65 protein-coding genes, 1 tRNA gene, 1 pseudogene and 1 riboswitch (1 of these 68 cut by a window edge) are annotated in these 89121 nt (G+C 59.3%); of the genes and pseudogenes, 32 read left to right on the top strand and 35 right to left on the bottom strand.

Going from position 1 to position 89121, the window contains the following annotated elements; all coding sequences use genetic code 11:
• The 5 genes and pseudogenes from AC0AII_RS07335 to AC0AII_RS07315 form a co-directional block, all read right to left on the bottom strand.
• Window positions 1–500: pseudogene (locus AC0AII_RS07335) on the bottom strand (glycoside hydrolase family 31 protein); the annotation flags it as partial.
• Window positions 501–595: 95 nt separating this feature from the next.
• Window positions 596–1411, bottom strand: a complete 816-nt coding sequence (locus tag AC0AII_RS07330; protein ID WP_313838589.1) for a carbohydrate ABC transporter permease — start codon at window positions 1409–1411, stop codon at window positions 596–598.
• Window positions 1408–2196, bottom strand: a complete 789-nt coding sequence (locus tag AC0AII_RS07325; RefSeq protein ID WP_490446658.1) for a carbohydrate ABC transporter permease — start codon at window positions 2194–2196, stop codon at window positions 1408–1410. The genes AC0AII_RS07330 and AC0AII_RS07325 overlap by 4 nt, the downstream gene beginning before the upstream one ends.
• Window positions 2197–2606: 410 nt before the next feature.
• Window positions 2607–3548 carry an extracellular solute-binding protein gene (locus tag AC0AII_RS07320; protein ID WP_490446657.1) on the bottom strand — a complete coding sequence of 314 codons (942 nt, stop codon included), beginning with the start codon at window positions 3546–3548 and terminating at the stop codon, window positions 2607–2609.
• A gap of 583 nt (window positions 3549–4131) precedes the next feature.
• Window positions 4132–5013, bottom strand: a complete 882-nt coding sequence (locus tag AC0AII_RS07315; RefSeq protein ID WP_490446656.1) for a cupin domain-containing protein — start codon at window positions 5011–5013, stop codon at window positions 4132–4134.
• Between the two features lie 226 nt (window positions 5014–5239).
• Here AC0AII_RS07315 and AC0AII_RS07310 point away from each other — a divergent pair, with 226 nt between their 5' ends.
• The 5 genes from AC0AII_RS07310 (at window position 5240) to AC0AII_RS07290 (ending at window position 9961) form a co-directional block, all read left to right on the top strand.
• On the top strand, window positions 5240–6337 hold the full coding sequence (locus tag AC0AII_RS07310; RefSeq protein ID WP_490446655.1) for an NAD(P)-dependent alcohol dehydrogenase: 1098 nt from the start codon (window positions 5240–5242) through the stop codon (window positions 6335–6337).
• The gene (locus AC0AII_RS07305; protein ID WP_313838596.1) at window positions 6334–7338 is read left to right on the top strand and encodes a zinc-dependent alcohol dehydrogenase family protein; all 1005 of its coding nucleotides are present in this window, start codon (window positions 6334–6336) and stop codon (window positions 7336–7338) included. The genes AC0AII_RS07310 and AC0AII_RS07305 overlap by 4 nt, the downstream gene beginning before the upstream one ends.
• Window positions 7339–7413: 75 nt before the next feature.
• Complete coding sequence (locus AC0AII_RS07300; protein ID WP_490446663.1) at window positions 7414–7800, top strand: VOC family protein; 387 nt, start codon at window positions 7414–7416, stop codon at window positions 7798–7800.
• A 272-nt stretch (window positions 7801–8072) separates the two neighbouring features.
• On the top strand, window positions 8073–8966 hold the full coding sequence (locus AC0AII_RS07295) for a 3-hydroxyacyl-CoA dehydrogenase (protein ID WP_490446654.1): 894 nt from the start codon (window positions 8073–8075) through the stop codon (window positions 8964–8966).
• A gap of 101 nt (window positions 8967–9067) precedes the next feature.
• Window positions 9068–9961, top strand: coding sequence for a 3-hydroxyacyl-CoA dehydrogenase (locus AC0AII_RS07290; RefSeq protein ID WP_313838597.1), 894 nt, complete (start codon window positions 9068–9070; stop codon window positions 9959–9961).
• Between the two features lie 222 nt (window positions 9962–10183).
• On the opposite strand, the gene AC0AII_RS07285 is transcribed toward AC0AII_RS07290, so the two are convergent.
• The 5 genes from AC0AII_RS07285 to AC0AII_RS07265 all read right to left on the bottom strand — a co-directional run bounded on the left by AC0AII_RS07285 (window position 10184) and on the right by AC0AII_RS07265 (window position 13837).
• Window positions 10184–10894, bottom strand: a complete 711-nt coding sequence (locus AC0AII_RS07285) for a hypothetical protein (RefSeq protein WP_313838599.1) — start codon at window positions 10892–10894, stop codon at window positions 10184–10186.
• A gap of 9 nt (window positions 10895–10903) precedes the next feature.
• The gene (locus tag AC0AII_RS07280; RefSeq protein WP_490446653.1) at window positions 10904–12049 is read right to left on the bottom strand and encodes an SPFH domain-containing protein; all 1146 of its coding nucleotides are present in this window, start codon (window positions 12047–12049) and stop codon (window positions 10904–10906) included.
• A gap of 61 nt (window positions 12050–12110) precedes the next feature.
• Window positions 12111–12524 carry a hypothetical protein gene (locus tag AC0AII_RS07275; RefSeq protein ID WP_024627044.1) on the bottom strand — a complete coding sequence of 138 codons (414 nt, stop codon included), beginning with the start codon at window positions 12522–12524 and terminating at the stop codon, window positions 12111–12113.
• 44 nt (window positions 12525–12568) lie between these two features.
• The gene (locus AC0AII_RS07270; RefSeq protein WP_490446652.1) at window positions 12569–13150 is read right to left on the bottom strand and encodes a zinc-ribbon domain-containing protein; all 582 of its coding nucleotides are present in this window, start codon (window positions 13148–13150) and stop codon (window positions 12569–12571) included.
• Between the two features lie 6 nt (window positions 13151–13156).
• Window positions 13157–13837 carry a hypothetical protein gene (locus AC0AII_RS07265; protein ID WP_490446651.1) on the bottom strand — a complete coding sequence of 227 codons (681 nt, stop codon included), beginning with the start codon at window positions 13835–13837 and terminating at the stop codon, window positions 13157–13159.
• Between the two features lie 450 nt (window positions 13838–14287).
• Between AC0AII_RS07265 and AC0AII_RS07260 the strand changes: the two genes are divergently transcribed.
• Window positions 14288–15997, top strand: coding sequence for an MFS transporter (locus AC0AII_RS07260; RefSeq protein ID WP_490446650.1), 1710 nt, complete (start codon window positions 14288–14290; stop codon window positions 15995–15997).
• A 215-nt stretch (window positions 15998–16212) separates the two neighbouring features.
• Here the strand turns inward: AC0AII_RS07260 and AC0AII_RS07255 are convergent, their stop codons facing one another.
• Window positions 16213–18171: a right-handed parallel beta-helix repeat-containing protein gene (locus tag AC0AII_RS07255; RefSeq protein WP_490446649.1), complete on the bottom strand. Its 1959-nt coding sequence runs from the start codon at window positions 18169–18171 to the stop codon at window positions 16213–16215.
• A 151-nt stretch (window positions 18172–18322) separates the two neighbouring features.
• On the opposite strand from AC0AII_RS07255, the gene AC0AII_RS07250 reads away from it, so the two are divergent.
• From AC0AII_RS07250 to AC0AII_RS07235, 4 genes are all read left to right on the top strand, one after another.
• Entirely contained in the window at window positions 18323–19636 is a 1314-nt protein-coding gene (locus AC0AII_RS07250; protein ID WP_198199436.1) for an extracellular solute-binding protein, read from the top strand.
• Between the two features lie 35 nt (window positions 19637–19671).
• Window positions 19672–20577, top strand: coding sequence for a carbohydrate ABC transporter permease (locus AC0AII_RS07245; RefSeq protein ID WP_198199435.1), 906 nt, complete (start codon window positions 19672–19674; stop codon window positions 20575–20577).
• Window positions 20577–21407: a carbohydrate ABC transporter permease gene (locus tag AC0AII_RS07240; RefSeq protein ID WP_490446648.1), complete on the top strand. Its 831-nt coding sequence runs from the start codon at window positions 20577–20579 to the stop codon at window positions 21405–21407. Before AC0AII_RS07245 ends, AC0AII_RS07240 begins: the two co-directional genes overlap by 1 nt.
• Window positions 21408–21591: 184 nt before the next feature.
• Window positions 21592–22215, top strand: a complete 624-nt coding sequence (locus AC0AII_RS07235) for a TetR/AcrR family transcriptional regulator (protein WP_490429827.1) — start codon at window positions 21592–21594, stop codon at window positions 22213–22215.
• Between the two features lie 42 nt (window positions 22216–22257).
• Here the strand turns inward: AC0AII_RS07235 and AC0AII_RS07230 are convergent, their stop codons facing one another.
• Window positions 22258–22659 carry a DUF4186 domain-containing protein gene (locus AC0AII_RS07230; RefSeq protein WP_490446647.1) on the bottom strand — a complete coding sequence of 134 codons (402 nt, stop codon included), beginning with the start codon at window positions 22657–22659 and terminating at the stop codon, window positions 22258–22260.
• A 189-nt stretch (window positions 22660–22848) separates the two neighbouring features.
• Between AC0AII_RS07230 and AC0AII_RS07225 the strand changes: the two genes are divergently transcribed.
• Window positions 22849–24138 (top strand): class I SAM-dependent methyltransferase, encoded by a 1290-nt coding sequence (locus AC0AII_RS07225; RefSeq protein WP_306221500.1) that lies wholly within the window; start codon window positions 22849–22851, stop codon window positions 24136–24138.
• Window positions 24139–24211: 73 nt separating this feature from the next.
• Here the strand turns inward: AC0AII_RS07225 and AC0AII_RS07220 are convergent, their stop codons facing one another.
• The 8 genes from AC0AII_RS07220 to AC0AII_RS07185 all read right to left on the bottom strand — a co-directional run bounded on the left by AC0AII_RS07220 (window position 24212) and on the right by AC0AII_RS07185 (window position 33524).
• On the bottom strand, window positions 24212–24763 hold the full coding sequence (locus AC0AII_RS07220; protein WP_445340736.1) for an FMN-binding protein: 552 nt from the start codon (window positions 24761–24763) through the stop codon (window positions 24212–24214).
• A gap of 1 nt (window position 24764) precedes the next feature.
• Window positions 24765–25592: an ABC transporter ATP-binding protein gene (locus tag AC0AII_RS07215; protein ID WP_101433096.1), complete on the bottom strand. Its 828-nt coding sequence runs from the start codon at window positions 25590–25592 to the stop codon at window positions 24765–24767.
• A 44-nt stretch (window positions 25593–25636) separates the two neighbouring features.
• The gene (locus AC0AII_RS07210) at window positions 25637–26803 is read right to left on the bottom strand and encodes an ABC transporter permease (protein ID WP_490446662.1); all 1167 of its coding nucleotides are present in this window, start codon (window positions 26801–26803) and stop codon (window positions 25637–25639) included.
• A gap of 16 nt (window positions 26804–26819) precedes the next feature.
• Window positions 26820–28130: an ABC transporter permease gene (locus tag AC0AII_RS07205; RefSeq protein WP_490446646.1), complete on the bottom strand. Its 1311-nt coding sequence runs from the start codon at window positions 28128–28130 to the stop codon at window positions 26820–26822.
• Window positions 28131–28151: 21 nt separating this feature from the next.
• Entirely contained in the window at window positions 28152–29426 is a 1275-nt protein-coding gene (locus AC0AII_RS07200; RefSeq protein ID WP_490446645.1) for a Fe-S-containing protein, read from the bottom strand.
• Window positions 29427–29439: 13 nt separating this feature from the next.
• A complete protein-coding gene (locus AC0AII_RS07195) occupies window positions 29440–30063 on the bottom strand; it encodes an iron transporter (protein WP_110417790.1) in 624 nt (207 codons plus the stop codon).
• The gene (locus AC0AII_RS07190) at window positions 30060–31874 is read right to left on the bottom strand and encodes an FTR1 family iron permease (RefSeq protein WP_490446644.1); all 1815 of its coding nucleotides are present in this window, start codon (window positions 31872–31874) and stop codon (window positions 30060–30062) included. The genes AC0AII_RS07195 and AC0AII_RS07190 overlap by 4 nt, the downstream gene beginning before the upstream one ends.
• 159 nt (window positions 31875–32033) lie before the next feature.
• On the bottom strand, window positions 32034–33524 hold the full coding sequence (locus AC0AII_RS07185) for an amino acid permease (RefSeq protein ID WP_490446643.1): 1491 nt from the start codon (window positions 33522–33524) through the stop codon (window positions 32034–32036).
• A gap of 302 nt (window positions 33525–33826) precedes the next feature.
• On the opposite strand from AC0AII_RS07185, the gene AC0AII_RS07180 reads away from it, so the two are divergent.
• Window positions 33827–35290 (top strand): amino acid permease, encoded by a 1464-nt coding sequence (locus AC0AII_RS07180; RefSeq protein ID WP_490446642.1) that lies wholly within the window; start codon window positions 33827–33829, stop codon window positions 35288–35290.
• A 15-nt stretch (window positions 35291–35305) separates the two neighbouring features.
• Here the strand turns inward: AC0AII_RS07180 and AC0AII_RS07175 are convergent, their stop codons facing one another.
• A complete protein-coding gene (locus AC0AII_RS07175; protein ID WP_463317861.1) occupies window positions 35306–36319 on the bottom strand; it encodes a LacI family DNA-binding transcriptional regulator in 1014 nt (337 codons plus the stop codon).
• Window positions 36320–36442: 123 nt separating this feature from the next.
• Here AC0AII_RS07175 and AC0AII_RS07170 point away from each other — a divergent pair, with 123 nt between their 5' ends.
• From AC0AII_RS07170 to AC0AII_RS07155, 4 genes are all read left to right on the top strand, one after another.
• Entirely contained in the window at window positions 36443–37708 is a 1266-nt protein-coding gene (locus AC0AII_RS07170; RefSeq protein WP_490446641.1) for an MFS transporter, read from the top strand.
• A 49-nt stretch (window positions 37709–37757) separates the two neighbouring features.
• Window positions 37758–38624: an alpha/beta fold hydrolase gene (locus AC0AII_RS07165; protein WP_273398768.1), complete on the top strand. Its 867-nt coding sequence runs from the start codon at window positions 37758–37760 to the stop codon at window positions 38622–38624.
• A gap of 214 nt (window positions 38625–38838) precedes the next feature.
• Window positions 38839–39017: riboswitch (Lysine riboswitch) on the top strand.
• A 96-nt stretch (window positions 39018–39113) separates the two neighbouring features.
• Window positions 39114–40589, top strand: coding sequence for an amino acid permease (locus AC0AII_RS07160; RefSeq protein ID WP_144084840.1), 1476 nt, complete (start codon window positions 39114–39116; stop codon window positions 40587–40589).
• A 204-nt stretch (window positions 40590–40793) separates the two neighbouring features.
• Window positions 40794–42299: an amino acid permease gene (locus tag AC0AII_RS07155; protein WP_490446640.1), complete on the top strand. Its 1506-nt coding sequence runs from the start codon at window positions 40794–40796 to the stop codon at window positions 42297–42299.
• Between the two features lie 202 nt (window positions 42300–42501).
• On the opposite strand, the gene AC0AII_RS07150 is transcribed toward AC0AII_RS07155, so the two are convergent.
• The 10 genes from AC0AII_RS07150 to fbaA form a co-directional block, all read right to left on the bottom strand.
• Entirely contained in the window at window positions 42502–48303 is a 5802-nt protein-coding gene (locus AC0AII_RS07150; RefSeq protein ID WP_490446639.1) for an Ig-like domain-containing protein, read from the bottom strand.
• Window positions 48304–48847: 544 nt separating this feature from the next.
• Window positions 48848–49540 (bottom strand): helix-turn-helix transcriptional regulator, encoded by a 693-nt coding sequence (locus AC0AII_RS07145; RefSeq protein WP_490446638.1) that lies wholly within the window; start codon window positions 49538–49540, stop codon window positions 48848–48850.
• Between the two features lie 111 nt (window positions 49541–49651).
• The gene (gene dsdA / locus AC0AII_RS07140; protein WP_490446637.1) at window positions 49652–51001 is read right to left on the bottom strand and encodes a D-serine ammonia-lyase; all 1350 of its coding nucleotides are present in this window, start codon (window positions 50999–51001) and stop codon (window positions 49652–49654) included.
• Window positions 51002–51056: 55 nt separating this feature from the next.
• Window positions 51057–52403: a GntT/GntP/DsdX family permease gene (locus AC0AII_RS07135; protein WP_490446636.1), complete on the bottom strand. Its 1347-nt coding sequence runs from the start codon at window positions 52401–52403 to the stop codon at window positions 51057–51059.
• Between the two features lie 167 nt (window positions 52404–52570).
• On the bottom strand, window positions 52571–53620 hold the full coding sequence (gene ilvC, locus AC0AII_RS07130) for a ketol-acid reductoisomerase (protein ID WP_015022635.1): 1050 nt from the start codon (window positions 53618–53620) through the stop codon (window positions 52571–52573).
• Window positions 53621–53884: 264 nt separating this feature from the next.
• Window positions 53885–55141 (bottom strand): MFS transporter, encoded by a 1257-nt coding sequence (locus AC0AII_RS07125; RefSeq protein WP_490446661.1) that lies wholly within the window; start codon window positions 55139–55141, stop codon window positions 53885–53887.
• Between the two features lie 399 nt (window positions 55142–55540).
• Window positions 55541–56509 (bottom strand): FAD:protein FMN transferase, encoded by a 969-nt coding sequence (locus AC0AII_RS07120; RefSeq protein WP_490446635.1) that lies wholly within the window; start codon window positions 56507–56509, stop codon window positions 55541–55543.
• A gap of 9 nt (window positions 56510–56518) precedes the next feature.
• Window positions 56519–57820, bottom strand: coding sequence for an adenylosuccinate synthase (locus AC0AII_RS07115; protein WP_101433069.1), 1302 nt, complete (start codon window positions 57818–57820; stop codon window positions 56519–56521).
• Between the two features lie 142 nt (window positions 57821–57962).
• Window positions 57963–58724, bottom strand: a complete 762-nt coding sequence (locus AC0AII_RS07110) for a CPBP family intramembrane glutamic endopeptidase (RefSeq protein WP_490446634.1) — start codon at window positions 58722–58724, stop codon at window positions 57963–57965.
• Window positions 58725–58813: 89 nt separating this feature from the next.
• Window positions 58814–59878, bottom strand: coding sequence for a class II fructose-bisphosphate aldolase (gene fbaA, locus AC0AII_RS07105; RefSeq protein ID WP_490446633.1), 1065 nt, complete (start codon window positions 59876–59878; stop codon window positions 58814–58816).
• A gap of 275 nt (window positions 59879–60153) precedes the next feature.
• Between fbaA and AC0AII_RS07100 the strand changes: the two genes are divergently transcribed.
• The 5 genes from AC0AII_RS07100 to rlmB all read left to right on the top strand — a co-directional run bounded on the left by AC0AII_RS07100 (window position 60154) and on the right by rlmB (window position 65993).
• On the top strand, window positions 60154–61146 hold the full coding sequence (locus AC0AII_RS07100; protein ID WP_490446632.1) for a nucleoside hydrolase: 993 nt from the start codon (window positions 60154–60156) through the stop codon (window positions 61144–61146).
• A 13-nt stretch (window positions 61147–61159) separates the two neighbouring features.
• Window positions 61160–62563, top strand: coding sequence for an MFS transporter (locus AC0AII_RS07095; RefSeq protein WP_490446631.1), 1404 nt, complete (start codon window positions 61160–61162; stop codon window positions 62561–62563).
• A gap of 855 nt (window positions 62564–63418) precedes the next feature.
• Entirely contained in the window at window positions 63419–64000 is a 582-nt protein-coding gene (dcd, locus tag AC0AII_RS07090) for a dCTP deaminase (RefSeq protein WP_198189393.1), read from the top strand.
• 114 nt (window positions 64001–64114) lie between these two features.
• Window positions 64115–64885: a carboxymuconolactone decarboxylase family protein gene (locus tag AC0AII_RS07085; RefSeq protein ID WP_490446630.1), complete on the top strand. Its 771-nt coding sequence runs from the start codon at window positions 64115–64117 to the stop codon at window positions 64883–64885.
• A 115-nt stretch (window positions 64886–65000) separates the two neighbouring features.
• Complete coding sequence (rlmB, locus tag AC0AII_RS07080; protein WP_490446629.1) at window positions 65001–65993, top strand: 23S rRNA (guanosine(2251)-2'-O)-methyltransferase RlmB; 993 nt, start codon at window positions 65001–65003, stop codon at window positions 65991–65993.
• 68 nt (window positions 65994–66061) lie between these two features.
• Here the strand turns inward: rlmB and AC0AII_RS07075 are convergent, their stop codons facing one another.
• The 3 genes from AC0AII_RS07075 to AC0AII_RS07065 all read right to left on the bottom strand — a co-directional run bounded on the left by AC0AII_RS07075 (window position 66062) and on the right by AC0AII_RS07065 (window position 69639).
• Window positions 66062–67738: a DUF4032 domain-containing protein gene (locus AC0AII_RS07075; RefSeq protein ID WP_490446628.1), complete on the bottom strand. Its 1677-nt coding sequence runs from the start codon at window positions 67736–67738 to the stop codon at window positions 66062–66064.
• A gap of 171 nt (window positions 67739–67909) precedes the next feature.
• A complete protein-coding gene (locus AC0AII_RS07070) occupies window positions 67910–69037 on the bottom strand; it encodes an ABC transporter ATP-binding protein (protein WP_144084829.1) in 1128 nt (375 codons plus the stop codon).
• Between the two features lie 203 nt (window positions 69038–69240).
• Window positions 69241–69639 (bottom strand): carboxymuconolactone decarboxylase family protein, encoded by a 399-nt coding sequence (locus tag AC0AII_RS07065; protein WP_198189397.1) that lies wholly within the window; start codon window positions 69637–69639, stop codon window positions 69241–69243.
• A gap of 177 nt (window positions 69640–69816) precedes the next feature.
• On the opposite strand from AC0AII_RS07065, the gene AC0AII_RS07060 reads away from it, so the two are divergent.
• The 8 genes from AC0AII_RS07060 to AC0AII_RS07025 all read left to right on the top strand — a co-directional run bounded on the left by AC0AII_RS07060 (window position 69817) and on the right by AC0AII_RS07025 (window position 81238).
• A complete protein-coding gene (locus tag AC0AII_RS07060) occupies window positions 69817–71820 on the top strand; it encodes a serine/threonine-protein kinase (protein WP_490446627.1) in 2004 nt (667 codons plus the stop codon).
• Between the two features lie 61 nt (window positions 71821–71881).
• Window positions 71882–72805: a DsbA family protein gene (locus AC0AII_RS07055; RefSeq protein WP_198199393.1), complete on the top strand. Its 924-nt coding sequence runs from the start codon at window positions 71882–71884 to the stop codon at window positions 72803–72805.
• Between the two features lie 108 nt (window positions 72806–72913).
• Window positions 72914–72987 (top strand) — tRNA-Thr (locus AC0AII_RS07050).
• Window positions 72988–73392: 405 nt separating this feature from the next.
• On the top strand, window positions 73393–74796 hold the full coding sequence (locus AC0AII_RS07045; RefSeq protein WP_490446626.1) for a resuscitation-promoting factor: 1404 nt from the start codon (window positions 73393–73395) through the stop codon (window positions 74794–74796).
• A gap of 32 nt (window positions 74797–74828) precedes the next feature.
• Complete coding sequence (gene rsmA, locus AC0AII_RS07040) at window positions 74829–75710, top strand: 16S rRNA (adenine(1518)-N(6)/adenine(1519)-N(6))-dimethyltransferase RsmA (RefSeq protein WP_490446625.1); 882 nt, start codon at window positions 74829–74831, stop codon at window positions 75708–75710.
• Entirely contained in the window at window positions 75707–76627 is a 921-nt protein-coding gene (locus tag AC0AII_RS07035) for a 4-(cytidine 5'-diphospho)-2-C-methyl-D-erythritol kinase (protein ID WP_490446624.1), read from the top strand. Before rsmA ends, AC0AII_RS07035 begins: the two co-directional genes overlap by 4 nt.
• 10 nt (window positions 76628–76637) lie before the next feature.
• On the top strand, window positions 76638–77249 hold the full coding sequence (locus tag AC0AII_RS07030; protein WP_029676096.1) for a LytR C-terminal domain-containing protein: 612 nt from the start codon (window positions 76638–76640) through the stop codon (window positions 77247–77249).
• 233 nt (window positions 77250–77482) lie between these two features.
• Window positions 77483–81238 carry an RCC1 domain-containing protein gene (locus AC0AII_RS07025; RefSeq protein ID WP_490446623.1) on the top strand — a complete coding sequence of 1252 codons (3756 nt, stop codon included), beginning with the start codon at window positions 77483–77485 and terminating at the stop codon, window positions 81236–81238.
• Between the two features lie 123 nt (window positions 81239–81361).
• Here AC0AII_RS07025 and AC0AII_RS07020 read toward each other — a convergent pair whose 3' ends face one another.
• Window positions 81362–82774, bottom strand: a complete 1413-nt coding sequence (locus tag AC0AII_RS07020; RefSeq protein WP_490446622.1) for a CCA tRNA nucleotidyltransferase — start codon at window positions 82772–82774, stop codon at window positions 81362–81364.
• Window positions 82775–82882: 108 nt separating this feature from the next.
• On the opposite strand from AC0AII_RS07020, the gene AC0AII_RS07015 reads away from it, so the two are divergent.
• The 3 genes in view from AC0AII_RS07015 to AC0AII_RS07005 are tightly spaced (each overlapping or abutting the next) and all read left to right on the top strand, a layout consistent with a single transcriptional unit that may run on beyond the window.
• Entirely contained in the window at window positions 82883–83524 is a 642-nt protein-coding gene (locus AC0AII_RS07015) for an NUDIX hydrolase (protein WP_490446621.1), read from the top strand.
• Window positions 83521–85734 (top strand): DUF6049 family protein, encoded by a 2214-nt coding sequence (locus tag AC0AII_RS07010; protein WP_490446620.1) that lies wholly within the window; start codon window positions 83521–83523, stop codon window positions 85732–85734. Before AC0AII_RS07015 ends, AC0AII_RS07010 begins: the two co-directional genes overlap by 4 nt.
• Window positions 85731–89121 carry the 5' portion of a lipid II flippase MurJ gene (locus tag AC0AII_RS07005; RefSeq protein WP_490446619.1) on the top strand. The gene runs 827 nt beyond the window's last position, so 3391 of the gene's 4218 nt are visible here — the first part of the coding sequence; the start codon lies at window positions 85731–85733; the stop codon falls past the right edge of the window. The genes AC0AII_RS07010 and AC0AII_RS07005 overlap by 4 nt, the downstream gene beginning before the upstream one ends.

Below are 89121 nucleotides of genomic sequence, written 5' to 3'. Positions count from 1 at the left end.
TCAAACGAACACCCCTTCAAATCCAACCTATCCTGCTGATACTCACCCATCCCATACAAACACTCATCATCAGGAGCATGAAAAGTAACAGTAGCCCGATAATCACCACCCGATATGGACTGGTAGTCTCTGGCTTTCAGGTTCAACGAACCCCCGTTATCACTCTCTTCAAAAAGGAATTTTCCCTCCTTGTTGAAGAACCGGAGTCTACAAGTGGAAACTCCATATCCACGAGAGCCGTTCCACTCATACCCTCCTTCCGCAATTAGTCGGATATCACCGACGGTCACCGTAGCCCGGTCCTCATCTGGAAAGATCTCGATACTGGAATTAACTGGGCCCTTGCAGGGTAGGAGGGCCCAATCCTGGCCCAACGAGATCGGGCTCATCATAGAAGCACGGACGCGCAGCCCCTGACCCCATGGTTCGATCCTCAGATATTCCCCATCCCCTGTCCAGAGAAGGGCCTTACCGTCTTCTGTTGTCTTGAATTGCGTCATGATCTCTCCAAACTTTGTGTATTAAATGAAATTTGCTTATTGAATCCAAGTTCTACGGAACGCCAAGTCGGTTGGATTGTACGGCTCAAATTTCATCAGTCCTTAATGGCTCCGGCAGTAACGCCGGCTGCCACATATTTCTGTGCTACCAAGAGAAGAACAGCCGTAGGAACGGAAGCCATAACGGCAGTTGCCATCAACGGGCCCCACTCCTCGTTATTGGCGGAAATAAAATCATAGATGCCCATGGTTATGGGCCTCATTTTGCCGCCTCCTGCATTGAGCGTCGAAGCGAACATGAAGTCCGACCAAGACCAAAGGAAGGCGAAGAGGGATGTCGTCACTATAGTGTTCCGGGACAACGGTATGACGATCTCCATGAATATCCGCCAATTTGAAGCCCCATCGATTTTAGCCGCCTCGATCAAAGACTTAGGCATAGTTTGCATAAAAGCAGTCTGCAGGATGACCGCGAAGGGAACTGATAAGGTACTGTCAGCCAGAATTAGCCCTGGAATGGAGTCAAGCAACCCCAAGTCATTGAAGATCTGATAGAAGCCCAATGACATAACCACAGCCGGTATCATCTGGGCCAGGATCAGGATGAAGTTCATACTGCGACTGCCGGCGAAGTTCAGGAAGCTCAGAGCATAGGAAGCCGGGAGAGCTATGATAAGCGTCACAATGACCACACTGAAAGCTATCAAGAGCGAAGTGCCTAGGTAGGGCAACTGGGTATGAATCATGGCCGAATAGTTGGAGAGTGTGAAATCCTTGGGGTACAGGTCCGCCGCTCGAATTGATCTGCGCTGGGTGAAGGATATGTTGATCATCCAGTAGAGCGGGAAGAGCATAACCATTGTTATCAGGATCGCAATCAACGTTTTCCACCATGTAGGACGTGGTTTCATGACAGTTCATCCTCCTTTTTCTGTGCCCAGAGGTAGATGAATGCAAAGATGAGGGCCACCAGGATCAACACCGTCCCTATAACGGATGCCTCCGAGTACTTGATTGTCATGTTGCTACCCTTGGCGAAAGCCAATGCATAGGCCCAGGTAGCAAGGGTCTGGGAGGTACCAGTACCCTGGGTCATGATCCAGATAATGTCAACGGTCTTTAGGGTATAGACGAAGCCCAGCATAAGGGTAATGAGGGTCACTGGCCGCAATAGGGGGAAGGTAATTTTCCAGAAGCGCTGCCAAGCATTTGCTCCGTCAATCGAGGCAGCCTCATAGAGGTCTCCGTTGATGTTCTGCAGACCTGCATAGAGGATTACCAGGTTAAAAGGGATCCCGAGCCAGATGTTGGCGATAATCACGGACCACAGTGAATGATCTGCCTGCAGCCACCAAATCGGATCGACTCCAAATAGACCCAAGAACTTGTTAACAATTCCGTTGTCAGCATCCATCATCCACTGCCAGACCGTTCCTGAAACCATTGGGGGCAGGAGCCAAGGGACCAGGAAAATGCCTCTTAAGAAGGAGGATAGATGGAATGATTGGTTGAAAAAAACAGCCAGGGCCAGTCCGAGAGTGTACTGAACGGCAATGGAGGCGACCACAAAGATAAGAGTGTGCAGAAGAGTGGCCCAAAATTCGTTTGAAGAGAGCACCTCTTTATATATATCCAGCCCAGCAAAGGGGGCACCTCCGGTCACGAAGGTTCGGCGGGTATACCTGTGCAGACTCATGGAGATGTTTTGCAAGAGGGGGGCAACGTAGAAGAGGAGCAAGTAAATGCAGAGCGGGAGTGCGAACCCCCAAGCCGCAAGGCGGGTGAACCGCCGTGGTCTCCTCGTAATTGAGGATGGGAAGGAAATCATATTTTTCTTTCAAAATGAAAATCAGGAAGATACTAGTTGAAGCAAAGCCTCTCCTGCTGGGCAGAGGGAGGCAATCAACAGACCCAGAATCTGAATCTGAATGAAGTGAAGAAACACGGTAGGCGACTGTTCCGATCCGACACGGTAATCAGCTCTAGGCCCCTTACCGACATCAAGTGGATAGCCGTAAGTACTTGAGGGCTATCCATCCTGATCGGAATTCACCAGTCACAAGTTGCTTTGCCGGCTGGGAGTCGCTCTACCGAATGGTCATGGACTTACTTGTTGAGGGCGGCTTGAAGTTTCTTGGAGAGGTCGGAAGAAACGTTCTCGTATTTAAGCCCCAGTCGGGTGGTGCGTCCTTGGGCGTTAGCCGCAGGTTGATCCCAGCTCTGCAGGTAGACCTGATCCTTTAACTGTTGTTCTCTTACCGCTTTTTTAGAAGCAAGATACCCAGTAGATTCACTGGCCTTGAGAAGGTCACGACCCGTCAAGCAATTCAGGAATTGAGCAGCAGCCTTTTGCTTGGTCTCATCACCCTTCTTATGGAAGGGAAGGACCAGGAACTCGCCACCCGCCGGCACCTTAGCCGGCCCACCATTCTTAGCCGGAATGGAAAGAACTCCGTAACCTTTCTTGGAGGCACTCTCCGCCTGCCAAGAGCCATTCTCGGCGAAACCATACTCACCGCTCATGAAGACATCCCAAGCAGCTGACTGGTTATTCGTGGTGGATGATTTTGGAGCCCACCCGTTCTTAACCCACCCTGAAAGGAGGTCGCGAGCATCCTGGGCAGCTTGAGAGTCAGGATTTTCCAGATCCCCGCCTGCGCCCCAGAACCAAGGAAGGTACTGAAAAACTCCTTCCTCAGTGGCTATCCCTGAGAATGAAATACCTTTAAAACCTGCTTGGACTACCTTCTGGATGGCCGCATTAAGCGAATCCCAATCCTTGATGCCAGCCGGATCGACCCCGGCCTTCTGTAAAATATCTGGTTTGTAGTACAAGCCCAAGGTATTGACACCGTAACTGACTCCGTAAGTCTTGCCGTCGATGATTCCTGGTGCCGCTATGTTCTTATCGAATCCGCTGGTATCAACGCCTGCTTCTTTCATGTCGACCACCATTCCTGAATCAACGGCGGTTGGCATGGATGGATTGTCGATCATAGCGATATCAGGCGCATTGTTCTCTTTGACTGCGATGGTCAGAGGATTCATTGTCTCGTCCTGAAGCTGGCGCTTTATCGTGTATCCCTTGGGTGCGCATCCCTGAACGGCCTTGCCCCATGGGGAGTCATCCTTCCGTTCTGGATATCCATCTAGAAACACAAGTTCCTTGTCATGAGCATCGGAGCCCCCCCCCCCCCCCCCCCGCCACAAGCGGACAGGCCACCGCAAGCTAGAACCAGTGACACCAGTGTTGCCAATGCCTTCGTTTGTTTTGTTACCATTTGTTTCTCTTTTCTGCGACACCAAAACACGCTTCATCGCGAGTGTTTAAGGATGAGTACAGGACGGATCTTATTTAATCAATCCGTTGTACAAAATAAGATAGCGCTAATCCAAGCTACCTGCAATTCTTTGTTCCTCGAGACGCCTAAAAAGGCAAGACAGCATTAATATTTGACAAATAAGTATCATTGGTTGGTCAGATCCTCAGCATGCGGGCCGATGAAAATCGGCTGAAAAGAGCTTGCCCAAGCGGCCCCTTCCCCGCTATAAGGAAAATTACGATTCTGCAGGCTCCTGGTGAATATCCGACAATGCAGAACTATGCACGCATAATCGGAAGCTGGTCATCTCAGTACCGATGGGATTGCCGGTAGGCTCTTGGCGTCGTTCCCATTTCCTGTTTGAATCGACGGTTGAAATTGGCAACGTTGCCAAATCCGCTTCGAGCTCGAATACTGGCAATGGGCAAGTCGGTCGTGACCAGGAGGCGGGATGCTCGGGAGATGCGCAGCCTACGGACCATGTCGGAAAAGTTGATTCCTGCAGCCTTCTTAAAGAACCTGGAGAAGGCCGATGGACTCATCGAAACAACCTCTGCGGCCCCGTTCAGGCTTATCTGGCCCGCAATATGTGAATTGATATAGGCCAGAACCTGATTGATCCGGTTAGCCATATCTACCGAAGCATCAGGCTCATAGCCCGGAGTGACCATGGTGGACCATTCGTTGCTCGGAGCTTGCACGAAGACTCTGAATATCTCCAAGAGGTCAATCAGACGGTCAAGTTCACGGTGATTCCCCATATCGGTCAGTATCGTGGCCACACGGACGGCGGACTGGCCGGAAAGCACAATCGCCTGATGTCCCCGCTGCAGGAGAGCCGAAATCTGGCCAGCCTCAGGAAAGATCCGCGCAAGGGCCTGGATACGGTTGGGATGAACCTGGCAAGCCACATCCCTATGCGAGATGACGGTGCCTGCGGTCAGATCAGAAATCCAATTGTGTGGCACATTGCTTCCCAAAAGCGAGACCTGCCCTGGAGAAAACGAGATCATGCCGTCACCGGCCATCATGTAGCCTCTACTCTCTCTGATCAAATGAATTTCAATTTCCGGGTGATAATGCCACCGGGCCAGAGCGGACGGGTAGCCATGCTCCAGCCAACGGATTGATTCATCTCCCCGTGGCACCACAACCTCAAGGGCCCCACGATCAACTGCGCTGTCTCTCATGTATACGTAAACCTCCGTTGCAATCTGACACTATCAAGTGCAACAAAGCTATCGAAAGCCTGTTCGCGCTCCGCTCCCCCCGCAGATCAGATGAGAAGTCAAAATAATACCACTATTGGTTATAGGGCAATATATTCATCCCATCAGTGACGCATAGTATGGAAGCAAGTTGTCAATGACGATGTAAATCCAACCCCCCTTTTTAGCCCGGTTAAAGGAGCAGCAAATGAAAGCGGTCGTTTTAGAGAAACAAGGCATCATCAAGGTGCGGGATGTCCCCGATCCACCCGCACCCGGATATGGCGAATTGCTCATAGCTCCTCATACCGTTGGCATATGTGGCTCAGACTTGCACTACTACTTACACGGTAGAGTGGGCAAGTACGTCGTGCAAAAACCGATGATCATCGGACATGAGGCCTCAGGGACTGTTCTTGAAGTCGGACCCGGGGTTAAAGGGTTCAGGGTCGGCGATAAGGTGGCGATGGAACCCGGAATCCCTGATATGAATTCCAAAGCCTCCAAGCTGGGACTATACAATATTGACCCTTCCGTCCGTTTCTTTGCAACTCCGCCCGTTGATGGCTGCCTCTGCGAAAAAATTGTTCACCCCGCAGCCTTCACCTACAAGTTGCCAGAGAATATGTCCTACGCGGAAGGAGCCCTCTTAGAGCCCCTTTCAGTAGGAATGTGGTCTGCTACCAAGGCCAGGATAAAACCAGGCGACACCGGAGCCGTGAGTGGAGCAGGAACCATTGGACTGATGACGGCGGCTTCGGCTATGGCCGGGGGATGCGCACGCGTCCTAGTGTCCGACTCATCCCGCGTTAAATTGAACCTAGCTGCCCAAATCCCTGGAGTCATTCCTGTGGACATCAACCAAGACAGCCTTCTGGACCGGGTCATGGATGAGACAGACGGATGGGGAGCGGACCGTGTCTTCGAGGCATCTGGAAACCTCAATGCCTACCAGGAGCTCTGGAAACTGGGAGCACCGGGCAACACTACCGTTATTGTCGGCATCCCAGCCGAAGGAATCGTCCCTATGGATATTACCGAGGTCCAGGCCAGGGAGACCCGTATAGAGAACGTCTTTAGGTATGCCAATGTTTACCAGAAGTCCATTGATCTAGTTTCAGCAGGAAAAATTAACCTGACGCCCTTCATCTCCCGAACCTACAGAATGGATCAGGCCCAGGAGGCTTTCGACAGGGCAGCCCAGGGGCACCAGGAGGATGTCAAAATCCAGATAGAGCTACCCGATTTCAAGGAAGCTGCCGACAACGCACAACCCGGAGCACAGGAACCTGGGGATGAGTCATGAAGGCACTTGTTCTAAAAAACCCACAAGAACTGGACCTGGAGGATGTGCCCACGCCCCACACTGGCAGCGGAGAAGTCCTCATCCGCACTGCTTATGCGGGTATTTGCGGCACCGACCGTGATCTGTATCTGGGTCTTCCTGGTTCAGCTAAAGCTGATCCGCCCATCATACTAGGCCACGAGAATTCAGGCCGGATCGCATACGTCGGAAGCCAGGTGACCGGTCTAGCGGTTGGGGATAATGTGGCCGTGGATCCCAACATCTACTGCCACCAGTGCAACTACTGCCGAAGCGGGAAACCCGGGCTTTGCAGTCACTTGTCAGCTATCGGTGTAACCCGGAACGGTGGGATGGCGGAATACTTCTCGGCCCCTGCTGAAGTAGTCTACAAAGTACCCAATGGAGTCGCGCTGCGAGAAGCATCCATGATGGAACCAATCTCCTGTGCGGTCCACGGCGTAAATCTCATGGAATTGCGACCCAGCCAGAAGGCACTGGTCATCGGGGACGGCTTCATGGGACAGCTCTTCGCCCAGATTCTTCAATGCTATGGTCTGGTCCAGGTGGATCTAGCCGGTATCAGTGCCGAGAAACTGGCCTTGGGCAGACGTTTGAGCAACATCCACGCCACGTACAAGACTGACTGCGAGACTCTGCCTGTCGAGGCCTATGATCTGGTCGTGGAGGCCGTTGGCCTTCCAGCCACACAGGCGCAGGCCATCCAAGCGTGCAGACGTGGTGCCCAGGTCCTCATGTTCGGGGTGGGCGCCCCCGATGCCCACTTCACCATGAACACCTATGATATTTACCAGAAAGAACTGACCATCAAAGGATCCTTCATCAATCCCCTCTCCTGCATGGATGCCATCAGTCTCCTAGAATCCGGGCGGTTGAATATCAGCGACCTGATTAGTCACGAACTGAAACTGGAACAAGTTCCTGAACTCATGGAAGGCAAGATTGGTGAAACGACCAAGGCATTGGTCACATTCCCGAATTGACAAGAACTGCTGAAACAGCCCTAACATGCTATCAAGTACCTTAACCCTCAAGGAGGAGTCATCACTATGCAAAACATGTCGGCTTTCACCACTGACTTCCAGCACTCGGGCATGATCGCCCACGATCTGGACGAGACCATCGACTTCTACACCAACAAACTCGGGTTCGAGTTGGTCGGCATCTACCCCAACGGAGAGAACCGCTGCGCCTTTCTGCGTCTGGGCCATCTAACCATCGAAACCTGGGAGGGCGAACCTGCGCCCATGCGCACCGGGGCCATCAACCACTGGGCACTGGATACGCCAGACATCGATGCTGCTTACGAGCATGCCCTGGAGATGGGACTGAATATCAGAGAGGACTCCATCCAGTCCATTCCCACCTTCTGGGAGCGCGGAATCCGCTACTTCAACGTCATTGGCCCCAACCAGGAGACCATCGAGTTCTGCCAGATTCTCTGACTGCCACCCGCCCAGGCGAATCGTGTATGCAGCAAGCGCGCGGTTTGCTGCCCAGATGCTGCTCTAAGCTCGGGCAGGACCGCTCCATACGGGCAAACCTATGTGAGCAATGCAACATATTTATCTGCAACCGGCAAGGAACTGAACTCACCCCAATTTCCCTAGAAAATAGCCATTTTTGGCACAAAACTCCTTTCAATTCGGCCTGTTTTTCTCCACTAGAATGAGCATTGCGTCCAATGCGGGGCGCCCGATAATGAAAGAAGTTTCTCATGACGAACATTGAGAATGTCACGGTTGCCGGCGGCGGGGTGCTGGGCAGCCAGATCGCCTTCCAATCAGCATTCAAGGGCAAGAAAGTCACGGTCTACGACATCAACGATGAGGCCATTGCAGCGGCTGAGCAGCGGATCAAGAACCGTCGCGACCTCTACAAGCGGGACATCAACGCCACCGACGAGCAGTTCGATGCTGGGCTGAATAACCTGAGCTACAGCGCAGACCTGGCTGAAGCCGTCAAGGACGCCGACTTGGTCATCGAGGCCGTCCCCGAGAAACCCTCCATCAAGCACAACTTCTATCAGAGCCTGGCCAAGGTAGCCCCTGAGAAGACCATCTTCGCCAGCAACTCCTCCACCTACGTGCCCAGCACCTATGCCGCAGACACCGGTCGTCCAGCTAAGTTCCTCTGCCTTCACTTCGCCAATCACGTGTGGCGCATGAACACCGCCGAGATTATGGGCTCCGACCAGACCGACCCCGACATCTTCAACGAGATCGTGGACTACGCCAAGGAAATCGGCATGGTCCCCATCCCGCTCCACAAGGAGCAGCCCGGGTACATCCTCAACAGCCTGCTGGTCCCCTTCCTGGAGGATGCCGGCTATCTCTGGGGCAACGACATAGCAGACCCTGAAACCATCGATAAGACCTGGATGATCGGCACTGGCTCGCCCGTTGGCCCCTTCGGCGCCTATGACGCGGTCGGTCTGCGAACCATTTACAACATCATCGAAGAACAGAAAGGCGACGACCCTGGCTTCAAGCCCTTCCTGGAGAAGGTCAGGAAGATGCTCGACGAGGGGAAGACCGGCAGTGACGCAGGCCACGGATTCTATGACTATCCGAACCCGCGTTACAAGGATGAGGACTTCCTCAAGGCCTGATCGCCTGTCTGCCACATCTGTGAGCCTGGCCCCGTCCAAGACCTGGCTCTACTATGGAAGAGCGTATCCAAGGATGGATACCACGAATGAAAGAGGTTTCTATGACGAACATTCATAATGTCACGGTTGCCGGCGGCGGGGTGCTTGGCAGCCAGATCGCCTATCAATCAGCCTTCAAAGGCAAGAAAGTGACGATCTACGACATCAACGACCAAGCTGTGGCGGCCGCAGAGGAGCGTGTCAAGAACCTGCGCGATTCTTACAAGCACGACATCAACGCCACTGATGAACAGTTCGATGCCGGACTGAATAACATGTCCTTTACCGCCGACATGGCCGAGGCTGTCAAGAACGCTGACCTGGTCATCGAGGCTGTCCCCGAGAAGCCCTCCATCAAGCACGACTTCTACCAGAGCCTGGCCAAACTGGCGCCCAAGGACACCATCTTCACCAGCAACTCATCCACCTACGTGCCCAGCACCTTCGCCCCCGACACGGGCAGGCCGGACAAGTTCCTGAACATGCACTTCGCCAACCAGGTCTGGCTGAACAACACTGCAGAGATCATGGGCTCCGAGCAGACCGACCCCAAGGTCTTCAACGAGATCGTGGACTATGCCAAGGAAATCGGCATGGTTCCCATCGTCCTGAAGAAGGAGCAGCCAGGATACGTCCTGAACACCCTTCTCATCCCCCTGCTCAACGCCGCCGCCCACCTCTGGGGCCACGACATCGCAGACCCGGAGACCGTGGACAAGACCTGGATGATCGGTACGGGCGCCCCCATGGGACCCTTTGCCATCTTTGACGTTGTGGGACTGCGGACTGCCTTCAACATCACCAAGGAGCAGCAGGGTGACAACCCTGACTTCAAGCCCTTCATGGATAAGATCCAGAAGATGATGGACGAAGGCAAGACCGGCAAGGACTCCGGACAAGGCTTCTACACCTATCCCAACCCCGCCTTTGCTGATCCAAACTTCCTGAAGGCCTGACAGGAGCTAGGTTCTTCCTAAGAACAAAGAACCCGACCGTCTTCAGGGACACGCCATAATGGGTGGATCTGTAAGACGGCCGGGTTCTCTTCGCTTTTTAAGCCATGACAACAGTTCCCGCTATGCACAATTATGCAGACTGCATAATACGGACCCGATTCCGCTAACAGGCATCTCGGGGCCTCACAAAATTGTATGAGACGCTTCGTGTGACGAGAGTTATCAGCGCACTCTGTTGAGCGTATCCCGAATATGTTGAAGAGTAGGAAGATCTACACTGCCCTTAGCTGTAGCTTCTTGAATTTCATTGATGGCACGGGAATAGAAGAGACCGGTCGTAGCATCGGGAACAAGCGGCAGGGATTCGACCTTACGCTGAATTTGACTGCTGATATCAGTCGCCTCCTTGTCATTCGGATCCAAACACGAATCAAGGAAGAGCACCTGAGATTTCAGCTGTGCACGATTGGCGACCTTTTCGTCCCTCACGACCTGCTGGCGAACCGTATGCACGTTGGCTGTAATGTTGCCGACCCACAAGGAAATGACCACGATGGTGAGCAGAACTTCGACCAGGAGGGGGATGAAAAATCCACTAGGCAATATGTGCCTCAAGGTGAGATTCCCGGACCACCAGGGGGCATTCCAAGCTGAAAAGTAGAAAATCGCAATAATACCCTGAATCAGATAACCAACAGCCGGAAATACCACATTCTCAGCTATCAGACGGTAATAAAGATTTTCGTTCCTTGATGCAGCATCTTCATCGCTACGCGACTGAGCCACCCAGCACAAAACAGTGAACAACAATAGGAAGAGCATCACTATCCACTGAGCGGGAGGGGCAAAGCCATAGGTACCAATTTCAGCCATGAAAGCCGCACAACCTATGAGCGTCAGGACCGTTGCAAAAATCGAAACTAGATACTTCATTCAAGTCACCTACATTTCCTTGAGTATGTCGGCCTTTTTAGCCTCATACTCCTCTTGGGAAATAAGCTCTTTCGACAGCATTTCCTTCAGTCTGCTCAACCGCTCTACAGGGTCGACGGAGGCCGGTTGAGGAGCTGCTTGTGCCTGTCCCATCGTCTGATTGACCATGTTGGGAATGACCTGCCCCATGCCGGCTCCCATGGTCAATCCCATACCCGCCCCTAGGAGAGCTCCACCGTCAGAGCCAGGATTGGACGCGGCACCATTCATGGCATTCAAAACCTGAGCCTGCTGATAGTTGGTGCCATAAGTCTCATACGCAGACTGCTGGCCCTGCGCATATGCCGCTTCGCCTTGCCCCTGGGCCATACGCCCATAGAACTGCTCGCGGTTCTTGGATATCAGCTCCTGGGCTTCCTGTCTGGCTTCATTGTCGACAATGTCAATTGCGGAAATGCTGAAGTTCAGTACTTTCATGCCGTATTCAGCAGCAATGGGCGCGATTTCATCCTCTATTGTCTTGGCATAGGTTACAGCATTGGCAGGCACCGAGATTAGGGGCCCCTCCCACTTGGTCAGCTCAGTGGTCAAGATAGAAACGATGTGGCCAAGGAACTGGTTGCGGAAGTAGTCGGTAATCGACTCCTGATCGGTCAGATCATAGTTATTGCCGATCAATTGAGTAAGAAAAATGCCACAGTCGTCAACTTTGATGCGATAAGCGCCTCTTGCCCTCACCTCAGTTTCAACGCCGATCCCTTGGAACTGGTCGCCAAGAGCCTTGTCGTAGACCTTGATAGGTGTCTGTGTGCCCCACTTGATTTCCCTGCTGGTCGCTGTACGAACAAAATAGACCAGCGAATGGAACGAAGAGACTCCGCCGGACAGGCTGTTCCTCAAACGGGATATAAAAGGATAATTGGCACTGGTCAGGGTATAGCTACCCGGATCGAAAATTTGCTCGATCGTACCCTGATAGACGAAGATGGCCTTTTCTCCAGGACCTACCACCAGAGTGGTTCCGTTGTTGAAGTCTTCTTCGGGGTTTTTAAATATGAGTGTGTCGTTATCTGAACGATTCTTGATGACATCGACAAAGTGCTTCTCACCGCCTGCAAAAGCGGCTTCATTGGAGTTGCGCTTGAATACAGCCATCTGTACACCCCTTTTTCTTATGCACTGTTCAATCCGTATCCATTACCTGGTCAAGCAGCAATCAGTCGTCATACTCGTCCCACAAACTCACAAGACCATGGGCGGAATTCAAGAAGGACTCCGAGCCTTCATAACTGTTTGACTTCAGTTCCAGTTTTTTCCCTGTCCGCATGCTGATGACGCATCCAAAGTCATCCACTCTAATATCGACTATGTTCTTGAACCGATACACGTCAAAGAAAGTGCGGCCCGGAGGCGTTGCGTCTCCAGCCCTATCGGGCTGAAGTTCAAACATGGCGGAGTATATTTTTTTGTTCCCGAACATCCAGACCGTGATCATCATATGACCGTTCATTTGTTGGATGTAGGAAACCGGTTCCACCCTGCCCACTTCATCCTCATCGAAAATGCCGCAGATCTCCATAGCCGTATCCTTACGCCTATCTATGGCAACGCTGTAGTCTTCGAAACTCACTCCTATTCACACCTTTCCCGAATCACAAAATTCAGCATCGATCGTCACTTCATCAACAGTTCATTCATCTCTTGGCTGTCGGAATCAGTCAGTCCTCCTTGCTTGGCCGCTTCCATCACCTCCTTGGATGATTGTGAATACCTGATGTAGCGCTGCTCAAAAAGTCGTTTGATCAATATTGCTTTTGCACACAGATACTGGGGATGTGGATTCATCTCAATCGCAGAATCCAGAGTCGCCATTATTGACTCCGCCTCTTTGAGCTTTATCTTGAACGGTTTTTGTGACTTGAACCTGCTTAATGCAATATGGAAAAGAACATCGGAATCGTTAGAACCATTTTCTACAGCCTTTTCCAAGTTCTCAGCAGCTTCTTGGTACTGGCCCCTATCAAAAAGGACGTACCCCAATGAAGCCAGCACCTTCGGATCGTTGGGCGAATCCTTCAGCACCTCCTGGTACTTATCGAGGAATCGTGCCGAGTCCTTGTAAGTGGCTCGACGAACCTGTTTAAAGTTCAATGAGGTTAGAACAACAGGTCTTCCGCAATAAGGACATTGCTTACTCGAAGCCGAAAGTGGTGCCCCGCAGCCGGGGCACACGATATCCGAATCAACAGAAGGCATGATGCATCAACGACGCCGCATCGATCTGCTCATATCAGCCATGCCTTTCTGAATAGCCTGCGTCTGCTCGGCCTGTGCGGCCAAAGCACGCCGAGACTGTTCAGCCTGAGCCTCCATGTTCTTCTGCATCTGTCGCTGCTGCTGTTCAAAGCCACGGGCATTATCATCAAGGCTCTTGAGAAACAGATCATCAATCTTCTTGAAAAGACCAGTAGCAGGCGAATGCAGTGTTTCACCGTGCCCGATGGAGTCGACAAAACCGTCGAAGAATCCATTCCACTCAGCAAGGAGATCGGCAGATTTGTTTGCATCAATTGATTTGAAAACGAAGTGGCAAATTATGCCGGCGATGACCATTATGAGACCAAGAACTCGAAGATTCTCATTCACAAGGAACAAAAGGCCCAGCAGAATCAATGCAATCTTGACTAGCAGGAAGATAAGATGTTGTGTTTTCAGTTTCTTCTCTTCTGCTTCAATTGCAGAACGCTTATCGGGAAGTTGCTGGTTGAAGGAGGTATTGAGCTTAGTCAGTTGCTGCGAAAAGTCATCAGGTAAAATTCTGTCCGGCCCTTCCAAATTAGCCGTACGAATCATATTGAGCTGATTTTTGGCATTGCCGTAAGCAACATTGACATCATCACTGTGATCAAAAGCGAGAGCGGCAATATTTTCTTTGTAACCCATTCTTCAGTCTCCTTGATTTGGGTAAGCATCAGGGAGGAGAATGCATGAATTATGGATTAGCTTATAGCCTACCCCCCCCCCGCGATACGGGGCAGGGCATTAAACAAACTTTTAGCGAAAGCAGACATCATTACCCCTTCCGTTCCCCTGCGATGTTCTTGACAAGCTGAATATACCACTACGTACACGACAACAGCCAAAAAAGTTCTGAATTGCGACCCCAGAAACAAGATACGCCGGCCTCATCTTCAAATCTGTATCCATTTAGTTAATCAGTAATACAAAACTACCGGGTTCGGTAGCGCGGCTACATCATTCCACCTTGAAGAAAACAGCGTGGTAAGCTGTATATTTATGGCATTTTTGTGAAAACCGCTAAAGGAAGAGGCAAACAGGGAAATCACAACGGCGGAAAAGACGAACAACGGCCTAGTGGCCGGAGAAGGAACAATGGCAGAGGACGATAAAATTGCGGCTGCAGATGGCAGCCAACATGAGCAGGAACGTCGCGACAGGCAGACAGCCAAGCAGGTCAAGAAACAGCAGGCCGCAGCCAAGCGCAAGGCCAAGAAGCGCAACCAGCGGCCGCACCGGGGCTGGAGCGAACGCCTGCATCTGACCGACATCAACGTGGTGGACAGATCCACTCTCAAGCGGGCCATCGCCGGCACCGTGGTCGGCAACTTCATGGAATGGTACGACGTGGGGGTCTACGGCTACCTGGCAGTGACGATCGGCCGTGTCTTCCTGTCCGACGCATCCGATGCCGTACAGCGACTCTTCTCCCTGGGCGTTTTCGCCGTCACCTTCATCGCACGGCCCTTGGGCGGCGTGGTCTTGGGCCAGCTGGGCGACAAGATCGGCCGCCAGCGCATCCTGGCCTTCACCCTGCTGAGCATGTCCGCGGCCACTCTGCTGATCGGCCTTCTGCCCAGCTATGCGGTCGTCGGTCCCCTAGCACCAATTCTGCTCATCCTGCTCAAGCTGATCCAGGGCTTCTCCACGGGCGGCGAGTACGCAGGCGCCTCGACCATGGTCACCGAATACTCGCCGGACCGGCACCGCGGCTTCTTCGCCTCCCTGCTGGATGTGGGATCCTACCTGGGCTACGCCTTCGGAGCAGCCTTGGTCTCCCTGCTGGAATTCTCCATCTCCCCGCAGGCCATGCTGGCCTGGGGCTGGCGCATCCCCTTCATCATTGCCCTGCCGCTGGCCGCCATCGCAGTCTACTTCCGGGCCAAGGTCCAGGACACCCCCGCCTTCCGTCAGGCCCAGGATGCCAGCGACGAGAAGACCAAGAGCCAGCACAAGAGCCTCTTGGATCTGATCCGGGGCTACTGGCGGGAGCTGCTCATGGCTTTCATCCTGGTGGCCGCAGCCAACACCCTGAGCTACACGCTGACCGCCTACATGCCCACCTACCTGTCGGGCACCCTGCACTACAACACGGCCCAGGCCAATCTGCTCTCCCTGCCGGTCCTGCTCATGGTGGCCTTCTGCATCCCCATCACCGGAGCCCTCTCCGACCGCTTTGGCCGCAAGAAGGTGCTGTTCATGGGAGCATTCACTGGACTCTGCCTGTCCCTGCCGGCCTTCCGACTGTTGGAGCATGAGACCACGGGTGCCGTCTTCGGCGGACTGGTTCTGCTGGCCATCCCGGTCATCTTCTTCGTGGCTAACCTGGCCTCCACCCTGCCGGCCCTCTTCCCCACTGCCTCCCGTTATGGCGGCATGGGACTGTCATACAACCTGGCCGTAGCCGTCTTCGGCGGCACCGCGCCTGTCATCATGGAAGGGCTGGTAACAGCGACCGGCAAGTCCCTGGCACCCGCCTACTGGATCATGTTCACCTCGACCTGCGGTCTGATCACCGTGCTCTTCCTGGCGGAGACCGCCCGGCGCCCCATGCCCGGCACCCTGCCCACCGTGCTCAACCGGCAGGAAGCACGTGACCTGGTGGCCACCCAGGACCGCAATCCCGATCTGGACGTGAAGACCATCATCAAGGATGCCGAGGAGAGCGGAGTGCGCAAGACGCCGAAAAAGCTGGCTGCCGAGACGCGCAAACTTCTGGGCATTCCCCGCTCCGGAGACAAGAAAGCCCGTGAGGTAAAACAACCGAAGGATGCTGAACCCTCAACGAAACCCACAAAGTCATAGCACTCCGTGAGCCTGACATGCTTCCTCAGCCGATGCGCCAAGGAGGGTAATCTCCTCCCAGCCACCAGACAGGTCATCGTCAACGTCCAGATCCGAGGCCCTTGCCCCTTTCAGCCCATGACGACATCCCTCGGCATTCAAACGGAAAGAGTGGACGGAGTTCGTAGAAACTTCCGTCCACTCTTTCTGGCTTCAGGCCATCCGTGATTCAACTCCTACATAAGCCGCACATGATTCTTGCCTGGTGTTAGCTCCTCAAGAGGGCCGGGCACCGGGGCATCCCCACGAGCGATGCCAGTCAGGTCCCTATCTATGGCAATCGGGCTGCCATCCGGGGCCTCATACCGTTCTTCGGACATGCGCGGCGCTCCCAACATGGCGGTGTCAACAATGCAGCAACCCATGTGGAACATGGCCTCAGGCAATTCCCCATCCAGCCAAACAGATCCGTCGCGGTCTGTTGCGACTTTGAGTCTCGGATTATCCGAAACCTTGCAGGCATTAATGTCCTGAGAGCATGACTGCGCACCATTGAGATAGACGTTGCGGTCAATATAGGCAGGCTGTTTCACTCGTTCGAAAAGCTCAAGGTCCCCCGGACCATGAGCATGAACCAGTTCCCGGTACTCGTCCATGCTGCCTGGGCACCCCTCATAAGTCTCTGTCCCCCTAGTAGTTACCCCAGGCAGATAGGCCTCTCCTCCCACAAATATGTTCTGATAGATTCGGTCGTCGCCTCCATAGACGCAGGCCGTGCCAGCGACAGTGGTCGAATGCGGCAAATGGTAGGGGGTGAACCGGTCGAGGACGTCGCGGCGCTGAGCGGACCCGCAGAACAGGTTGTGCACAAAAGCGGTGCCCTGTGCCACATTGTCCAGGTTGTATGCCGAGGCGAACACATTGTTGTCGACCAGGCAGGGGCCATGAGTGACTTCAATCATAAAATCACGGATATTGTCATTGAAGATATTCGAACTCACCCGCGTCCCTTGGGCTTCCCAATCCAGCCAGATTCCCAATGTGGAGTCATGGATGTGATTATGCCTGATAATCACATCGATTGCGGTATGCAGCTTGATGCCGGCTATCTCATGGCCGAAGAACTCATGCTTATTGCCAATATCATGGATGTCATTGTCCTCAATCACCGAACGGATGCAACCCAGATGCCCGACGACTCCGTTCTGGCCACAGTCGTGGATATGGTTATTGCGCACGAGATGCGAACCGACGGTCTCCATATCCCACCCGGCATGGCGAGCGCGGAAAACCGTCTCCAATTGCGTCTGATACCCAGGCTTGTATCCCCACCGGGTGGATTCGCTGTCACCAGTGGACCAGTCCTTGCCCAGCGAAACTGCGCTGCACCTGGCATCATGCAGATCATTTCCCTCAATGACCCATCCCTTTGACCAGTGGGTGCCGATCAGACCCTGCTGGTCACCCGTGGGGGGAGCCCATTGGCAGGCAGCCTGGGCCATCTCGAACCCGGTTACTGTTATGTAGTTGATGCCGGTACGCAATGGGTAGAAGCAGGTCGGGCGCACATTGATCTCCACCAGACTGACGTTCGGATCATACCCTTGGAAATTCGCCCAAATGCAGGTTGTCCGATCCCCGACCTGTGCATACCACTGATAGACCGTATCCTCTGGATGAGCCACCGGCTCCTCCTCCTTGACCCAGTCGGGTCCGAAACCGGTCTTGCGCATCTGGGGATTGCGCACCGACTCCACGTCCGGAGCCTGGTACATCGACTTCCCATTGATATAGACCTCGCCGAGAGTCATATTCCATGTACTCGGCCGTTCCAGCCAATCACCTTTCAGAGGGGTTGCAAAGGGGTTGAAGCTTCCGAACAAGCTGTTGTCGATTTCGGCCGTCCAGACTGAATTCCCGCGGTCCTGCCAGCAGCTGACACGCTCTGAACCCTTGATCACCGGATGCTCGCCGGGAGCGGCAGTATAGGTGATCCGGTCATACCGGTCCTTGCCGCCGTTGATTGGATTCACGCTCTCCCTGTATGTGCCAGCATGCACCATGACCACATCGCCGGCCAGGGCCACATCGGCTGCCTGCTGAATGCTGCGAAAAGGCCTTTCCTCGCTGCCATCGCCGCAATCATCAAAACCTTCCCTCACGTGCAGAACCCTGCTCCCAGTGTCTGGTCTCATTATTTCCTCCTTGAAGATATGGGAATTAAATCAATGAACTAATTTGCACTTAGTAATTACTAAGTATATAGTAATCATCGACTCCCGACGACGGAAGCCGTCGGGACTCAGCCAAAACGAAGAGAAGATAGGACTCAAAGAGGAGACTGACATGAAACAATCGGGCAAACTCATTGCAGCCATAGCATCCACGGCCATGCTACTGGGAGCCTCCGCCTGCGGTTCCCAGCCCGGAAACTCGTCGGGCAGCAAGGCGGAAGGCGCCAATGTGACGACCTGGGCTATGACGGATGCACCCTGGAATCCCGTAAAGGATGCCTTCAAGGAATGGAACAAGAACCACAAGGATGCCCAGATCAGTGAAGAAAGCTTTGCCAATGACGCATACAAGGAGAAAATTCGCACTGCAGTCGGCTCAGGCAACGCCCCTACTTTCTTCCCCAGTTGGGGAGGGTCACCGCTGACCGACTACACCAAGAGCAAGGCAATCACCGATCTGACCCCCGAACTCAAGTCCGATATTCAGGGCAAGGTGCTTGATTCGGTTGCAGCGGAAGGTTTCCGAGACGGCAAGCTTTATGCTGTACCCACCGGACAGGCCCAGCCTGTTCTGCTGTTCTACAACAAGAAAGTGCTCAAGGAGGCGGGCATCAACTCGGCCCCAAAGACATGGGACGAACTGGTTGCTGATGTCTCAGCACTGAAAGCCGCCGGCAAGACCCCTATCTCCCTGGCGGGCGGCAGCAAGTGGCCATACCTGATGTGGGCCGCGTACCTTGTTGACCGCATCGGAAGCCCTGAAGTCTTTGACAATGTGCTCAAGGGCAAGAAAGACGCCTGGAGCGATCCTGCGGTGACCAAGGCCATGGCGATGATTCAGGAGCTGGTCAATGCAGGTGCCTTCGGCGATTCCTACCAGTCCCTGACCGCCGATGACAGGAAAGACACTGCACTCATCACCACTGGGCAGGCAGGCTTTGAACTCATGGGATCCTGGGTGTATTCGGACCTGATCAGCATCAGCAAGGACTTCACCTCCAAGGATCTGGGCTATGCCCCCTTCCCGACCGTCAAGGACGGCAGGGGCGACCCCAATGACCTGACAGGAAATCTGTCCAGCTACTGGCAGCTTTCGTCAAAGGCCAGCAAGGAGCAGAAGAAGACCTTCGTAGATTTCATCAAAACCAAGAACTATTCCGACACCATGGTCGATGCCATGCTTAAGCAGGGGCAGGTCCCTCCGGTGAAGAACATCGAATCCAAGATCAAAGCCGCTGACGATGGTTCAGGCTACTACCCCTGGCTGTACCAGGCCGTAAAAAAGGCGCCGAACTATCAGCTCTCCTGGGATGTTGCGCTTCCCTCTGAACAAGGTCAGGCCATACTGAACAATCTGGAGCAGGTGTTCCTGAACACCATGTCTCCTGATCAGTTCGTTTCGGCGATGAACAAAACGATCAAATAGCTCCCAAGGTACAAACAAGCTATGAGAGGAGCGCTATGAGGAAAACACATCAAAGGAGCACGGAGAAGACCCTGCACAAGGGGCCGTCATTATGGTACGCCTTGCCGGCCTTGCTGCTGTTCGGTCTATTCGCGGCAATTCCCCTAGTAGGTGTTGTCATCCTGTCCCTGACCAACTGGGACGGACTGGGGGCGGTTACATGGAATGGCATCGGCAACTGGATCAGAATGCTCCATGACCCGCTGGTACTCAACGGTCTGAAGCTCACTGTGATACTCACTGTTGTCAGCTGGCTAGTGCAAACCCCCATCTGCATCCTTTTGGGTGTCTTCATGGCAGGAAAGCAGCGGTACAGGGCCTTCCTGTCAGTGTTCTACTTCATTCCGCTCCTTTTCTCGTCCACTGCGGTCGCCATAGCCTTCAAGAACCTTCTGGATCCGCAATTCGGCCTTGGGAAGGCTTTGGGGTGGAAGTGGCTCGCACACAACTGGCTGGGCGATCCCAACACCGCCCTCTGGACCCTGATCGTTGTGGTTTCCTGGTGCTTCATACCATTGCATTCACTGCTCTATCAGGGTGCGGTACGGCAGATACCCCAAAGCCTGTATGAGGCAGCCATGCTGGACGGAGCAGGGACTGTACGCCAGTTCTTCTCCATCACCCTGCCGCAGATCAAATATACCTTTGCCACCGATTCGACCCTGATGATTGTGGGATCGCTGACCTATTTCGATCTGGTCTATGTCATGACCGCAGGCGGGCCGGGAAATGCCACCCGCATTCTTCCCCTGGACATGTATCTCAAAGGTTTCAAGAGCTATGACATGGGCGGGGCGAGCGTCGTGGGGGTCATCATCCTCGTCATGGGCATTGCCATATCGCTCCTGCTCAACAAGCTATCGGGTTCCGACAAGATGGAAAGCCAGATGGAGGGAGTCTGATGATCAGGATCAAAGGAAAGCAAATCAACATCGCCGGAGGACTCCTAGGCTGGATCTGGCTGGCCGTCGTGGTAGTGCCCGTTTACTACATTCTGGTAACGTCGGTCCGGAATCAGAACGACCTGTTCTCCCAAAACCCGCTTTCGTTGCCAAGCCATGTCACTTTTGACGCATATCGAAGAGTCTTCCAGAATCACTTCCTCAGGTACATCTGGAATTCGGTCTTCGTCACAGTCGTCACCGTAGCCATAATTCTGCTGGTCACCTTCATGGTGGCTTACATGATCGTGCGCAGAAACGACAAGTGGTCCCGACGGGTCTACAAGTTCATCATCACCGGCCTGGCCATTCCCATGCAGGCCGTGATCATCCCTGTGTATTACCTCATCATCCGCATCGGCCTCTATGACACTTTGTGGGCCTTGATCCTGCCGTCAGCAGCCTTTGCGATCCCCATCTCGGTAATGATATTGACCAACTTTCTGAGAGACATACCCCAGTCTCTTTTCGAAGCCATGTCAGTGGACGAGGCCAGCGAGTTCATGACCATGACGAAACTCGCTGTTCCGATGGTCAGGCCCGCAATCATTACAGTGGCTATCTATGACGGCCTGAATGTCTGGAATGGTTTCCTCTTCCCGTTGATTCTGACCCAGTCTGCAGATAACCGCGTGATACCCCTGTCGCTCTGGCTTTTCCAGGGGCAGTTCACTGTAGATACACCAGGAATACTGGCAGCAGTGGTTATTTCGGTGCTGCCGATCCTGACGGCATACATCTTCGGCCGCAAACAGATGGTCGCAGGCTTGACAGCCGGGTTCAGCAAATAATCGTAGGCAGCCCAGCTGAAAGAACAGATCGGGGCCAAGCGGAACGGCTTTCTGCTTGGCCCCGATCTGTCCAGACGATGCATTGCCGGTTGACGGATTATCCTGATATAAGTGGTTGCATCAAGTACATTGAATACGGATACAATGCTGTTGGTACACGTCGACTTTCTCAGAGGGATGACCAATGAATAGGCGAAAGCGTTCTACCTCGTCACCGCGAATGTCGGCCGACCAACGCAGAACAAGCATTCTGAAATCAACCATCGCTTGTATTTCCAAGTTCGGCTTCTGGGGGTTCACCATACGTGATGTAGCGGAAGCTGAGGGAGTGACTGAGGCAGGGCTTCTGTACTACTTCAAATCCAAAGAGGAACTTCTTGTCAAAACTCTGGAATATGCGGACAGCATCAACGCCGAAGCCATCGCCAAGCGCCTTGGAGTCAGTGAGGAAACCGATATTTCAGATGGACTGGGATACCACGGTGATTTCAGTCTGAAGACCCTGACCACTGCAACTGTGGAGGCGAACGTCTCCCGACCGCAATTGGTCAGTCTCTATATCGTCCTTCAAGGCGAATCCCTGGAAGACAACCATCCTGCCCACCAGTTCTTCCTCGATCGCGAGCAGAAGGTTCTTCACGAGTATGCCTACGTTGCCAAGAGGGATAGGCTTAAGAACCCCGATCGAATAGCCCTGCAGACGCTCAGTGCCATGGATGGGCTCCAGCTGCGGTGGCTGACAGGCGGTAAAACCATGGATTTTGTTGATGAATGGAAACGCTTCATCAACATCATCATTCCCGACTGATCCATAGCCACGGTTAGTGACAGAAGCGCCGCAACATCAGCATCAAGCCGGATGATTCACCAAATCGCGCTCGATCCAGGCCATGACCAGCTTGGCCAGAGCATCCACCTCGGCATCGGTCAGAGCCCGGCCGCGCGGGATGTGGTGCCAGCGCTCGATGCACCCCCGGCAGCAGGTGGCCGTGGCATGCTGGGCCGTGAAGACCGGATGCCCGCGGTAGGGGGTCTGCTTGCCGTCCTTCAAAGGGCGGGCAGGCCCCACACGCTTGGCCAGCATCTCATGGGCGTGGCGGTCGATGGTATCCCTGCCCTTGGCGCGGGCGTAGGAGCGATCCTTGGCCGAAAGGGAGAAACCGGACCGGAAGCGCGAATGCCCCAATCTGGCAAGCGTGTGCTGAATCCAAGCCTTATCTGCCCCGGCCGACGCTGATCCGCTGCTGGTCATTTCCTGCTCGCCTCCCTGTTCAGCCTTACCAAAGAGTCTGTACCCAGGCAAGGTTTCCCATGCGGAATAATTCACTGAACATGACACTGATAGGGACCAGTGTCAGGGGTAGGGTGAAGACAGTACTTGTATCCACTAACTACCAGACCCGCCATGTTCGGTCATGTCCGGGTCACACAAGGGGGCTTCATGGCCAAAAGCAAGATGACTGTAGCCGAGATGATCGGGCTCTTCCTCACCCCTGACGCGCCTGTGCAGGTGACCGCCTTCGATGGGTCGGTCTTCGGGCAGGACCAAGCGCCGCTACATCTGGAAGTCAAGAATTCCCGTGCCATGTACTACATCACGGAAAATCCCAACGACCTGGGTCTGGCCCGGGCCTACCTGCAGGGCGATCTGGATTCTCCCGAGCTGCTGCCAGGCAACCCCTACCAGGTTCTCAAGGAACTGATGGGCCTCAAGCACTTCGTCAAGCATCCCAGCAAGATGGAGCTGGCCCGGGCAGCTGCGGCCGTCTTCTCACACGGGGTGCGCGTACCCGAGCCGCCGGCCATCGAAGGGCCCTCCCTGGCCAAGCGACTGACTGAGGGCATCCGTCCCCACACCCGCCGGGGCGACGCAGCCACCGTCAGCTACCACTACGACCAGTCCAACGACTTCTACCGGCTCTTCCTGGGCTCCTCCATGACCTACACCTGCGCCGTCTTCGAGAAGGAGGACGACAGCCTGGAGGACGCTCAGTGGCACAAGCTCAACATGGTCCTGGACAAGATGCACCTGAACAAGGGCGACCGTCTGCTGGACGTGGGCTGCGGCTGGGGCTCCATGGAGATCGCGGCCGCCCGCCGCGGCATTCACGTCATCGGCGTGACTCTGGCTGAGGAGCAGGTCGAGTGGGCCCAGAACTGGATTCGTCAGGAGGGCCTGCAGGATCTGGCTGAGGTCAGGCTGATGGACTACCGCGACGTTCCCGAGTCCGGATTCGACGGAATCTGCTCCATCGGCATGATGGAGCACGTGGGCTACAAGCAGTACCCCTCCTACTTCAAGGAGATGATGGACAAGCTGCGTCCGGGCGGCATCCTGCTCAACCACCAGATCACCCGCACCAACTCCCATGACCACAAGCGGGCCGGCGGCTTCATCGACCGCTACATCTTCCCCGACGGCGAGCTGGCCAGCCCAGCCGAGATCGAACTGGCCATCCAGGACACCGGCTTCGAGGTCATCACCCAGGAGAACCTGCGCCAGCACTATGCGCTGACCCTCAAGCACTGGACCGAGAACCTCCAGGAGCACTGGGGCCAGGCCAAGCCCATGGTGGGCGAGCCCAAGGCGCGTCTCTGGGGCCTGTACATGGCCGGCGCGCGGCTCAACTTCGAGCTCGACAACATTCAAATACACCAGTTCCAGTGCATCAAGCCCGATCCCGAGACCGGCACGGACACCTACCCGCTGCGGCCCTGGTGGGATCGCTAGTTGATCTGAAGAAAAGGGGCGAGGAATCGAATCCTCGCCCCTTTTTGTCTCTGCCACCCGTGCAGCCCGGTTCTCAGGAAGACCTGTCCGCCGAAGCCTCCAGCCGGGCCAGGTCCAGGGCCTTGTTGAAGGCGTCCGAGGTCCAGCTGGCCCCGGCCACCTTCTCCACCTTGAGGTCCTTGAGCGGACGCCCTTGGACCACACCGGGCACAGCCCGGGCGAAGCGTTCCATGTGACCGCGTGAAATGGGCGAGTCCGAATGCCCCTGGACCTGGACCCGGCTCACCTGCCCTCCCGACAGATCCAGATCCACATCGATGGTGTCGGCCCCGTCACGCCCGTACTTGCCCGTCAGAGCGTAGGTGCCGTCATGATAGTTGCCCGTGTCGGCCGGAGCGGCCGGCAACCCATCACGCGAGACGGCCGTAGGCTTGCCCTCGCCCGCCGCGCCGGATCCTTCCGCTGACCCTGGAGCAGAGCTGGACTCTGCGCCTGACCCGGCGAACTCGTCGTCCATGGGCTTGGCCTGCTGGCTTCCGCAGCCGCCCAAAAGAGAGCCCACCGCCACCAGGGTCGCCAATGTTGCCGAGGCCGTGGCCAGTCCCCGAGACTTGCTTTTAGCCATTTCAACGCCCTCCTTCTGCATCAGCAGCCGATCCCGGCAGGGTGCCGCCGGTCTTGGCCGTCTTGGTGGGGTCGTGGAAGCCCACCGGAATATCCTGGTCCCCGGAATCGCCAGGAGCTCCACTGAAGGCCGGCCGACCTCCGGCTGCCAGGTAGGCCCGCTTGGCCTCCTCATCATTCCACTGCTCGCCGGCCAGCACACCGTGGTTGAGCATGATCTCCCGCTGGGCGCAGGAGGCCACCAGGGCATCGTGGGTGACCACGATCAGGGAGGTCCCCTGGTCATGCAATTGCCGGAAGAGGTCCAGCACGATCCGCTCATTGGCCTCGTCCAGGTTGCCAGTGGGCTCGTCAGCCAGGATCAGTTTGGGCTCGTTGATCAGCGCCCGGGCCACGCAGACCCGCTGCTGCTCGCCGCCCGAAAGCTGGCTGGGCAGATGGCGGGCTCGATCCGCCAGGCCCACCCGGTCCAAGGCCTTCATGGCCTGGTCCTCGTCCACCACTGAGTGGTAGTACTGGGCCACCATGACGTTCTCCAGGGCGGTCAGATGCGGGACCAGGTAGAACTTCTGGAAGACCAGGCCGATCACGTTCTTGCGCACATCGGCCAGCTGGGACTGACTCAGATCCTCCAACGGCCGCCCCTGCAGGCGGACCGAACCACGGCTGGGCGTGTCCATGCAGCCCAGAATGTTCATCAGTGTGGTCTTGCCTGAGCCGGATGACCCCACCACGGCCAGCCACTGACCTTGCGGGACGCTCAGGTTCAGATCGTCCAGGGCATGCAGATCGCCGTAGATCTTGGATACATGGTCCAGATCCAGCAGCATGCCGCCGCCCGACTGGGACTCGCTCGCCTTTGCCTGCGTCATTGTCATTCCTCCCTCAAAACCAGAGCCGGGTCGATACGCGAAGCCCGGAGGACCGGCCGGATGGATGCGATCATGGATATGGCCACGCTCAGCAGGACCGTGCCCAGGGCCAGCCACCAGTTGAAGCCCAGCGGCCGCTGGAAGACGGACAGGCAGAGCAGCCGGGCGAAGCCATAGCCCAGAGCGGTGCCGATCAGGCCTCCTGCCAATCCGTAGCAGGCCGACTCAGCCAGAAACTCCATGGCTATCCCCCGCGAGGAGGCGCCCAGAGCCTTGCGCAGGCCGATCTCGCTGCGCCGCTGGGAGACGATGGAGGCCATGGTGGTCCCCACGCCCACAAAGGTCAGGACCAGCACCACCACCGAAACCAGCCAGAAGAGCGACTGGAGCATGGCGATGGTGTGGCTGTCTCCCGCTGTGATCCTGGTGACCGGCCGGGCCTTGACCCCCATGGAGGTCATGTCGTTGATGCTGGCAGCGATGGTCTTCAGCCCCGAAGTCATGGTGTTGACCGAGTATTCGATGACATCGGTGCCCCGCTTGGCCCCGGTCAGGAGCTCCAGATCGGCCAGGTCAGCATAGATGATGCGATCCTCGGGACCGCCGGTATCGACGATGCCCCCCACACGGAAGTCTCGCCCCTGCCCTCCGGTCTTGCCTGTGGCGGTGACCTTTCCAGCGGGGTAACCAATAGTTATCTGCTTGCCGGTGGTCAGCCCCAGGGAATCTGCCAGATCCCGCCCCACCATGACTGAACCGGACTGCGGCCAGGATCCCTCAACACTCCAGTGACGGTTGAGCTGACGCACCTGGTCGGGTTGGATGCCGGCCATCACGCGAGCCCCAGCATTGACCTGCACCGTCTCATATCGATAGGTGGCGTACCGGGCCGGAGCCTTGGCGGTCACCATGTGGGTGGTGTGATCCACCATGCCCTGCTCGATGCCGGACCCGGACCGATTGCCTCCCTGAATGGGCGAGACAACCAGGTTGGCCCCGTAGGAGCGCATCTCCTGGTTGATCTGCCTGGGGGCCTCGATGCAGACCGCCGCCAGGCAAAAAAGGGTGGCCGCGCCCACCAGGGAAGCCACCACGGCCATCAGGGCCCGGCCCCTACGACGGAAGACGGCCCCGAAGAGCATGGTCAGGAACATGCGGGTGTTGGTCATATGGCTTGTATGGCGATCAGCGGCCATGAAGCACCTCCGCCGGCCGAAGCCGCAGAATCGATCTGATGGATGAGATGGATGCCAGCAGCACGGTCAGGGCCAGCAATACGAAGACCAGCACGAAAACCATGGGCCTCATGGTGATGCCCGAACCGAAGACCACTCTGCCCACAATCTGGGCCACTCCGGAGCCCAGCAGGGCGCCGACCAGTGCCCCGGCCAAGGCGATCAGGGCCGTCTCGGCCAGCACCAGTCGGGACACGGCCCCGTCGGTGGCGCCCAGAGCCTTGAGCAGGGCAAACTCCGAGGACCTCTCGGATATGGAGGATGCCATCAGATTGGCCACGGCGATGGCTGCCGCCAGCAGGCTGAGCACAGTCATCAGGATCATGACCGCCTGGGTCTTTTGCAGAACATCACCCTGCAGGGCTGCCACCTGTCTGACCTGCTTGGCCATGGACCCGGGGATGGCCTCCTCGATCTGGTAGGCGATGGAGGAGGGGTAAGCCGTGCAGTACCAGGTCTCCCACTCGTCCTGGGAGAGGGCAGCAGGATTTCGTGCGGCCTTGCGGGCCAGGTCGTTCTCGGGCGTGGTCAGGGCCTTGACCTCCACCTGGTCGATCTGATCGGTCAGGCCGGACATCTCCTGCAACGCCCTGGTGGGCAGGTAGAGGGAGGAGGCATCCGAATCACCGGAGTCGAAGATGCCCACAATGGTGACGGTCCGCTGCTGATTACCCAGGCCGACCTTGACCTGGTCGCCAACCTGACGGCCACCCAGTCGTGCAGCCAGCTCCTTGCCCATCATGGCCTCAGACTTGCCGCCGGATACGGCCTCATCCTTGGGCCAGCGGCCTTGAACCTTCCACCAGGGCCGAAGACCTTTCAGGCCCGCGGTGCTGCTTTCACCGCTGTCGACCTTGACGGTCCGGCCGAACCAGGTGCCCACCAGGGGGGCGGCGGCCTGGTCCACAGTGCCGCGAAGGTCCAGGCGGGGGGCAAAGTCGGTGATGTTGTAGGCCCAGAAGATGGTCTTGATCTTGGGCACCTGGGACTCCTTGAGGAAGGCGGTCGGCGTTGACTCATCGCCTGAGGGGCCGCCCTCCTGGTCGCCGTAGAGGTCGGAGACCACGGCATCCGCCTTGGCCTGGACCGTGATGTTGGATCCGTAGGTGGACAGTTCCGCGTTGAGCTTGTCGCCCACGTCGAAGACCACCCCCAGCATGGCCGTTGCTACGCAGGCCGACAGGCAGACCGTGACGGCGATCAGCATTCTTCGCCCGAACTGGCGGCTGAACGACCGCAGCATCATGCGCATGAAGAACATACCAACCGCTCCTTCCCTTTTTCAGCTCTTGAAGTGCGATGACAGGGCATCCAGGTCGGCGGTGCTGATCAGTATGGCGCCCCGGCCGGTTTTGTAGGGCAGGGGGACGGGATTACAGCCGCCCTTGAACCCGATGGTGGCCAGGTTGATGGCTACGTCGCACTTCTTGCAGATGATCTTGCCGTCTTTTTCGTAGTAGCCTGCATCCCCGCAGTTATCGCAGGCATCCAGCCCTACCCCGTAGGCCGCGCCATTCTTGCGGATGATGATGAAGCGCATCTCGGTGCCGTCCTTGGCCCGGTAGCTGAATCGATGCAGGTGGCCATCCTCCACCTGGGAGAAACGGATGGTAGCCGTTTCGGCAGTAAGAGAATAGCGTTCCGGAGGCGAAAGCACGGGCACCTGGTGGGCCTTGGCGGTACCCACCGTCAGGGCCAGGGTGACGCCGATCATGGCCACCAGGCTCCAGACCGCTGACGCCAGGGCCCGTCGACGGAAGGCCCGGTGGCTGCGGTCGTCAGCTGTGGAGGCTCCGGTCACCGGCATGCGCCAGCCTGCAACCAAGCAGGCGATAACAGGAATGATGAAGACCAGAACCTGGGCAAGAACTAGATTCAGATCAGCATTGTATCCCAGGGCCATGACCCGGAAGGCCCAGCCGTGCAGAAGAACCAGGCCGGTGGTCTGCATCAGGGCCACCAGGGCTACGCCGTGCCGGACCAGCAGCAGGACCACCATGAGCAGGGCGGCCAGACGGAAGGCTACCCGGGGGCAGGAGGTATGCATGGTCCTCAGAATGGCAGCCACTATCACAGCGGCAGCCAGGCCGAGCAGGAAGCCCAAGGCCCTCAGAAGCATGGCCGAGGTCATCACCGGCTCCCCCGGCTCCACGAAAGCCGTAAGCTGCAGGATGACATCAGGCAGGGCACGGAAGGCGGTCAGGGCTATGGCCAGGGCTGCCAGAGCGTTGGCCAGATCCATGGCCCAGGGGCGGCGATGCCAGTCTGAAACCAGCCGGTCGGCGGCCAGCACCACCGCGATGGCCGCCAGATCGGCCAGAACGCAGGCCACCAGGGTCGGATAGTTGACCATGGTCCGGCGGTTGATGATCACGGTGGCGCGCAGGAGGGCGAAGACCAACGCCCCCAGCACGCCGACCCCCAGGCCAATCAGTCGCCAGGAGGAGGAGCGGGGCCGATCGCGGCCCTCGCCAACCCCCAGAAGCACGCTGAAAACCATGACCAGGAGGGCCGGGGCCAGCGTCCCCGGCAAGACCGTGACAAATTGTTCAAGCATGGTGCATGGCAGCTTACCACTGGTGGGGCGTGTAGTCCCAGTCCCAGCTGACCACGATGGGCTCGGTCCAGAAGTGTCCCTTCACGCCGGTCTCCGGGTCGACGTGCAGCATCCAGCCCTTCTTCTCAGGAGAGTCGATGGAATAGGTCAGCTTGTAGGATCCGGCCTTCTCCATCTTGATGTTGGCCCCGTAATGTGGGCCATCCGAGGCGTTCATCTGCATGAAGGTGCCGGACTGCTTGTCGTTGGGATCATCCTTGTTCTGAATGGTGTAGTTGACGGTCAGATCCGGAACGAACTCGCCCTTGGCATAGCCCAGGTTGTTGTTGGGCAGAGCATGGATGTCAGCCTCCAGGTGCAGGCTGGCATCCGCTGCCTTCAGCCCCATGGAGGCGGGCTCCATGTCGATGGGCTGGAAGAAGACCGTGCCGATGTTCAGGGGACCCTTCTGCTGATCGTCGGGCGGGATGGGGATCTCCTCGAACCCGGCCCCCTTGCCCGCCGAGGACTGGGAGGCACCGGAGGCCTCAGGCGCTTGGGCCTCACGGGTGCCTGACCCGCTGGAGCCGCACCCCGCCAGGGCCAGGGTGCCTGAGAGCACCAGCGCGACCAAGGCCGTCAATTGTCTCTTCTTCATGATTGTCCTTCGCTCTTTGGTGTTTGCATGGATGCCGTGACCTCAGAGGGCACAGCCCCTTCGGCAGCCTGCTCGGTTTCCGTCTGAAGAACGGTTGCCGACGTCGACCCGCCGGAGTCCTGATTCGACCGCGACCGCTCCTGCCTGTGCAGGCGGCGGGTCGACACAATTGCCAGCACGACCACGACCAGGGCCGCCAGGATCTGGGCGCCGATGGTCTGCGTGTAGGGATACAGCCCGATCCAGTCGCTGGTGGGCACGCCGGGCAGGTAGGTGGCCGGCACCAAGTCGCCCTCGATCAGGGCATGTACGCCGCCCCCGGCGAAGATGACCACCATGACCGCCATGAGCAGGCTGGTGATGATGAAGAAGGGCCGGATGGGGATCTTGACCGAGGTGAAGCGGATGAGCACGAAGACGATGACCAGGACCACGGCGGCGGCCGCAAAACCGGTCCAGATCTCCCGTGAGCCGCCAGGGGCCATGGCGAAGATGGCCTGGTAGAACATGACCGTCTCAGCCCCCTCCCTGAAGACCGCCAGGAAGGAGAGCAGGGCCAGGGAGATCACGCTGCCCTTCGAGATGGCCGCCACCGTCCGGCTTTGAATGTAGTGGTTCCAGGATTCCACAGAGGACTTGGACAGCATCCAGTTGCTGGTGTAGAGCAGCATGAGCATGGCCACCAGTGCCACCACGCCCTCCAGGATCTCCTGCTGGGGACCGTTCCCGTTGAAGAGCAGGGTGAAGAGCAGGGCCACCAGCCCGCTGGCCACCAGACCTGCCGCAATGCCCCAGTAGATGTGCCGAATCTTGTCTTTATGGCCGGCCTTGACCAGGTAGGCGATGATGGCCGCTACCACCAGGATGGCCTCCAGACCCTCCCTCAGCAGAACCACGAAAGCCTGGCCGAAGGCGGAAGTCAGGAAGGACGTCCACCCATTGACCTGGTCTGCGACGCCCCCGTCCAGAGTGGCTGCGTCCTCGACCAGCATGCTCTTCAGGTCGTTCACCAGGGTCTTGGCCGGTTTGCCGGCCACCATGGCCATCCGGGTCTCCTTGAACTGGTATTCCACCTGAGAGACCCTGTTGCCACTGATGGCGTTCATGACGTTCTTCTCGAAGCCCAGCTTTTCGTAATACTGGTAATAGGCCTTGTTGACCAGGTCGGATCCCGCCTGGCCCTGCCCCTTGGAAGCCTGCGCGAGCGCCTGATCCAGAATGGGCGTCATCTCGTGGGCCACCTGGGTCCAGGTCCGGTCGCCCTTGCCGGTGTTCCGATGCTTCTTGGCTGCGTCCAGCCGTCGACGATCCGCCTTGATCTGCTCCTGCTGGGCCTTGGCGTAGGCACGGGGATTGGCCAGCCCTTGGGTGGCATCCAGCTGGGTGGCCGCAGCAGCCAGATCGGCCTTGAGCTTTTCACTGCCCTGGGTCAGGGCCTGCCCGGCATCCGGGGCATAGGCCTGATTCTGCAGGGCCTGGAACTGCCCATCCAGAGCGTTGCGCCTATCCTGCCCCAGGGTCGACTCGACCACCGAGACGAATCCGGATCCCACATAGCTTACGTTGTAGGCCCCCATGAATTGCGAGGCCGCCCCGGCATGATCCCCCCGGGCATAGTCCTCGCACCCTCTATCCAACTGATGGGATACTGAGCCAGCCACCTGGGCCCAGCTGTCATAATCCGTGGCTCCGCTCGCCGCCATGGCCGACTGCGGGGTCTGCAGGACCAGGAATATCAGGGCCAACAGCAGGCACGAGAGCAGGGAGCCAGCGGTCCTGGCCACTCGTGTCCTGCCGACCTGTGCAACCATGGGCGATGATCTCCTTCGTCAGTCCCTCGTAATCGAACCTGCGAGAAACGAGGGCCGATTTGACAACTACCGAAAATCAATCTAGCTCAAGCACAAGTGGAAAAACAGACTTGTTTATAGTGTTTTAAGGCCATATAATGCGCCCGCGCTCGCAGACGGTCAGTCGCCCGGCAACGGCTCACCCCTGTGCTTCCACAGGCAGATGCCGCCGAAGACCAGCAGCCAGACCAATCCCAGTATGGCTGGATACCTAGTGTCGGAAGCCAGGAAGAGCGAGAGGTAGATCAGGACGAAGAAGGCAATGGCAATGGCCCCGGTCACCCGGTAGGCCGGCATGATGAACCCGTCAGGCATGAAGTCCGGGCTGGTCCGGTAGCGGCGGTGAGCAAGCAGGGTCAGGATGTAGATGAATATGATGACCGCGCTGGAGCAGGAGGTGAACAGGACGAAGGTGTCCTCGAAGCCGGGCAGCAGATGCAGCACCGGAGACAGGAGGATCAGTACCCCGGACAGAATGATGGCCCGGGCGGGCACCTTGCCGCGGCGCGAGATCGTATGCAGACTGCGCATCACCGGAGAGTGGCCGGCGGCGGCCAGCTGGAAGAGGTTGCGGCCGGCGGAGTAGAGCAGAGAGTTCAGCGAGGAGCTGGCTGCCGTGATGACCACGAAGAAGACCAGGGCGGCCGCCCAGTCGACGCCGGCGTAGCGGAAGACCATGACGAAGGGCGAGGTGAAGCTGCCGTCGGCGTTGGGGCGGAAGGAGCGCCAGGGCACGATCAGCATGATGGCGACCAGGGCGCCCACGTAGAAGATCAGCACCCTCAGGATGATCTGGTTGATGGCCTTGGGCAGGACCTTGCGGGGATTCTGGGTCTCGGAGACGGTGACCCCCACGAATTCGATCATCTCGTAGGCGAAGAAGACCATCTGGAAGCTCATGAAGAAGGCCATCCACCCGTTGGGCGCCAGGCTCAGACCGGTGGTGATGTTGTCCAGGCCCGCATGACCGGCCGGGCTGATCCGATCCTGGCCCGGCATGTGAACGGCCGGATAGTGGAAGCCCATGATGACCATGACCACAGCCGTGACGATCATGGCCAGGATCAGGGTGATCTTGATCATGGAGAACCAGAACTCGGTCTCCCCGAAGACCCGCACGGCAATCAGGTTGATGCACACCATGGCCGCCAGGAAGCAGAGCTCGATCAGACCCCGCCAGGCACTCAGATCAATGCCGAAGGTGCCGAAGAAAGTGACGAAGTAGGTGCCCACGGCAGTCAGCTCGGACATGCCGATCAGGATGAGCACGATCCAGTAGGACCAGCCGGCGAAGGACCCCCACCCCTGGCCCAGGTAGCGGCTGATGAAGGCGATGAAGGTGTGCTGGACGGGGCTGCGATACATGAGCTCGCCGATGGCTCGCATGAGCAGGTACATGATCAGCCCCACCCCGATGTAGACCAGGATGATGGAGGGGCCGGTCAGGGCTATGGACTTGCCCGACCCCAGGAAGAGCCCGGTGCCAATGGTGCCGCCGATGGCGATGAACTGTACATGACGGTTGCTCAGACCGCGTTCCATGCCGTCGCCTGCCGAGGCGCTGTCACCTTGATTCTGCTGTGCCAAAGGGCCATTGCCCGTACGGTTCATGCGACTGCACCTCCTTGTCTTCACAACCCATTACTTATCGCCGTCCAGAAAGGGATATCCCATCAAGGCCGGTAGGACAGCAATACCACAGAGGTGTCGATAACCGGGAGCAGACGGCAGGCACCGACGCCCATGGTAGGACCTGACGGTCACCATCCGGTGAATTGACCGTCTCATATGACGGACGCTTCTGTTCCACAATGCAAAGGCATGCTCATTCCGCTTGGGCCGGCTCCTATAGGGTTGGCCCTGTCAGCCGGTCACATTCAGCTGACCACTACCACCTAAGGAATGACATCCCCATGGATCAACCCAAGGAGTCGCAGAGCAAGGATCTGCGCAAAACCCTGAAGAACAGGCACATCCAGCTCATCTCGCTGGGCGGCGCCATCGGAACGGGACTCTTCTACGGGTCCGGGGAATCCATCTCATTGGCAGGGCCGGCCATCATCATCGCCTACCTGATAGGCGGTCTGGCCATCTTCATGATCGTCAGGGCCATGAGCGAAATGAGCGTGGAAGACCCCAAGTCCGGCGCTTTCAGCTACTATGCCACCCGCTACTGGTCCAAGCGGGCGGGCTTTGTGTCGGGATGGAACTACTGGATGAACTACGTCCTGGTATCCATGGTTGAGCTGTCCGTGGTGGGCACCTTCGTCAACTTCTGGTTCCCGGCAATCCCCGCCTGGGTCTCTGCGGCCTTCTTCCTGGTGGTCATCACGGCCGCCAATCTGATGGGAGTCAGCAAGTTCGGCGAGTTCGAGTTCTGGTTCGCCATCATCAAGATCGCGGCCATCGTCGCCATGATCATCGGCGGCCTGGCTGTCGTGGTCATGGCCCTGCCCACGGCCAACGGACTGCGGGCCTCCTTCGCCAATTGGTTCACCGTGGGTGGCGGCTTTCTGCCCAACGGACTCATGCGGCACGGGGCCAATGGCCAGTGGACCGGTCTGCTCATGTCGCTGGCGGTGGTCATGTTCAGCTTCGGCGGCACCGAGCTCATCGGCATCACCGCTGGAGAGGCCTCCGATCCCCGCCGGACCATCCCCAAGGCCACCAACGCCATCATCTGGAGGATTCTGGTCTTCTACATCCTGACGCTTGGGGTGATCATGGCCGTAGTCCCCTGGAATGCCATCGGCAAGCCGAACGCGCAGGGCATGGTTGTCAGCCCCTTCGTCCAGATATTCGACTCGGTGGGAGTCCACGCGGCCGCAGGCATCCTCAACTTCGTCTGCCTGACTGCGGTCATGAGCGTTTACAACTCGGCCCTCTACTCCAACTCCCGCATGCTCTTCTCCCTGGCCCGGCAGGGCAATGCCCCCCGGTACCTGAGCCGCCTGTCCAAGGGCGGCGTGCCCTACGCAGGAGTGCTGACCTCGGCCTGCATTATCGCCCTGGCCGTGGTCGTGGTCTTCCTCTGGCCCCAGTTCGCCTTCAACTATCTGATGAGCATCGCCACGATCTCGGCCATCATCAACTGGTCCATGATCATGGTGACCGAGATGCTCTTCCGGCGTGCCGTGGCACGAGGCGAGGGGCCGGGCGACCTGGCCGGCAAGACCGGGAAGGAAGCCCTGGATGCCCTCCACTTCAAGCTCCCCTGGGCCCGGGTGACCCCCTGGCTGGTCCTGGCCTTCATGGCCTTCGTGGTGGTGCTCATGTATTTCTCCCCCAGCTACCGGGTGGCAGTCATCGCCGGGCCCATCTGGCTGGCCATCCTCCTGGTGGCCTACCAGCTGACCCATCGGCACAGGCGCGACTAAGGGGCCCGGCCCAAATCAGGCCGACTGTCTCTCAACGACCCATATGCGTGGCGTATGATTCAATGTCTTGCCGAGATTGTCCCCACATTCGCTGGCTTCAACAATGGCATCGATATAGGCAAAGACAACATTGTCGTAATCGATACTTGTCAATGATGGCTGCAGATAGGCAGCAATGGGGTCATTATCGACTCCGATGATGCGCAGGCCTCGGGGAATTTCGATGCCCTTGTCCTTGACCCTGGAGATCAGAAGCGCGGCCAGCTGATCATTGTAGACGCAGACCCCATCGCATTTGTTCTCGACCAAGCAATTCACCAGAGCGTCTGCCGACTGGCCGTGGTCATGCCATGAGATATTGGCATTCAGTACCAGATTCCGCCCCCCTGCAGCGAGTCCTCGTCGTACACCTGCCAGCCTCGACCCACAAATGGCGCTGTTGCTCGAGGTTGTGGTACCGACATAGGCGATGCGCTCGCAGCCCTTGTCCATGAGGTATCCGGCCTGTTGAGCGCCAACGGATTCCTGAAAATCACCAAACAGCTCTACGGGAGGCAGGCCGTTGTGCTTTTTCCTGGAAGGCCGGAAGAACTCGACCAGAGGAATATGAAGCCTCTTCAGAAGGTCCTTGTCTTCATTAGATAGCTGGAAGAAGGGAACCACAACGCTGGGTGTGATTTCTTCCAGGAGCTGCTTCAACGGAGTGGTCGATCCTGCGGTCTTCGAAAAGAGGCAGGTCAGCCCTCGGTCGTGGAGACTCCGGCTCAGTACATTCGTTGCTTCATCGGCCTTGAGCGAGGGCTCGGAATCCACGGTAAGGCATAAGACAACGGTGCCCCTGCCACGTTGCAGTACCCTCCCGGCCGCGGAAGGAACAAACCCCAAGTCATCGGCTGCCTTGATGACTTTCTGCCTGGTCTTCTCAGGGATCGATGCGTCACGATGATTGAGAACGAGGCTGACCGTGGTACGCGAGACACCGGCTTGATCAGCCACATCCTGGCTACGAACCACCCTCTTCTTCGCCACTGGTTCGCTCCTTCCCGGAGGTCTATTTGACATATCTGTCAATCAGTATATTATTACGTGGTAACACGTGTTAGTAGCACGCGTTACCACACTTCATACCATGTACGGCCAAAGGAGCTCGTCGTGAATGAAACTACCCAGAAACCGGCCAGAGACAAGGTCAGCGTCAATCGAATACTAATACTGCTTTTCCCAACCATCATCGGTGTATATGGAGTCTATCAGGCCATAGGACAAGTACTGCTGCCGGCCCAGATCGTCAGCATCGACCCCACAAATAAGGTGCATGATACAGCCATGATCTCCTTTGTGAATTCACTGGTCGGAACCATCATCCTCCCTGTGGGTGCCGCTATTTCGGACCGGACACGGAGCAGGTTCGGCAGAAGGACTCCCTGGCTCATTATCTCCGCACTTGGAACAGCCCTGACCTGCATAGGCATGGGCTTCATGACCGGCATCGCAGGTCTGGTCGTCATGGCCGGCCTGGTCTGGTTGTTCGCCAACTGGTTCCAAGGTGTTATCTATGCAGTCATTCCGGACAGGATCCCTGAAGACAAGCGCGGGGTGGCATCATCGGTGACCGGACTGGGGGTTCCCGTGGGAATCCTCGTCTTTGTCAATCTCGCCTCCCGAACAGGTCAGCACTGGGGATACCTCCTGGTCGGACTCTTCCTCCTTGTAGCAGCAGTGGTGTTCTGCATATTTGCCCCCGAACCTTCATCATTGGAGAACCTGCCCCAGGAACCGAAGGAGAAGAAGCGGAAGACCTTCAACTTCAAAGAAATAGGCCATTTCTTCTCAGCCTTCCTGCATTGGGACTTCACCATGGCCTTCATCTCCCGATTCACCTTCTACTTTGCCGCCTTTGCCATTTCAAGCTTCACCTTCTACGTGCTGACCGACTACATCGGCACAAAGAACATCCCGGGGCAAAACCCGACGACCGCGGTGGCAACCATTTCATCCATACAGACCGTGGCCCAGATCATCGCCATCATAATCTTCGGAAAACTCGCTGACATGCTGGACCGCCGTAAGTTGGTCGTGGCCATGTCGTCAATCGTCTACATGGTCTCCTTTATAGTCCCCCTGGTCATGCCGAACTGGATCGGCATGGTCATCTACGCCATCATCAATGGTGCAGCCGGCGGGGTCTACTTCTCCGTCGATATAGCCGTCATGTCCCTCGTCCTTCCCTCCAAGGCCGACGAGGGCAGGGACCTGGGCATTCTGGCCGTTGCGACTTCCGTACCGGCCGCTCTCTCACCCCTGGTCGGATCCATGCTGATCAGCGCCACCGGCACCTACGCAGCAGTCTTCGTCTTCGGGATTCTCACGTCATTCCTGGGAGGCGTATTCACCATGCTGATTCGCTCGGTCAGGTAACCACCGCACAAGCCGCCACTAACCATAATCAGAGAAAGGAAATACTGTCATGCCCTACGCAAAGAACGGCAATATAACCATTTACTACGAATCTGCAGGCCCCAAGGACGGGGCACCCCTTATCCTGGTCGCCGGGTATACCTCCCAACTAGTCAGCTGGGATAAGGACCTGACCAGACTTCTTAATCAACAAGGAATCCGGACCATAGTCTTCGACAACCGCGACGTCGGACTGTCCAGCCAGACCGGGTCACCGGACCAGACCGGCAAACTCTACGATGTGACCGACATGGCCAAGGATGTTCTGGCCATCGCCGACGCCGAAGGCCTTGAACGGTTCAACATCATGGGTGTTTCCATGGGAGGCATGATTACCCAGCAGATTCTGGCCGAGTATTCCCAACGGATATCCTCGGCCATCATCGGGTTCACCGCCCCCTCCCAACATCTCGAATGGTTGACTTCCAAGGAATCCGCGGCCGACGAGGGTGGCAACGTGGGATTGGATGTGGCCTCATCACGGGAAGAAGCCGTCAATCTATTCGTCACCCGCGAGCGAGCCTGCCATACGACCTCGGCTTATCCCTTCAATGAAGAGAAAGTGCGGGAACAGGGGATCCTCACCTATGACCGCTGCTACCGTCCGGACGGCTGGAGAAGACAGCAGGCGGCCATCGCGGACTTCATGGCCGATGAGGACAAACTGGCTGCGCTCGATCTGCCGGTCGCCGTCCTCCATGGGAGACGAGACCCCTTCTTCAGCCCGAAAGCCGGCATCCATATCGCCTCGCTCCTGAAGAACTCCGAATTGCATATATACCCGGGCATGGCTCACGAACTGCCGGAAGCGCTCTGGGACGACTTCGTTCGCATCATCACCAGGACTATAGAACAGGGCCAGAAAACCGAAAAATAAGCAAATCGGTGGGTGCCAAATTCGCAATTGCCGGATTTGGCACCCATCGATAAAACCGATACCCGACCGGCCATCACCGTACATGTTCCGCCATGGTCGGTTTATTATCGCCTGCGATCCAACCACCACCGGAGGCATCCACAAGCTTCGGGCCTGAATGCGGAACACGGGCGGTCCTTGTCGGAGAAATACTCTAGGCTAGTCTATGATTGCAAGCCACTGAAGAGGTCGCCGAACCTATCAGTAACCGGGATCAGACAGTGCGGTGTCGCCTATTCCCGGCGAAAGGAAGTCCGGCCGAAACGGTTCGGATCCGCCCATCCGACCCGTTGGGCCCGGGTCGAACAGATCCGGGACTGTCGCAACCAGATGTTGCGGAGCGCTATGTGCAGTGTCACAGACAGGCAACCCGCCTGGATTTCGCCTGAGCGGAACCGGCCGGAACCGTCGTCATAGGGCTCTCAGGTCAGTTCGAGGAGAAGAGCAGTCATGGCGACCAGGCAGGGCGGGAAAGACGACCCCTCCGCATCCGACGACCGGGTCCAACGCAACCTCAAGACCCGACACGTCACCATGATCGCCCTGGGCGGCTGCATCGGCACGGGCCTGTTCATGACCTCCGGATCCACCATCGCCAAGGCCGGACCCGGAGGCGCGCTGGTGGCCTACGCCGCCATGGGCCTCATGGTCTACTTCCTGATGACCAGCCTGGGCGAACTGGCCACCCACCTGCCCACTTCCGGCTCCTTCGCCGCCTACAACGCCCGCTACGTGGATCCGGCCCTGGGATTCGCCATGGGCTGGAACTACTGGCTGAACTGGGCCATCACCGTGGCTGTGGACATCTCTACCGCCGCCCTGCTGATCCAGTACTGGCTGCCCCACACCCCAGGATGGATATGGAGCCTGCTGGTCCTGGTGGTCATTTTCCTGATCAACGCCCTGACCGTGTCCACCTTTGGCGAGACCGAGTTCTGGCTCTCCCTGATCAAGGTAGTGACAGTGATCGTCTTCCTGGTCATCGGTCTGGCCATGATCTGCGGCATCATGTTCCGCCCGGCCGTGGGCCTGGGCAACTTCACCTACAAGGATGCGCCTTTCGTGGGCGGATTCCCCGCCATTCTCAACGTCTTTTTGATTGCCGGCTTCTCCTTCCAGGGCACCGAGCTGATCGGCGTCACGGCCGGCGAGTCCGAAAACCCCGGCAAGGCGGTACCCAAGGCCATCAATGATGTCTTCTGGAGGATCCTGCTCTTCTATATCCTGTCCATCTTCGTCATCGCCGCGCTGATCCCCTACACCAGCCCCAACCTGCTCAGCTCCGCCCAGGGGGACATCGCCATGTCGCCCTTCACCATGGTCTTCCAGCGGGCGGGTCTGGCCTCGGCGGCCAGCGTCATGAACGCCATCATCCTGACCTCGGTCCTCTCGTCCGCCAACTCAGGGGTCTACGCTTCCACCCGGATGCTCTACGCCCTTGCCAAGGACCATTACGCCCCGGCCTTCTTCGGGCATACCACCCGCCACGGCATCCCCATGGCCTCGCTGGTCGCCACCCTGGTGGTCTCCCTGGCCACCTTTGCCGCCAGCATCTTCGGCCAGCGGATCTACATGTGGCTGGTGGCCGCTTCGGGTCTGACCGGATTCATCGTCTGGATCGGCATCGCTCTGAGCCACTATCGCTTCCGCCGCGCCTGGGTGGTCCAGGGCCACCGGGTTGAGGAGCTGCGCTACCATGCCAAGCTCTTCCCCCTGGGGCCCATCCTGGCCCTGATTCTGTGCATCATCGTCATCGGCGGGCAGAACATCGAGGCCTTCGTCAACTGGAACTGGCAGGAGATCGGCGTCACCTACATCAGCGTGCCCCTGGTGCTTGCCCTCTACCTGGGCTACAAGATCCGGTACCATACCCGGATCGTGCCCCTGAAGACGATGGATTTGAGCGGGGATCCGGAATCGCTATGAACAATTGGTCAACTAGCATGACATATTGTGGCCATGGGAGGCGGAAAGCCACACCAGTGGCATAGACTCCCTAATCGTTCGAGGACCGGCTCAAGGACCCGGTCATATGAATCTGTTCCGGCATCCAGCCGGCATATCAGGAATCGCAATTTCAGTACGACCCCGGACTCCCCGGTGCGTCGCCCAGCCAAAAGGAGGAGGATCATGACGCAGAACACCAGCAATGCAGCGTCGAACACCAATCAATCCGACCGGGCCGGGCAAGAGCATCATGGCTACGGCAGCGTCAAGCGCAACCTCAAGACCCGCCACATCTCCATGATCGCCCTGGGCGGCTGCATCGGCACGGGCCTGTTCATGACCTCCGGCTCCACCATTTCCACAGCCGGCCCCGGCGGCGGACTTCTGGCCTACATAGCCATGGGCGTCATGGTCTACTTCCTGATGACCAGCCTGGGCGAACTGGCCACCCACCTGCCGGTGTCGGGATCCTTCGCCGCCTACAGCGCCCGCTACGTGGATCCGGCCCTGGGCTTCGCCATGGGCTGGGACTACTGGCTGAACTGGACCATCTCGGGTGCCGTGGACATCTCCACCGCCGCCCTGCTGATCCAGTACTGGCTGCCCCACACCCCAGGATGGATATGGAGCCTGCTGGTCCTGGTCATCGTCTTCCTGATCAACGCCCTGACGGTCTCCGCTTTCGGCGAGACCGAGTTCTGGCTCTCCCTGATCAAGGTGGCCACCATCATCGTCTTCCTGGTCATCGGCATGGCCATGATCTGCGGCATCATGTTCCAGCCGGCGGTCGGCCTGAAGAACTTCACCTACAAGGACGCCCCCTTCGTGGGAGGCTTCCCGGCCATCATGAGCGTCTTCCTGATCGCCGGCTACTCCTTCCAGGGCACCGAGGTGGTGGGCGTAACCGCCGGGGAATCCGAAAACCCCGGCAAGGCGGTCCCCAAGGCCATCAACGACGTCTTCTGGCGGATCCTGCTCTTCTATGTGCTGTCCATCTTCGTCATCGCCGCGCTGATCCCCTACACCAGCCCCAACCTCCTGGGTGCCTCTGACGGGAACATCGCCATGTCGCCCTTCACCCTGGTCTTCCAGCGGGCCGGCCTGGCCTCGGCGGCCAGCGTCATGAACGCAGTGGTGCTGACATCCATCCTCTCGGCCGTCAACACCGGGGCCTACGCCTCCAGCCGCATGCTCTACGGGCTGGCCAAGGACCACTATGCCCCGGCCATCTTCGCCAAGACCACCAAGCGGGGCATCCCCCTGGCAGCTCTGGTAGCCACGGTCTGCATGTCCCTGGCCACCTTCGCCTCCAGCATCTTCGGCCAGTCCTTCTACATGTGGCTGGTGACCGCCACCGGGCTGACCGGCTTCATCGCCTGGATCGGCATCGCCCTGAGCCACTTCCGCTTCCGGAGGGCCTTCAAGCTCCAGGGACACGACCTGAGCGAGCTCAAGTACCACTCCAAGCTCTACCCGCTGGGCCCAATCCTGGCCATGGTGCTCTGCATCATCGTCATCGCCGGACAGGACATCCCCTCCCTGCTCAGCCTGAACTGGTCACACATGGCCATGACCTACTTCAGCGTAGTGCTGGTCCTGGTCCTCTATCTGGGCTTCAAGTTCGTCAACCACACCAAGATCGTGCGCCTCAAGGATATGGACGTGTCCGGCGCCGAATCCGCCCGCTGAAGCTGTAGGTTCAGCGGACACCCTTGCAGAAAGGCCAGTCCTCTATAACAAACGGTGCCCCCACCCAAATGGAATTGACCATCTGGATGGGGGCACCGCTATGCCGGGGACACAGATCCCTAGTCCGGCTGCTTCATCTCATTGGAACATGCAAGGTGATCCATCCGTGAAGTATGGGATTGATATACCGGCAACCGGCGGTTCACCGCTCCGTCCTCCTTCTATTCCACAGAATCGCCACGGCTCCCGCCAATAGCAAGGCGGCTGCAGACAGCACAAGCACACGGACGGCGACACCTGTCGAGGTCAGCGTTCCAGTTTTCCCGTCGGTCTGCTTCTGAAAATCAGCTACCTCACGAAGCAAGCCTTCGAGTTCGTTGATTGCTGCATCAACCTGCGTCTGCGTAGCATGAGGATCCGCCAACACCTTTCGTGCCCCTGCCACAGCCCGTGCAAGACGCTCAGACAGTCCGGGAGAGCCCGCTATGGGCTGCAACTTTCCTGCCTGGTCGAGGACCGCCTTTAGACGGCTCTTATCAACCTTCGCAGAGCCGTGATTATCTGCATTCAGAGCTTGCAATGATGCCTGCGCCTGCACCAAATCGGACACAGCTCGATCCACCTGATCCTGGGACGCGCTTTCATCGTTCAACACCCCTTTGGCACGACTTAGCGCTTTGGAAAATTCCTGCCAGGACTGAGTGGTATAAGCCTTCTCCTGCAAAGTATCAGCCTCATTGACGGCTTTTTGCAGCGTTCGCTTATCAGCGGCAGGCTGTACCGAGGCTTTGCTCTTCAAACCTTTGATAGCTTGTTGCAAAGTTGCTGTGGCAGCATCGACCGCAGCCTGTCCCGCTTCGGGATCAAGCTGAAGACCCCGTGCCTTGTCAAGAGCAGTGCGAAGAGCAGCTACTGTGTCCTCCGTATAATCACTCTGTTTGATCGAGCCAGCCTGATTGATTGCCTCAATCAGACGCTCCTTATCTGCGCGTTTCGTCAAAGCCTGCCGTGCCGACGCAAGTTTATTGAACGCATCATCGACATCTTTCTGCGTAGCCTTTGCATCGTCCAGCAGTGTTCGAGCAACTTTCAAAGCCGAGCTGAAGTCACCCCAGGTCCCTGGCGTGTAGTCTTCCTCCTGGATGGCGGATGCTTCCTTGACTAGATTTGCGAGATTGGTCTTGTCGACTTTCTCCGTCTGGTCCGGAGCATGCACCTGCCATTCCGCTACGGCAACACCAAATGTCCCAGTGCCCTGGTGTGGATCTAGAACCAGGCGCAGCTTATCGGTGTATACAGAGGTGAAGTCTGCAGTACTCCAACCGCCATGGTCGGTGGCGTGATGCGCAGGATCATTGCGCACTGTGGCATAGTGGGCATGCTCCACATCCCGGAATTTTCCGTTCTCGTCCAGATATTGGATCTTCCAATTCCTGGGAATTTCCAATCCACCCTTGCTGTCATTGACAGTACGGAAATTAGCCCAGAACTGCACTCTGCTGGAGTCGATGGTGATTTTATGCGGCCAGTCATATTCAGCATACATTCCATCGACCGCCGCTCCCCAGGATCCCCATACTTTGGCATTGACATCAGCATCATCCTCTGATGGCCAAGTGTCATCGATGAGTATGCCATCATTGAGCTTGCCTTGTGCAGGTGACCAGGATGCTTCAGCACTGACCGATGAGGTCGCAGACTTTTCGACCCATCCCACTTCCTTCTGATACCGATCTACAACATGAACAGTCAACTTGGCTCGCGTTCCTGCGGCAACATCAGGCACCGCTCCTTCAACCGAGTAGTCGCCAGGACGCTGCAGATCAATGGCCGCCACCTGTTGAGCATCCCAAGTCACCGGCAGTCCGCTTTTGTGAACGCCGTTGTTGTAAATGCCTGTAACTGTGGAAGGCAGACGCAGAAGGGTCCTATCGCTTCCCGTATACACGGTCTGCTCACTTGGTTCGATACCGTTGATAAAGGGACTGTGCAGGTCAGATCGGACCCATACGGTCGCTGTCGATTTCTGGGAGGCACCAATCACGGTGCCACTCAGTTTGAACTCTCCTTCTGAAGACACCATATCCTTCGTTACCTGAGGCCAGAGCACGGTCAGATTCCTGCGCCAGCCTCCGCCATAGGCCACTTCTACCTTTGACGGCAACTGCGGCACATGACCGATTTCAGTAGGGAAATCCAGGTCAGGCACATTCAGTGGATCCTCAGCATAGGCTTCGAACTCACTGACTCCGACAATGGCGCCCTTGGGGAATACAGCTCGAATCCCATCGGTATCGACCTGATCAAAAAGCACGGTATTTGGTCCATCCTTATCGACACCATAAACCGAACCGGACCGCAGCTGGACATCCTTCCAGTTCCCGGAAGCCGCGTCATGGTATTGCAGCTTCCACGAACGAGCCATAGGCACCCCGCTATTGTCGGTCCAGAAATAGAGTGAGACCTTGCTGAGAGGGACTTGCCCGGGCCACTGCAGCTGCAGCCACGGCTCCTCTCCCGTATGAGGATCCCCCCAATTGTTCCAGCTGAGATTAGGCGTGCCGCTATCGTTGGAGGTATTGCCATCATTGACTACCTTGACATTCCCGCTGGGGAGGTAGCCATTGGTATAGCTGGCTGTAGCCTTGGCCTGAGGAGCTGTATTGAACAGACCGTCTGACGGGACTCCATGGACCCGTACATCTGCGTGGCTCTCCTTCTGCCCATCCGATGCAGTCAGTCGTAGGACATAGTCTCCTTCCAAATTGAACTTGACCGTGGTGGTCTGCGAGGAGGGATCGGCGAACGTCGCCTTTCCTGGGCCGGAAACCTGGGTCCAATTCGTTGTAAGCCGACCGAAGGGCATACCATCGTCCTTGACGACCCCAGATAGTTGTGCACCTTGTGAGCTGATTTTTGACACATAGGCCTGCACAGAAGGCGGCTGATTCTCCGCAGTAGGTGCAGGGATGCCCGTATGGTAAGCCTCAATCTCTTTCAAACCAGTACGTGCACCAGGCGCGTGGGTGAATGTGACCCTCAGTTTTCCTGTCTGTATTGCAGGGAACCTGATCAGGTTGTAATTGGCCTCGGGCACATTAGGCGATCGATATTGTTGCCCGATTTGCTTCCACTGGCCGGCTGCATCCTGATACTCCAGCCGGTACATAGTGGGTTCCGCATATCCCTGAATGGTGAAGTTCGCCGCTGTCTTATAAAAATAGAGACGGATTTCATCGACAGTCGATTGCCCCGCCAAGCTCACCTCTAGGGAATCGGTAGCGTTCGGCGAACCAGCGGTCCCCCAGAAGGGCTCGTTGATGGTGCTGCCGTCCACGGCGGCACCCGCTGGTTGGTTAGGAGCCTCGAAACTGGCTTTGACCTGAGCCCCACGAGCCAGATCGTTACGGTCAATTGCCCTGGGATCGATGTTGCGACCCGCCTTGGCGAAGATGTCTGTCACACGCGAATCAGCGGAATAGGTGACATTTTTGGCCTCCGCCAAGGATTCGCGGTCGAGAACGACCAAGGTCGCGGATGGATCTGCCTGATCCCCCAACCGGGCCTTTCCTGTATGCGCATCATAAAGAACATGCGTCAATTTGTCCGAAGTCATGACTCTCCGCCCTGAAAGATAGAGGGAGAATCCTGCCGGCCCGTGATAATGGCTGCCGTCCCGATCCCAGACGATTGTCATATCCTGCCCATGGTAGCTCAGATTGTTGATCGTGAAATAGTTCCAGCCTGGTATGGCTATAGGGTTCAGTTCGATTGTGGAATCCTGCCTAGGCACCAGACCTGCAACATCCTCGATCAAAGTCCAGTTCGTGGTTCCAAGCTGAGTGTGATGAATCCACGACCTATAGTCGATTCGCCCGCCATGTTCAGCGGTTGCCGTGTTCCAGAATTCATTTTGATCAGGATACCGGTTATCGCCGCCTTGATAGTGCGCGAAGGCATTCCAATACAGCAGCTTCTTGAACATTTCCTTGCTGATATAACCTTTGTCAGAAGCATGATACCGACGAATGCCTTGGGCATAAATACGGAACAGGGGTACAGAATTAATCACGGAGAAATTGTTGGAGTAAGTTTTCCCCGGGTTGGCTTCAGCTCTGGCCTTCACGTCCTTCTGGTTGGCGGTATAGAAAGGAAAGACGGGGAACTCATCAGCATCGGCGAACAGTCTCAGAGCGCTTTCATAATCATCCTTGTAATCAGCATCCCCCTGAGCCGGCATCAGACCAGCTGCGTATGGATAATAGTTGTTGTTCTCTTTCCACTTGGCGAATTGTCCGTTGTGTTCCCCGATGAACTTATGCTGGATGAGTTTGGTATCCGGGTTCCAAAGCTGCCCGAGGATCTGCGAGCGGATCTCATCTGCGGTACGCGACATCGCCTCCGCGCCTTCACTGTTGCCCGCCGTGGCGAATGCCTCCGAAGCTGCCTTGGCGTTCGCCCAGACCCAGGCGCTTTCAGCCCTGTCCATGGGTTCACGTTCGTGCTCAAAGAAAGAGACCGCGTCAGAATCATTGCCGGTCATGGAAGCCCAGTCCCAGTCGATAAGCTTGTTGCCGTTGCGATTGAAGGATGAATTCTTGGCCCCTATCAGCGCATTGACATCATTGCGCCCATAGGTTCCTATTGCCGCGGCAATGTCGGCGGGACCTCCATGCACCTTGAAAGATTCCCAGGCTGCATCGGTTATATACTGCGTGTAGCTGTTGTTCCAGCTCGTTCCGCCCGGGTTATCGACATATTGCCGGCTTTTGGATGTCTCGCCAGCAGCTACCCAGGAACCGTAAGCATATGTGGGATCACGAAGATACTTCAAATCATTGATGAACATGCAGGTGGTGAGCACAATGGAATTGTTGTATCCAAGCACTCCTTCAATGGCTGCAGGGAACTGGTAGGTATTCCCCGGCATATTGGCATCGATGAAATTGAAACGGCTGAGCCACCACCGGTAGAAAACCGTCTTGTCAATGTTAGGTTCAGGCGTTTCAATATAAGGGATATTATCAGCCCACCATTTGTTATACGCGGTGACGTGAGCCTTATAGGACTCTTCAGGCGTTTGAGAACGAACGCGTTCATACTCTTGCTTGGAGGAAGGAAGCTCCTCGGCAAGCAACCCAAGCTGGATTTTCCCAGTCTGCTCACTGTTGGAGGACAAGTGCAGGTCAGCGGTAAGATGGCCGTCCTCAGGACGCATGCCACTGCCCGAAAAGCGCGGATAGACAGTGGTCAAATCGCGGTTTGTCTTAACTACTCCGGTCAGCTCATCCCCGTTTTCAACGCTGGCCAGCGGCGAAGTGGCGCGCAAGGTCACATCGTTCGCTCCGCCCTTGTTGATAATTCGGTACTGGGCTACAAGAACATTGTCATTAGTGATGTACTTGACCAATTCCATGGATAAGGACGGATCGTTCGTCTCAAAACTTCCCCGCCAATAACTGGGGGTCTGCTTTCGCTTGTCAGCAACCTCATGAACAGTCAGCTTTTGTTGCCCCTTGTAAAAATCAACGGTAAAAGCGCCCTTGCTGCTGATCGTGTCCTTGTAGGCTACCTCGCCTCCAAACCCGAATACTGATGGTTCATGAGTACGCATATATGCAGCCCGGCCACGCGAAAATAGATACTGGTTCGTATCTGCGCCCTCGTAGGTATAGGTTCCGGCATCGTTGGTCCCCTTGCCGGTCGGCTGGTTGCCTTTTCTGGTGAGAATACGATCAATCCAAAAATCATGATCGGTATCTGTCCCCGCCCCCTGGGAAAGATCCTTATCAAAGACCTTCGAAAGATAGCCAGCAGAGGGATCATAGGCCTGTCCGCTAGCTGGAATCGGATTATCCACACCGCCGAAATGGGGATACCCGATCTCTGCATTCGCACTGGAATGCTCAGTAGCAGCCGCAGGCAGCACCCCTCCAGTGGCAAGCGTCGCCACCGCGGCAAAGGCGACCACCAGAGAGGTCAAACCTTTAGATAATTTGTACATACCACGTTCCTTTCGGACGCATTTGCAGTCAAGCCATGCAACTATCCACATCACTGTGAAACGGCACAGCCCAATGCCCAGCAATTTACCAAGCACGGAACAGCGAATGGCATTGATTTTGAAGCATCGAATTCAGTGTAAATCAGAGAATGCGCTTTCGCAAATCAAATGTTGGATTATCTAACTCTATTTTCGCGTTTTCGCTTTGTATTTTCTTCGTATCGTCGCCTTGCGAGCGACGCTTGAACCGTCAACATGCTAATACTCATTGTTCCGACTGATAATTGGTATCACCGACGGTGGTAGGCCGCAGGCACTAAAACAATCAGGCCTTATTCGGCCCTCCAACGGTGGAGAGGGGATAGACCGAATCGTTGCTACAGCCTCGTTTGCAATTTTCCACACAAACGATACAAGGCCGGGTTATCCCCTAACAATAGGCGCACAGCGCTGCCACACCCATGCTGCCAACACATAAGCCGCTGACCGCATATCTCATATCTCAAGATTCAAATAAGGTCAATCGAGACGCATAGACGGGCGATTACACCATCCGAAGGTATCTATAGGCCGTGGACTCCGAGATGGACAGCAGTCTGGCAACCTTCGCCACAGATCCCTTGATGTTGAAACAACCCTGGTCATTCAACCGCCGTATCGCATCAAGTCGCTGTTCAGGACTCAATTGATCGGCCCTCGCCCCTGCTCCGATGCAGGTTTGATCGATTACCTGTTCTATGACATCGTCCGCTGAAGCTACCAGGTTCTCTTCCTGCTGCTCGGAGTCATCACGGTCAGACACGGGGAAGTACATATCCTTCAACTGTTCGACCATATGCTCGATAGCCAGCAATGGCGCTTGATCGCTGTTAATGCACAGTGCTCCAACAATCTTCCCTCGGTGTCTTATCAGGTACGTAGAAGAGACAAGTAGGTTCTTATTGGTGGAAGACCTTCCCCGGTATCCAACCACGTAATCACTGCCATCAGGTGTTCCATCGCGCACAAGACGAAGCAAAAAATCGGTCGCCGGAGAACCGACTTCCCGCGAAGACACCTGACCATTAGCTATGGCAATGATCGAATTCTTCGTATTGGCAACATCATGCAACACCACTTCGGTTCTCGGTCCTAAAACCTCACCAAGAAAATTGACCAAAGGGATATACTGTTTCAGATATTGAGCATCATCTGCCGAATCAGACTCCTGATCGACTGTCCTGGCATTATGCACCATATGCGTTCACCCCATCGCATCTGTATACAACCATATTTCACACATACCTACAAAGGTCAGAGGGTGCCCTCCCAAAACGCTAACACCCTCCGACCTGTTACGGCAGTAGTTCTAAAGCAGGCTCTCTCCTTTGGCGATATAGTCGGACATCTCATCCCGGGGCACCATGGACCCGCCGGTGCACCAAGCTATATGAGTCGCCCTGGCCATAGAAGCATCATCCAATCCGATCTTTCTGATGTACTCCCTGTCGCTCAGGACTCGCCATGGTCCCACAAATCCGGCAGCAGCCGAGGGCTCGATATCTATGCCTGATGCATCATGAAGACTGGCCTCGATACGGAAGAGCTCATCATCATCTATGGTGAGGAACCCGTCCACCAGACCTTGCATGGCCTTGCCCACAAATCGAGATGGGCGTCCACAGGCCAAACCATCAGCTGCAGTCACATTATCGATTCCGAAGTCCTGAACGCTTACCTCATCATGCAGACCAGTGTAAGTGCCCAGGAACATGGATGGACAATGGGTTGGCTCAGCGAAGATGCAATGCACAGCATCACCGAAGACCGTCTTGAGCCCGAAAGCCACACCACCAGGAGATCCACCAACTCCACAGGGCAGGTAGACTAAGAGAGGATTATCCTGGTCCACTCGAACATCATAGGTACGCAGCTGGCCCGCCAAACGCCTTCCAGCTACAGCATAGCCCAGGAAGAGGGTGGTGGAATTCTCATCATCGATGAAGTAAGCCATGGGATCGGACTGGGCCTCTTTCCTGCCAGACGCAACTGCGACCGAATAGTCCGATTGATATTCATAGACATGAACACCATTGGCGCGAAGCTTGTCTTTTTTCCATTGTCTTGCATCCGCCGACATATGCACACTGGCATCAAAGCCCAGAGCTGCGCTCATGATGCCGATGGACAGCCCCAGGTTACCAGTCGAACCGACTGCGATCTTATACTGGCTGAAGAATTTCTTCATAGCGGGCGTCGCCAGCTTGCGATAATCATCATCGATAGTCAACAGTCCGGCATCAATGGCCAGATCCTCAGCATGCTTAAGTACCTCGTAAATGCCGCCTCGCGCCTTGATGGATCCGCTGATAGGCAATTCGCTGTCCAACTTAGCCCAAAGCTGCCCCGGCAACTGTTGACCATATCGATTGCCCAGCGCTGAAGCCAAGCCCGGAACCGCGACAAGCGGCGATTCTATGATGCCCATAGAACTCGCTGTGGCCGGGAACAGCTCCATAATCAGCGGTGCGAACCTCTTCAATCGATCTGCAGCGTCGTCAACATCTGTGACCGTCAGACCTACGCGCTCAATTCCATCCTTTGCAGGCAAAACTTGATCATTGAACCAGGTCGTTTCTTGCTCCTGCATCAGCTCCTTCAAGAGCGGCAGATCACTGGTCCATTGCGCAGCCGTTTTCCCGTGTATCAATTCATTCATGATTCGACTCCTTTTTTATTCTTGCCAAGCAGTTGTCGTTTATCGTCCAATCAAGTCAAACGACCAGACTCAGCAGCAAAGTAACCCCTAGAGCTATAACGGATGTGATCGATGTGCCGACAGTCAGCGTCTTGTAAGCCTGTGGAACGCTTATATGCAAATATTCCTTGACCATCCAGAACAGAGAATCAGTCACATGCGTCAGCCCAATGGCACCGGATCCAATGGCCAGAGCCAGAATCGCAGGCGAAAGGCCGGGATTCGCCGTCAGCATGGGCAGCACGATCCCGGCAGCGCTGATCATGGCCACAGTGGCAGAACCGACAGCGAAATGCAGTATCAAAGCTATGAGCCAGGCCAGAATGATAGGGCTGACCGGCAAATGGGAGAAGGCCTTGGCCAGACCAGGCGCGACACCCGAAGCCGTCAGCACCGCATTGAATGCTCCTCCAGCGCCGATGATCAGCAGGATTCCACCGATCGGGCCGAAGGAACCGTCGGTTATTTCCTGCAACTGCTTCAACCCGAACCCTTTGCTTAGCCCGAGGGACCAATAAGCAAACAGAAGAGCAATGGTCAAAGCCGAGATCGGGTTTCCGATGACATTGATCCACTTCATCGCCAAGGTGTCACCCGGCAGCACCCGTTCGCATATGGTTCTGGTCACCATGATCAACAGAGGCAGAAGAATGGTAAGCAAGGTGATGCCGAAACCAGGAAGCTCCTTCTCGCTCTTTTCATCAAAAGAGCCCATGCCGCCTTCTTCGTCTTTCATCAGAGCAGGGTCATGTGCTGGTATGGCAAAATGCGCAAACAAGACTCCGCCGACGAGAACGGAGGGGACCGCAACGCACAAACCCAGTAAAATCACTGTCCCAATATCGGCATGCAAGGTCCCTGCGATTGCCGTAGCGGCCGGATGAGGCGGAAGAATACAGTGCACCACCATCAAGGAAGTAGCCAAGGGGATGCCAATTTTGAGCCGTGATATACCCGCCTCCTTAGCCACCACAAAGACCAAAGGCACCAGAAGAACAAAACCGACCTCAACAAAAACCGGTATCCCGCAAATCAAGCCAAGTAAGGCCATGATGATTGTTGCATGCTGTTTGCCGAACACCCGCAGCATGGTCTGGGCCAACCGTTGAGCCCCGCCCGAGACTTCCAGCAATTTGCCCAGAACGGCCCCGAATCCAATGATCAATGTAAGAAATCCGAGAGTATCCCCAACGCCCTTTTCTATGGTATCGGTGATTTTATCCAGAGGCACCTGGGTTACAAACGCCACAAAGAAGGCCGCAATCAACAGAGCGAGCGATGGATGCATTCGGACCTTGACGATCAGCAACACAATCAGAGCTATGGCAATCAATAAGACCACCAAAAGCGGACCAGTATCCATGACAACTCCTTTGTTTTCAGAACACCAAGTAAAGAAAATTTTACCGTCGTAACTATTTATTGTCAAACATAATGACAAACCACTGTGGAATATGTCGGTATCGGGTCAAAAAAAAAATCGCCGCCACATGGACGGCGATTCGCAAGAGGCCATGGACCTACTAGATGTCACTGCACCTGGGAACGAGCGATCTTGCCGGTGAAGGACTGGGCCTCGTCGGCATCCTTGACGTCCTTGTTCCAGGAGAACATGGCGCGCAGCTTGGGGCCGACCTCCTCGATCTTCTCGTGGGAGTACTTCTCCTGCAGCTCCTTGAACTTGGGGGCGCCAGCATCCTGGTCGTCAATGAACTCCTTGGCGAAGGAGCCGTCCTGAATGCGCTGCAGCTGGTGACGCATCCTGTCCTTGGTGGACTCGTCCACCACGGTGGAGGTGAAATCGCCGTATTGGGCGGTGTCGGAGCAGGACCAGCGGGCCTTGTTCAGACCGCCCTCGTTCATCAGGTCGACCAGCATCTTGAGCTCGTGGCAGACCTCGAAGTAGGCGATCTCCGGCTGGTAGCCAGCCTCGGTCAGCACCTCGAAGCCAGCCTCGACCAGGTGGTTGACACCACCCATGAGCACATCCTGCTCACCGAAGAGGTCGGTCTCGGTCTCTTCCTTGAAGGTGGTCTTGATGGCGCCGGCGCGCAAGGCGCCCAGAGCCTTGGCGTAGGCCAGGGTGATGTCCCAGGCGTCGCCGCGGGGATCCTGCTCCACGGCCACGACCACGGGCACGCCACGGCCAGCGACATACTCACGACGAACGATATGGCCCGGGCCCTTGGGGGCCACCATGAAGACCGGGTGGTCGGCGCTGGGCTTGATGTAGCCGTAATGGATGTTGAACCCGTGGGCGAAGGCGACAGCCGCACCCTCCTTGATGTTGGGCTCGATGTCGTCCCGCCAGATGTTGCGCTGGTACTGGTCGGGGGCCAGGATCATGACGATGTCGGCCTCCTTGGTGGCCTCGGGCACGGTCTTGACTTCCAGGCCCTGCTCCTTGGCGAAGGGCACCGACTTGGAGTTGGCACGCAGGCCGACCACCACATCCACACCGGAATCACGCAGGTTCAGCGCATGAGCATGTCCCTGGGAACCGTAGCCGATGATGGCCACCTTCTTGCCATCCAGAACCGAAAGGTCCCCATCCTTCTCATACCAGATCTGTGCTGCCATTATCTACACTCCTTTATGTGCGGTCCAACCGGACCGGCTCTTCCAGGCCGGGGAACGCAAAATACTGTGAATTCCTGTCGTTGTTCCAGGCGGACGATGCTCTTTCGACCGGGGCGACGGATTTTGTCCTTGACCCCGATCCGTACCCTTTGGATACGGTATGCCTCCAACCATACTCGTGATATGGCCAGATGGACTGTCCGCAATTCGTTGTTCGGACACCGGCACGATTCGAGGAACCGGCCGGCGGGATGCATCCAGGGCTTACTTGGTGAAGTCCACATCCTTGGTTTCGTGGCAGGTCAGCACTGCCACCAGGCAGCAGACCGCCATAACGGCCAGGTAGAGCCCGACCGAGCGCACTCCCCAGTGGGAGGAGAGCCAGGTGGCGATGGTAGGCACGAAGGCCGCGCCCACGATGGCCGCCAAGTTGTAGCCGATGCCGGAACCCGAGTAGCGCACGTTGGCGTCGAAGAGCTCCGGCAGGAAGGCGCCGATGGGCCCGAAGGCGATGCCCATCAGGGCGAACCCGACGCAGAGGAAGACCATGACCTGGAAGGTGTTGTGATGGGCCATGAGCAAGTAGGGGAAGACCAGGCTGAAGACCACCAGCATGACGGAGCTGCCGATCAGCACCCGGCGACGGCCGATGCGGTCCGCATAGACGCAGGCCAGCACAATGAAGAGGGCGAAGACCAGGATGGAGACCATAAGCATGAGCAGGTACTCCTGGTTGGTGAAGCCCAGTCCGCCGCCGCCCTGGGACTTGGGCTTGGTGCCGTAGGCCAGGGACCAGGTAGCCAGGGTATAGAAGAGGGTATAGGTGACCGCGACCAGGAAGGTGGCCTGGAGCACCTGGCGCCAGCTCTTGCGGAAGACCTCCAGCAGCGGGGTCTTGACGACCTTCTGCTGATCCAGGGCCATCTGGAAGATGGGGGTCTCCTGCATGGAGACGCGGACAGCCAGCCCTACAACCACCAGGATGGCGGAGAGCAGGAAGGGCACGCGCCAGCCCCAGCTCAGCATCTGCTCGGGAGTGCAGAACATCTCCAGCAGGAAGTAGGTCCCGTTGGCCAGGAAGAAGCCGATGGGAGCGCCCAGCTCAGGGAAGGAGCCGTAGAGGGCCCTCTTGCCTTCCGGGGCGTTCTCAGTGGCCACCAGAGCCGCGCCGGACCACTCGCCGCCCAGGCCGATACCTTGCACGAACCGGCACAGGCACAGGACCACCACGGCCCAGAGCCCCCAAGTGGCGTAGGTGGGCAGGACGCCGATCAGGACCGTGGCGCAGCCCATGGTCAGCAGGGAGACCACCAACGTGGTCTTGCGCCCCTGACGGTCCCCGAAGTGTCCGAAGATCAAGGACCCCAGCGGCCGCGCGATGAAAGCGATGGCGAAGGTCAGCAGGGATGCCAGCAGGGCCACGGTCGGATCGGTCTTGGGGAAGAAAAGCTTGGGGAAATAGTTGGCCGAAGCCGTCCCATAAGCGTAGAAATCGTAGAACTCGATGGCCGTGCCGACCATGGAGGCCCCGATGACTGTGCGAACCGAGCTGCGGGTCACACGGGTGCTGCCGGACACGGACGCTGCCGGGGCCGGGGAAGCAACACTGACGTCGTTTGCCGTCACTTCATCTCATCTCCTTATAGAAAAACCCCGCTGTTGGCAGGGTCTGATGCGATGAAGCCTATGCGTCCAGCCCCGCCTTCCGACGGGGTCGAACAATGAAGATTGTCGAGTCAGTCCGCCGGTGAGGACGGGCTAATAATTCGTGCGGACACGGTGCCGAATCGGCGGGTGTCTGTCAAGCTGGTCATCACGGCGAACCTCCCTTCATCATTCACAAACCGGATGCGTTCTCTGCGCATCCGCATTGGTGCCGACCATAGGCCTGGCACCGGCTTGTTCAACGAAACACGTCCACTATGTGGACGGATGGTTGTTGGAGTCAGTAAAGAACCGACCAGGAAATTCATCTGAGATTACGGCCTGTCGGTCGGCATACATCAGGGCACAGGAGAAGGAAAACCGGGCGGCCAACGCATCCGGCGGCACCAGGAAAAAGGCAGTGGCCAAACCGTCGGCCAGGCCCGTGGGGTGTTCGTTGTTCTTCTCGTCAGTCACCACCCAAGATGCCAGCACGCGGTCGACCGGACGGCCGTCGATGGCATCCAGGATGTGGTGAAGGGCTGTCAGTCCGGCCGCTGCGGCATCCTCGGACCGGTCGGTCCAATGGCGACGGCTGGGTGCCGAGGCGCACAAGGAGCCGCGGGAGAGCTCGATCCGACCCACGCCTGCAGACAGATCACCGGGATCCTCCATGGCGATGGAGACCGGGTGAGAGGTCCGCATACGCATGTCGCCGCCAGCATCGATCAGATACTCTTCGACCCGAGGTCCGAGCAGATCGGCAATCAGATCCACCAGATAGCCCTTGCCGACTGCTCCGAAATCAAGGCTGACCGGACCGGTAGTCATAAGGGCAGGGCCCTGACGCCTGAGGTCATCGCCCCAGGTCGGTCGCCCGTGGATCCGCCCCAGATGACCAGCGGCATCGGCCTGCAGCCGGAAGGTGGGCTGCCTGCCGTAGCCCAGGCGGGTCAGGTCCTCGCCCACCATGGGGTCCAAGGCCCCGTCGGTGGCGGAATACAGCCTGTCATATAGGTCAAAGAGCCCCTGGCAGTAGTCAGGAAAGACAAACCTGCCCCCATGGGGAGCCTGGGTCATTTGCGCAGGTATGGCATCCTGTCTGAACCGTGACAGGGCACGCTCGTAATCCTCAATCAGATCGACGATGGCACCGTGCAGCCGTTCTCCCAGAGGCCTGTCCGTGGAGATGATGATTCCCGTACCGACCGCCCCAGGGAAGGCGGTCAGGCAGGGCAGAGCCATGGATCTTCCTTAGTCGATCAGCGAGTGGATCTGCACGATTTGATCGCGGCCCGGACCCGAACCCACGGCCGAGATGCGGCAGCCGGACAGATCCTCCAGACGGTGGATGTAGTCCTTGGCCTTGGTCGGGAACTCTTCGAAGCTCTTGGCGCCGGAGATATCCTCGCGCCAGCCCGGCAGCTCCTCGTATACCGGCTGGGCGGATTGGAACTCGGCCTGGTCCACGGGCATCTGGTCCACCCTGGCCCGGGAGCCGTCGGACCGGGTGATGTCGTAGCCCACGCAGACCGGGATGGTCTCCAGGCCGGAGAGGACATCCAGCTTGGTCAACACGATGTCGGTCAGGCCGTTGATCTGCACTGCATAGCGGCTGACCAGCGCGTCGAACCAGCCGCAGCGGCGGGAGCGGCCGGTGGTCACCCCGTACTCGTGGCCCTGGCGGCGCAGCCATTCGCCCTGCTCGTTGTCCAGCTCCGTAGGGAAGGGCCCCTCGCCAACGCGGGTCACATAGGCCTTGGCCACGCCGACCACCCGGTCGATCTTGGTCGGGCCCACGCCAGTGCCGGTGCAGGCGCCCCCGGCCGTGCAGTTGGATGAGGTGACGAAGGGATAGGTGCCATGGTCCACGTCCAGCATGGTGGCCTGCCCCCCCTCGAAAAGCACGTTCTTGCCCTGTTCCAGGGCCTGGTTGAGCATCAATGAGGTATTGGCCACGTAGGGCTTGAGCCGTTCGGCGTATCCCGCCAGCTCTTCAACGGTGGCCTCCACCTCAATGGCCCGGCGGTTGTAGAGCTTGACCAGCATCTGGTTCTTCTGGTGCAGGCTGGCCTCCACCTTGTCGCGCAGATGGTCGACATTGAACAGGTCGTGCACGCGAATGCCCACACGGTTGATCTTGTCAGCGTAGGCCGGACCGATCCCGCGGCCTGTCGTGCCGATCTTATGCTTGCCCAGGAAACGCTCGGTCACCTTGTCCAGCGTCCGATGGTAGGGGGCGATGATGTGCGCGGACTCGCTGATCCTCAACCGGCTGCAATCCACGCCGCGGGACTGGAGTCCATCGATCTCCTCGAAGAGGGCAGCCGGGTCAACCACGACGCCGTTGCCGATGACCGGGGTGATGGCCGGATGAATGATCCCCGAGGGCAGAAGGTGGAGGGCGTACTCCTGGTCGCCCACAACCACGGTATGGCCGGCATTGTTGCCCCCGTTGAACCTGGCGACGTAGTCCATGTGCTCGCCGATCAGATCCGTTGCCTTGCCCTTGCCCTCGTCGCCCCACTGGGCCCCGACGATCACGATTCCAGGCATACGATGCTCCTTATCCGCTGGCCGCCATCCAAGGAAAACAAAGGCAGACCATCCATAAACGAGCCTAACCCCACGTATGGAGCTGGAGGTCTTTCAGACCTTTCACATCAGCATGGGCAGATCCAGCATTGGAAAAGTCTGGTCAAGTCCTGGAGCCGATCATGGTGTCCCGGCCCCGACAGAGCAGAAAGGCTGCACTGACCAGCAGCCCTAGGATGACCGGAATCAGGGATGCTTCGATGCCGAATGATCCACCGGTCAGCAGGGTCGGCCCCTGAACCTTCATGACCATGAAGCCGCGTATATCCTGGCCGGAGACCGGAATTCCCAAGAGGGCCTCAGTGAGGTTCCACCCTATATGAAAGCCTATGCAGATCCAGAGATTATGCCTGGATACCATGATGGAACCCAGCATAAGACCGGCTTCGATGGCTATGGCCAGACAGGAGAAGAGGGTAGCCCCAGGGTTGAGCGCATGCATGAACCCGAAAAGAAGCGAAGTCAAAGTCAGGGCGGGCACCCATCCCAGCCAGCGATCCAGGGCGTGGAGAGCTACACCCCGCATTATGAGTTCTTCAAAAACCGACGCGCAAGCCAGAACTCCTAAGGTCAGGATCTGGGAGACGCCGAATGGGCGGAAACCATCCACCCTGTAAAACCCAAGGATTATGAGGATGAAAGCCGAAAGGGCCAACAATCCGAAGCCGATGCCCAGTCCGCCCAACAAGGAGACGAGGAAACCATGGGCCGTCAACTCGGTAGGCTGACGTCCGGCCCACCTCACCATCACAACTTTGGCATAGAACCAGATGCCGAAGCCCATGAGGAGGATGGCGACCAACAGCACCAGCCATTGGGCCCATAAGGGACGGCCGGTCATCGGGGTCGTTGAGGAATCGAGCATCAGCAATACGCCGAACCCGAGCAGTCCCCAAGCAGCAGTCTTGTGTATTCCCTGCCTGGGTGGGCGTGAATTGGATTGCCTATGCCGCTTCATCTCATGGCCCGTCCCACGCTGCCCAGCTGCTGGCAGGCCTCGACTACGCGCGCCGCCATCCCGTCCTCGGCCTGACGTCCCCAGGAACGGGGGTCGTACTCGCTCTTATCGCCAACCTCCCCATCCACCTTGAGGACCTTGTCGTAATTGGCGAACATGTGCCCGGCCACAGCCCTGGTGAAGGCGTACTGGGTGTCGGTATCCACATTCATCTTGACCACCCCGTGAGCGACGGCCGAGGCGATCTCCTCCGGCTGCGAGCCGGAGCCCCCGTGGAAGACCAGAAGGAAGGGCTTGTCAGCAGGGGCGCCCGGAGCGGGGATGCCGTCAACCTTCCCATCAGATATGGCCTTGGCGGTCCTGGCCTGGATCCGCCCCAGCAGGTCGGGCCTGAGCTTGACCACACCGGGCTTGTAGGACCCATGCACGTTGCCAAAGGTGAAGGCCACCATGTAGCGACCGCGCTCGCCCAGACCCAGGGCATCAACCACCTTGGGACCATCCTCGGGCGAGGAATAGAGCCGCTTATCGATAGCAGCCGAGTGACCGTCCTCCTCGCCGCCGACAGTGCCCACTTCGATCTCCAGCATGGTGTGGGCGGCACGGGACAACTCCAGCAGCTCCGCCGCCGTAGCCAGATTCTCCCGCAGGTGCAGACCGGAACCGTCCCACATGTGCGACTGGAAGAGTGGATCCTGACCGTGGGCCACTTGGTCCTTCTCATAGGCCAGCAGGGGACGCACCCACTCGTCCAGGTATTGCGGGGCACAGTGGTCCGTATGCAGAGCCACGGTGATGCTTGGGTAACAGGAAATCACTTCGTGGGCGAACGTGGCAAAGGCAATGGAACCAGCCACCCGGTCAGCCAGGCGCTGTCCGGACAGGTAGGCAGCACCTCCCACAGAGACCTGGATGATCCCGTCAGACTGTGCTTCGTCCAGCCCCTGCAGGGCCGCGTTCAGGGTCTGCGTGCTGGTCACATTGATGGCGGGATAGGCATAGGATCCCCGTCTGGCCGCATCGAGCATTGCCGCATACCGTTCAGGAGTCGCTAAAGTCATACCCTCATTATCGTCGGTTGCGGGGAAAAGCAGCCGACCACTCGCAGCTGCAGACATCACCGATGGCTTTTGCAGGTCTCTGCCCTGATGGCGAACAGCCCACGACGCGCTTTGACAAGCCTCCAAGCCGCAGGTAGTTTAGCTCCGTACAGTTTGATGAAACGTTACATCAAACAGGTTGTTTGTTTCACGGCAGTAACGAATCAGCCTAGAGAAGGCACGACATAGGTAAGCAGAAGGTTGGGGCTGCCCATCCTTCTGGGAAGGAGACCAACGTGTCAGCAAGCAAGGAAACCGTCCGCAAGATCATCCTGGATCTGGACACTGGCATCGATGACACGCTGGCTCTGTCCTACGTCCTGGGCTCCCCGGATGCCGAACTGATCGGGATCACCGGCACCTATGGCAACGTAGTGCTCGACCGGGGCGTCGACAACGATCTGCGGTTGCTGGCCATGTATGGCCGGGAGGACATCCCGGTCTTCAAGGGAATCGACCACCCCAGCACGGCCGACTCCTTCAGCGTTCCGCCGGACTCCGAAATCTTCCACGGGGCCAACGGCACCGGCAACATTGAAATCCCCGCACAGACCGACCGGCAGGCCAGCCAGCAGAGCTCGGTAGACTTCATCATCGACGCGGTCCGCCGCTACCCCAAAGGCGAGCTGGTCGTGGTGCCCACCGGCGCCCTGACCACCATCGCCGCCGCCCTGGAAAAGGCCCCCGACATCGTCGACCGCATCAGCATCGTCATGATGGGCGGCACGCTGACCCAGCCGGGCAACGTAGGACCCTTCGCGGAAGCCAACATCAACCAGGACCCCGAGGCCGCCAACCGGGTCTTCGCCACCACCGCAGACATCACCATGGTCGGCCTGGACGTAACCACCCAGGCGCTGATGAGCCGCGAGGACACCGAGGCCCTGCGCGCCACAGGCACCAGCGCCGGCCGCTTCCTGGCGGACATGACCGACTACTACATCGACATCAGCGAAAAGGAGAGCGGGGTCTATCTGGGCGGCTGCAACCTGCACGACCCCCTGGCCGCCGCCGTGGCCATCGACCCCAGCCTGGTCACCACCTTCGCCACCAACCTGATGGTCGAGACCGAGGGACCACAGCGGGCACGCACCATCGGCGACCCCAGCAGGCTTCTGGACACGGTCAAGAACACCAAGGTGGCCCTGTCGGTCGACGCCGAGCGGTTCACCAAGCGCTTCATGGACAGGCTTCTCACCCTGGTGCGCAAGACCGAGAGCGAACGATAGAAGGACGGCAGTCATGAGCGAATCCATCACCACCGAGGCTACCGAAGCGACCATGGACGAAAACCGCCGCAGCACCAAGCGGGCCCTGCCGGCCCTGCTGACCATCTTCCTGCTGGGCACCCTGATGATCCAGGCCTTCAACCTGGTCTTCCAGAACGTGGGCGACTCCCTGGGGATGTCCGCCAACGCCTCGCTGATCAGCACCCTGCCCGGCATCGTCCTGGGCGTGGTCTGCATGCTCTACGGAACCCTCTGCGACTACATCTCCCCCCGGAAGATGACCCTGTTCGGCGTGGGCGCCCTGATCATTGGCAGTCTTCTGGGCTTCTTCGGCGCATCGAACTTCTGGGCCGTGGTCCTGGCCCGCATGATCCAGACCGCGGGTGGCCAGGTGGCCGGCTCGGTCTTCCTGGTCATGGCCATGAAATACCTAAGCGACAAGGAGCGCGCCTTCTATCTGGGCATCTTCAACGCCGTCTACTACGCATCCTCTGCCGTGGGCATCTTCGCCGGCGGACTGATCACCTCCATCGACTGGCGCTACCTCTTCCTGGTGCCGCTGGTCTCCATCCTCCTGATCCCCCCGGTGCTCAAGTACACGCCTGACACCGGCATCAAGGGCGAGCGCATCGATGTCTTCGGCATCGCCCTGTTCGCGCTGATCGCCGGATTCGTGGCCGTCTACTTCTCCTTCCCGGCCACTTGGATGCTGGGAGTGCTGGCCGTCCTGATCCTGATCTTCGCCGGCTATGTCTGGAAGGGCGCCAACCCCTTCCTGAGCCGCGGGTTCGTAACCAACGGCGCCTACATGGCTGTCCTGCTGGCCCTCTTCGTCTTCTACTTCTTCAACTTCGCCTGCGTGCCCATCTACAACGTGATTGGCGACCGCATCTACGGAATCTCCCTGAGCCAGGTCTCCCTCTGCTTGACCATCGTCTACATCGTGGCCACCCTGGTGGGCTGCCTGTCCGGAGTCATCATGAACGCCATGGGACGCCTGCCCATGCTGATTCTGTCTGCCTTGCTCATGATTGCCGGAGCTGCAGGTTCGGCCCTGATGCTCACCTCGGGCTTCTGGGTCCTGACCGCGCTGGCCTCGGTCTTCATCGCCGGCATCACCATGTCCTACACGCCCCTCTACGACTCCTTCTCGGCCACCCTGCCCGTGGATCAGAATGGGCGTGGCATTGGCATCGGGGATCTGATGATGAACACCTCGGCTTCCATCGGCATGGCTGTCTACAGCGGACTCATGGCCAATCCCCAATTCGGGTCACATGCCCTGGCCGGTGTCAAGACCGGCATCCAGGCCCAGGTGGCCAACATGTTCTGGGTCATGGCGCTGGCCGCCCTGCTGGCCCTGATCATCGTGGCCGTCTTCCACAAGGCCATGTCAGCCAAGGCTCCCCAGGAGTAAGGCTGGTGTGACTCACACATACTTGGTCGGATAGCCGCACGGCCCGGTCCGCTCTCCCCAGCCTTGGGAATGAGTCAGGTCCAGGCCCGGCACCCGGCCGCGCGAACCGGGGAGGAAGCGGAGTTCGGACTGCTTTCGGCATTGTGATAGTCCCCCTCTTCCCTCAGCCGCCGATGGCAAGAAGATCGCCGCCCCTCCCCCCGGTGGAGGACCCCCGTCATAGCCATAACTGACGGGGGTTCTTCCATATCTTCATATCTTCAGCTCCTGTCTTCAATTCTGTGCCTACGACTCGGGCCGTACACCGAAACACAATTTATATAGACATCAGAGAAGAGGAATCTGAACCAGAGAATGCGAGTGCCCAGGAACTTTCGAGCCCATCTTGGAGATTAGCCGACCTTGAGTCTCAAATCCAAAGGAGATGGAAGCTCAAGGAACAGAAGCCCGGCCCGATCAAACACTAAGCGTCTCATGGGTTTGCGAATGCCCTGCTGTCCTGCAATAAGCCTCAACGAACTCAATCGAGCCATTGGCCAGGTGGTTTCACGTGAAACGTCGGCGCACTGATCCTTCCCCCAAAATGAAGAGAACCCGACGGTGCTTAAACACCGCCGGGCGAGAGAGAAGAAAGGGAAATCAGTTGTCGGACGGAGGTCAACCGCCCGTTCGGTTTTTGAGCCGATATCTATAGTAAAGAACAGCTACCTTGTAGTGACGATAGTGTTATCTGAAAATTCTCTGTGAATCCGGCCAGGTCAGAAAGCGGGCATAGGGCCGGTTAGACTGGATTTCGGATGGTTTCCCGTCAGAGGAGAGACCCTCGATCAACGAACCTGAAGGAGATACCTAGGCATGTTGCTCAGCGACCATGACATCCTGGATGCCCACCAGGCAGGACACCTGAATCTGGACCCGTGGACGCCTGCCATGGTTCAGCCCTCCAGCGTGGATGTGCGCCTGGACCGTTACTTCCGAGTCTTCAACAATCATCAGTACACCTATGTGGATCCAGCGGAGGACCAGGGTGCATTGACTGAGCAGTTCGAGGTACCAAAGGACGAACCCTGGATCCTGCATCCAGGCGAGTTCGTTCTGGGATCCACCTGGGAGTATGTCAAGCTGGATTCGACGCTGGCAGCCCGACTGGAGGGCAAGAGCTCCCTGGGCCGTCTGGGCATTCTGACCCACTCCACTGCCGGATTCGTCGATCCAGGCTTCGAAGGGCACATCACCCTGGAGCTGTCGAACGTGAGCACCCTGCCGGTCAAACTCTGGCCAGGCATGAAGATCGGCCAGATGTGCTTCTTCCAGCTCTCCTCGCCCGCCCAGTACCCCTATGGATCCAAGCACAACGGCTCCCATTACCAGGGCCAGCGCGGTCCAACCCCCTCCCGCTCCTACGTCAACTTCTACAAAGCCGACATCTCGGACTGAATACTGAATGCCAACAGCCGCCTGCGCCATCATCTTGACTTCGAGCGCACTCGAAGGGGTATAGCTGAGTCTGCCGGAATGATCCGACCAAGATGACGGCAAGGAGATCCACCCATGGCAATCAAACAGACGGCGGGCCAGGACCGGCTCGGTCGGTTCGCACCACAATTCGCCCATCTCAACGATGATGTGCTCTTCGGCCAGGTCTGGTCCCGCGAGGACGAGCTTTCGGCTCGGGACCGCAGCATGATTACCTGTGCAGGCTTGATGAGCATGGGGCTCTTCCCCCAACTGAAGAGCCATATGGCCATGGCCAAGGGCAATGGCGTCACCCGTACTGAAATGGTGGCGCTGATCACCCATCTGGCCTTCTATGCAGGGTGGCCCAAGGCATGGTCGGCTTTCGACCTGGCCAGGGAGGTCTACGGTGAGAGCGACCGTGATGACGAGAGCCAGGACACCACGGCAACGGCAACAGCGCCCGGGACCGATCCAGATTCAGGGCCCTATCCATTGGGAGACTCGGCTGACGGACCCAACTTCAGCGGTCATGTCTGGCTGCACCGCCTGACTGATCCGGACGCGGAATGCTCAGCCAGCAATGTGACCTTCGCACCCGGATGCGTCAACCGTTGGCACACCCACCCGCATGGCCAGCTCCTGATCGTCACCGCCGGGCAAGGGTGGGAGCAGGAGGAAGGCCATCAGCCGCGCAGACTGGAACCAGGTGATGTGGTCTTCTGCCCGGCTGGCGTCAGACACTGGCATGGCGCCTCGGGCCGGTCATCCATGGCCCACATCGCCGTCACCCCGGCATCGAGCGGGCAGTCTCCGGTCGAATGGGTGGAATTCCCAGATCCTCATCAGGTGGCCGCCCTGGGTTGACCTGCACGACCTATCCGCGCGGCCCGGTCTGCAAAGGTACAGCGTGTTTTCGCCCCTGCCGATATTGAATCCGACAGACGGCTGACCGGTTCCCGCCTGCCTTTACACTGAAGGCATGGCTAACAAGAAAGGCCCGACCAAGGGTTCGGGCGGCAAGCACCGCAACAAACTGCGCGGCCGAGGGCCTACCCCCAAGGCCGAGGATCGCGTTTACCACAAGGCCTACAAGGCCCGCCAGGCGGCCCAGCGCAGGCAGGCGGCCGATCCACGTCTGGCAGCCCGCCGCCGGGCCGACCGGTTCACCTCTGATTCCGACGATCTGGTCATCGGCCGCAACGCCGTCCTGGAAGCCCTGCGCGTAGGCGTCCCGGCCAGCCAGCTCTATCTGGCCGCCCGGATGGAACACGACGACAGAACCAGGGAGATCGTGCGACTGGCCGGACAGGAGGGACTCAACCTGCTGGAAGCCGATCGCCTGGAGATGAACCGTATCGCCCGATCCAGCAACCACCAGGGCGTGGTCCTCAAGGTGCAGCCCTACCAGTACGCCTCCCTGCAGAGCCTGGTCGACAAGGCCGAAAAGCACGCAGCCGCCCTGGAAGGAGCCGACCAGGCCACCAAGATTGCCGCCCGCCCCCTGTTCATCGCCCTGGACGGGGTCACCGACCCGCAGAATCTCGGGGCCGTCATCCGTTCAGCCGCGGCCTTCGGAGCCTCGGGCGTGATCCTGCCCGAGCGCCGCAGCGCCTCAGTCACAGCGGCAGCCTGGAAGGTCTCCGCCGGAGCCGCCGCCCACCTGCCCGTGGCCCGCGTGGTTAACCTGACCAAGGCCATCCAAGGGCTCAAGGAGCACGGCTACTACGCGGTCGGCCTGGACGGCGCAGGCAGCGCCATAGTAGGCGAAACAGGCTTCGAGACCGACCCCTTGGTTGTGGTCCTAGGCTCCGAGGGCAAGGGGCTGAGCCGCCTGGTCCGGGAGAACTGCGACACCCTGGCCTCCATCCCCATCTCCAGCTCGGTGGAATCCCTGAACGCTTCGGTGGCGGCCGGCATCAGCCTGTACGCCGTAGCCATGGCACGCCGACGGTCCGCCAGCCAAGCCAAATAGCCCCAAGCGGCAACAGCCTGCACGCCTCAGCCAGCATCCGTCAGACCGGTGCCGCACACACTCAAGAGTCAGCTGGAGGCCCAGACCGCATCATCCTGATCGTCCTCGTCGGCAGCCGCATCCAGGCTGCCAGGGGCGTAGACCGATCTCAGCGAGCTTCGGCCGCCATTGGCGTCTTCAAAGGCCGGCTGCGACGGCACCTCCCCGCCTGCCCGATCACGGTCCTTCTGGGTGCCTGCTCCGGCCTGGCCTCCAGCATTGGTTTGGTCAGTCACCCCACTGTGAGCTGCGTCATGGCCTCCCACGTCATGGCTATTCGCATCCTTGTCAGTCCGATCACCGGCGGCTTGCTTACCCTGACCAGCCTGGGCATGGGCGTCCTGCCAACTCATCTCGTCGTCGACCACCCCGGCGTCGGCCTCTTCGTTGATGGTTTTCATGTCCTCGGAGTCCAGCCGGTACTCGGGCAGGGATTCGCTGATGTAGCTCTGCACAGCCTCGGCCATGGGCACGTCGTGGCCGGCCTTCTCGGCCATCAGCCAGCGGTGGGTCAGTACCTCATGGAAGAACTGGGCCGGTTCGATCTGCGAGCGATATTCCGGCGGAATCATGCGCACGGTGGGCTCGAAGACCTCGCGCATCCAGTCGGTAGCCACAATCTCCAAGTCCTCGCCCTGCCGCCAGGTGGATGCCCGGTAGGCATCCAGATCGTTGAGCAACCGCCGGGCCTGGTTCTCCTGCACATCCAGACCGGTCAGCCTCAGCAGCTTGCGGGAGGCGTAGCCGGCATCGACCACCCTGGGGCGCACCAGCACCCGGTTGCCGTCCTCCTCGGTCTTCATCTCCAGCTCGTCCACATCGAAACCCAGATCGTTGAGCCGGTTGACGCGCCGCTCGATCTTCCACATCTCGTCAGGATCGAAGCTGTCCACGTCCGTCAGGGCGCTCCAGAGGGAGTGGTAGCGGTCCACCAGCCGGTTGCCCACGCCGACCTCGTCCACCTCGCCGGCCAGCAGGTTGCCGGAATCCAGATCCATGAGCTCGCCGATGATGTTGGTTCTGGCCAGGTCGATGTCGTACTCGCGCTGGCCGTCGGTCAGGCTGGCGTGCAGATCGCCGGTCTCGGCATCGACCAGGAAGGCCGAGAAAGCATCGGCGTCACGCAGGAAGAGCACGTTGGACAGGGAGACGTCGCCCCAGTAGAAGCCGGCCAGATGGAGCCTTACCAGAAGGACCGCCAGAGCATCGATCAGACGCTCGGCCGTGTCCGGACGCAGGTTGCGGGCAAAGAGGGCACGGTAGGGCAGCGAGAACTTCAGGTGCTGGGTGACCAGCATGGCCTCAAGGGGCTCGCCCTCGCGAGTGTGCCGACCGGTGACCACGGCTATGGGGTTGACCGTAGGCAGCTCCAGTTTTTGCAGCTTGCGCAGGAGCTCGTACTCACGCTCGGCCACCCGCTGGGTGATCTCCTTCATGGCGTAGACATCGTCGCCCACGTGGACAAAGCGCACCACGTGCCGGGATATGCCTCTGGGCAGGTTGGCCAGCAGATCCCGGGGCCAGGTGGCCAGCGGCCGCTCCCAGGGCAGGGTGAACATCCTGGGGTTGGAGCTGGTGGCTGTGATGTGCAGGGCGGCCGGCTCCTGCTCGGAGGAGGGATCGGCCGTGGTCTTTATCGAGGTGGCTTTCAGGGCACGGGGGTCCAGAGAGGAGGCCGTCGCCCGGTTGATGTTCACACTAGTCATGCTTCATCCATCCCATCGCCGCCCATCCTATACGGGAAGAGCCCCGCACGGATGCGCCGCGCGGGGCTCCTGGTCACCCGGTCAACAAGGAAAGGAGATGATATCAACAATCGATACGGGCCCTGCGGGTCGGCGGGAAACCGTGGCCGAACTGCAGGGCTACAGGAAGACTCAGTTCAGCCGCAGCTCGCTGGCCGGGGAGAACAGGTGCATCTTCTCAGGATCGATGTGGATCTTGACCACGTCGCCCACCTTGGGCAGGTCACGCGGGTTGACACGGATGGTGGTCAGCTTGTTCTGGTCGGACATGACGATGGCCTGCTCAGCCGCGCTGTTGTCGGTCAGAATGTTGCCGTAGATGTAGCCATCGGAGCCCAGATCCTCCACGTTGGCCACCTTCAGGGAGAAGGCATCCGGCTCGTCGGCACCGGCCAGAGAAGCATTCTCAGGACGGAAACCTACGACGATCTTGCCCTGGTCGTCGGGGGTCAGCTTGTCGACGGCCTCGCGCGGCAGGCTGATGGTGTCCTCGCCGATCTTGGCCTGCCCGTTGACCACGGGGTGGATGTTGATGTTCATGGAGGGCGAGCCGATGAAGCCGGCCACAAAGACGTTCTCGGGCCGATCATAGAGCTCGGTAGGCGCACCCACCTGCTGCAGGACGCCCAGCTTGATGACGGCGATCCTGTCGCCCATGGTCAGCGCCTCGGTCTGATCGTGGGTCACATACAGGGTGGTGACGTTGAGCTGCCGCTGCAGGGCGGCGATCTGGGTACGGGTCTGGACACGCAGCTTGGCGTCCAGGTTGGACAGAGGCTCATCCATCAGGAAGACCTTGGGCTGACGCACAATGGCGCGCCCCATGGCCACACGCTGACGCTGACCACCGGACAGAGCCTTGGGCTTGCGGTCCAGGTACTCGGTCAGATCCAGCACTTCGGCGGCCTTCTCCACCCGCTGGCGAATCTCATCCTTGGGGGTGCCGGCGATCTTCAGGGCGAAGCCCATGTTGTCGGCCACGGTCATATGGGGGTAAAGAGCGTAGTTCTGGAAGACCATGGCGATGTCGCGGTCCTTGGGCTGCATGGTCGTCACGTCCTTGTCGCCAATCATGATGCGGCCCTTGTTGACCTCCTCAAGGCCGGCCAGCATGCGCAGGGTGGTGGACTTTCCGCAGCCGGAAGGCCCTACCAGAACAAGGAATTCACCGTCTTTGATGTCCAGACTGAGGTCACTGACCGAGGGCTCATCGTTGCCCGGGTAGATACGAGTGACGTGGTCGAATACCACTTCTGCCATTATTCATCCTTTCATCGGCAGGTACGTGCCGAACGATCCGTAGTGAAGGGGTTGATGTTCACTGTGGTTTCCGTCCCGGGGTCAACACCGACATCGGTATGGCCATGCGACGGTTTTCTGTTTTGTGGTTAAGAGAAACTCTCCCTTGAGCCAATGCCCACTATACACCAGGGTCTGAATTCGACCTGTGAACCCTTGCCGACTCAATCCTCGGGCTTGTCGGAATCTTCGGCATCGCGCTCGAAGACCGTCCTGGCCACGTTGATCGCGTTGATGACCCGCGGGAATCCCACGTAGGGGGCACATTGGAGTATGGCTTCGACCACGGCCGCCTTGCTCAGCCCCACATTCAAGGCTCCCTGTATGTGAACGGCCAACTGCGGAGCGGTGTCACCCTGCGTCACCAAGCTGCCTATGGTGACCAGCTCACGCTGCTGAAGATCGAGTCCTTTCCGGGTGTATATGTCGCCAAAGGCAAATTCGACAATCCAGCGGCCCAAGTCCGGTGCTATGTCCTGGAGAGAGTCAATGACGGCCTGACCACCCTTGCCATCGATAGCGGCCAAGGCCTCAGAGCCCTTTTCAAAGCGCGAAGCTTCCACGAAGCCCCTTCTTTCTGCTGTTTTGGATGTTTTCCCACCGATAATATTGTATCAACGCCTGTTTACGCATTATGCCGCTGGCTCCGATCAGGCTGCCAGATTCCCAGCGGCCGAGGACGCAAAACAGCAGGAGGGGACAATCAGGTTCTTTTCAAGCAGTCGGAGCACAATGGAGATATGAGCGATCTTGAGGGATTGGATCTGAAGCCGGGACGGCTGGTCGGGGGCTACACCCTGATTGAGCCCTTGGGCGGTGGTGCCATGGGCTCTGTCTGGCGCGCACGAGATGGCGGGGGCCAGGACTACGCCATGAAGATCCTGCGGGAGTCCCTGGAAGAAGAGAGCCAGGTGTCACCGGACAGCTCTGACGAACGTGACCGCGCCTCGGCACGCGAGCGCCTGCGACGCGAGGCACTGGCCCTGCAGCGGGTCCGTCATCCAGGCGTCTGCCGGATCGTGGACATGGAGCTTGATGATGCCCTGGCATTCATCGTCACCGAACTGATCGAGGGGCGCAATCTTCGCGACGACGTGGCCGTCAACGGCCCCTATCGGGGCGACGACTTGGAACGGCTGGCGCGGAAGCTGACCGATGCCGTCGCGGCCGTCCACCAGGCGGGCATCGTCCACCGGGACATCAAACCCACCAATGTGATGATTTCGGTCTCGGGCCCGGTGCTGGTGGACTTCGGCATCGCCATGGGCCAGGGGCAGAGCCATGTGACCCGGACCGGGCTGGTCATGGGAACCCCCGGCTTCATCGCCCCGGAAATCATCGACGGAGCCGAGGCCGATCAGGGAACCGACTGGTGGAGCACGGCCGCCGTTCTGGCCTATGCGGCCACCGGACGGGCGGTCTTCGGCGACAAACCCATGATGGCGGTTCTGGAGCGGGAAGCCTCGGGCAACGCTGACCTGTCTGGGCTGCCCGTGGGCACCATGAGAGCCCTGCGCTCGGCGCTCTCCCCCGACCGGGGGGCGCGTTGCACGCCTGAGGAGCTTCTGGAGGCCATCAGCCGGGATGCCATGGATCCGCAGGCCTGGCAGGGTGAGCAAGGCGACCAGGAACCCGGCAAGGGCAGCCAGGAGACGATGCGCCCTTTTGGCGGCGGCTCTTCGGAGGCTGAGGAGCAGACCGACTCGCCCACCATGGTCGTTGAGCCGGCCACCATGCCCATGCCGCCTATTACGCAGGCTAATCCAGACAGTCCACGGACGGCCTGGTCACAGCCTCTGACAAACGGCGAAGCCGATGAGCAGACGACCCTCCTGCCTGACTCGGAACAGCCCACCAGCCTCTTGAATCCCCTTCCAGCAGCCCAGGAACAGCAGGAGCAGACGCAGACCTGGCAGGATCTCCAGCCTGCAGCCGATCGTCAAGATCTACAAGCCACTACCGTCCAGGATCCGCTTCCGCCGGCACAGCCCCTGCCCAGCGGCTACAGCAATGACGCAAACGCCCACTGGCTGGGAGACCAGCCCCCTGCCCAGATACGACGCCTGCGCTACCTGAAGGCCGGAACCCCCTGCCTGGTCATGCTGGGAGTGTTTCCTGCCCTGCTGACAGCACTGGCTCCGGTCTCGGCCCTGGCAACCGCCGGAATCCTTCTCTGGGCCCTGAGCACTGCCGGATGGAGCATCAAAGCCCAGATCGAACGCGAGCTGCGCCGCGACGGCCCTCGGCGGGGCAGCGACCGTCTGCTGAATGCAGCTGCCCTCCCCTGGCACCTGCTCAAGGGCCTGGGGGCCGCCCTGCTGCGCCTGCCGGGCATGATCCTTGTCCAGGTTTTGGTCGCTCTGCCGCTGACCTGGGCGGGCGCCCTCACCACCGTCCGCGCAGGCCTGACCCTGGGTGAACACCTGTTGACCCTCCCCCTGCCGGCAGCCAGGCCCCTGTCCGCCGGCGGGCTGGCCATGGCCCTGGCGACGCTGGCAGGCTGGCTGTTGACGACTCTGCCCACGCAGGACCGCTCAGCCCCCAAAGCCAACAGCGGCAACAGGGTCCTGCGGCTGGCGGCGGGTCGCATCCCCATGGGCCGCCAGGATCCCACGGCGCCGGGCAACCCCCGCCGCAGGTGGATCCTGCTCCTGATCTGGCTGCTGATCATTGCCGTCCTCCTGGCCGGGCTGATCGCCCAGCCCTCCATGGACTGGGCCCCCATCCACCTCCTGCGCGCCTAAGATCGAGCTCCACCCCTGGCGGCTACACTATGCTCAGTACGCCAAGGAAAGGATCCAGGTCATGTCCAAGGGCAAGCAGAACCGCAAGGCCGCGCTCAAGGCCCAGGAAGAGGCCCGGCGGCTCCAGGAGGCCAAGGAGCGCCGCCAGCAGACCATGATCGGCGTCATCGTCACTGTGGTGCTCATCGCGCTGATCGCTCTGGGCGGATTCCTGTACTGGCGCAGCCATCGCCCGGTCAAGACCCAGGACCTGGAGCAGGCTCGTCAGGCCGTCGCAAAGGTCAAGGAAAAACCCTCGGCCGCCAATGACCAGGGCGGCTTTCTGATCAGCTCTCAAGGGCTCAACAAACCGGTGGCCAAGGCTCCGACCGTGGAGATCTACATGGACTTCATGTGCCCGGGCTGCGGCGCCCTGCATCGCGGGCTGGACTCCACCCTGACCGGTCTGGTGGATGCCGGGCAGATCAACCTGGTCATCTATCCCATGAGCTTCATGGACCGGCTCTCCACCGACAACTACTCGACCAGGACGGGCACGGCTACCATCTACGTGGCCCAACACGATCCCGACCATTTGCTGCCCTTCATCGCCAATCTCTACGCCAAGGATTTCCAGCCGGATGAGTCCGACTACCACCCCATCAGCAACGACAAGATCCGCCAACAGGCCATCAAGGCCGGGGTTGATCCCAACGTGGCCGACCAGGCAGTCAAGGGCCACTACCGGGCTTGGATCAAGGCCATGGACACCTACACCCCCCTGCGCAAGGAGCTCTGGAATCCCTCCGGATCCAACAAGGGGCAGATGACCACGCCCACGGTCCGCATCAACGGCAATTACTGGGAGCTGGGCAACCTGTCCCAGGCAGGTCTGGACTACCGCACGGGCCTGCTCAAGGCTCTGGGCCTGGATCAGTCCAAGGTGGGCGTCAAGGGCGCCATGCCCGCCATCGGCGCCTCCGGCCAACCGCGCTCGCTGGACTGAACCGGGCAGATCGAGAGCAATTTCGCGTCCAGCGTCCCCTCGGGGGCAAGGTGATGGTACGATATCATTCCGTACCGCGGCCCGGAGCTGTAATGGACCACCGGGACCGCCTCCTTAGCTCAGTTGGCCAGAGCAGCCGCCTTGTAAGCGGCAGGTCGTCAGTTCGACTCTGACAGGAGGCTCTACGCCAGGAACGAACCATCGAATTCGACTATTCAGCTTTGTCTCCGGGCAGGCTATAATGATGGACATTACCTGGATAATTACAAATACTTCCCTCGAGTAAGTCATTTCGGAGGCTCGTTCTCCGAAGTACGAACGGAGCTTTTTCCCCAACCATCTCCGTTCGTATTCGAGGACGGGATCATTCCCCTTCATTCCCGTCCTCTTGACGTTGATCCGCCGGCCCCAGGGCCCGGGTCTTGAAAAGCCGACTGACCGATGACGGCCAAGTCGGCTTTTTTGTTGCCACCCGTCTGTGACAAATGTGGATGTTTGCCCGACCTTGCTGATTGTCTGGCTTGGCTCCATGCCCGCGCCGCTAGAATTGCCAGGTACGCACAAGGCAGGAACGGGGAGGCGAGCACATGGCCAGACGCTGGACGCCGCGGCGTTTCGTCGTGCTCAGAAGGATCCGCGTGGCCTCCTGCGCACTCCTGGTCGTTCTGGCCATGGTCCTGACCTTCGGCATCACCGCCCGCAAGAGCGTGGCGTTAAGCGTCAACGGCCAGACCAAAACGGTGACCACCTACGCCTACAGCGTGGACGGCCTGCTGCGCCAGCAGGGGATCAAGGTCAAGACCCACGACCTGGTCGATTCCAGCTCCGGGGGCCAGCTGCGCAACCATGCGGCAGTCACCGTGCGTTCCGCCTATCAGACCACCATCGTCATCCAGGGCCAGCGGGTGCCCTTCTGGACCACGGCCACCAGCATGGACCAGCTGCTGGGATTCTTCGAGGAGAACCGCAAGCAGGCCATGAAGGTCACCGTAGACATAGGCAACGTCTATAACCAGCTGACCGGCGGTCTGGTCATCAACCAGGCGGGGCCGGTCACGGTCGTGGCCGACGGGAAGACCTCGGTGGCCCCTGACGGCAAGCTTCCGGCTGCCTCCATCCTGGACTCCAAGGGCATCGTGCTGGGCAAGGAGGACCGGGTCAGCGTGGAGCACGACCAAGGCGCAACCGTGCTGCGTGTCCGACGGGTCACCCACGGGAACACCCAGAAGACCATCCCCCTGGCCTTTGCTACACGTACCGTGGTCGACCCGAGCCTGGCGCCAGGCCAGACCCAGATCCGACAGGAGGGGGTAGCCGGCCAGCGTCTACAGACCATCCAGGTCACCTATGTGGACGGACAGGCAGAATCGGAGCAGGTCGTCAAGGAAGAGACTGTGGCCATGCCAGTGGACCAGGTGGTGGCCGTCGGCCCTGACAAGCCAAAGGAGGGGCAGAACAGCGGGCAGCAGTCCAAGGACAAGGGATCCGATCACGCCAAGGACACCTCCTCGCCAAGCGCCTCGCCGAACAAGGATGCGCAGTCGGGAAAGACCACTACCACGCCGCCACAGGCATCACAGCCATCAGGCTCGAATGCAACGACCAAGCCGGATCCCCCGAGCCAGGCCGAAAACACACCAGCCCCGTCGCCACCGCCAAGCCCACCGCCAAGCGGCCTTTGGCATGCAGGACCCGGCGTAGCCCAAGCCTATGCCTCGGGCGCAGCTGCTCAGCGCGGGTGGACAGGTTCGCAATTCGATGACCTGGTGAAACTCTGGAACAAGGAGTCAGGATGGCAATGGGATGCCGAGAACCTCTCCGGTGCCTACGGCATCCCCCAAAGCCTGCCGGGCTCTAAAATGAGTCAATTCGGTGCCAACTGGCGTGACGATGCTGCCATCCAAATCGACTGGGGCCTCTGGTATATCGGCCAACGATACGGAAACCCCAGCACGGCCTGGCACCATTCCGAGCAGTACAACTGGTACTGACCTCCTACTACATTCACGAGCAGCGAACCGACATGAACACTAGAAGCGAGAGCGACTGCCTTCTGGGTGCCGCCGATATCCGACGCATCGCCGACCAAGCGGGCATCCACCCCACCAAGCGTCTGGGCCAGAACTTCGTTATCGATCCAGGCACTGTCCGCAGGATCGTCCGCCTGGCAGGGGTGAAACCCGGTCAGTCCGTTTTGGAGGTGGGTCCAGGTCTGGGATCCCTGACCCTGGGGCTGCTGGAGGCGGGCTGCCTGGTGACTGCCGACGAGATCGACTCCGGATTGGCCCGTCGTCTGCCTCAGACCGTCAGCGAGCACATGCCGGAAGCCCTGGACCGGCTGACCGTGATCAACCGGGATGCCCTGATCCTGACCCCTCAGCTGGCAGGCGACGCGGGCAGAACCGCCGACCTGACCCTGGTAGCCAACCTGCCCTACAACGTAGCCACTCCGATCATCCTGACCCTCCTGGCCCGGTTCGCCAATCTGAGCCGGTTCCTGGTCATGGTCCAGAAGGAGGTGGCGGACCGTCTGACGGCTGGCCCGGGTTCCAAGGTCTACGGCACCCCCAGCCTGAAACTGGCCTGGTACGGCCGTGCCACCCAAGCGGGAAGGATCGGACGTCACGTCTTCTGGCCTGCTCCCAATGTCGACTCGGCCCTGGTCTCCTTTGTCCGTAACGAGGAAGGGCACATCGGCGAGGACGAGCACACCCGGATTCGGGTTTTTACTCTGATCGACGCTGCTTTCGGCCAGCGCCGCAAGACACTGCATGCCGCCCTGAAAGGCCTGGTGTCCCCCGAGGCCTTCAAGGCGGCGGGCATCGATCCGAGCCGACGCGGAGAGACCATGACCATTGCGGAATTCGCCGCCCTGGAGCGGGCTGGCCGCGAGGTGGACGCGTGAGCCCGGCCGTCGGCAGGGAGGGAATCGCCCTGGACTGCCCGGCAAAGATCAACCTGCTGCTGCGGGTCGGACCCGCCCGAGCGGATTGGGGTGGCCGTCACCGCCTGGACACCATCTACAGCGCCGTAAGCATCCTGGACAGAGTGGAACTGCGCCCAAGAGAGCCTGGCAGTGGCTTCCGGCTGCACATGGAGGGGGAGCATCTGGGCGATCTGGCCAACAATGACGCTGATCCCCATGCAAATCTGGCTGTCAAGGCCCTTCTAGCCATGGCTCAGGCCACCGGACACCAGCCGGATGTGGCCATCCGCATCATTAAACGGATACCGGTGGGTGCCGGGCTGGCCGGGGGATCCACGGATGCGGCCGGAACCATGCTGGGCCTGAACCGGCTCTGGAAGCTGGAGCTGGGCGCGGCTGATTTGGATGAGATCGCCGCCGGCCTGGGTGCAGACCTGCCCTTCTGCCTGCATGGTGGCCTCAGCCACGGCTCGGGTTTCGGCCAGGTTCTGGAGCCCTTGGATCCGACAAGCGCGCAGGCTCGAAATTTGCGCAATGCCGGACTGACCGGCCGCCTGCTGATCGGCGCCTATGAAGACCAGCTGAGCACGGCCCAGGTATACAAGGCCTTCGACGCAATCGGCCCCAGCCCCGGCGACCTGAACGACCTGCAAAAAACCGCCTGTGCTCTTCACCCACGCTCGCTCCTGGCTCTGGATCTGGCCAGGCGGGCAGGGGCAGGGCCGGCTTTCGTCTCAGGATCTGGCCCATCGGTGGTGGCTATGGTTCCTCACTTAGACCAGGCGGCTACGCTGATAAGACTCTGGCGGGAGCAGAATGCCGTGGACAGGATCATTGAGGCTGACTCGCCAGTCCTGCCCAGGATGGTCCCCCTGCGAGTCACCCATGGACAGTAGAGTAGACAACATGACGAATCCCGAACCACTCGACGAACGCGAGGCCCGCAGGCAGTTCGTACGACGGCGGCAGAAGATGGTCTTCACTATAGCCGTCAGCGCCCTGGTGGTCATCCTGGTCATCTGTGGTCTGATCATCTTCGGGTCCATCGGGCATACCGCCAAACACGCCACCATCGCTAAGCCCAACTATGGGGTCGCCGTGCCCTGTCCGCCCGACAAGTCCAAGCTGGTCAACCACCCCGACATCCGTGTGCGGGTGCTCAACGGAACCAACAAGTCCGGTCTGGCCACTGCCCTGGCGTCGGCCCTGCGCAATCGGGGATTCAACATGCAGGATGTGGCGGACTATCCGGGCAAGACCGAGACAGCGCGTACCCAGATACGCTTTGGCGCCTCGGCCATTGATCGCGGCTACACGGTGGGGTCCCAATTCAACGATGCCGTTCTGGTCATGGACGACCGCAGCGACGATCTGATCGATGTGGTCATCGGGGCAACCTTTACCGATCTGAACGACGAGGACAGCACCTCTGTCGTAGGCCGTAACATCAAAGCCATCAAGGGCTGCCTGGCCGACCCCTCCTCCCTGAAGAACCTGCCCAAGGCTCCCAAGGCCTGACACCGCAGCAATGTTGCCGGCCTGGCATCCCGCCCAGGAGCGCAGACCCGGCTGTTGTAGAACCTTCAACCGGAGGCGTTTGCGCGCATGGTATGGTAGTAGGTGTAACACCTTGGGGTCGTGGGTGTTTGGGGACTTGATACAGTTTCTTAGTACAGCTTTTTGCTACAGTTTTGAGTGCGATGTCCGGGGGATGCTGTAGCAGGCTCTGCGAAGAAGGGGGTCGACTCATCATGCGTCAGCGTTCGGGCATGGCAGCAGCAGCCCTAGCCTTTCTCCTAGCCCTGTCCTGCACACCCGCTTTGGCCGGGAGCACCGGCAGTCCATCCGAAGCAGCCACGCCCACCACCCTGGACAAACAGCAGGGGGATGATAGCCCGCAGGCCGTATCGCCGTCCTCCTCCCCACCAACGTCCTCCCCACCAACGTCCTCACCCCTGCCAACGTCCTCACCCCTGAGCCACACGACCCCGATGCCTTCCTCACCCACGCTCGACACTGCCGGCGATGCTGATGCCGTCCAGGCCCGGTCCTCCACAGCCTGGACGGTCAGCTTCGACACGGCAGGCGGCGGCAGCGTTGGCAGGCAGACCATCCCCGACGGGGGCCAGGCCAGTCGGCCCAGCCCCGACCCCACCAGGGACGGATATCTGTTCGACGGCTGGTTCCAAGGCGACGTCGCCTACGACTTCACCCAGCCCGTCACCGGTAGCATCACCCTCACCGCCCACTGGACCAAGGGAGACGGCCATTGGGCCATCAGCCCCAGCCAAGGGCCCATAGCCGGGGGCGCCAAGGTCACTCTCACCCCGCCCGCGCAACGCGGCATCAGACTCAGCCAGCTCAGCATGGGCGGCCTTCATTCCGCGGCCATCAGCTCGGACGGCAACCTCTACACCTGGGGAGACAATGGCGCTGGCGAGCTGGGCGACGGCACCAACACCAACCGGTCCACACCAGTCCAAGTCAAAAAGCCCAAGGGCACGCCGGAAAAATTCATTTGGAAAGAAGTCAGTATAGGCTGGGACCATTCTGCGGCATTCGGTTCGGACGGCAACCTCTACATCTGGGGCCAAAACGGCCGCGGCCAGCTGGGCGACGGCACCACCACCAAGCGGAACACACCGGCCCCGGTCGACAAGCCCCAAGGCACGCCAGCAGGATTCACCTGGAAACAATTCACCCTAGGCGACTTGAGTACCGCAGCATTCGGTTCGGACGGCAACCTCTACATCTGGGGAAACAACCAGTATGGGCAGCTGGGCAACGGCACCACCACCAACCAGACCAGGCCGATCAAGGTCGACAAGCCCCAAGGCACGCCAGCAGGATTCACCTGGAAACAGGCCAGCCTTAGCTGCAATCATTCCGGAGCTATAGGCTCGGACGGCAACCTCTACACCTGGGGATGGAACTTCAGCGGCCAGCTGGGCGACGGCACCACCACCGACCGGCACACGCCCACTCTGGTCAACAAGCCCCAAGGCGCACCCGCCGGGTTCACCTGGAAACAGGTCAGCATAGGCTGGCAACATTCCGCGGCAATCGGCTCGGACGGCAACCTCTACACCTGGGGGCAGAACTACAGAACCCAGCTGGGCGACGGCACCAACACCGACCGGCACACGCCGACCCTGGTCAGCAAGCCCCAAGGCGCACCCGCCGGGTTCACCTGGAAACAGGTCAACCTAGGCGACTGGCATACCGAGGCGTTGGGCTCGGACGGCAACTTCTACATCTGGGGAAGCAACGAAAACGGCCAGCTGGGCGACGGCACCAACACCACCCGGGGCAGGCCAATCCTGGTCAGCAAGCCCCAAGGCGCACCCGCCGGGTTCACCTGGAAATACACGATCCCAGGATGCAACCATACCGCAGCGATCGGCTCGGACGGCAACCTCTACACCTGGGGAGTCAACGGCAACGGCCAGCTGGGCAACGGCACCACCACCAGCTGGAATAGGCCGGGCATGGTCAACTTCCCCGGCGCCGTCACGCCCACCACCGTCCTGTTCGGCCAGGCCAAGGCCACAGGGATCACGGCCAACCAAGACGGCACCTGGCAGGTATCCACGCCCAAGCATGAGCCCGGGGGCGTGGACGTGACGGTCGGCTGGAGCCGGAACGGGCCGCAGCCGGACGATCACCTGCAATACACATACATCGCCCCCCAATACCAAGTCGGCTTCAATTCCAAAAACGATTCCTGCCCCACCCCCACGGGCATGCCCCCCAGCCAGTCCGTCACCCAGGACGGGCAGGCGGAACGCCCCTACCCGGACCCGAGGGCCGAAGGCTGCCTGTTCGACGGCTGGTTCCAGGGCGATGTCGCCTACGACTTCAGCCAGTCAGTCACCCATGACACCACCCTGACCGCCCACTGGACCAGGGAGGACACGCAACACTGGTCCATCAGCCCGGATCATGGGCCCGAGACCGGCGGCACCGAGGTGACCCTGACTCCGCCCGCACAGCGAGGCATCAGATTCAACCAGATCAGACTGGGCTACAACCATTCCGCAGCCATCGGCTCCGACGGCAACCTCTACACCTGGGGAGGCAACGACGACGGACAGCTGGGCGACGGCACCAACACCAGCCGGAGCAGGCCGACCCTGGTCGACAAGCCTCAGGGGGCGGCGGACGGGTTCACCTGGAAACAGGTCATCCTCGGCGGCTGGCATTCCGCAGCCATCGGCTCAGACGGCAACCTGTACGCCTGGGGAGACAATGGCAGTGGCCAGCTGGGTAACGGCACCACCACCAACCAGAACAGGCCAGTCCTGATAGGCAAGCCCGATGGGGCACCCAAAGGATTCACCTGGAAACAGGTCATCCTGGGTGGCTTTCATTCCGCAGCCATCGGCTCCGACGGCAACCTCTACACTTGGGGGTACAACGAGTACGGTCAGCTCGGCAACGGCACCACCACCAACCAGAACAGGCCAGTCCTGATAGGCAAGCCCCAAGGCGCACCTGAAGGATTCACCTGGAAACAGGTCAACCTAGGCGGCTGGCATTCCGCGGCCATCGGCTCCGACGGCGGCCTCTATACTTGGGGAGACAACCAGTACGGCGAACTAGGCGACGGCACCACCACCAAGCGGAACATGCCAGTGCAAATCGGCAAGCCCCAAGGAGCGCCAGAAGGATTCACCTGGGCACAAGCCAGCCTAGGCGAACATCATTCCGCGGCCATCGGCTCCGACGGCGGCCTGTACACCTGGGGAAGAAACTCCGAGAGCCAGCTGGGCGACGGCACCACCACCAATCGGCAGACGCCAATTCAGATCGCGAAGCCCAATGGATTCACTTGGGCACAAGCCAGCCTAGGCGACGGGGATTCTGTAGCTTCCGGATCCGATGGGAACCTGTACGCCTGGGGATGGAACATCAGCGGCCAGCTGGGCGATGGCACCACCACCGACCGGCAGACGCCGACCCTGGTCAGCAAGCCCCAGGGGGCGCCCAAGGGATTCGCCTGGAAACAATCCGGCGTGGGATGGTATCATTCCGCAGCCATCGGCTCCGACGGCCAGCTTTACACCTGGGGAAACAACGGCAACGGTCAGCTGGGGCGCGCCCCCTCCAACGCCTGGCCGGCCAGCCGGCCGGGACCGGTCGGCTTCCCCGGAGAGCCGCAGACCACCAGCGTATGCTTCGGACAGAATCAGGAGCAGGGCACGTGCCTCGCCGCAGGCAAGGACCTCAAGCCCAGCCCCGACGGCACCTGGAAGGTGACCACTCCCCCTTACACGCCGGGGCTGACGCCCGTGGCCATCGACTGGACCCAGGACGGCAAACAGCAGGAAACCGACAAGGGCAACACCTACCGGTACCTGCCCATCGCCAGCCTGCCCCTGACCGGAGGCGACGGCATGCTCCTTCTACTCGCCACAGGACTTCTCACTGCAGGAGCCGCCATAGCCGCCAAAAGCCGCCAAAAGCAGGCCCGTACGACAGACAGCATGATCACTTCACACAAGTAAGCAACAGCCTGGGCCACACAACAATCACAGCCAATACCAGCCTGGCACCTGATGACCAGGCAAACATCTTCCACATATAATCCGGCGGCAGCCGAACCTGCAGAATGCGGACCAGGCCTGGCCCTAGCTCTGGCTCTGCCACCAGTCCCGCAGCTCCTGCTCGGCTGTCTGCTGGTCGACCGGGCCCTGATCCAGGCGGTAGTCCAGCATGTGCTGATAGGCGCGTCCCACCTGCGGTCCCGGCTTGAGGTTCAGAATCTGCATGATCTGTTGTCCATTCAAGTCGGGCCGAATGGCGTCCAGATCCTCCTGCCGACGCAGTTGAGCCACCCTGTCCTCCAACTCGTCCATGGCGGAGGAGAAGACCTGAGCCTTGCGCTTGTTGCGGGTGGTCGCATCGGCCCGGGTCAGGCGATTGAGCCGCTCATAAAGCGGACCGGTCTCCCGGGCGTAGCGGCGTACGGCCGCATCGGTCCACCGCTCGTCCACATAGCCATGGAAACGCAGGTGCATGGAGATCAGGTCGCAGACATCGGCGATCAGGTGGTGGTCGAAGTGCAGGGCCTTGAGGCGCTTGCGGGCCAACCGGGCCCCGACCGCGTCGTGATGATGGAAGCTGACCTTGCCACCGGGCTCAAAGCGTCTGGTGGCGGGCTTGCCGATGTCGTGCAGCAGGGCGGCCAGTCGCAGGGTCAGGTCCGGGGCGGGCACAGGTCCGTCAGGTCCGGTCTCCAGGGCGATGGCCCGGTCCACCACCATCAGGGTGTGCTCGAAGACGTCCTTGTGCCGGTGATGCTCGTCGATCTCCAGCTGCAGGGCTGGGACCTCGGGCAGAACGATGTCAGCCAGGCCGGACTGCACCAGGGCCTCGATGCCCTGGACGGGGTGGTCGGACAGCATGAGCTTGGTCAGCTCGTCGCGAATCCTCTCGGCCGAAACGATGCTGATTCGATCGGTCATGCGGGTGATGGCCTCGGCTGTCTCCGGTGCGATAGTGAATCCCAGCTGGGCCACGAACCGCACGGCCCGCATCATCCGCAGGGGGTCGTCATCGAAGGACTGACGGGGGTCCACCGGGGTCCGCAGCACCTGCTTGGCCAGGTCGTTGGCCCCCCGGTAGGGATCCACAAAGACCAGGTCGGGCACCCGCAGGGCCATGGCGTTGACGGTGAAGTCGCGCCGCGAAAGGTCGCCCTCAAGGCTGTCCCCATAGTCCACCTCGGGCTTGCGGGAGTCGGGATCGTAGGTGTCTCGCCGGTAGGTGGTCACCTCCACCTTGACCTCGGTTCCGTCAGGACGCCGCCGCAGCGCGCCCAAGGTGCCGAATTTGCGCCCCATGTCCCAGAAGCCTGACCCCCAGTGACGCAGGATGGGCTCGAACTGCTCGGGCCGGGCCGAGGTGCAGAAGTCCAGGTCGTGGGAGGGCCGGTGCAGGAGCAGATCGCGTACAGGACCCCCTACCAACGCCAGTTCAAATCCCTGCTCGGCGAAGAGGCGCCCGAGCTCGATGGCCTCCGGCCAGACTTGGAAATCCACGCTCACCCTTTCCTACGGAGTTGATGCGCCTACTAGCATACCGTTACCCCACCTGCACATTACCTTACGTAAAGTTGGAGTATGATTACGCCCGCGGACATGGCGCGCATGCTTGCACATAGCGCCGACTCTGCGGACACCCATGCCCGCGGACAGCAGGGGCGGGACCACCTGGTGGAAACCGTAAGCGAACGTCTGGATCCGCGGGTTCGCGAGCGCATACAGACCGGGGACGACATACCCACGCCTGCCCTCATGCCCCGGCATAAGCATGCCTCAGGGCCTTCCACCTTCGCCTCCCTGGATGCCCAGGAACTGCCCGTAGTGCGCGAGTATTCAGCGGGTGGACTGATCTTCGACCGACACGACCGGGTGGCCATCATCGCCCGGCACTCCCGCTCGGGCCACCTGGAATGGTGCCTGCCCAAGGGGCATATCGAGAAGGGGGAAACACCCGAGCAGACGGCCGTGCGCGAGGTCCACGAGGAGACGGGGATACTGGGCAGGGTGACCGACTCCATCGCCACCATCGACTACTGGTTCACCGGAACCAACCAACGGGTCCACAAGCTGGTCCACCATTTCGTCCTGCGGATGATCGGCGGATCCCTGAGCGTGGAGGGCGACCCTGATCATGAGGCCGAAGATGCCATCTGGGTGGACTTTTCCGACCTGACCTCGGTGCTCAGTTACCCTAATGAGCGTAAAATAGCCTGGCTCTACGCGAGGAAGTACAAAAAACAGCCATGATCCAGACCCCCCTGCGCCCGAGCGGGCGCACCAGCCAGCGCACCCATGCCTTCAACCGATGGGCCCGGTGGGCTCGAATCCTACCGGCGATCATCCTTCTGCTAGCCCTGGTGATGACCCCTGGGCTTTCAACACCGGCCCTGGCTGCCCCCAGTCATCAGAACTCGGCCGAGGTGGCTCTGCGCTGGTCGACGCCTGTGGTAACCGACAAATCCGGTTATGCCCTGCGCGCTACGGTGACCAACACCGCGAACCAGCCCATGGAAAATGCCCATCTGAGCGTGTCCACCAGCGCCCTGTACTCTTTCAGCTCCCGGGCCGACATGCAGGCCTGGTCCGAAGGCCACGCCCGCATCCCCACCCCGGACGTGCTGGGCACTCAGAGCGTGCCGACAATCCCGGCCGGGCAGAGCATCGAGGTTTCAGTCAACGTGCCGGCTGATCAAGATGCGATCAGGAAGATGACCAGCTGGGGGCCCAAACCCGTCCGGCTTTCTTTAAGCGACGGCCAGAGTCGGGTCCTGGGTGACGTGTTCACCTTTCTGACCCGGACATGGGATGGCCTGCCCACTGCAGGCACCCCCGCCCTGTCGCTGACCATGGTCATGCCGCTGATCTCCTCGGACTGGAATATTGACGACAAGGCCATGACAGCGCTGATGACCCAGCCCGGTGCAGAATCCGAGTCAGGCCCGGGCAAGGATAAAGACCAGAGCGTGACACTGACCCGTCAAGGGAGCCGCCGTCAGGAAGATCAGAGCCAGCTGCTGGCTAAACATGGGTCCCTGCAGGCCTTGGGCGATCCGGTCTACCTGTCAGCCTTCGCCAACCGCCCCAAGATCCAGGGGCTGATTCAGCCAGCCGACTTCGACATCACCGGATACGCCTCCCAGAACCAGGATCGCTATGCCAGGGCCGGAGTCACCCCCGAGTCCTGGAGCGCCCAGACTGCAGCCAAGCTCTATCCTGATGCCGCTTCCGGCACATACGCCTGGCAGGGCAAGCAGGAGTGGACCATGGAATCCATCGCCGCAGCCCGCCGCGCCGGCTACCAGACGGTCATTGCCCCGCAAGGCTTCGAGGTGGGAGCCGGCACCTCCGCCCACACCGGCAAGTACACCATCGACACCCAGGCCGGAAAGGTGACTGTCCTGTCGGCCCAGCGCGAACTCAGCAACCTGGCCAGGGGCAACCCCAGCTCCACCCGAGCCACCGGGGAGCAGACCCAGGCAGGGCAGACGGCGCGCTTCATGGCCCAGAGCGCCTTCTATCAGATGGAACAGCCCTACGCCGAACGCTCCCTCCTGGTCTGCTTCGATGCCGATCAGGACACTCAGCAGGCGGACAGGATCATGACCGAGCTGGAGCACGCTCCCTGGATCCACTTGGAACCCATGGACAATCTGATGCGAGCGCCCGACTTCACCGGCGGCTCATCGGGCCTGCTCAAAGCCCTCGAAGCCGATGACGGTCAGGACGGCGCCAAGCACGGCGACAGCTCGACAGCCACCTTGGACTCTCTAATCGCCAGCAGGGCGGACATCGACCGGTTCGCCTCCTCCATTCTGGCCGACAGTCAGCAGGCCTCCCAGCCCACCGCCAGCGCCACGACCGGCAAGACCGACAGCCAGGCCTTGGCCCGACAGGATGCTGACGCCACCGCCCGCCAGCCCAAGGATCCACACCAGTGGCTGAACCGGCTGACCGCCGCCCACGACGATCTAGCCCTGAAGTCCCTGGGCGGAACCGCAAACGCCGCCGGCCTGGCCGATCAGGCAGGTGCCATATCCCACCGGCTCCTGGACGGCATCAGCATCACGCCCAGCGAGTCCCTGAACGTGGTCAGCGAGACGGCTTCCATGCCCGTCACCGTCAGCAACAGCCATCCCTACCCGGTCCACGCCCGTATCAGCGCCCGCACCGATTCCATGGAGATCGTCACCTCGCGCATGGCGGATGTAGTCATTCCCGCCCGCTCCGAGGCCCAGGTGACCTTTAAGGTCAGAGTGGCGACGGCCGGCAGGGCCAACGTGGACATCGGCCTGCTGGACAGCCAGGGCCGTCCCTTCGGTCAGATGCGCCGGGCTCAGATCACCAGCAACCTGCGTTTGAGCGACATGAGCGGCCTGCTCATCATTGTCTTCGCCGTACTGCTTGGGCTCCTGGGGCTCTGGCGGCAGTTCCACCGCACGAAGGACCCGGACGAATGAGCTCCGTAGGGCGCAATTCCGCCATCATGGCCACGGGCACCGCGGCATCCCGGGTGACCGGGCAGATCCGCACCATCCTATTGGCAGCCGCCATCGGCACCACCGGGATCGCAGCCGATGCCTACCAAACCGGCGCCATGATCCCCCAGGTCATGTTCACCCTGATCTCGGGCGGCATCTTCAACGCCGTCCTGGTTCCGCAGATCGTGCGCACCCTCAAGGAGCGGGACGCAGCTGACCGGCTGAACAAGCTGATCACGGTCGCCATGGTTCTCCTGGCCCTGCTGACCCTGTTGCTGATGCTGGGCACTCCGGTGCTGACCACCATCTATCTGAATTCCAAGTGGAACCCCGCACAGCGGGCCCTGGCCAACTCCTTCACCCTCTGGTGCATGCCCCAGGTTTTCTTCTACGGGCTCTACACGGTACTGGGCCAGATCCTGGCCGCCAAGGGCCGGTTCACCGCATACGCTTGGAGCTCGGTGGGCGCCAACCTGATCAGCTGCCTGGGCTTCCTGGTCTTCATCCTCCTGTTCGGCAACGCCCGCAGCCAGCCGGTCGGCTTCTGGGACAACGGCAAGGTGGCCCTGACCGCCGGAGCCTGGACCCTGGGGGTGGCCTTCCAGGCGCTGGTCCTCTTCATCCCCCTGATCATGAGCGGCTTCCGCTACCGACCGCGCTGGGGTCTGCGGGGCATCGGCCTGCGATCCATGGGCTCGGTGGCCGCCTGGAGCATGGGTGTGGTAGTCATCGACCAGCTGGCCAATGTGATCAACGCCCGCATCAACAACGGCGCCCCCCTGGAGGGCAACCCCTTGGACATCGCCGGCAACGGCTCCTACCAGAACGCCTACACCCTCTTCATCCTGCCATACTCCCTGGTGGCCGTCTCCGTCAGCACGGCCATCTTCCCCAAGCTGTCCAAGGCGGTTTCGGACGGCCGCATTGGGGATGCCCGCGAGGATCTGAGCCAGGCCCTGCGCAATGTCGGGCTGATGATGTTCTTTTTCACTGCGGTCATGCTGGCCATTCCGGTGCCCATCACCCGTGCCCTGCTGCCCTCCGTGGGCGTCCACGAGGCAGTCCTGATCTCGGGACCCCTGATAGGCCTGTCCCTGGGGCTGGTGCCCATGAGCGCCTTCCTGCTCATTCAGCGCACCTTCTACGCCTTCGAAGACGGACGGCATCCTTTCATCTTCGCAGCCGTCTCCAACACCATCCAGGTGGTGCTGGTCCTGGCATCCATCCGTCTGGCCCCTCCCCGCTATTGGGCGGCCCTGGTCGGACTCAGCCTGTCCTTGAGCAACATCCTCAGCTTCCCCATGCTGGCAGGCATGCTGCGCAGACCCTTCCAGGGATATTTGGACGGTCGGCGCATTCTTAGCACTTACGCCAAGGCTTTTCTGGCGGCGGGCCTGGCGCTGGCAGCCTCCCTGACGGTCAAGGCTCCGCTGACCCGCCTGGTCGGCGCCTGGGTCCAGGACCGGCAGGGCCACATGAGCTGGGTGCAGGCGCTCTTTATCTGCGTGGTCATCACCCTGCTGACAGCGGCCATCTACGCCGTGACCCTGGTCGCGCTGCGCACCGAGGAATTCACCCGGCTCATGGTCGACCTGGCCCGCCGTCTGGGCAGGACGGCGCGGCACCCGGTCCGCAGCCTGGACGCCTTGGAGGGACGGCCCTCCCGGCTGGCCGACCGCTCGGTCAGGGTGGTGCACTCCTCCTCCCCTGATTCCACCCAGCCTGGCATGGACGCGGCTCTGGAGAACTTCGAAGAGACCCGCGAGCCCGGCACTGATGGAGAATCCGCGACAGCCGGGCCCCCACCGGCTCCTCCGGCCCCGCAACCCGTTAGGATTGTGCCTAGGAACAGCACGGTCCACCACGGCGTCGCCAACCACAGGCGACGCCCCACTTCTGATGAGAGCTCGGCAAGCATGAACGCGCATATCGGAGACACCATCCTCGGCAGATACACCTTGGTCACCCTGCTCCGCCGTGCCAACGGCCTGAGCGTCTGGCGGGCCAAGGACAAGGTTCTGGACAGGGACTGCCAGCTCTTCATCGTCGGCGATTCGACCTGCATGGACCTGATCAACGTCAACGCCTCCGGCCTGGCGCTGAGCAAGGATCGCCGATTCACCCCGGTCTACCAGCTGCACACCCGGGACGGGGTCTCCATGATCGTCACCGCTCCCGATGCCGGCATGTCCCTAAGGGACTATATGCACGGGCCCGCCGGCGAGACGCTGAGCGACCGGGCCATAGGCACCATCATGGGCGAGATCACCGAGGCCATGCGCACCCTGCATGCCGCCGGCATGGTCGACTATGCCGTCTCAACCAGTACCATCAGGCTGGCGCCGGCCTCCATCACCCTGGCAGATGCCCCCATCTCGCCCATGATCGCGCACCCGGCAGTCCCGAACGAGATGGGATTGACGGACGAGGAGCATGCCATACGCGAACTGGCTGGCGTGCTCTATGCCATGCTGACCCGCCGGCCCGACCAAGACGGGCGGCAGCCCAGCCTGCAAGAGCTTCCCAAGCACACGCCCGAGGAGTTCAGGATCATCTGCATGCGCGGACTGGGACTGGCCGATGGCCAGGGAGCCAAGCCAGTGCCTCTGGTCACTCTGGCCGAGCTGTCGGCACTGCTCAGCCCCTGGATCCCTCCCGAGGAACTGACCGACAGCGATCTGATCTGGCCTGAGATGGACGGCCGCGCATCCATCGAGACCGTGGCTCTGAGACCGGTGGATCCCAAGGATGTGCTGCCCCTGCCCGATGGGCTGACCTCCTCCGCCCTGCCTGCCGCACAGACTGTGACCCATCATGAGCCGCACTGGAAGACCAACCAACTGCTCTTCCCCGGCCGGGGCGAAATCGAGATGCTCAATCCCGAAGATACGGACACCGACCTCTTCTCGCTCTTCGACGAACGCCAGCGGCTGCGCTCGCTGAACAGCCGCTCCCGCAGGACCGCAGCCATGGATGTGAGCGCACTCAGGATGACGACTGCCAGGCCCGCTGCCTTACATGACGAGGAGTCCAAGGCAGTGACCGGGCGGATGCCAACCGTGGGCGACGATCAGCATCGGCCGCCCGAGGCCATCAGCGGCAGCGGCGTGACCGCCGACAACCCCGTGGAGCGCGGCTTCTCCCAGTGGGACTTCGACAAGTCCGGCGACGAGACTGGCGAACGTCAGGCCAGGGCGGCATCCAGCCGAACCGCCTCGCAGACCGACCCACAGAGCAATGGAGACTCACACGCCCGGCGCGAGGATGGGGCCGAAGCACCCGACGGTACCCATGCCCGCGTGGCCAGCGGCTCGACCGACCAGGCATACGAAGAGCGGCAGAATGCCCACTCGAATCAGCATGCCG

The organism is Bifidobacterium sp. VU/mBH4 (B4), assembly GCF_058199535.1.
Note: the sequence above shows the minus strand (reverse complement) of the source record. Positions and strands in the feature narration are given on the sequence as shown.

Excerpts from the sequence above, each read along its gene's own strand:
- AC0AII_RS07250 (WP_198199436.1), top strand. The coding sequence starts at position 18,323 with ATGAAACAATCGGGCAAACTCATTGCAGCCATAGCATCCACGGCCATG.
- AC0AII_RS07315 (WP_490446656.1), bottom strand. The coding sequence starts at position 5,013 with ATGAGAGACAGCGCAGTTGATCGTGGGGCCCTTGAGGTTGTGGTGCCA.
- AC0AII_RS07195 (WP_110417790.1), bottom strand. The coding sequence starts at position 30,063 with ATGAAGAAGAGACAATTGACGGCCTTGGTCGCGCTGGTGCTCTCAGGC.
- AC0AII_RS07285 (WP_313838599.1), bottom strand. The coding sequence starts at position 10,894 with ATGAAGTATCTAGTTTCGATTTTTGCAACGGTCCTGACGCTCATAGGT.
- AC0AII_RS07085 (WP_490446630.1), top strand. The coding sequence starts at position 64,115 with ATGGCAATCAAACAGACGGCGGGCCAGGACCGGCTCGGTCGGTTCGCA.
- AC0AII_RS07330 (WP_313838589.1), bottom strand. The coding sequence starts at position 1,411 with ATGAAACCACGTCCTACATGGTGGAAAACGTTGATTGCGATCCTGATA.
- AC0AII_RS07185 (WP_490446643.1), bottom strand. The coding sequence starts at position 33,524 with ATGAACCGTACGGGCAATGGCCCTTTGGCACAGCAGAATCAAGGTGAC.
- AC0AII_RS07145 (WP_490446638.1), bottom strand. The coding sequence starts at position 49,540 with ATGGTGCATAATGCCAGGACAGTCGATCAGGAGTCTGATTCGGCAGAT.
- AC0AII_RS07240 (WP_490446648.1), top strand. The coding sequence starts at position 20,577 with ATGATCAGGATCAAAGGAAAGCAAATCAACATCGCCGGAGGACTCCTA.
- AC0AII_RS07125 (WP_490446661.1), bottom strand. The coding sequence starts at position 55,141 with ATGGTCGGCACGGCCATCGAGTTCTACGATTTCTACGCTTATGGGACG.
- AC0AII_RS07235 (WP_490429827.1), top strand. The coding sequence starts at position 21,592 with ATGAATAGGCGAAAGCGTTCTACCTCGTCACCGCGAATGTCGGCCGAC.
- AC0AII_RS07150 (WP_490446639.1), bottom strand. The coding sequence starts at position 48,303 with ATGTACAAATTATCTAAAGGTTTGACCTCTCTGGTGGTCGCCTTTGCC.
- AC0AII_RS07320 (WP_490446657.1), bottom strand. The coding sequence starts at position 3,548 with ATGAATCCTCTGACCATCGCAGTCAAAGAGAACAATGCGCCTGATATC.
- rsmA (WP_490446625.1), top strand. The coding sequence starts at position 74,829 with ATGAACACTAGAAGCGAGAGCGACTGCCTTCTGGGTGCCGCCGATATC.
- AC0AII_RS07110 (WP_490446634.1), bottom strand. The coding sequence starts at position 58,724 with ATGCTCGATTCCTCAACGACCCCGATGACCGGCCGTCCCTTATGGGCC.
- AC0AII_RS07070 (WP_144084829.1), bottom strand. The coding sequence starts at position 69,037 with ATGGCAGAAGTGGTATTCGACCACGTCACTCGTATCTACCCGGGCAAC.
- AC0AII_RS07135 (WP_490446636.1), bottom strand. The coding sequence starts at position 52,403 with ATGGATACTGGTCCGCTTTTGGTGGTCTTATTGATTGCCATAGCTCTG.
- AC0AII_RS07220 (WP_445340736.1), bottom strand. The coding sequence starts at position 24,763 with ATGGCTAAAAGCAAGTCTCGGGGACTGGCCACGGCCTCGGCAACATTG.
- AC0AII_RS07015 (WP_490446621.1), top strand. The coding sequence starts at position 82,883 with ATGCTTGCACATAGCGCCGACTCTGCGGACACCCATGCCCGCGGACAG.
- AC0AII_RS07045 (WP_490446626.1), top strand. The coding sequence starts at position 73,393 with ATGGCCAGACGCTGGACGCCGCGGCGTTTCGTCGTGCTCAGAAGGATC.
- dcd (WP_198189393.1), top strand. The coding sequence starts at position 63,419 with ATGTTGCTCAGCGACCATGACATCCTGGATGCCCACCAGGCAGGACAC.
- AC0AII_RS07060 (WP_490446627.1), top strand. The coding sequence starts at position 69,817 with ATGAGCGATCTTGAGGGATTGGATCTGAAGCCGGGACGGCTGGTCGGG.
- AC0AII_RS07075 (WP_490446628.1), bottom strand. The coding sequence starts at position 67,738 with ATGACTAGTGTGAACATCAACCGGGCGACGGCCTCCTCTCTGGACCCC.
- AC0AII_RS07155 (WP_490446640.1), top strand. The coding sequence starts at position 40,794 with ATGACGCAGAACACCAGCAATGCAGCGTCGAACACCAATCAATCCGAC.
- AC0AII_RS07190 (WP_490446644.1), bottom strand. The coding sequence starts at position 31,874 with ATGGTTGCACAGGTCGGCAGGACACGAGTGGCCAGGACCGCTGGCTCC.
- fbaA (WP_490446633.1), bottom strand. The coding sequence starts at position 59,878 with ATGACTTTAGCGACTCCTGAACGGTATGCGGCAATGCTCGATGCGGCC.
- AC0AII_RS07115 (WP_101433069.1), bottom strand. The coding sequence starts at position 57,820 with ATGCCTGGAATCGTGATCGTCGGGGCCCAGTGGGGCGACGAGGGCAAG.
- AC0AII_RS07200 (WP_490446645.1), bottom strand. The coding sequence starts at position 29,426 with ATGCTTGAACAATTTGTCACGGTCTTGCCGGGGACGCTGGCCCCGGCC.
- ilvC (WP_015022635.1), bottom strand. The coding sequence starts at position 53,620 with ATGGCAGCACAGATCTGGTATGAGAAGGATGGGGACCTTTCGGTTCTG.
- AC0AII_RS07300 (WP_490446663.1), top strand. The coding sequence starts at position 7,414 with ATGTCGGCTTTCACCACTGACTTCCAGCACTCGGGCATGATCGCCCAC.
- AC0AII_RS07245 (WP_198199435.1), top strand. The coding sequence starts at position 19,672 with ATGAGGAAAACACATCAAAGGAGCACGGAGAAGACCCTGCACAAGGGG.
- dsdA (WP_490446637.1), bottom strand. The coding sequence starts at position 51,001 with ATGAATGAATTGATACACGGGAAAACGGCTGCGCAATGGACCAGTGAT.
- AC0AII_RS07055 (WP_198199393.1), top strand. The coding sequence starts at position 71,882 with ATGTCCAAGGGCAAGCAGAACCGCAAGGCCGCGCTCAAGGCCCAGGAA.
- AC0AII_RS07210 (WP_490446662.1), bottom strand. The coding sequence starts at position 26,803 with ATGACCAACACCCGCATGTTCCTGACCATGCTCTTCGGGGCCGTCTTC.
- AC0AII_RS07025 (WP_490446623.1), top strand. The coding sequence starts at position 77,483 with ATGCGTCAGCGTTCGGGCATGGCAGCAGCAGCCCTAGCCTTTCTCCTA.
- rlmB (WP_490446629.1), top strand. The coding sequence starts at position 65,001 with ATGGCTAACAAGAAAGGCCCGACCAAGGGTTCGGGCGGCAAGCACCGC.
- AC0AII_RS07270 (WP_490446652.1), bottom strand. The coding sequence starts at position 13,150 with ATGCCTTCTGTTGATTCGGATATCGTGTGCCCCGGCTGCGGGGCACCA.
- AC0AII_RS07120 (WP_490446635.1), bottom strand. The coding sequence starts at position 56,509 with ATGGCTCTGCCCTGCCTGACCGCCTTCCCTGGGGCGGTCGGTACGGGA.
- AC0AII_RS07165 (WP_273398768.1), top strand. The coding sequence starts at position 37,758 with ATGCCCTACGCAAAGAACGGCAATATAACCATTTACTACGAATCTGCA.
- AC0AII_RS07030 (WP_029676096.1), top strand. The coding sequence starts at position 76,638 with ATGACGAATCCCGAACCACTCGACGAACGCGAGGCCCGCAGGCAGTTC.
- AC0AII_RS07180 (WP_490446642.1), top strand. The coding sequence starts at position 33,827 with ATGGATCAACCCAAGGAGTCGCAGAGCAAGGATCTGCGCAAAACCCTG.
- AC0AII_RS07265 (WP_490446651.1), bottom strand. The coding sequence starts at position 13,837 with ATGGGTTACAAAGAAAATATTGCCGCTCTCGCTTTTGATCACAGTGAT.
- AC0AII_RS07325 (WP_490446658.1), bottom strand. The coding sequence starts at position 2,196 with ATGAGTCTGCACAGGTATACCCGCCGAACCTTCGTGACCGGAGGTGCC.
- AC0AII_RS07230 (WP_490446647.1), bottom strand. The coding sequence starts at position 22,659 with ATGACCAGCAGCGGATCAGCGTCGGCCGGGGCAGATAAGGCTTGGATT.
- AC0AII_RS07260 (WP_490446650.1), top strand. The coding sequence starts at position 14,288 with ATGGCAGAGGACGATAAAATTGCGGCTGCAGATGGCAGCCAACATGAG.
- AC0AII_RS07225 (WP_306221500.1), top strand. The coding sequence starts at position 22,849 with ATGGCCAAAAGCAAGATGACTGTAGCCGAGATGATCGGGCTCTTCCTC.
- AC0AII_RS07095 (WP_490446631.1), top strand. The coding sequence starts at position 61,160 with ATGAGCGAATCCATCACCACCGAGGCTACCGAAGCGACCATGGACGAA.
- AC0AII_RS07205 (WP_490446646.1), bottom strand. The coding sequence starts at position 28,130 with ATGTTCTTCATGCGCATGATGCTGCGGTCGTTCAGCCGCCAGTTCGGG.
- AC0AII_RS07290 (WP_313838597.1), top strand. The coding sequence starts at position 9,068 with ATGACGAACATTCATAATGTCACGGTTGCCGGCGGCGGGGTGCTTGGC.
- AC0AII_RS07295 (WP_490446654.1), top strand. The coding sequence starts at position 8,073 with ATGACGAACATTGAGAATGTCACGGTTGCCGGCGGCGGGGTGCTGGGC.
- AC0AII_RS07305 (WP_313838596.1), top strand. The coding sequence starts at position 6,334 with ATGAAGGCACTTGTTCTAAAAAACCCACAAGAACTGGACCTGGAGGAT.
- AC0AII_RS07215 (WP_101433096.1), bottom strand. The coding sequence starts at position 25,592 with ATGCTGCTGGATCTGGACCATGTATCCAAGATCTACGGCGATCTGCAT.
- AC0AII_RS07255 (WP_490446649.1), bottom strand. The coding sequence starts at position 18,171 with ATGAGACCAGACACTGGGAGCAGGGTTCTGCACGTGAGGGAAGGTTTT.
- AC0AII_RS07160 (WP_144084840.1), top strand. The coding sequence starts at position 39,114 with ATGGCGACCAGGCAGGGCGGGAAAGACGACCCCTCCGCATCCGACGAC.
- AC0AII_RS07010 (WP_490446620.1), top strand. The coding sequence starts at position 83,521 with ATGATCCAGACCCCCCTGCGCCCGAGCGGGCGCACCAGCCAGCGCACC.
- AC0AII_RS07280 (WP_490446653.1), bottom strand. The coding sequence starts at position 12,049 with ATGGCTGTATTCAAGCGCAACTCCAATGAAGCCGCTTTTGCAGGCGGT.
- AC0AII_RS07310 (WP_490446655.1), top strand. The coding sequence starts at position 5,240 with ATGAAAGCGGTCGTTTTAGAGAAACAAGGCATCATCAAGGTGCGGGAT.